Origin of the sequence: Grimontia sp. SpTr1 (genome assembly GCF_947387585.1) — a bacterium.
GTDB lineage: Bacteria > Pseudomonadota > Gammaproteobacteria > Enterobacterales > Vibrionaceae > Enterovibrio > Enterovibrio indicus.
Genome location: NZ_CANDOD010000020.1, coordinates 1 through 99800 on the forward strand (window position 1 = coordinate 1; position 99800 = coordinate 99800).

The 99800-nt window shown below is 50.6% G+C and carries 100 protein-coding genes, 4 tRNA genes and 1 other RNA gene; 57 read left to right on the top strand and 48 right to left on the bottom strand.

What is annotated here, in order from left to right; genetic code table 11:
* Window positions 1-4 precede the first annotated feature (4 nt).
* The 4 genes from QL223_RS21835 to mutY form a co-directional block, all read right to left on the bottom strand.
* Window positions 5-80 (bottom strand) — tRNA-Phe (locus QL223_RS21835).
* A 136-nt stretch (window positions 81-216) separates the two neighbouring features.
* Window positions 217-1326, bottom strand: a complete 1110-nt coding sequence (gene mltC, locus QL223_RS21840) for a membrane-bound lytic murein transglycosylase MltC (protein ID WP_281546015.1) — start codon at window positions 1324-1326, stop codon at window positions 217-219.
* 123 nt (window positions 1327-1449) lie between these two features.
* On the bottom strand, window positions 1450-1722 hold the full coding sequence (locus QL223_RS21845) for an oxidative damage protection protein (RefSeq protein ID WP_046304361.1): 273 nt from the start codon (window positions 1720-1722) through the stop codon (window positions 1450-1452).
* A gap of 19 nt (window positions 1723-1741) precedes the next feature.
* The gene (gene mutY, locus QL223_RS21850) at window positions 1742-2812 is read right to left on the bottom strand and encodes an A/G-specific adenine glycosylase (protein ID WP_281545963.1); all 1071 of its coding nucleotides are present in this window, start codon (window positions 2810-2812) and stop codon (window positions 1742-1744) included.
* A 180-nt stretch (window positions 2813-2992) separates the two neighbouring features.
* On the opposite strand from mutY, the gene trmB reads away from it, so the two are divergent.
* The 3 genes from trmB to QL223_RS21865 all read left to right on the top strand — a co-directional run bounded on the left by trmB (window position 2993) and on the right by QL223_RS21865 (window position 5573).
* On the top strand, window positions 2993-3709 hold the full coding sequence (trmB, locus tag QL223_RS21855) for a tRNA (guanosine(46)-N7)-methyltransferase TrmB (RefSeq protein ID WP_046304359.1): 717 nt from the start codon (window positions 2993-2995) through the stop codon (window positions 3707-3709).
* Between the two features lie 96 nt (window positions 3710-3805).
* Window positions 3806-4726, top strand: a complete 921-nt coding sequence (gene glsB, locus QL223_RS21860; RefSeq protein WP_281545964.1) for a glutaminase B — start codon at window positions 3806-3808, stop codon at window positions 4724-4726.
* An 85-nt stretch (window positions 4727-4811) separates the two neighbouring features.
* Window positions 4812-5573 carry a DUF2884 family protein gene (locus QL223_RS21865; RefSeq protein WP_281545965.1) on the top strand — a complete coding sequence of 254 codons (762 nt, stop codon included), beginning with the start codon at window positions 4812-4814 and terminating at the stop codon, window positions 5571-5573.
* 63 nt (window positions 5574-5636) lie between these two features.
* Here QL223_RS21865 and QL223_RS21870 read toward each other — a convergent pair whose 3' ends face one another.
* From QL223_RS21870 to QL223_RS21905, 8 genes are all read right to left on the bottom strand, one after another.
* Window positions 5637-7589, bottom strand: a complete 1953-nt coding sequence (locus QL223_RS21870) for a DUF3857 domain-containing transglutaminase family protein (protein ID WP_281545966.1) — start codon at window positions 7587-7589, stop codon at window positions 5637-5639.
* 53 nt (window positions 7590-7642) lie between these two features.
* Window positions 7643-8794, bottom strand: coding sequence for a radical SAM family heme chaperone HemW (gene hemW / locus QL223_RS21875; RefSeq protein ID WP_281545967.1), 1152 nt, complete (start codon window positions 8792-8794; stop codon window positions 7643-7645).
* 6 nt (window positions 8795-8800) lie between these two features.
* Window positions 8801-9400 carry an XTP/dITP diphosphatase gene (locus QL223_RS21880; protein WP_281545968.1) on the bottom strand — a complete coding sequence of 200 codons (600 nt, stop codon included), beginning with the start codon at window positions 9398-9400 and terminating at the stop codon, window positions 8801-8803.
* 89 nt (window positions 9401-9489) lie between these two features.
* Window positions 9490-9924, bottom strand: coding sequence for a DUF4426 domain-containing protein (locus QL223_RS21885; RefSeq protein ID WP_046304354.1), 435 nt, complete (start codon window positions 9922-9924; stop codon window positions 9490-9492).
* Window positions 9925-10018: 94 nt separating this feature from the next.
* Window positions 10019-10330 (bottom strand): DUF167 family protein YggU, encoded by a 312-nt coding sequence (gene yggU, locus QL223_RS21890; protein ID WP_039849739.1) that lies wholly within the window; start codon window positions 10328-10330, stop codon window positions 10019-10021.
* 3 nt (window positions 10331-10333) lie between these two features.
* Window positions 10334-10900 (bottom strand): YggT family protein, encoded by a 567-nt coding sequence (locus QL223_RS21895; RefSeq protein WP_046304353.1) that lies wholly within the window; start codon window positions 10898-10900, stop codon window positions 10334-10336.
* A 9-nt stretch (window positions 10901-10909) separates the two neighbouring features.
* Entirely contained in the window at window positions 10910-11728 is an 819-nt protein-coding gene (proC, locus tag QL223_RS21900; RefSeq protein ID WP_281545969.1) for a pyrroline-5-carboxylate reductase, read from the bottom strand.
* A 46-nt stretch (window positions 11729-11774) separates the two neighbouring features.
* The gene (locus tag QL223_RS21905) at window positions 11775-12479 is read right to left on the bottom strand and encodes a YggS family pyridoxal phosphate-dependent enzyme (protein ID WP_281545970.1); all 705 of its coding nucleotides are present in this window, start codon (window positions 12477-12479) and stop codon (window positions 11775-11777) included.
* 26 nt (window positions 12480-12505) lie between these two features.
* Here QL223_RS21905 and QL223_RS21910 point away from each other — a divergent pair, with 26 nt between their 5' ends.
* A complete protein-coding gene (locus QL223_RS21910) occupies window positions 12506-13543 on the top strand; it encodes a type IV pilus twitching motility protein PilT (RefSeq protein ID WP_039849741.1) in 1038 nt (345 codons plus the stop codon).
* A 2-nt stretch (window positions 13544-13545) separates the two neighbouring features.
* Window positions 13546-14655: a PilT/PilU family type 4a pilus ATPase gene (locus QL223_RS21915; RefSeq protein WP_281545971.1), complete on the top strand. Its 1110-nt coding sequence runs from the start codon at window positions 13546-13548 to the stop codon at window positions 14653-14655.
* Between the two features lie 49 nt (window positions 14656-14704).
* On the opposite strand, the gene ruvX is transcribed toward QL223_RS21915, so the two are convergent.
* The 7 genes from ruvX to metK all read right to left on the bottom strand — a co-directional run bounded on the left by ruvX (window position 14705) and on the right by metK (window position 20162).
* Complete coding sequence (ruvX, locus tag QL223_RS21920; RefSeq protein WP_281545972.1) at window positions 14705-15136, bottom strand: Holliday junction resolvase RuvX; 432 nt, start codon at window positions 15134-15136, stop codon at window positions 14705-14707.
* 9 nt (window positions 15137-15145) lie between these two features.
* Window positions 15146-15709 (bottom strand): YqgE/AlgH family protein, encoded by a 564-nt coding sequence (locus tag QL223_RS21925; RefSeq protein ID WP_165013463.1) that lies wholly within the window; start codon window positions 15707-15709, stop codon window positions 15146-15148.
* Window positions 15710-15819: 110 nt separating this feature from the next.
* On the bottom strand, window positions 15820-16767 hold the full coding sequence (gene gshB, locus QL223_RS21930) for a glutathione synthase (protein WP_281545973.1): 948 nt from the start codon (window positions 16765-16767) through the stop codon (window positions 15820-15822).
* Window positions 16768-16796: 29 nt separating this feature from the next.
* Entirely contained in the window at window positions 16797-17528 is a 732-nt protein-coding gene (gene rsmE, locus QL223_RS21935) for a 16S rRNA (uracil(1498)-N(3))-methyltransferase (protein WP_281545974.1), read from the bottom strand.
* A gap of 76 nt (window positions 17529-17604) precedes the next feature.
* Window positions 17605-18312 carry a deoxyribonuclease I gene (gene endA, locus QL223_RS21940; protein WP_281545975.1) on the bottom strand — a complete coding sequence of 236 codons (708 nt, stop codon included), beginning with the start codon at window positions 18310-18312 and terminating at the stop codon, window positions 17605-17607.
* 114 nt (window positions 18313-18426) lie between these two features.
* Entirely contained in the window at window positions 18427-18918 is a 492-nt protein-coding gene (locus QL223_RS21945) for a SprT family zinc-dependent metalloprotease (protein ID WP_281546016.1), read from the bottom strand.
* Window positions 18919-19007: 89 nt separating this feature from the next.
* Entirely contained in the window at window positions 19008-20162 is a 1155-nt protein-coding gene (metK, locus tag QL223_RS21950) for a methionine adenosyltransferase (RefSeq protein WP_046304348.1), read from the bottom strand.
* Window positions 20163-20549: 387 nt separating this feature from the next.
* On the opposite strand from metK, the gene tkt reads away from it, so the two are divergent.
* From tkt to gcvH, 7 genes are all read left to right on the top strand, one after another.
* Complete coding sequence (gene tkt, locus QL223_RS21955; RefSeq protein WP_002537497.1) at window positions 20550-22547, top strand: transketolase; 1998 nt, start codon at window positions 20550-20552, stop codon at window positions 22545-22547.
* A gap of 170 nt (window positions 22548-22717) precedes the next feature.
* Window positions 22718-23746 carry an erythrose-4-phosphate dehydrogenase gene (gene epd, locus QL223_RS21960; RefSeq protein WP_002537498.1) on the top strand — a complete coding sequence of 343 codons (1029 nt, stop codon included), beginning with the start codon at window positions 22718-22720 and terminating at the stop codon, window positions 23744-23746.
* 70 nt (window positions 23747-23816) lie between these two features.
* Window positions 23817-24980, top strand: coding sequence for a phosphoglycerate kinase (locus QL223_RS21965; protein WP_062705795.1), 1164 nt, complete (start codon window positions 23817-23819; stop codon window positions 24978-24980).
* A gap of 219 nt (window positions 24981-25199) precedes the next feature.
* Window positions 25200-26276 (top strand): class II fructose-bisphosphate aldolase, encoded by a 1077-nt coding sequence (gene fbaA / locus QL223_RS21970; RefSeq protein WP_002537501.1) that lies wholly within the window; start codon window positions 25200-25202, stop codon window positions 26274-26276.
* Between the two features lie 356 nt (window positions 26277-26632).
* Window positions 26633-27529, top strand: a complete 897-nt coding sequence (gene mscS / locus QL223_RS21975) for a small-conductance mechanosensitive channel MscS (protein ID WP_002537502.1) — start codon at window positions 26633-26635, stop codon at window positions 27527-27529.
* A gap of 246 nt (window positions 27530-27775) precedes the next feature.
* Window positions 27776-28609: a small-conductance mechanosensitive channel MscS gene (mscS, locus tag QL223_RS21980; protein WP_046304289.1), complete on the top strand. Its 834-nt coding sequence runs from the start codon at window positions 27776-27778 to the stop codon at window positions 28607-28609.
* Between the two features lie 258 nt (window positions 28610-28867).
* A complete protein-coding gene (gene gcvH, locus QL223_RS21985) occupies window positions 28868-29260 on the top strand; it encodes a glycine cleavage system protein GcvH (protein ID WP_002537505.1) in 393 nt (130 codons plus the stop codon).
* A gap of 85 nt (window positions 29261-29345) precedes the next feature.
* On the opposite strand, the gene QL223_RS21990 is transcribed toward gcvH, so the two are convergent.
* From QL223_RS21990 to ygfZ, 4 genes are all read right to left on the bottom strand, one after another.
* Window positions 29346-29549: a DUF1107 family protein gene (locus QL223_RS21990; RefSeq protein ID WP_062666157.1), complete on the bottom strand. Its 204-nt coding sequence runs from the start codon at window positions 29547-29549 to the stop codon at window positions 29346-29348.
* Window positions 29550-29800: 251 nt separating this feature from the next.
* Entirely contained in the window at window positions 29801-30736 is a 936-nt protein-coding gene (locus QL223_RS21995; RefSeq protein ID WP_281545976.1) for a LysR family transcriptional regulator, read from the bottom strand.
* Entirely contained in the window at window positions 30733-31224 is a 492-nt protein-coding gene (locus QL223_RS22000) for a YbaK/EbsC family protein (protein WP_281545977.1), read from the bottom strand. The genes QL223_RS21995 and QL223_RS22000 overlap by 4 nt, the downstream gene beginning before the upstream one ends.
* Complete coding sequence (ygfZ, locus tag QL223_RS22005) at window positions 31224-32204, bottom strand: tRNA-modifying protein YgfZ (protein WP_281545978.1); 981 nt, start codon at window positions 32202-32204, stop codon at window positions 31224-31226. Before ygfZ ends, QL223_RS22000 begins: the two co-directional genes overlap by 1 nt.
* Window positions 32205-32377: 173 nt before the next feature.
* On the opposite strand from ygfZ, the gene QL223_RS22010 reads away from it, so the two are divergent.
* The 3 genes from QL223_RS22010 to QL223_RS22020 all read left to right on the top strand — a co-directional run bounded on the left by QL223_RS22010 (window position 32378) and on the right by QL223_RS22020 (window position 34950).
* On the top strand, window positions 32378-32638 hold the full coding sequence (locus tag QL223_RS22010; protein ID WP_002537511.1) for a succinate dehydrogenase assembly factor 2: 261 nt from the start codon (window positions 32378-32380) through the stop codon (window positions 32636-32638).
* Entirely contained in the window at window positions 32607-33017 is a 411-nt protein-coding gene (locus QL223_RS22015) for a protein YgfX (protein ID WP_239643953.1), read from the top strand. Before QL223_RS22010 ends, QL223_RS22015 begins: the two co-directional genes overlap by 32 nt.
* A 124-nt stretch (window positions 33018-33141) precedes the next feature.
* Window positions 33142-34950 (top strand): methyl-accepting chemotaxis protein, encoded by a 1809-nt coding sequence (locus tag QL223_RS22020; protein WP_002537514.1) that lies wholly within the window; start codon window positions 33142-33144, stop codon window positions 34948-34950.
* 69 nt (window positions 34951-35019) lie between these two features.
* On the opposite strand, the gene nadB is transcribed toward QL223_RS22020, so the two are convergent.
* A complete protein-coding gene (nadB, locus tag QL223_RS22025) occupies window positions 35020-36633 on the bottom strand; it encodes an L-aspartate oxidase (protein ID WP_002537516.1) in 1614 nt (537 codons plus the stop codon).
* A 426-nt stretch (window positions 36634-37059) separates the two neighbouring features.
* Here nadB and rpoE point away from each other — a divergent pair, with 426 nt between their 5' ends.
* The 11 genes from rpoE (at window position 37060) to acpS (ending at window position 46014) form a co-directional block, all read left to right on the top strand.
* Window positions 37060-37638 (top strand): RNA polymerase sigma factor RpoE, encoded by a 579-nt coding sequence (gene rpoE / locus QL223_RS22030; protein WP_002537517.1) that lies wholly within the window; start codon window positions 37060-37062, stop codon window positions 37636-37638.
* 30 nt (window positions 37639-37668) lie between these two features.
* A complete protein-coding gene (locus QL223_RS22035; protein WP_281545979.1) occupies window positions 37669-38286 on the top strand; it encodes an RseA family anti-sigma factor in 618 nt (205 codons plus the stop codon).
* Between the two features lie 4 nt (window positions 38287-38290).
* Window positions 38291-39265 carry a sigma-E factor regulatory protein RseB gene (rseB, locus tag QL223_RS22040; protein ID WP_002537519.1) on the top strand — a complete coding sequence of 325 codons (975 nt, stop codon included), beginning with the start codon at window positions 38291-38293 and terminating at the stop codon, window positions 39263-39265.
* On the top strand, window positions 39262-39756 hold the full coding sequence (locus QL223_RS22045) for a SoxR reducing system RseC family protein (protein WP_281545980.1): 495 nt from the start codon (window positions 39262-39264) through the stop codon (window positions 39754-39756). Before rseB ends, QL223_RS22045 begins: the two co-directional genes overlap by 4 nt.
* A gap of 76 nt (window positions 39757-39832) precedes the next feature.
* Window positions 39833-41629 (top strand): translation elongation factor 4, encoded by a 1797-nt coding sequence (gene lepA / locus QL223_RS22050; protein WP_002537521.1) that lies wholly within the window; start codon window positions 39833-39835, stop codon window positions 41627-41629.
* Window positions 41630-41660: 31 nt separating this feature from the next.
* Window positions 41661-42560: a signal peptidase I gene (lepB, locus tag QL223_RS22055; protein ID WP_046304280.1), complete on the top strand. Its 900-nt coding sequence runs from the start codon at window positions 41661-41663 to the stop codon at window positions 42558-42560.
* Between the two features lie 11 nt (window positions 42561-42571).
* Window positions 42572-43246, top strand: a complete 675-nt coding sequence (gene rnc / locus QL223_RS22060) for a ribonuclease III (RefSeq protein WP_002537523.1) — start codon at window positions 42572-42574, stop codon at window positions 43244-43246.
* Window positions 43243-44157 carry a GTPase Era gene (gene era, locus QL223_RS22065; RefSeq protein WP_002537524.1) on the top strand — a complete coding sequence of 305 codons (915 nt, stop codon included), beginning with the start codon at window positions 43243-43245 and terminating at the stop codon, window positions 44155-44157. Before rnc ends, era begins: the two co-directional genes overlap by 4 nt.
* 32 nt (window positions 44158-44189) lie before the next feature.
* Entirely contained in the window at window positions 44190-44903 is a 714-nt protein-coding gene (gene recO / locus QL223_RS22070; protein WP_002537525.1) for a DNA repair protein RecO, read from the top strand.
* Window positions 44900-45631 (top strand): pyridoxine 5'-phosphate synthase, encoded by a 732-nt coding sequence (pdxJ, locus tag QL223_RS22075; RefSeq protein WP_002537526.1) that lies wholly within the window; start codon window positions 44900-44902, stop codon window positions 45629-45631. The genes recO and pdxJ overlap by 4 nt, the downstream gene beginning before the upstream one ends.
* Complete coding sequence (acpS, locus tag QL223_RS22080) at window positions 45631-46014, top strand: holo-ACP synthase (RefSeq protein WP_281545981.1); 384 nt, start codon at window positions 45631-45633, stop codon at window positions 46012-46014. Before pdxJ ends, acpS begins: the two co-directional genes overlap by 1 nt.
* A 67-nt stretch (window positions 46015-46081) precedes the next feature.
* Here acpS and QL223_RS22085 read toward each other — a convergent pair whose 3' ends face one another.
* The 17 genes from QL223_RS22085 to QL223_RS22165 are packed head-to-tail and all read right to left on the bottom strand — an operon-like array spanning window position 46082 to window position 61149.
* Window positions 46082-47308, bottom strand: coding sequence for a beta-ketoacyl-ACP synthase (locus QL223_RS22085; protein ID WP_002537529.1), 1227 nt, complete (start codon window positions 47306-47308; stop codon window positions 46082-46084).
* Window positions 47305-48030, bottom strand: coding sequence for a 3-ketoacyl-ACP reductase FabG2 (locus QL223_RS22090; protein WP_281545982.1), 726 nt, complete (start codon window positions 48028-48030; stop codon window positions 47305-47307). The genes QL223_RS22085 and QL223_RS22090 overlap by 4 nt, the downstream gene beginning before the upstream one ends.
* Window positions 48027-48491, bottom strand: coding sequence for a hotdog family protein (locus QL223_RS22095; RefSeq protein ID WP_281545983.1), 465 nt, complete (start codon window positions 48489-48491; stop codon window positions 48027-48029). The genes QL223_RS22090 and QL223_RS22095 overlap by 4 nt, the downstream gene beginning before the upstream one ends.
* Window positions 48488-49693: a beta-ketoacyl-[acyl-carrier-protein] synthase family protein gene (locus QL223_RS22100; RefSeq protein WP_281545984.1), complete on the bottom strand. Its 1206-nt coding sequence runs from the start codon at window positions 49691-49693 to the stop codon at window positions 48488-48490. Before QL223_RS22100 ends, QL223_RS22095 begins: the two co-directional genes overlap by 4 nt.
* Before the next feature lie 17 nt (window positions 49694-49710).
* Window positions 49711-50286, bottom strand: coding sequence for a DUF3261 domain-containing protein (locus QL223_RS22105; protein WP_281545985.1), 576 nt, complete (start codon window positions 50284-50286; stop codon window positions 49711-49713).
* Window positions 50283-52589, bottom strand: a complete 2307-nt coding sequence (locus QL223_RS22110) for an MMPL family transporter (protein ID WP_281545986.1) — start codon at window positions 52587-52589, stop codon at window positions 50283-50285. The genes QL223_RS22105 and QL223_RS22110 overlap by 4 nt, the downstream gene beginning before the upstream one ends.
* On the bottom strand, window positions 52573-53187 hold the full coding sequence (locus QL223_RS22115) for an outer membrane lipoprotein carrier protein LolA (RefSeq protein ID WP_281545987.1): 615 nt from the start codon (window positions 53185-53187) through the stop codon (window positions 52573-52575). Before QL223_RS22115 ends, QL223_RS22110 begins: the two co-directional genes overlap by 17 nt.
* A complete protein-coding gene (locus tag QL223_RS22120; RefSeq protein ID WP_281545988.1) occupies window positions 53177-53605 on the bottom strand; it encodes an acyl-CoA thioesterase in 429 nt (142 codons plus the stop codon). Before QL223_RS22120 ends, QL223_RS22115 begins: the two co-directional genes overlap by 11 nt.
* A complete protein-coding gene (locus QL223_RS22125) occupies window positions 53605-55149 on the bottom strand; it encodes an aromatic amino acid ammonia-lyase (RefSeq protein WP_281545989.1) in 1545 nt (514 codons plus the stop codon). The genes QL223_RS22120 and QL223_RS22125 overlap by 1 nt, the downstream gene beginning before the upstream one ends.
* Window positions 55130-56809 carry a glycosyltransferase family 2 protein gene (locus tag QL223_RS22130; RefSeq protein WP_281545990.1) on the bottom strand — a complete coding sequence of 560 codons (1680 nt, stop codon included), beginning with the start codon at window positions 56807-56809 and terminating at the stop codon, window positions 55130-55132. Before QL223_RS22130 ends, QL223_RS22125 begins: the two co-directional genes overlap by 20 nt.
* On the bottom strand, window positions 56806-57156 hold the full coding sequence (locus QL223_RS22135) for a hypothetical protein (protein WP_002537541.1): 351 nt from the start codon (window positions 57154-57156) through the stop codon (window positions 56806-56808). Before QL223_RS22135 ends, QL223_RS22130 begins: the two co-directional genes overlap by 4 nt.
* Before the next feature lie 30 nt (window positions 57157-57186).
* Window positions 57187-58548: an AMP-binding protein gene (locus QL223_RS22140; RefSeq protein ID WP_281545991.1), complete on the bottom strand. Its 1362-nt coding sequence runs from the start codon at window positions 58546-58548 to the stop codon at window positions 57187-57189.
* Entirely contained in the window at window positions 58545-59099 is a 555-nt protein-coding gene (locus QL223_RS22145) for a hypothetical protein (protein ID WP_281545992.1), read from the bottom strand. Before QL223_RS22145 ends, QL223_RS22140 begins: the two co-directional genes overlap by 4 nt.
* 1 nt (window position 59100) lies before the next feature.
* Window positions 59101-59355: an acyl carrier protein gene (locus QL223_RS22150; RefSeq protein WP_281545993.1), complete on the bottom strand. Its 255-nt coding sequence runs from the start codon at window positions 59353-59355 to the stop codon at window positions 59101-59103.
* Between the two features lie 6 nt (window positions 59356-59361).
* Window positions 59362-59619: a phosphopantetheine-binding protein gene (locus QL223_RS22155; RefSeq protein WP_002537546.1), complete on the bottom strand. Its 258-nt coding sequence runs from the start codon at window positions 59617-59619 to the stop codon at window positions 59362-59364.
* On the bottom strand, window positions 59600-60418 hold the full coding sequence (locus QL223_RS22160) for a lysophospholipid acyltransferase family protein (RefSeq protein WP_281545994.1): 819 nt from the start codon (window positions 60416-60418) through the stop codon (window positions 59600-59602). The genes QL223_RS22155 and QL223_RS22160 overlap by 20 nt, the downstream gene beginning before the upstream one ends.
* The gene (locus tag QL223_RS22165; protein WP_281545995.1) at window positions 60406-61149 is read right to left on the bottom strand and encodes a beta-ketoacyl synthase chain length factor; all 744 of its coding nucleotides are present in this window, start codon (window positions 61147-61149) and stop codon (window positions 60406-60408) included. Before QL223_RS22165 ends, QL223_RS22160 begins: the two co-directional genes overlap by 13 nt.
* A gap of 188 nt (window positions 61150-61337) precedes the next feature.
* Here QL223_RS22165 and QL223_RS22170 point away from each other — a divergent pair, with 188 nt between their 5' ends.
* From QL223_RS22170 to QL223_RS22180, 3 genes are read left to right on the top strand one after another with little or no spacing between them, the layout of a single operon-like run.
* Window positions 61338-61700: a hypothetical protein gene (locus QL223_RS22170; protein ID WP_046303768.1), complete on the top strand. Its 363-nt coding sequence runs from the start codon at window positions 61338-61340 to the stop codon at window positions 61698-61700.
* A 25-nt stretch (window positions 61701-61725) separates the two neighbouring features.
* Window positions 61726-62796, top strand: coding sequence for a methyltransferase (locus QL223_RS22175; RefSeq protein WP_002537552.1), 1071 nt, complete (start codon window positions 61726-61728; stop codon window positions 62794-62796).
* 46 nt (window positions 62797-62842) lie between these two features.
* Complete coding sequence (locus QL223_RS22180; protein ID WP_281545996.1) at window positions 62843-64075, top strand: NAD(P)/FAD-dependent oxidoreductase; 1233 nt, start codon at window positions 62843-62845, stop codon at window positions 64073-64075.
* 55 nt (window positions 64076-64130) lie between these two features.
* Here the strand turns inward: QL223_RS22180 and barA are convergent, their stop codons facing one another.
* Window positions 64131-66875: a two-component sensor histidine kinase BarA gene (gene barA / locus QL223_RS22185; protein ID WP_281545997.1), complete on the bottom strand. Its 2745-nt coding sequence runs from the start codon at window positions 66873-66875 to the stop codon at window positions 64131-64133.
* 194 nt (window positions 66876-67069) lie between these two features.
* Here barA and rlmD point away from each other — a divergent pair, with 194 nt between their 5' ends.
* From rlmD to eno, 5 genes are all read left to right on the top strand, one after another.
* Window positions 67070-68386, top strand: coding sequence for a 23S rRNA (uracil(1939)-C(5))-methyltransferase RlmD (gene rlmD / locus QL223_RS22190; protein WP_281545998.1), 1317 nt, complete (start codon window positions 67070-67072; stop codon window positions 68384-68386).
* 61 nt (window positions 68387-68447) lie between these two features.
* A complete protein-coding gene (gene relA, locus QL223_RS22195; protein ID WP_281545999.1) occupies window positions 68448-70658 on the top strand; it encodes a GTP diphosphokinase in 2211 nt (736 codons plus the stop codon).
* A gap of 61 nt (window positions 70659-70719) precedes the next feature.
* On the top strand, window positions 70720-71538 hold the full coding sequence (mazG, locus tag QL223_RS22200) for a nucleoside triphosphate pyrophosphohydrolase (protein ID WP_281546000.1): 819 nt from the start codon (window positions 70720-70722) through the stop codon (window positions 71536-71538).
* Between the two features lie 140 nt (window positions 71539-71678).
* Window positions 71679-73313, top strand: a complete 1635-nt coding sequence (locus QL223_RS22205) for a CTP synthase (RefSeq protein ID WP_281546001.1) — start codon at window positions 71679-71681, stop codon at window positions 73311-73313.
* 79 nt (window positions 73314-73392) lie between these two features.
* Window positions 73393-74694 carry a phosphopyruvate hydratase gene (gene eno, locus QL223_RS22210; protein ID WP_002537562.1) on the top strand — a complete coding sequence of 434 codons (1302 nt, stop codon included), beginning with the start codon at window positions 73393-73395 and terminating at the stop codon, window positions 74692-74694.
* Window positions 74695-74881: 187 nt separating this feature from the next.
* Here eno and QL223_RS22215 read toward each other — a convergent pair whose 3' ends face one another.
* From QL223_RS22215 to QL223_RS22225, 3 genes are read right to left on the bottom strand one after another with little or no spacing between them, the layout of a single operon-like run.
* The gene (locus QL223_RS22215) at window positions 74882-76093 is read right to left on the bottom strand and encodes an FAD-dependent 2-octaprenylphenol hydroxylase (RefSeq protein ID WP_281546002.1); all 1212 of its coding nucleotides are present in this window, start codon (window positions 76091-76093) and stop codon (window positions 74882-74884) included.
* Entirely contained in the window at window positions 76093-77295 is a 1203-nt protein-coding gene (gene ubiH, locus QL223_RS22220) for a 2-octaprenyl-6-methoxyphenyl hydroxylase (RefSeq protein WP_281546003.1), read from the bottom strand. Before ubiH ends, QL223_RS22215 begins: the two co-directional genes overlap by 1 nt.
* A gap of 27 nt (window positions 77296-77322) precedes the next feature.
* Entirely contained in the window at window positions 77323-77892 is a 570-nt protein-coding gene (locus QL223_RS22225; protein WP_002537567.1) for a YecA family protein, read from the bottom strand.
* 272 nt (window positions 77893-78164) lie between these two features.
* Between QL223_RS22225 and zapA the strand changes: the two genes are divergently transcribed.
* The 5 genes from zapA to serA all read left to right on the top strand — a co-directional run bounded on the left by zapA (window position 78165) and on the right by serA (window position 81579).
* Window positions 78165-78476 (top strand): cell division protein ZapA, encoded by a 312-nt coding sequence (zapA, locus tag QL223_RS22230; RefSeq protein ID WP_002537568.1) that lies wholly within the window; start codon window positions 78165-78167, stop codon window positions 78474-78476.
* A 15-nt stretch (window positions 78477-78491) separates the two neighbouring features.
* Window positions 78492-78674, top strand: a non-coding RNA gene (ssrS, locus tag QL223_RS22235) — 6S RNA.
* A 29-nt stretch (window positions 78675-78703) separates the two neighbouring features.
* Entirely contained in the window at window positions 78704-79306 is a 603-nt protein-coding gene (locus QL223_RS22240) for a 5-formyltetrahydrofolate cyclo-ligase (RefSeq protein ID WP_046303739.1), read from the top strand.
* Window positions 79307-79422: 116 nt separating this feature from the next.
* A complete protein-coding gene (gene rpiA, locus QL223_RS22245) occupies window positions 79423-80076 on the top strand; it encodes a ribose-5-phosphate isomerase RpiA (RefSeq protein ID WP_002537571.1) in 654 nt (217 codons plus the stop codon).
* Between the two features lie 273 nt (window positions 80077-80349).
* Complete coding sequence (gene serA, locus QL223_RS22250; RefSeq protein ID WP_002537572.1) at window positions 80350-81579, top strand: phosphoglycerate dehydrogenase; 1230 nt, start codon at window positions 80350-80352, stop codon at window positions 81577-81579.
* A 97-nt stretch (window positions 81580-81676) separates the two neighbouring features.
* Here the strand turns inward: serA and QL223_RS22255 are convergent, their stop codons facing one another.
* On the bottom strand, window positions 81677-82375 hold the full coding sequence (locus QL223_RS22255) for an oxidative stress defense protein (protein WP_046303737.1): 699 nt from the start codon (window positions 82373-82375) through the stop codon (window positions 81677-81679).
* 63 nt (window positions 82376-82438) lie between these two features.
* Entirely contained in the window at window positions 82439-83356 is a 918-nt protein-coding gene (locus QL223_RS22260) for a LysR family transcriptional regulator ArgP (RefSeq protein WP_281546004.1), read from the bottom strand.
* A gap of 110 nt (window positions 83357-83466) precedes the next feature.
* Here QL223_RS22260 and QL223_RS22265 point away from each other — a divergent pair, with 110 nt between their 5' ends.
* The 10 genes from QL223_RS22265 (at window position 83467) to rpoS (ending at window position 90750) form a co-directional block, all read left to right on the top strand.
* Window positions 83467-84102, top strand: coding sequence for a LysE/ArgO family amino acid transporter (locus QL223_RS22265; protein WP_281546005.1), 636 nt, complete (start codon window positions 83467-83469; stop codon window positions 84100-84102).
* Window positions 84102-84593 carry a YbaK/EbsC family protein gene (locus tag QL223_RS22270; protein ID WP_281546006.1) on the top strand — a complete coding sequence of 164 codons (492 nt, stop codon included), beginning with the start codon at window positions 84102-84104 and terminating at the stop codon, window positions 84591-84593. Before QL223_RS22265 ends, QL223_RS22270 begins: the two co-directional genes overlap by 1 nt.
* A gap of 200 nt (window positions 84594-84793) precedes the next feature.
* Window positions 84794-85066 (top strand): cell division protein FtsB, encoded by a 273-nt coding sequence (gene ftsB, locus QL223_RS22275; RefSeq protein WP_002537577.1) that lies wholly within the window; start codon window positions 84794-84796, stop codon window positions 85064-85066.
* A gap of 27 nt (window positions 85067-85093) precedes the next feature.
* Window positions 85094-85828, top strand: coding sequence for a 2-C-methyl-D-erythritol 4-phosphate cytidylyltransferase (gene ispD, locus QL223_RS22280; RefSeq protein WP_281546007.1), 735 nt, complete (start codon window positions 85094-85096; stop codon window positions 85826-85828).
* A 16-nt stretch (window positions 85829-85844) separates the two neighbouring features.
* The gene (gene ispF / locus QL223_RS22285) at window positions 85845-86330 is read left to right on the top strand and encodes a 2-C-methyl-D-erythritol 2,4-cyclodiphosphate synthase (protein WP_002537579.1); all 486 of its coding nucleotides are present in this window, start codon (window positions 85845-85847) and stop codon (window positions 86328-86330) included.
* Window positions 86323-87381 (top strand): tRNA pseudouridine(13) synthase TruD, encoded by a 1059-nt coding sequence (truD, locus tag QL223_RS22290; RefSeq protein ID WP_281546008.1) that lies wholly within the window; start codon window positions 86323-86325, stop codon window positions 87379-87381. Before ispF ends, truD begins: the two co-directional genes overlap by 8 nt.
* On the top strand, window positions 87362-88108 hold the full coding sequence (gene surE / locus QL223_RS22295) for a 5'/3'-nucleotidase SurE (RefSeq protein WP_281546009.1): 747 nt from the start codon (window positions 87362-87364) through the stop codon (window positions 88106-88108). The genes truD and surE overlap by 20 nt, the downstream gene beginning before the upstream one ends.
* A gap of 15 nt (window positions 88109-88123) precedes the next feature.
* The gene (locus QL223_RS22300) at window positions 88124-88744 is read left to right on the top strand and encodes a protein-L-isoaspartate(D-aspartate) O-methyltransferase (RefSeq protein ID WP_165018321.1); all 621 of its coding nucleotides are present in this window, start codon (window positions 88124-88126) and stop codon (window positions 88742-88744) included.
* 10 nt (window positions 88745-88754) lie between these two features.
* Entirely contained in the window at window positions 88755-89717 is a 963-nt protein-coding gene (gene nlpD / locus QL223_RS22305) for a murein hydrolase activator NlpD (protein WP_281546010.1), read from the top strand.
* A 55-nt stretch (window positions 89718-89772) separates the two neighbouring features.
* Window positions 89773-90750 (top strand): RNA polymerase sigma factor RpoS, encoded by a 978-nt coding sequence (gene rpoS / locus QL223_RS22310; RefSeq protein ID WP_002537585.1) that lies wholly within the window; start codon window positions 89773-89775, stop codon window positions 90748-90750.
* A gap of 250 nt (window positions 90751-91000) precedes the next feature.
* Here rpoS and mutS read toward each other — a convergent pair whose 3' ends face one another.
* Window positions 91001-93574 carry a DNA mismatch repair protein MutS gene (gene mutS, locus QL223_RS22315; protein ID WP_281546011.1) on the bottom strand — a complete coding sequence of 858 codons (2574 nt, stop codon included), beginning with the start codon at window positions 93572-93574 and terminating at the stop codon, window positions 91001-91003.
* 116 nt (window positions 93575-93690) lie between these two features.
* Between mutS and pncC the strand changes: the two genes are divergently transcribed.
* The 8 genes from pncC (at window position 93691) to QL223_RS22355 (ending at window position 99800) form a co-directional block, all read left to right on the top strand.
* A complete protein-coding gene (gene pncC / locus QL223_RS22320; RefSeq protein WP_281546012.1) occupies window positions 93691-94188 on the top strand; it encodes a nicotinamide-nucleotide amidase in 498 nt (165 codons plus the stop codon).
* Between the two features lie 113 nt (window positions 94189-94301).
* Entirely contained in the window at window positions 94302-95345 is a 1044-nt protein-coding gene (recA, locus tag QL223_RS22325; RefSeq protein WP_281546013.1) for a recombinase RecA, read from the top strand.
* Window positions 95346-95374: 29 nt separating this feature from the next.
* Window positions 95375-95794, top strand: a complete 420-nt coding sequence (locus QL223_RS22330; RefSeq protein WP_205744019.1) for a regulatory protein RecX — start codon at window positions 95375-95377, stop codon at window positions 95792-95794.
* Between the two features lie 155 nt (window positions 95795-95949).
* On the top strand, window positions 95950-98532 hold the full coding sequence (gene alaS, locus QL223_RS22335; RefSeq protein WP_281546014.1) for an alanine--tRNA ligase: 2583 nt from the start codon (window positions 95950-95952) through the stop codon (window positions 98530-98532).
* 485 nt (window positions 98533-99017) lie between these two features.
* Entirely contained in the window at window positions 99018-99215 is a 198-nt protein-coding gene (csrA, locus tag QL223_RS22340) for a carbon storage regulator CsrA (protein ID WP_002537591.1), read from the top strand.
* Between the two features lie 277 nt (window positions 99216-99492).
* Window positions 99493-99585 (top strand) — tRNA-Ser (locus QL223_RS22345).
* Window positions 99586-99598: 13 nt separating this feature from the next.
* A tRNA-Arg gene (locus QL223_RS22350) sits at window positions 99599-99675 on the top strand.
* Between the two features lie 48 nt (window positions 99676-99723).
* Window positions 99724-99800 (top strand) — tRNA-Arg (locus QL223_RS22355).

Consider the following 99800-nt stretch of genomic DNA (forward strand, 5'->3'; position numbering starts at 1 on the left):
AATATGGTGCCTCGAGGCGGAATCGAACCACCGACACGGGGATTTTCAATCCCCTGCTCTACCGACTGAGCTATCGAGGCAACGAGGTGCATTAAACGGATTTTGAGGCTTACCGTCAACACCTTTTTTTAAAAAAAACGTCAAATAAGACCGTTTGATGGCTTTTTGGCCTGTTTGGTTTAAAAAGCCTCAGCTTTTCCAGTGTTTCCCGCGTTTTTATTGCATAGAACGGAATTCTTTTTGGAACTTAGTGACCTTTTGGAGATAACGTCTCGACTCTGACGACGGGTGTTTATTGGTTAATGCCCAATACACTTGATTAGGATTTAAGCGGTTTAAATCGTTCATTGCCCGTTTTCGGTCGGAACGGTGGAAGGTTTTCAACACATTACCGGTTCCGCCGTTATAGGCAGAGATCATGCTGTAGTGTTTTGACAGCGGATCGCGAACATCTTTCAGATATCGCGTTTTCAAAATGTAGAAGTACGCGGTACCCGCATCAATATTCTTTGCCGGGTCGAAGAGGTATTCCGGCGAAGGCTCACCCGGGCGCTTTTTCACCAACTTGAAAACATCACGCCCTGCGGTTTTGGGGACGACCTGCATCAAACCATAGGCATTGGCCCAGCTGACGGCATAGGGGTTGAAGCTGCTTTCGGTTTTGATGATGGCATATATCAGCTCTTCGGAGATGCCATAGCGGCGTGAAGCGTCACGGATAAGGTCGGCATATTGATAGCGACGCTTACTGGAGTGATCTTTCACCATAGGGATTTCGACGTAGAAAACCTTCTGAAATCGCAGCGATTTGGTTTTGATTTTATTGGCGACCAGATAATCGGCGTAGCGATTAGCACGCCATTCCCATGCGATCTCTTTACCATCCTGATCCAGGATTTGTCCTTGCAGGAAAGGGGCGCCGGACAAGGGAACATCTGCGGCAGAATAAAGATCAACCGATGCAGGATCGTTTGGCGTCAAAAGGGTGGTGACGATTGCCTGTTTGAGGTGCTGTTTTGGCTCAGTGGTGGCGACGGTTTCGATGGTAACAAGGCCGTTGGCGAAATCGACGCGGGCACGGCTCATGTAGTTGTCGGTGTATTTTACGTAATCGCGCTTACCGGAAATGTAAACTTCGTCTTTACCCCAGCGTACCTCGATGTCTCCGCTGAAACTGTTGATCAGTTTATCGAGTGCGGCAAAGTCTTTTTCAAACTGACCCGGCAGGGGAGCGAGGTTTTTAGCAAAACGGTTGGTGGTTTCATAACTCACCCCAAGTGTCGATTCGACCATTTCCCGGCTGCAGCCAGAGACGAGCATTGCCATAAAAAGAAAAGTGAATAAGCGGCGCAAGATCAGTTCCCGTGTAAAAACAAAAAAGCATCCCGATTAGCGTAATCAAGATGCTTTTAAATACAAAACTATAAGACAGATTGTGTGCAGAAAGCCTTACTCTGAAGGAGGAGTGTAGCCTTCGATCACAGTGTCATGACCTTCGAACAGGAACTTCACCATTTCTTCTTCGAGCAGTTTGCGGTGCTCTGGATCCATCATGTTGAGCTTTTTCTCATTGATCAGCATGGTTTGCTTGCTCTGCCACAATGCCCACGCTTCTTTGGAAATGTTGTCGAAGATGCGCTTACCCAGCTCACCCGGATAAAGTTGAAAATCCAGACCGTCTGCGTCTTTTTTCAGGCGCTGACAAAATACAGTGCGGCTCATCATTAAGCTCCTAGTTATTTTAGACTTCTAGCTCTCTGGTCAGGCTTTCCAGCAGCTTTTGTACCGGTGCTGCCAGCCCGACTTTCGCTGGTTGGGTTAAGTTATACCAAAGCCCGCCGTTGCCTTCCATGATCCCGTTTTCCCCAATGTTATCGGGTTTACTGTGTAACTTGACGCGAACAGGCACGATATCAAGGTGAAAGTGGCTAAAGGTATGACGAAACGCTGTGAGATGCTCTGGCTCATCAAAGTTGTTTTTCGCCAGTTTACTGGCAACAAAATTGTTGGCGGTTTGCTCTGAGGTCTCCGGCAGGCACCACAATCCACCCCAAAGTCCTGCTGGTGGTCGCTGCTCCAGCCAGATTTGGTCTTCATACTGGAACAGAACAAAACAGGTTTCTTTCTCTGGAATGGTTTTCTTGGGTTTCTTGCCGGGAAAGTCCGTCTGACGACCTAGTGCATTGGCTTCACAGCTGTAGTTGACCGGGCAGATATCGCATTTGGGCTTACTACGGGTGCAGATCATTGCGCCCATATCCATCATCGCCTGGTTGTAGCGTTGAACTCCCTCGGCAGGCGTGTTTTCTTCGGCGTGTTCCCATAGAAGGTTCTCGACCGGCTTTTTCCCCGGCCAGCCTTCAACGGCGAAGTGGCGGGAAAGGGTTCGTTTTACGTTGCCATCTAAAATCGGATGATGTTGACCGAGTGACAGTGAAAGTACAGCCCCCGCGGTTGAGCGGCCGACACCGGGTAGCGCCATCACATCTTCAATATTTGTTGGGAATTCGCCACCGAATTCAGAGGCGATTTTCTGCGCCGCTTTGTGCAGGTTGCGGGCGCGGGCGTAGTAGCCAAGCCCAGTCCAGAGGTGCAGCACTTCATCGAGCTCGGCATTTGCCAAGTCCACAACCGTCGGAAAGCGCGCCATAAAGCGTTCGAAGTAGGGGATAACCGTTGCAACCTGTGTTTGCTGCAACATGATTTCTGACAGCCACACTTTGTAAGGTGTTTTTTCTTGCTGCCATGGCAGGGTCTTACGGCCGTATTTGTCATACCACGTCAAAATGGCATCGGAAAAAGACTGACTCACTTTGCTTGCTCTTTGTTATCTTTATTAGCGGACAGTCTACTACGGTCGCTGATTAAAAAAGACCACGTTTTCTGGAAAGATTTGTACGACAAGCGTACAAGGCTTGCACCGAGGCGCAATCTTTGGATAATGCGCGATCCGCTTAACTTTTCTTCATTATTGAGTTGCAGGCATAACACCATGGCAGAAGTCATCAAAACCGAATTGAACGAAGACGGCAAAGTTATTCGTAAGATCAGAAGCTTTGTACGTCGCGAAGGGCGTTTGACCAAAGGTCAGGAGCAAGCAATGAACGATTGCTGGCCAACCATGGGTATTGACTTCGAAGAGAAGCAACTCAATTGGACAGAAGTGTTCGGCAACGACAACCCAGTCGTGCTGGAAATCGGTTTCGGCATGGGTGCATCTTTGGTTGAAATGGCAAAGAATGCACCGGAGAAAAACTTCATCGGTATCGAAGTGCACAGCCCAGGTGTTGGTGCATGTTTGATGGCAGCGCGCGATGCAGGAATTACTAACCTGCGCGTAATGTGTCACGACGCGGTTGAAGTGTTCGAGCACATGCTGCCAGTCGCTAGCCTTGAAACCGTTCAGCTTTTCTTCCCAGACCCATGGCACAAAGCACGTCACCACAAGCGTCGTATCGTTCAGCCAGCATTTGTTCAAATGCTGCGTGACAAGCTGAAAATCGGTGGCATTTTCCACATGGCGACGGATTGGGAAAACTATGCTGAACATATGGTTGAAGTGATGGATGTGGCTCCGGGCTACAAAAACACAGCAGTAGATGGTCCCTACATTCCACGCCCTGAAGAGCGTCCATTGACTAAATTCGAAGCGCGTGGCCACCGTCTTGGCCACGGTGTTTGGGATATGAAGTACGCCCGCGTCGATTAATAAAAAACTCATACCATTCTTGCGACACGACTGTGTAAAGTGTCGCAAAGCCTAAAGCCAACCTCGTGTTGGCTTTTTTGACCACTGGAGATAGCAATGAAACCCACCCCAGAGCTTTTGAGCGGTATCCTGGAAGAAGTTCGTCCGCTGATCGGACAGGGCAAAGTCGCCGACTATATTCCGGCTCTGAAAAAAGTGCCTGCCTCTAAATTGGGTATCGCGGTGTGCTACAACGACGGCGAAATCATCAAAGCGGGTGATGCCGAAGAAGCCTTTTCTATTCAGTCTATTTCCAAGGTGCTCAGTCTCACGCTAGCCCTGCAAAATTACCAGCCAGAGGAGATCTGGCATCGCGTGGGTAAAGAGCCTTCCGGTCAGGCATTCAACTCGATGATCCAGTTGGAAATGGAGCAGGGGATCCCCCGAAATCCATTCATCAATGCCGGCGCGCTGGTGGTTTGCGACATGCTCCACAGCCGTCTTTCTGCCCCCCGCCAACGTATGCTGGAATTCGTTCGTCGCTTGTCCGGTAACGAGCATATTTGCTACGACAAAGTGGTGGCATCTTCCGAAATGGATCACAGCGATCGCAATGCCTCAATCGCTTATCTGATGCGGGCTTTCGGCAATTTCGACAACGATGTGATGCCCGTACTGGCTAACTACTTCCATTATTGCGCGCTTCGTATGAGCTGTGTGGATCTGGCAAAGACCTTTAACTATCTGGCAAATAAGGGACTTCCTTTAGGCGCAGAAAAAACAATTGTCAGCCAGACTCAGAGTAAGCAGGTGAATGCGCTTCTCGCCACCTGCGGTTTGTACGATGGCGCAGGGGAGTTTGCTTACCGAGTTGGCATGCCGGGTAAGTCCGGCGTCGGTGGTGGGATCATTGCAATCGTGCCGGGCGAAATGTCTATCGCCGTCTGGTCACCGGAGCTGGATCCATCAGGCAACTCCCTCGCGGGCACAGCAGCACTAGAACTGCTGGCAGAGCGCATCGGCCGTTCAATCTTCTAGGGTCTGCAGTCAGACTCTAGTGCCTGGACAGGTGTGACTTCAAAACCGGGTGACACCGTCTAAGCCTGAGATGCGGAGAAGGTTTATGGGAATTGTGAGTCTGACAAATATGCTGAAAGTATCCTGTGCGTTGTTGGCGATGTTGCCGTTTCTTGCGGCGGCGGACGCTTGTCGCCCTGAGCTCCATGGCGATATCGAAATCAAGTCCAACAGTATCTTTATCGAGCAGAACAATAATACGTTCCGTATCGAACCCAACGGCAACCTCTATGTCGATGTACACCGCGTTAGTCTGAATGATGCGCAGAAAGCTTCTCTCACCGCTTACAGCGAGAGAGTGCGTGCTGATTTGCCGTTTATCAGTAAATCGCTGTCTGATGAGCTGCAAACCTCCTGGCGTGCGCTTGATGGCGTGTTGGCGGCAGAATTGGGTGAACAAAGCAGCCTTCGTGGTGAGTTTGGTCAGTTCCATCAGCATCTGCAACGCAGTGTCAGTGCCTCGTTTTACGCTGAAGATCATTCGCCACAGCTTAACCACAGAGCGCTGACCCACACGGTACGCGAACTTGAATCAAGCCTGCCGCACTTAATCGCCACCGTTTCGAGCCGTGGCTTGATGGACATAGCTGCATTGAGCGCGGGTGAGAACAATCGCATGGAATTTATCTCCAAGAAGATGGCTACGCTTCAGGATAAGCTCGCTAATGAAGTCCGCGCGCAGCGCAATCGTACCGTGGGTGTCAGACAGGAGCTGTGTTCTCGTCTTGGTGTTTGGCAGGATCGGGAATCAGAGATTTCTGAACTTATTCCTGCGCTGAAAGGCTGGAAAACTGTCACTGTTCGCTAGTGAAAACATGATAGAAAAACAGCGCGGATTTCCGCGCTGTTTTTGTTTCTGCTGTCTGTCTTTTTACGGTCTGTAGGTAAACTCGTAATCCACGTTTTGCCAGGCGTCATCCACATGTCGCATGTACTGGCGCAGCTCTTTGGCTTCTACATAGCGGGTTTTCGCCCGGTAATAATAATCTGCCTCTACATAGGTTTTATTGAGCAGCACTTCACCGGGTTCGGCCACGGTTTTCAGCGAGCTTTTAAATTCGAAAAACGGATTGCTCACCGTGTTTTCCGATTGTTCAATGTCCCAGTTTTCAGGAAGGCTCAATTTGATTTTTTGGCGAACTGCCCCATCGGTGCCAAAGCGGAATGGGGTTTTTCGACGGATGAGATCCGGCTTGGTCAGGTAGTCATCGACAATGTCACCGGAAATCACAAACGAGTAGGTGTCATCGGTCTTCGACCAGAGATCTTCAATCACGTACGCTTCATTGAGTGTCAGCTCGTTCAGATCTTTATCGTCGCTGATAGACAACGGGCGCAAGAAATCGAGACCACTGAAGAAGCCTGCATAGTAGTTGGCATATTCCTCGCCCAGTTCACGCAACGGTTTTGACTCCAAATACCGGCGCCAGCGTTCTGCTTCCAGCCCTCGATAGGTGGTTTTCACCGCCAGATAGCTCTGCGCGTTGGCATGATTGACCACATAACGCTGCTCGATGTCCTGAGTCACAGGAACTTCCTGTGTTGCCATCTGGGTGAGCTCCTTGCTGTCAGGTTTGAGGATCAGACCATAGCCGAGTCTTGACTGGGCAAGGGTATCGAGGCGGTTGCCTTGATGGGTGCGGGTGGCATCCACCCAAATCCATTCGCCGTCCTTTTTCAGCGCTACGATCACATGGTTGAAACTGAAAGGGGCAGCAGGCTGGTGTGGCAGCTGTTCACGCCAGAAAGTGTCGACTAACGCCGGATAGGCCTCAATCCCCATGGCTTCCAACATGGAAACCAGCAGTAGGGCTTTGTCTTTGCAATCGCCGTAGCCTTGAGAAAGGATTTGCTCTGGTGGGCGTGGCTTGTGCGAGCCAATGCCGTTTTCAATACCCAGATAGCGGATGTTGTTCTGCACAAAATGAATCGCAGCCACAGCCTGCTTCTCCGGCGCATCCGGATAGGTTTGTTGGATGTCTTTCACCAATGCCTGCACTTCTTCGTCGTCCGGCGTGGCCTGGTAAAGTGGTAAAGCCCAGCTCACCACATCTTTCCAACTGCTATAGCTAGAAACATGAAGATATGGGTAGGGGTTATACCAACGCGGCTGCTCTGGCTCGTCGAAATCATACAGGCCATTCGTTTCACGATAGGTGAAGGTGGTGATGCCATCATCGCGGGTCTGGCGAAAATCGCCCTGTCCTTTTCCGTCTAGATTGGTGACGGAAATGCCACTGTCTGAAGGGGTCAGAATACGCGCATTAACCAGCGCCACTGTGCTTGCCCAGCCAGTTTTGAGGTACCACTCGCGACGCTCGCCAAACACGGGATTGAAGCCGGTTATTGTGTAGCTAACATCAATCACATCGCCCATCTGAACGTCATTGAGGACGATATGCAGGGTTTCATCGCCGTTGTAGAGCAGTGAATCGAGATCAACCTCGCGTTTGAATCGGTCGATCTCCGCGGTTTCTTTTCGATCCAGTACTTTGCCATCGCGCACCAGTTCGAGGCGGTGGATAGCGACTTTTTGATAGGACGGATCGAAATCGATCGAGATCTGGGAGCCGGATTCAACACCTTCAATCGACACCACTTTGCTGGTGTAGCGTTTGTATTCGACGGGGTTTGTCGCGACAAGGTTAAGCTGCCGATCAACAATCAGAAATTGTTGATCGTAATAGTGGGCGCTTTTGTCGATCTCTGGAATTTGGGAGATAGGCTCTACCCAATCGGGCAAAGCTGCATATAAGGCATTCTGCGCCAAAGCAAGTTGCGGGAAACTCGCCAGAGCGCCAAGGGCAATCAGATACTTCTTCATCTACAACGCTGTCCATTGCTATCGAGAACAAAAGGCAGCGTCGCATTGGCTGCCTACTCGTTGATGAACCCTGCGAGTAGATCGTTCAGGAACAATCGCCCTTTCTCTGTCACTTGCCAGTGGGAGTCAGTCTCAGCCAGCAAGCCTTTCTCAATCGCATGTCGAAGCGGCGTTTCGACGGTGTCGAGTGCCAGCCCGGTTCTTGCCGGATAGTCGGCTTTCGGGCAGGACTCCACCAGTCGGAATCGGTTCATGAAGAACTCGAACGGCAGTTCATCTGCTTCCACTATATGCAATTCGCTGAGGTAGTCTTTCTCAGGATCGAGATATCCGCGCGGATGTTTCACTTTTACTGTGCGCTGTACAGTATTGTCATCCAAGGTAATTTTGCCGTGAGCACCGCAACCGATACCCAGATAATCACCAAAACGCCAGTAGTTGAGGTTGTGACGGCACTGGAATCCCGGCTTGCTGTAGCCAGAGGTTTCATACTGAACATAACCGGCATCAGAGAGCAGTTTGTGGCCCTGTTCGAAGATATCCCAAAGGTCATCATCGTCCGGCAGTGTGGGTGGCTTGGAGTAATACTGAGTGTTTGGCTCGATGGTGAGCTGATACCAGGAAAGGTGCGGCGGATTGAGCTCAATTGCCTGTTTCAGATCATCCAGCGCGCCTTCGAGTGTTTGATCAGGAAGACCATGCATCAGATCGAGGTTAAAGCTGTTAAGCCCAGCTTCGTGCGCAAGATTAGCGGCGCGTTTGGCTTCATCCGCGCCGTGAATGCGACCAAGACGGGAGAGCTTTTGGTTATCAAAGCTCTGCACGCCAATCGATATGCGGTTCACGCCAGCTTTGCGGTAAGCGACGAACTTGTCGGCTTCCACGGTGCCGGGGTTGGCTTCCATGGTGATTTCAATGTCATCATCAAACGGGATCTGCGCTTCGATGCCTTGCAGCAAGCGGGTGATCTCTTCCGGTGACATCAGGCTCGGTGTACCGCCACCTATGAAGATGGAATGCAGCTCGCGGCCACTGACCCCTTTGAAACGGTTGAGGTCTTTTCTTAAATCATCCAGCAGGGCGTCAATGTAGTCACGCTCCGGCACCTCGCCTTTCAGCGTGTGGGAATTGAAATCGCAGTACGGGCACTTTTGCACACACCAAGGGATGTGAACATAAAGGCTCAGGGGAATGTGAACCGCCATCGGGGATTACTTCTTCTCTTCGCTCATGGCAGCAAACAGCTTCTTCAGCGCCTGACCGCGGTGTGAGATTTGCTTTTTCACCGCAGGCTCAATGTTTGCCAGTGTGCAGCCATGTTCTTCCACGTAAAACACTGGGTCGTAACCAAAGCCATGTGAGCCCGACGCTTCGCGGGCGATGGTGCCTTCAAATTTGCCATGGCAAACCAGTGGTGTTGGGTCGTTGGCGTGGCGCATATAAACCAGTACACAGTGGAAACGTGCGGTGCGTTTGTCATCCGGTGCGTCCGCCATGTTTTCCAGCAGCTTTTCCAGATTCGCCTGATCGCCTTTTCCTTCGCTGGCATAACGCGCGCTGTAAACACCCGGTGCACCGTTGAGGTAATCCACTTCCAAACCGGAGTCATCTGCGATGGCTGGCAGGCCAGTTTCTTTTGCTGCATGGCGCGCTTTGATGATGGCGTTTTCAATGAAGGTGGTGCCGGTTTCGTCAGCGTCTTTTACCGCGAACTCACTTTGTGCAAACACTTCCAGACCGAAATCCTGTAGCAGATCAGCCATCTCTTTGACTTTGCCAGCGTTACCTGTTGCCAGAACCACTTTGCTCATTGTTCTCTCCTGAATTTGGGGGCGGCCGCGAATCGAAAACCAAAAAAAGGCGCCGCAATGGGGCGCCATGATACCTGAATAAACAGGGGTCAGTCAGCGTAAAACGTCTGGTTAAAGGTCAGTTTTCCGCTGCGGTTTCCTTCAGCGCTGATATCAATAGTGAAGGCGTAATTTTCTTCGTTGGCAAACCGAAGCTCTGCCAGATAGTAAATCGCATCGCCTTCACGCACTTCGCGGAAGGTCAGTGGCTTTTTGGTTCCTAGAAGATTACGCGCTTCGCCAGTCAGTGTGGCTGTGAGTGCCGGTTTTCCTGCCTGTGCTTTATCTAAAATGGCGATGTTCAGGATGGCATTCACACCACTGCGTTTCAGATCATAGGCCTTGGCAACTTTTGGGGTGATAAACGTGGAGTTAAACGCCGAGTAATGCACTTCCAGCGTGCCGATGTCTTTAGACTGACCTGCGTTTGCAAACGGGGAGAGCAGCATCAGTGCGCTGATCAGTGGGAGAAAGAAACGTTTCATGACGTATATCCTTGTCGGGTGAAACCAGTGCGTCCATTTGCTGAGTCGCCTAAGACCATTTACTTAGTAGCCCGGGAAAGAACGCACCTTTTAATTACTGCTTAAGTGCGGGGATCAGATCACTGATGGCATCGGGACAAAGCGAAGGGCTATGAATGCGAACTTGCTTGTGTCTGCCAAGCTCACCTTTTTCGATATCAATCTGGCCTTTGGCCACTTTGAACTGTTTCGACAGGAATTTGGTGAGGTGGGCGTTGGCTTTGCCATCAACAGGTGGAGCGGTGATGGCGAGTTTAATTTCCTCGCCGTGTTGCCCCATCCATTGGTCCCTGCTGGCCTTGGGCTGGATATAGAGCCTTAAAATAAGGTCATCGTTATCCAGCCAGGCAGGGCGTGGTGCGGTCATGACTTACAGCACGAACCACAGATTGCCGAAGTATGGGCTCAGCAGATCGCCGATAAAGAAATTCAGGAACTGCAGTGCAATGAACAGGAACAGGATGCTGAGATCCAGACCGCCCAGAGGTGGGATCACGCGGCGAATTGGCGCGACCAGTGGCTCAGTAAGCTGTACCATCACATATTCAATTGGGCTGCGGCCTTGGCTGACCCAGCTCAGAATTGCGCGAAGGATCAGTACCCAGAACAACAGACCACCTGCGGCTTTCACCAATGCCACCAAACCAATCAGGAAGTAGCTGGAATCAAACACTAGGGTGCCTGAACCGACCAATTGCAAGGTGAAGAATTTCGCCACACACAGCAGGTAAGCAAACAGTACAGTCGCTAAATCCAAGCTTCCGATTGAAGGAATGATGCGGCGCAGCGGTGAAACCACTGGCTGGGTGGCTTTCACCACAAATTGGCTGAATGGGTTATAGAAGTCAGCGCGTGCCCACTGCAACCAGACCCGAAGCAACACCACCATGATGTAAAGATCGAACAGTGTTGAAACGAGAAAATTCATCGAGTTCATAAATTAGCCCTAAAATAGCGATTCCATCTCTTCGGCGCGGCGCACTGCAGCCTGCATGGCTTCAGAGACCGTTTCCGTGAGTTGTTTGTTATTAAATACGTTCAGTGCCTCAGCGGTGGTGCCGCCTTTGGACGTGACTTGTTCTCTTAAGGTTGCCAGTTCAATGTCTGGGTTGGCAACCACCATTTTAGCCGCGCCCAGTGCAGACTGTTGCACTAATAAGCGAGCTGTTTCCTTGTCAAAGCCTTGTCGCTCAGCTTCAGCCTGCATTGCTTCCATAAACAGGAAAAAATACGCAGGCGCACTGCCCGCTGCGGCGATAACAGCGTTAATTCCAGACTCTTCTGAAACCCAGCAAATTTCTCCTACAGCTTTCATCAGTTGTCCTGCGAACAACTTGTCTGCATCACTAACGAAGTCTGGCGCATAAAGACCGCTCATACCCTCACTAACTAGTGAAGGTGTGTTCGGCATCACGCGAACCAGTTTAAGTTGTGAACCTGCCATTTCACTGAGGCGAGCACTGGAAATGCCAGCAGCAATTGAAATCACGAGTTTGCTCGACCAATCTACACCTTCCATATTTTGGAACAGTGTTTCCATATCTTGAGGCTTTACAGCCAGAACAACTACGTCGGCTTGCTTTGCGCTGGCAACAGCATCTTCGTTGGCGATGATGCCGTAAGTTTCTCTGTGTTTCGCACTGACTTCAGGGCTTCTATCGACAGCAATGAGTTTTTGAGCAGGATAACCTGACTCAAGTAGTCCGGCGATGATTGAACGAGCCATGTTGCCGGCACCGATAAAAGCGACTGTACGTTGTTCCATCAATGATATCTCCTTTGAGAAGGTCAACAGACCCTAGATTAATTGGTTATTTGCGGTTGCTATAATCACGCGCACCGAAAATCGCGGTGCCGATACGCACCATGGTGCTGCCGGAAGCAATCGCTGCATCCATGTCGCCGCTCATACCCATCGACAGGGTATCAAATTGCGGTCGACCTGCTTTCATTTCTTCAAACAGCGCGGACAGCGGTGCGAAGGCTTCAAGCTGTTTCTGGTGATCGTCCTCAGGCTGTGGAATGCACATCAGGCCGCGAAGCGTCAGGTTTGGCAATGCATCGATTTCATCTGCCAGCGTTTTCACTTCTTCAAATCCGGTGCCGGATTTAGAGATTTCACCGCTGGTGTTGACCTGAATCAGCACCTGAAGCGGCGCTAATTCATCCGGACGCTGATCGCTCAGGCGTTGCGCAATCTTGCTGCGGTCAATTGAGTGAACCCAATCGAAGTGCTCGGCAATCGGCCGGGTTTTATTGGACTGGATAGGGCCAATAAAGTGCCATTCAAGATTGGGGTGAATCGCGCTGAAATGGGTGATTTTTTCTACACCCTCCTGCACATAGTTTTCACCGAACAGGGTGTGACCTGCTTCCACGGCGTCTGCGATGGCTTCAATGGGTTTGGTTTTGCTGACAGCGAGTAATTGCACGCCAGAGGCGTCTCTCCCGCATTTTTGTGCGGCACTGTCTATTTGGCTGGTGACCTGTTCTAGGTTTTGTTTGATACTACACATGTTAGATTCTGCGAGGAAACGAGTTAATGGATATTACTGAATTACTGGACTTTAGTGTAAAGCATAACGCTTCAGATCTACATCTTTCAGCTGGGGTTCCTCCAATGGTCCGCGTAGATGGTGATGTCCGCAAGCTTAGCCTGCCTCCGCTAGACCACAATGCGGTGCACCGTCTTATTTTCGATATCATGAACGATGCTCAGCAGCGCGAGTTTGAACAGAACCTCGAAGTCGATTTTTCTTTTGAGCTGGCATCTGTCGGCCGCTTCCGTGTCAATGCGTTTCATCAATCCCGTGGTTGTGCCGCGGTGTTCCGTAGCATTCCTTCGAAAATTCCGACACTTGATGCGATTAACGCACCAGCAGTGTTCCAACAATTTACCGAGTATCAGAAAGGTCTGGTACTGGTCACTGGACCGACAGGCTCAGGTAAGTCGACCACGCTGGCGGCGATGATCGACAAAATTAACAGCAGTCAGCATCGTCACGTTTTGACCATCGAAGACCCGATTGAATTTGTCCACGAACAGAAAAACTGTCTGATCAACCAGCGTGAAGTGCACCGTGATACCCATTCGTTCAACAATGCGCTCCGCTCGGCACTGCGTGAAGACCCGGACGTAATTTTGGTTGGTGAGCTTCGTGATAAAGAAACCATTAGCCTTGCGCTGACGGCAGCTGAAACCGGTCACTTGGTATTTGGTACGCTGCATACCTCCAGCGCAGCAAAAACCATCGACCGTATTATCGATGTCTTCCCAGGGGCGGATAAGCCGATGGTGCGCTCCATGCTGTCTGAATCGCTGCGTGCGGTGGTGTCGCAAAAACTGGTGAAGCAGATTTCCGGCGGCCGTATTGCTGCCCACGAAGTGATGATTGCGACACCGGCGATTCGAAACCTTATCCGTGAAGACAAGATTGCTCAGATGTATTCGATGATCCAAACCGGCTCAGGTCTTGGCATGCTGACAATGGAACAGTCGCTTCGTAACCTCACCATGCAAGGGCTGGTGGACACGGCCGAAGCAAACAAAGCATTGGATAACGCAGGGATGGGCTTCTAACCATGCAGAACACGCTTCAAGAACTTCTGGATAAGATGCTGGCGCAGAAAGCGTCGGATTGTTACATCACGGTTGATGCGCCTTGTATGTTGCGTGTCGATGGTAGCCTAAAACCAGTGGCTGGAAAGCTCGACTTAGAAGGTGTCAAAGCACTGGTCGCTGAGGCCATGGATACCGAAACCGAGCAGAAGTTTTATGCCGACCGTGAAGCAAATTTTGCTTTAGTCACTGAAAATGGGCGCTTCCGTGTCAGTGCGTTCTGGCAGCGTGACTTGCCGGGTATGGTACTTCGCCGCATTGAAACCCAAATCCCTGATATTTACTCGCTGGGTTTACCGGATGTGATTCAGGATTTGTCGATAGCCAAACGTGGTCTGGTGCTGATTGTCGGTGCGACAGGTTCGGGTAAATCGACATCTATGGCAGCGATGGTGGGGTTCCGTAACCGACACCGTAGCGGCCACATCCTGACGGTGGAAGACCCGATTGAGTTTATCCACCCGCATGACAAATGCATCGTGACTCAGCGTGAAATCGGCATTGATACCGACAGCTACGAAGTGGCGCTGAAGAACTCGCTACGTCAGGCGCCGGATATGATCATGATTGGCGAAATCCGAACGCAGGAAACCATGGAGTACGCCATGCAGTTCGCTGAGACCGGTCACCTTTGTATTGCGACCCTTCACGCCAATAACGCTAACCAGGCGCTGGAAAGGGTGCTGCATTTGGTGCCGAAAGAGCGCCGGGAGCAGTTCCTGTTTGATTTGTCGCTGAACCTTCGCGGTATTCTGGCGCAGCAACTGGTGCCAGATGTCAGTGGTATAGGTCGTCATGGCGCATACGAGCTTCTGCTCAATACCTCTCATGTGTCGGATTTAATTCGCCGTGGTGAGCTGCATGAGCTGAAAGAAACGATCCGCAAAGGCAAGAACGCGGGAATGTGTACCTTTGACCAATCCCTGTTTGAGCTGTTCCAGGCGGGCAAAGTGTCGAAAGACGAAGCGCTTCATCATGCGGACTCGCGCAACGATCTCAAACTCATGATGAAGATGGCGGAACAGTCATCCAGCAGTTTGTCGTTGGCGAATGTCAGTATTGAGGGGCAGTAGAAAGTTGTCGTTCACAGACAAAAGAAAAGCGCCTCAGGGCGCTTTTCTTTTATTCACCGTATTGGTTTTCAAACCAGCTCTCGACAATGATGACCGCTGACTGGCTATCGATTTCCCCTTTGCCCAGGGCTTTATAGCCACCGTATTCAAACAATGAAGAACGGGCTTCAGTTGTGGTCAGTCGCTCGTCGTGCAGTTCCACGTTCACACCAAAACGGCCTTTCAGGCGGTTGGCAAATTTACGGGCGCGGGGCGTGATGGATTCCAATTCGCCGCCGTGTAGATCCAAGGGTAAACCGACGACGACCAGGTCCGGTGTCCACTCTTTCAAAATGACTTCTATGGCTTCCCAGCTTGGGATGCCATCTTTGGCTTTGAGGGCTTTTAGCGGACGGGCAGTGCCGGTAATGGCCTGACCGATGGCCACGCCGATGCTTTTAGTGCCGTAGTCAAAACCCAGCACAGTCTGAATGTTACTCATGGAAAACTCTTATGCGTGTCCAACGTCAGCGGACAGGTTCAAGGCGTCTATGCCCATTTGTTTGAGGGCTTTTTCCCAGCGCTCGTTGATGGGGGTGTCGAAGATCACTTTCGGATCGGCTTCAATCGTCAGCCAACTGTTTTCTGCCAACTCCTGCTCCAATTGACCGGCATCCCAACCTGCGTAGCCAAGCGCAACAATGAATTGCTCGGGCTCCTCTGTTGTTCCCAAGATACTGAGAATATCTTTGGATGTCGTTACGGTCAGCTCATCAGAGAGCTGGATACTGGAGCCATACAGCTTGAGGTTTTTGTGCAGGACAAAGCCGCGATCTTCCGAAACTGGACCGCCGAACAGCACGGGCTGGTCAAGGCTGACCGGATGGGTAACATCCTGCTCGCGCTCCACTTCGATTTGATCCAGCATTTTGGCAATGGAGATATTGATAGGTTGGTTGATCACCAGCCCCATGGCCCCGTCTTCATTGTGTTCGCACATGTAAACGACACTGTGCTGGAAGCGTTCATCGGCCATGCTGGGCATTGCGACCAAGAAATGATTTTTTAAATTCACTGTGTCTTCCACATTGCGCCCTTCATTGCGTATGAGCCTACTTTCATTATGAGCAGTAAGCTGAAGAATGTCAGATCCGGGCGAGCAGTTTCGCCCGGTTTGCCGTGCGGTTATTTTTGCAGGCGAGCTTCGATGGCATCCATTAATTTGCCACTGATATTGATATCAAATGCGGCTTCAATTTCGCGGATACATGTCGGGCTGGTCACGTTAATTTCGGTCAGCTTGTCACCAATGATGTCCAGACCCACGAAGATCAGGCCTTTCTCTTTCAGCGTTGGTGCCACGGCACGGGCAATTGCCCAGTCAGTGTCGCTGAGTGGGCGCGCTTCACCACGGCCGCCTGCTGCCAGATTGCCACGGGTTTCGCCTTTGGCAGGAATACGAGCCAAACAGTAAGGCATTGGCTCACCATCTACCACCAGAATGCGTTTGTCGCCATTGCTGATGTCTGGCACGAACGTCTGCGCCATACAGTAGTTATTGCCAAGGCCAGTAAGGGTTTCGATGATCACTGACAGGTTCGGGTCGCCTTGCTTCACGCGGAAGATAGACGAGCCACCCATGCCATCCAAAGGTTTCAGGATCACGTCGCCGTGTTTTTCCTGGAACGATTTGATTTGGTCTGCACGACGGGTCACCAGCGTGATTGGCGTGTGTTCTGGGAACCAGGCAGTGAAGAGTTTTTCGTTACAGTCACGAAGGCTTTGCGGCTTGTTGACGATAAGACAGCCTTCTACTTCCGCACGCTCAAGAATGTAAGTCGCGTAGATGTATTCGGTATCAAACGGCGGGTCTTTACGCATCAACACGGCGTCGAGATCTGCCAGCGCAATTTCCTGCTCGCTGACCACCTCGAACCATTTCTCCGGGTTTTCTTCCAGCGTGACAATCTTGGTGCGTGCCAGTGCTTTGCCTTGCTCTAAAGACAGGTCATTCATTTGCATGTAATGAATTTCCCAGCCGCGCTTTTGCGCTTCCAGCATCATGGCAAAGGAGGAGTCTTTTTTGATGTTGATGGACTCGATTGGATCCATCACTACGCCCAGTTTGATCATTAATTTATCCTTATTAACCGAGGTCGCCTTTAACCCAGATCGCCAAAGCGAACCTGCAGGGCAGTGATTGCCGTCAGTGCTGCGGTTTCAGTGCGCAGAACACGTGGCCCCAATAATGTTTCCTCAAACCCGAATTCACGGGTTCGTTCAATTTCTTCTGATGACAGACCGCCTTCAGGACCAATCAGCAAACGCACACGGCTAACTGGCTCTGGTAGAGTATTGATTGAGTATTTTGCGCGTGGGTGAAGGTTCAATTTCAGCCCGTCGAATGTCTCCTGCATCCACTCATCCAGCGACATCACAGGGCGAATCTCTGGCACCACATTGCGCCCGCATTGCTCACAAGCTGCAATCGCGATCTTCTGCCATTGATGCAGTTTCTTGTCGAAGCGATCTGCATTGAGTTTGACACCACAACGTTCAGAGATCAGTGGGGTGATGACGTTGACGCCCAGTTCCACCGATTTTTGAATAGTGAACTCCATTTTGTCGCCGCGGCTGATGACCTGGCCCAAGTGCATATCCAGCGGAGATTCGATGCTGCGTTCAACACGCTCAACAATATCAACAGTGACAGATTTTTTACCTGACTCAGCAATCACGGCAGGGAACTCTGCGCCGTGACCATCAAATAACAACACTTCCTGACCTGCCTGCATACGAAGCACACGACCAACGTGATTGGCAGCGTCATCGCTCAGGGCAACGCGGCCAGTGTCAGGCAGGGGCTCAGGATGGAAAATTCTTGGGATACGCATGGTGTTTTCATGACTGGATAACAATAGGCAGCAGTGTATCACGCTGCTGCCTGTAGTCAGTAGTCCGGTGCTGAGGTTATAGACCGGCTTTTTCGCAGGAAGCTTGCACGAACGGATTATGATTACCTTGCTCGCGGGCGATGCGACGGTCACGCTCACATTCCCACTCGGTCACTGGGTAGGTTTTGTCCCAAGCGTCCATCAACTTTTTCTGGGCGGATGCAAGGCGAAAATCATATTGCTGGTTCATGTACTTGTAGGTTCGCGCAATGGCACCGCGGCTTTGTGCTGGCGGCTCAAATACACGTTGCTTGAAGTTCACCTTCGCCGCGCACTGACCGTAGAAAGCCCCGTCGTTGCCATTCCATTGTGAGAAGCGGAAGTTCGAGCGGTCACCGTTGACTTCGCCAATGGCTGGAACCAGGTTGTGCAGGTCAGCTTCCATCAGTTTGAAAGCCACGTCATTGCGGGTGCAGTTCTTGCGTCCACCGTCTTGCCAGCATTGACGCTGATGGCCAAATTGCCATGCAGGCACCACATGCTCCCATTCAATACGGCTGGCACGCTTTTCCTGTTTGCGGACTTGATAACCACACTCAGAAAAATCAGGTACCCCTTTCTTGCCCTGCCATTCAATGTCACAGCCGCAGTAAAACGAAGTGGGGTAGTCCTGATAGATTTTTTGCGCGATGCGTTTGGCTTTACTGAAGGATTGCGGATGCTCAGCCGCTGCTGTCATTGAGGGGATCAGCAGTGCCGAAAGCAGCATCAGAAATATTCTCATGTGTATTTAGCGCTCGGTGTTGGAATTGTGTGCTTTGATTATTACAGACTATTGCGAGCAAAATCGCACTAAATTAGTGTTAATTGAAGAGTTTATTGATAAGTGAAGCGTTGCTTATGCAATAGAGGGGATGAAAACAAGCGGCTGTTTACAGCGGCGGCAAACATATTGAACTTGTTCGCGCTGAGCTTTGTTGTGACGACGGATGGAAAGCTCAATGTGGTCGCAACCGCACTGATAGGTAAAAGTTTTGCCCTGGACAGAGCTGACATCAAAGCTGTGGGTGGTTTTGGGTGTTATACCAAACACCTGTGACATTACCGCCTGCCACTCTTTGCCGTGGGGCCGCACTTTTCCAAAGCGGGCATAAACGATCAAGTGACTGATTTCATGCGGCACGACCTCGTCAAAAAACGCTTCGACGTTTTCCTCCAGTAGCACAGGGTTAAACCTGAGTTGCCAGCGTTGAAGCAGTGCCATTCCTGCCGTTTTCCCACGAATATCAAACCGGATTGCAGGCACAGCGAAGTCACTCCCAAGCAGTTTGTTAGCCAGAGTGATGCATTCGCTGACGCGTTGAGTAAGACGGTAGTGGAGTTCGTTCATGTTCGGCGGTTTGGATTCCAGAGCCGACAGGGTAGGGAACAGAAACAAAAAAGGGAAGCCTGAGCTTCCCTTTTGCATACAGATTGCGATTACTTGATTTGAGCGAAATCTCGCAGTGCTGCTACTTTGTCGGTCTTTTCCCAAGGGAATTCTTCGCGACCGAAGTGACCGTAAGCTGCTGTCTTCTTGTAGATAGGTTGCAGCAGGTCCAGCATTTCCTGAAGGCCGTATGGACGCAGGTCAAAGTGCTGGCGAACCGCTTCGATGATGATGTCGTGAGACACTTTCTCGGTACCGAAGGTTTCCACCATGATAGACGTTGGATCCGCAACACCGATAGCGTAAGACAGCTGGATTTCACAGCGGTCTGCCATGCCTGCAGCAACGATGTTCTTTGCTACGTAGCGCGCTGCGTATGCCGCTGAGCGGTCAACTTTTGATGGATCTTTACCCGAGAATGCACCACCACCGTGACGAGCCGCGCCGCCATAGGTATCAACGATGATCTTACGGCCAGTCAGACCACAGTCACCCATTGGGCCACCGATAACGAAACGGCCAGTTGGGTTTATGAAGAAGTTGGTGTCTTTGTTCAGCCACTCTGCTGGCAGTACTGGCTTGATGATTTCTTCCATCACTGCTTCACGCAGGTCTGGCGTCGAGATGCTGTCGCAGTGCTGAGTAGACAGAACAACCGCATCGATGCCCACGATCTTACCTTGGTCGTACTGGAAGGTAACCTGAGATTTTGCATCCGGGCGCAGCCAAGGTAGCGTGCCGTTTTTGCGAACTTCTGCCTGACGTTGAACCAGACGGTGAGAGTAAGTGATAGGTGCTGGCATCAATACATCAGTTTCGTTACATGCGTAACCGAACATGATGCCTTGGTCGCCTGCGCCCTGCTCTTTAGGGTCAGTTTTATCAACGCCTTGGTTGATGTCTGGCGACTGTTTACCGATGGTGTTCAGAACCGCACATGAATCTGCGTCGAAACCCATGTCAGAGTGAACGTAGCCGATTTCGCGAACGGTTTCGCGGGTCAGCTCTTCGATATCAACCCATGCTGAGGTTGTGATTTCACCACCTACCATCACCATGCCGGTTTTCACGTAAGTTTCACAAGCTACGCGTGCTTTTGGATCCTGTTCAAGAATCGCGTCAAGAACGGCGTCTGAAATCTGGTCTGCGATTTTGTCTGGATGACCTTCTGATACTGACTCAGAAGTAAACAGGTGTTTAGCCATGTCTTTTCCCTAGCAATAATAAATGTTGGTTGATACCGAATCTTTGTTTGCAAAAGCATCTTTGGTCGTCTGACCGTATAAAAGTATAGATGCTTTTCCATCTGGACGTCTATTCTACGTAGAGAACCGTATAAATCAACCTCACAAATAGTCCGCGTAAATAAGTAAACGTTTGCGCCTGTAATCTTGTAGTTACAAATAGATGCAGAGATTTTACGCTCTGAACAGACAGAACCCCATAAAATCAGCCATGTAAAACGTTTGCAGAGCCGACGGACTCTTGCGACAATATCTGCCCGCCGAATTCAGCAATCTGGCCGCTTTTTTTAACAAGTATTGTGCCGGATTGCCTATAACTCAAAATCTCTAATGATCTCAGGAGCAGACATGTCTTCTCGCAAGGTTTTAGCAAACGCGATCCGTGCCCTCAGCATGGACGGTGTACAACAAGCTAACTCTGGTCACCCAGGCGCCCCAATGGGCATGGCAGATATCGCCGAAGTCCTGTGGCGTGACCACATGAACCACAACCCGCAAAACCCTGAGTGGGCAGACCGCGACCGCTTCGTGCTGTCAAACGGTCACGGCTCTATGCTGATTTACTCTCTGCTGCACCTGACTGGTTACGATCTGTCTATCGACGATCTGAAAAACTTCCGTCAACTGCACTCGAAAACACCGGGCCACCCTGAGTACGGCTACGCGCCAGGTGTAGAAACCACGACCGGTCCTCTGGGTCAAGGCATCACCAACGCTGTGGGTATGGCGATTGCGGAAAGAGCACTGGCTGCTCAGTTCAACCGTGAAGGCCACGACATCGTTGACCACAACACTTACGTGTTCCTGGGCGATGGCTGTCTGATGGAAGGTATCTCTCACGAAGCATGTTCACTGGCAGGCACCCTGGGTCTGGGCAAACTGATTGCGTTCTGGGATGACAACGGCATCTCTATCGACGGTCACGTTGAAGGCTGGTTCACTGACGATACACCTAAGCGTTTCGAATCTTACGGCTGGCACGTAATCCCGGCAGTCGACGGTCACGATGCAAACGCTATCAACGCAGCGATTGAAGCGGCGAAAGCGGAAACCGGTCGTCCTACCCTGATTTGTACCAAAACCATCATCGGTTTCGGTTCACCAAACAAAGCTGGCTCTCACGACTGTCACGGCGCCCCGCTGGGCGCAGACGAAATCAAAGCAGCGCGTGAATTCCTCGGTTGGGAACACCCAGCATTTGAAATCCCAGCTGACGTCTACGGTCAGTGGGACGCGAAAGAAGCAGGCGCTGCAAAAGAAGCGGCTTGGAACGAGAAGCTGGCTGCGTACGAAGCTGCACACCCAGAGCTGGCGGCAGAATTCAAACGCCGTGTAAACGGTGACCTTCCTGCTGAGTGGGAAGAAAAAGCCAACCAAATCATCGCCGACCTGCAAGCGAACCCAGCGAATATTGCGTCACGTAAAGCGTCGCAAAACGCGCTGGAAGCGTTTGGTGCGATGTTGCCTGAATTCATGGGTGGCTCAGCTGACCTGGCACCTTCAAACCTGACCATGTGGTCTGGCTCAAAAGCCCTGACCGGTGAAGATGCATCTGGCAACTACATCCACTACGGTGTACGCGAGTTCGGTATGACCGCGATCATCAATGGTATCGCGCTGCACGGTGGTTTCGTCCCATACGGTGCGACCTTCCTGATGTTCATGGAATACGCACGTAACGCGATGCGTATGGCAGCACTGATGAAAGTGCAGAACATTCAGGTTTACACCCACGATTCTATCGGTCTGGGTGAAGATGGCCCAACGCACCAGCCAGTTGAGCAAATCGCGTCTCTGCGTCTGACGCCAAACATGAGCACATGGCGTCCATGTGACCAGGTGGAATCTGCAGTCGCATGGAAACTCGCGATTGAGCGAAAAGACGGCCCAAGTTCGCTGATCTTCTCGCGTCAGAATCTGGCTCAACAAGAGCGTGACGCCGAGCAAGTGGCAAACATCGCCAAGGGTGGTTACATCCTGAAAGATTGCATTGGCACTCCTGAGCTCATCCTGATTGCTACTGGTTCAGAAGTTGAATTGGCGGTTGAAGCAAGCACTGAACTGTCAGCGCAGGGCTTCAATGTTCGTGTGGTTTCAATCCCATCGACTGACGTGTTCGATAAGCAAGATGCGGCTTACCGTGAAGCGGTACTGCCATCAGACGTGACAGCACGTGTGGCTATCGAAGCGGGCATTGCGGACTTCTGGTACAAGTACGTGGGCTTTGACGGTCGCATCATCGGCATGCACACCTTCGGTGAATCTGCACCGGCGGGTGAGCTGTTCAAGATGTTCGGCTTCACCACTGAAAACGTGGTTGAGACAGCAAAAGAACTGCTGGCGTAAGTACCTAATCAATGCTGAAAACCCGCCAACTGGCGGGTTTTTTCTTTCCCGCTCTTTATCCAATCCTTAAGAATAATTGATGAGAGACCAGTCACATTCTGCGTGCGAAATTCACGTGCTTGAGATAGACTGTCAGCCGCATTTCATTAACGACACAGATCAGCAGGGATATGGCATTACGCGTCGCAATTAATGGATTTGGCCGCATTGGCCGTAGCGTGCTCCGCGCGCTGTATGAAAGTGACAAACGTGACCAGATAGAAGTGGTTGCGGTGAACGAATTGGCTGAGCCCGATGCCATGGCGCATCTGCTTCAGTATGACTCCAGTCATGGCCGTTTTTTCAAGAAAGTGACCAACAGTCAGGAGTCCCTGTTTGTTGGTGACGATAAAATCCGCATCCTGCACCTCAGTGATATCAATTTGCTCCCTTGGCGAGATCTGGACATCGACATCGTGCTCGACTGTACGGGTGTGTTTGGCAACCGTGAACACGGTCAGGCACATTTGGACGCCGGTGCCAAGAAAGTGCTGTTCTCCCATCCAGGCAGTAACGACCTGGATAACACCATCATCTTTGGTGTGAATGAAGAAACCCTCAAACCGACGGATCGCATTGTTTCCAATGGTTCTTGCACCACCAACTGTATCGTGCCTGTGATTAAGGTATTGGATGAGCAGTTTGGGATTGAGTCAGGCACCATCACCACGATTCACTCTTCCATGAACGACCAGCAGGTGATCGATGCCTATCACCCAGATTTGCGACGCACGCGCGCAGCCAGTCAGTCTATTATTCCGGTCGACACCAAATTACATTTAGGAATTGGAAGAATCTTTCCGAAATTTTCTGACAAATTTGAAGCGATTTCGGTTAGAGTGCCAACAATTAACGTCACAGCAATGGATTTGAGTGTTACTGTTCACACAAAAGTGAAAGTTAATGACGTAAATCAATCACTCGAGGAGGCTGCTCGGTGTACATTGAACGGCATCGTCGACTATACCGAGGCACCACTTGTCTCGATAGACTTCAACCATGATCCCCACAGCGCCATTGTGGATGGTTCGCAGACACGAGTTAGTAATCATCATCTGATAAAAATGTTGATTTGGTGCGACAACGAATGGGGATTTGCCAACCGGATGCTGGATACAGCGTTGGCCATGGCAACAGTTACCAGTGGCTCGAAGGCTTGAGCCACGGCTTTCCGAAGTAAAGAAAGCCACAGCAAATTTTTGATTTTTGCAACTTAGAGAGAGGACGAAAATGTCTGTAATCAAAATGACCGATCTGGATCTGGCTGGCAAACGCGTATTTATCCGTGCCGATCTGAACGTACCAGTAAAAGACGGTAAAGTGACTTCTGACGCGCGTATTCTGGCGTCTCTGCCAACCATCAAACACTGCCTGGAAGCTGGCGCGAAAGTGATGGTTACTTCTCACCTGGGTCGTCCGACCGAAGGCGAGTACGCTGAAGAATTCTCTCTGCAGCCTGTTGTTAACTACCTGAACGACGCACTGGATTGTGACGTTAAACTGGCAAAAGACTACCTGGACGGCCTGGAGCTGAACGCAGGTGAGCTGGTTGTTCTGGAAAACGTACGTTTCAACAAAGGCGAGAAGAAAAACGAAGACGAACTGTCTAAGAAATACGCTGCACTGTGTGACGTATTCGTGATGGACGCGTTCGGTACTGCTCACCGTGCACAAGCATCAACCTACGGTGTTGGTGTGTTCGCTCCAATCGCATGTGCAGGTCCCCTGCTGGCAAACGAACTGGAAGCACTGGGCAAAGCAATGGACAACCCTGCGCGCCCAATGGTGGCAATCGTTGGTGGTTCTAAAGTTTCTACCAAACTGACTGTTCTGGAATCTCTGTCTAAAATTGCTGACCAATTGGTTGTTGGTGGTGGTATCGCAAACACCTTCATCGCAGCAGCAGGCCACAACGTAGGTAAGTCTCTGTACGAAGCTGACCTGGTTGATACTGCTAAGAAGCTGATGGACGAGTGTGCGATTCCAGTAGCGACTGACGTTGCATGTGCAAAAGCATTCGACGAGAACGCAGAAGCAGTAATCAAGCACGTTTCTGAAGTTCAGGACGACGACATGATCTTCGACCTGGGTCCAGACTCAACACAAGCGCTGGCTGAAATCCTGAAGAATGCAAAAACCATTCTGTGGAACGGCCCAGTAGGTGTATTCGAATTCAAGAACTTCGAAGCAGGTACTAAAGGTATCTCTGAAGCGATTGCTGCTTCTGAAGGTTTCTCTGTTGCAGGTGGTGGTGACACGCTGGCAGCTATCGACCAGTTCGGTATCAAAGCTGACGTTTCTTACATCTCTACCGGTGGCGGCGCATTCCTTGAGTTCGTTGAAGGTAAAGTACTGCCTGCAGTAGAAATGCTGGAAACTCGCGCTAAAGCGTAATGATGAACGGGGGTTACTGCCCCCGTTTTTATGCATCTTTGATAATTTTGTAATCATTAGAATGCATATCTAAACGCAAAAAATAATGTGTTTAGAATCACGTTTGGGTACAATGCGCAGCACTGTTCGCAAACGTTTGCCGAATTGAAACAAGTCGGTAGGAAACACCGGCTTGGATAGGATTTCACTCAAGACAACAGAGTAAATAGGACTATTGTTATGTCTAAAGTTTTTGATTTCGTAAAACCTGGCGTTATCTCTGGTGACGACGTTCAGAAAGTGTTTGAAATTGCTAAAGAGCACAAGTTTGCTCTTCCAGCGGTAAACGTAGTAAACACTGACTCTATCAACTCAGTACTGGAAGCTGCTGCGAAAGTTAAAGCACCAGTTGTTGTTCAGTTCTCTAACGGCGGCGCTGCGTTCTTCGCAGGTAAAGGCCTGAAGCTGGAAGGTCAGGAATCACAAATCAAAGGCGCAGTAGCGGGTGCTAAATACGTTCACGCTATCGCTGAATCTTACGGTGTGCCAGTTATCCTGCACACTGACCACGCAGCTAAGAAACTGCTGCCATGGATTGACGGTCTGCTGGCTGCAGGTGAAGAGCACTTCGCTGCAACTGGTAAGCCACTGTTCTCTTCTCACATGATTGACCTGTCAGAAGAATCTCTGGAAGAAAACATCGAAATCTGTGCTGAGTACCTGGCTCGCATGGAAAAGATGAACATGACTCTGGAAATCGAACTGGGTTGTACTGGTGGTGAAGAAGACGGCGTAGACAACTCTCACATGGACGCGTCTGAGCTGTACACTTCTCCAGAAGACGTTGCATACGCATACGAGAAACTGAACGCTATCAGCCACCGTTTCACTATCGCTGCGTCTTTCGGTAACGTACACGGCGTTTACAAGCCAGGTAACGTTGTTCTGACTCCAACCATCCTGCGTGATTCTCAAGCATACTGTGCAGAGAAATTCGGTATCGCACCTAACGCGCTGAACTTCGTATTCCACGGTGGTTCTGGTTCTTCTCAAGCAGAAATTGAAGAGTCTATCTCTTACGGCGTTATCAAAATGAACATCGACACTGATACTCAGTGGGCGACTTGGGATGGTATCCGTCAGTACGAAGCGAAAAACCACGATTACCTGCAAGGCCAAATCGGTAACCCAACTGGCGAAGACGCACCTAACAAGAAATACTACGATCCACGCGTATGGCTGCGTGCTGGTCAAGAAGGTATGGTTGCGCGTCTTGAGCAAGCGTTCAAAGATCTTAACGCGATCGACGTACTGTAATTTAAGTTTTATTTAAAAAATTTAATTACAAATCGTGATGAAACCCGCTAAATTTAGCGGGTTTTTTTATGGCTGTTATTCAACCTGATTGATAGCAGCCAGATTCCCTAGCCACCTCAAGAGATAGAAAGCCGAAGATTAGCTTTCAACGTCTTGAGGTGGTTTGGTTTTTTTATACCAATCACAGTAGGTAGGTGATCAGAAATAGCGCAGGAAAAATGCTCGAGAACAAGGCGGAAAATTTCGATAAGTAGTTATTCTACAATCAAATTTTTCAACGCAGTGATCGAGTGTTTTAACAAGCTAGGATGAGCAGATATTTACTACGATTGGTATTACTTTTGTGAGAGATGTAAATGACTGAGCAAAACGCTGTTGAGTCTGTTGAACAAACAGCAACTGAAGCGATGAACTGGTTGGCCTCCAACCAAGAGTTGATGATCCAATACGCAGTGAACGTTGTGACTGCGCTACTTATTCTGTTCATCGGTAACTGGGTAGTGAAGAAAGTGGCAGGCTCTGTCGCTGCAGTATTAAAGAAACGCGATCTGGACCAAACAGTTGTCGATTTTATCGAGAACATGGTTCGCTATGTGATGTTCGCGATTGTGCTGATTGCGGCGTTGGGTCGTGTGGGTGTTGAAACTGCGTCTATCGTTGCGGTTATTGGTGCGGCGGGTCTGGCTATCGGTCTGGCACTGCAAGGTTCACTGTCGAACTTCGCAGCTGGTGTGCTGATTGTGACTTTCCGTCCGTTCAAATCCGGTGATTATGTAGAAGTAGGCGGTGTGGCAGGCTCTGTGGCGTCTATCCAGATCTTCTCTACAGTACTGACGACCCCAGACAACAAAATGGTAGTGGTTCCTAACGGCACTGTCATTTCCAGTCCAATCACCAATTACTCACGTCATGCGACACGTCGTATCGATTTCATTATTGGTGTGTCTTACAAGGCTGATCTGCAGAAGACTAAAGAAGTACTGACCCGCATCGTGAAAGCGGATGAGCGCGTACTGCAAGATCCTGAACCCACTATCGGTGTTCATGCGCTGATGGACTCTTCAGTTAACTTCGTTGTGCGCCCGTGGGTGAAAACAGAAGATTACTGGTCAACCTACTTTGACCTGATGCAAGCGATCAAAGAAGGTCTGGATAAAGAGGGTATTGAAATTCCATTTCCGCAGATGGACGTTCACTACCACGCAGCAATGGCAAAAGCTGCTGCTCCAGAAGAAGAAAAGCAAGTTGCTTAAACGCCTTGCTGCTCAAACTTAATGCTGAAACCCCGTCTGACGACGGGGTTTTTTTATGCATATGGTCTCGTGAATACACCAAAAAAACAGTGTTTTCGTTTTAAATTTGAGACACTTTCTGTTGCTGCTTAAACTGTAAACTCAGCTCTGATTTTATCCGAGCAGTTTCGTCAGGAATTTGTTGTACCGTCCTGTGGAACCCTAGGAAAAAGCTAAACACGGCATAACTATACCAAGGAAATCGCAATGGAAAATGCTACTAACGAAGCCATGAACTGGTTCAACGGCAATCAGGATCTGCTGCTTCAATATGGTGTCAACATCATCTCTGCTCTCCTCATTCTCATCATTGGTAACTGGATCGTGAAAGCGATTGCCAATGGTGTTGCTAAAGTCATGCGCAAGAAAGAACTCGACGATGCCGTTGTCGACTTCGTGCATACTTTTGTCCGTTACCTGCTGTTCGTTATCGTGCTCATTGCGGCTTTGGGTCGTCTGGGTGTGCAAACGGCTTCTGTGGTTGCGGTTATCGGTGCTGCCGGTCTGGCAGTTGGCCTCGCACTGCAAGGCTCACTTTCTAACTTCGCAGCAGGCGTGTTGATTGTTGCATTCCGCCCATTCAAATCAGGCGACTATGTAGAAGTGGCTGGTGTTGCAGGTTCTGTGGATTCTATCCAGATTTTCTCAACCGTACTGAAAACGCCGGACAACAAGATGGTTGTGGTACCGAATGGTGCGATCATCTCAAGCCCAATCACTAACTACTCCAAGCATGACACCCGTCGTATCGATTACGTTGTAGGCGTGTCTTACAGTGCTGACCTGCAAAAAACCAAACAAGTGCTGGCTGATGTACTGGCGAAAGAAACCCGTTTGCTGACTACCCCAGAGCCAACTATTGGTGTGGTTGAATTGGCAGACTCTTCTGTGAACCTGGTGGTTCGTCCATGGGTTCGTACTGCAGATTACTGGGCAGTTTACTTTGACCTGCTGCAAGCGATGAAAGAGGCGCTGGACGCAGAAGGTATCGAAATTCCATTCCCGCAAATGGATGTTCACCTGAACAAAGTCGACGGTTAATTCTCACCTGAGACATGATAAAAACGCCAATGATCGAGACTGATCATTGGCGTTTTTTCTTTGGTAGTGAATGTCAGAAGAATGGGGCTGATTTTCACGAGACAAGAGCAAGGCTTGATCGAGTTAAAACAATTGGTTTTTGTGTGGTGATTTTTCTTGCGAACTGTTCAAGGCTTTCCTAATTTGCGTATCTAACACCGTGTGCTATCCCTTATTTGTCGAGCGCTGCAGCACGTTTTTCTAGAAGGAATCTGATTTATGAGCAATATCCCATCTGAGCTGAAATTCACGACTTCTCACGAGTGGGTGAGACCAGAAGGTGACGATGTGTATACCGTGGGCATTTCTGACCATGCACAGGCTTTGCTGGGCGACATGGTATTTGTGGATTTACCGGACGTGGGCGATACGGTAGATGCGGGTGATGATTGTGCCGTGGCGGAATCGGTAAAAGCAGCATCAGATATCTATACCCCATTGACCGGTGAGATTGTGGCGATCAATGAAGACTTGGAAGGCTCTCCAGAGTTGGTGAATAGCGACCCGTATGGTGATGGATGGTTGTTCCAAATTCGCATCACGGATTCTGCGGAAATTAATGAGCTGTTGGATGCCGAGGCTTATCAGGACTCTATTGAAGAGGAAGAATAATCTCCTCTTTGTGAAGATAAAAAAACACCGCGTTAGCCGCGGTGTTTTTTTCAAGCGAAGTGCCAGATCAAACGATCTATAGCCATCAGTACATTTCTTTCAGCTTGCGGATCTCAGTGTTGATCTCCTTCACCGTCCGAAAGTGTTCAATATCTCCATCTGACTGCGCCTGCACCATTCCTTGATGGAAGTCGAAATCACCGCGCCCGTCAATGTGAAGCCGTCCACTGAATAATCGGTAAACGTGTTTTGCAATGAGGGTCGGGATATAACGATTAAACATCCGCATTCGCAATTCCTTTTTATTTTTATCCCTGAAGCTTTGGAGCCTTGGGTTATATTTCCTGCCAACTTCCTAAACCGATAAGACCTGCTGACAACGAAAAACTGTCACCTACTTACTCGGTTTTGGCGGGCGGCATTATAGCGGGAGGGGTATGACTACTGTGTGACAGAGATGACACTTACCCGAAATTTTGGGGATGTAATCGTGTGACTTTGGGGTTGGTCACAGTATGAAAACCAAGGCAGGAAGCCTATCTATCTGGCACGTAAATCCTGTACCTGATTACGTACTGTTTTATCAATGGTTTGGCGTATCCAAAGGTTTTTAGCGCTGGTGGCATTTTTCTTGTGCCAGATTTGGCGGATAACAAAATTGCTGACATCGATGGGCGTGGCACTGATAGCAAGCTTGTCATTGAACATGTCGAGTTTTGCCATCAACTCCGCCACAGTGCAGATAAGGTTACGTCCAGAGAGAAGATGACGAACGGTGAGGAAGCGTTGTGAGCCCATGACGACCTGGCGATCACAACCCAGGGATTTGAGCGTGTTATCGACAGGGCTGCTTAACTGGCCATCTACTGTTACCAAGACGTGAGGCGTCTTGGTGTAGTCGGTCAATGAGAGAGGCGCACTCAGTCCCGTGGATTTGGGGTCAAACAAACAGACATGTTTTTCGGTGTAGAGTTCTTCCATCAATAACACGGGGTCTTCAGTTTCCACTGCACCCAATACCACATCAACCTGATCGTTTTTCAATGCTTCGCGGTAATTGACCCGATCGACTGGTCTACAACTGAGTTGACACTGCGGCGCTTGCTCTCGGAACACATCAAACAACGCCGGGGCAAAAACCAACTCGGCATAGTCGGTTAAACCGATGCGGACGGGCCCTGAATATTGTGTTGGCTCAAACGACACCGGGGTCAGTACATCGGTGGCAATGGTGTCGAGAAGGGCAGCGACAACTGGCTCTAGCTCGAAAGCTCGTGCCGTCGGTTGCATTTCATTGCCTTGACGATGGAAAAGCGGGTCATCGAGCAGGGTGCGCAGCCGGGAGAGATTGTGGCTCATGGCCGATTGGCCAATTGAGAGCTTCTCGGCAGCACGGGTCACGCTGCGGGTTTCCATTAGCGCAGCGAAGGCAACCAGAAGGTTGAGATCAACGCCGCGCCAATTCACCGGCTTCATGCGCCAGTCTCGTCATCACGCTGGATATCAGCGATGGTAGGCTGACAAAAGTCGACCAAATCCTGAAAGCGAAGTTCTACGCCTGCCATGGGTGAACCACTGCTGATGTTGATGTATTCGAACTCAGCAAGGCTTGGGTCAAAGAATATTGGCAACATGCCAAACACCGAAATAGGTGTCACCATGCCGGGTGAATAGCCCGTAATGCTCTGCACATGCCTGCTATCGACCATGGTCATGCGCCGACACCCAAGAAGGTCGCGGACTTTCTTGGGATCAACAGACGCCGTACCCGGCACGCATGCCAATGCCATCTGTCCACCCATGTCGCGCAGCAGCATGGATTTGACCAATTGCTCCGGCTTAACACCGCGTTGCTCGGCGGCTTCGAGTATGGTCGTTGCCTCACTTTCATGAGGCAGTAAGCAGTGTGCGATGCCCGCATCGCGCAAAATAGAAAGGATAGGGGTATCAATCGACGGCATCATTAGGCGTCGTCTTCCAGACTGTATGGTAGAGCGACTTTCTGCCAAAGTGCCTCGGTGTCGGCCAAACGGAACTGGCTATCATCGTCGAGGTTGTTTGGTAGCACGACCAATGCCACAGCCTGGCCGTCTTCAAAACGGTAGCCAGAGAGTACGGTACCACCGGTGCGCCAGTTTTCGCCCACACTGCGGTCAAAGGTATCTCCGGCTTTCGGTGCTTCTGCCGCTTCACCCTGAAGAAGGTAGGCTGCGCGTTTGTTGATACCACGATATTTTGCGCGTGCGACGGTTTCCTGTCCGGTGTAACAACCTTTCTTAAAGCTGATGGCATCCAGCGCCTGCAAGTTGATGGACTGAGGAATGAATTCGCTGATGTTCGCCTCTTCAATCGCAGGCATTGCTGCGCGAAGCTCCAACAGTGTCCACAGTGAACTGTCACTCAGGGTTGCGCGTTCTCCCAGCTCAGCAATCAGTGTGTCAGCTTCTTCAGCGTTCATCGCCAGCAACCAGCGGTTTTTGTCGATGCGAACAGCTGAACCGGTTTGGGTCGTGCGAACATCGCCTTCTCCGGTAAAGCGTGATTCCACAGCGTTGTCCGCTTTTTCACCGGCAATACCCACCAGAATTTGCTCAGAAAGCGCAAATTCAACCTTAGAGAAAACAGCATATTTCTTAATTTCTGCCAGCTGTTTTTCAGCGACAGATGCTGGCTGAACGTAAGCCACCCCTTCGTTGTGATGGAACAGGCGAATGGCAGACCACACCTTTCCTTTGGCGTCACAGTGAGCAGCGAGCGTTGACCGGGTTTTCTCCAGTGACACCAAATCACAGGTCAACTGGCCTTGCAGGTATGGCACTGTATCCTGACCGACGGCGGTGATCAGAGAAAGGTTATCCAGAGCGATCACTGACAGGGCTGGCAACGCGCTGTCTGAAGAAAGAGGAAGACGGTTGAAAGCGTGTGATTGATACCAGTTCGTCATGGAGTTTCTCGCTTAAAAATCAGGATTTATATGTTAATGCGACTGCGGTCTATATACCACTGATATGGGGTCAGATCACAGGGTTACAAGATTCAATCCGGGAGCCGTAGCAAGGCGATCAGCTCGCTGATACTATTTGGGCCAGTTATTTTGGCCTAATTTTCGAGGTACTCATGCTGGGCGCAGAAGATAAAGCGCGTATCAAGTGGGCATGCCGTCGTGGCATGTTGGAACTTGATGTCATTATCATGCCGTTTTTTGAGCAATGTTTTGATTCACTGACGGAAGACGAAAAACTTCATTTCGTCGCGTTGTTGGAATGTGATGATCCGGATCTGTTTACTTGGTTGATGGGGCATGGCCGCAGCGAGAAGCCTGAGCTGGCGGCGATGACAGACAAAATTGTCGAGCACAACCGCAGCAAACTCCGTTAATACCGATATTCAGCCTTCCCGCCTGTTGAAGGTTGGGGTAGGTATGATCTACGCGCTGGCAGCCTTCACTTTGTTTGTTGCCAGTGCCATCCCTCTCGAAGCCAAAGTGCTTCTCCTTTGTCTCCTGATTCGTGAAGCACACACGCAGTTGTCCTTTCTTACGCTTCGTGGTGGTGAGCTCTTCCTCAATATTGACGGAGCGTGTCGCTGGAATGGAGATAACTTTCATGTTTCTAGGGTGTGCTTTTTCAGTCGTCACCTGATTGTTCTGGAATTGACTTCACCCTTTGAGTGCCGCCGTTTAGCGTTGGCGTGTGATGCGTTTGATAGTGAGACCTTTCGTCACCTCAGTCGAGTTTGTCTGGTGTTGAAAGTGTGATCTTCTTTCACTTTTTGTTTTTTAGCGTACGTCATGTCTAAACGAATCATTGATAGCGCCGATAAAGATTCAAGCTGGCATCAGTGCTACCGCCGACTCAAGAAGTAGAGAGGGAAGAGGTGACATGAAAATAAGAACAAAATTATACGGTCTGACGGCGTTTTCCGCCCTGTCGTTACTTTTATTCGCGTTCATCGGGTGGCAAGCCTCTGATCGAATGGTGGACCTGAAAACCAAACAATCCCTGGTTGCAGAGCTTGAAGTACGTTTGCTTAACCTGCGTCGTAATGAAAAAGATTTTTTGGCGAGATTGGATGCTAAATACGTAGAGCGCTTCTCCGGTAACGTTGCCAAGTTTGAAAACGATTTGAATACCTTGGCAGAAGACGCTGATCGTCTGGATATCACCTTGCCACAAATCAGTGCGGTTTCTCAGGCGATGAAGAATTACCACAGCGGTTTTCTGACGTTGTCGAAGGGCTACGAAAGACTTGGCTTGAACCGTACTTCGGGTATTCATGGCGAGCTAACCGCAAATAACGAGCAGCTTCTGCAAGACAACCCATCAATCGATGACATTGCTTATCTGGTGACGCTGAGCCGGCTTTTGATGGTGGATGCAAATGAAGCGCGCTTTGAAGAATTCAGCCGAGTCTGGCAAAACGTGAAGCGTGAAACCGGCCTGACTTCTCTGGACGCCCAGAAAACTTTGGTAGAGCGCTACATGCAAGTCAGCCGTGAGGTTGGGCTTGATCACAAGTCAGGCCTTTTAGGTAACATCCGAGGCCAAACTCATCAGGTGGAAGCTGACTTTGACGACATGCGTGCACAACTGGCCAACGAGTTGGAAAGTGCAGAACGCACTCTGACCATCAGCGCCTTGATAGTGCTGGTGGTGATTTCATCGCTGCTTATCGCAGCCAGTATCTTGCTCAACCGTTTTATCCAGCGCCGTCTGAGCACGTTAACCCGCACTATGGAGCAAGTGGCGGCAGACCGCGATTTAACCCTGCGTGCAGAAGCCGAAGGCAAGGATGAGATTGCGCTGGTAGCAAAAGACTTTAACTCCGTGTTGGAACACTGTCAGACCCTGATTGCAGGTGTAAAAGTCTCAATCACAACATTGAATGCTACCGCTTCAGATGTGCAATCTCGTAGCAATAACGCTGAAGCGGCATTGGGCCGTCAACATTCAGAAGCCGATATGGCAGCGACAGCCGTCAATGAAATGGAAGCGACGATTCGTGAGATTGCCAGCAACACTGAAACGGCTGCTGCGAATGCAGGCCAAAGCCTTGCCCGCGCTCAGAAAGGTCATCAAACCGTGCAGACAACCCGTGAAGCCATCCTGACATTGTCTAACGGCTTGGGGACTGCAAACAATGACATTCATAGTTTGGTGTCGCTCTCTCAACAGATTGGTACTGTGGTAGATGTGATCAAAGACATTTCGGAGCAAACCAATCTGTTGGCTCTGAACGCAGCGATTGAAGCAGCTCGTGCCGGTGAGCAAGGTCGTGGTTTTGCGGTGGTTGCCGATGAAGTGCGTTCCCTAGCTACCCGCACGAACAAATCGACGGATGAGATCGCGACCATGATTGCTTCACTTCAGGAGCAAACCAACAGTGTCGTTGACCGCATTAACCATTGTCAGCGTGACAGCGAACAGTCGGTCAGCTATGTCGAAGAAGCCGCATCAGAGCTGGATAACATTATCATTGATATGCAGCAGATCATGGATATGAGTACCCAGATTGCCGCCGCAGTTGAAGAGCAGAGCATGGTGGCAAAAGAAGTGAACCAGAACGTTCATTCGATTCAGGAAATCACATCAGAGAACACTGTCTCGACCACTGAAAATGCTCAAGCAGCAGCGCGGGTCGCAGCGCAAAGCCGTGAGCTGGAATCAGCGGTATCGAGCTTCCGCTCTTGAGTAGATAGATAGCTTTATAGCGCCAGGTATGAAAAAGCCCTCTTGTGAGGGCTTTTTGCTATCTGTGATTCAGCAAGGGAAGTCTGGCACCAGAATGGTTGGGCCGGAATCTTCTGCCTTGTCTGGGTAATCGATGGTGTAATGCAGGCCTCGGCTTTCTTTCCGTGCCATGGCACAGCGCACCATCAGTTCAGCTACCTGAAGCAGGTTACGCAGTTCCAGAAGGTTGTTGGAAACGCGGAAGTTACTGTAGTACTCGTTGGTTTCTTGCTTGAGCAGTTCGATACGGCGAAGCGCGCGTTCCAAACGTTTGGTAGAGCGCACAATGCCGACGTAGTCCCACATAAAGAGGCGTAACTCGTGCCAGTTGTGTTGGATAACGACCTCTTCGTCTGAGCAACATACCTGACTGTCATCCCAGTATGGTAGCGTTGGAGGAACTTCTGCGGTGCCTGCATTCTCCCCAATGTGCATGGCGGCAGCCCAAGCGTAAACCACACATTCGAGCAGCGAGTTTGACGCCATGCGGTTAGCACCGTGAAGGCCGGTGTAGCTGACCTCACCAATCGCGTATAAGCCTTGCAAATCGGTCTGACCGTTCTGATCTACCATTACCCCGCCACAAGTGTAGTGAGCAGCAGGAACGATAGGAATGGCTTCTTTCGTCAAATCAAAACCAAAGGTTTTCAGCTTTTCATCAATGGTTGGGAAATGCTTGGTGATGAAATCGGGATCTTTGTGGCTGATGTCGAGATACATACAGTCCGCACCCAGACGCTTCATTTCATAGTCAATTGCCCGGGCGACCACATCACGCGGCGCAAGCTCGGCGCGTTCATCAAAGTCCGGCATAAAGCGGGAGCCATCAGGGCGGCGCAAAAATGCGCCTTCGCCACGTAGCGCTTCCGTCAGCAGGAAGTTACGAGCCTCTGGGTGGAACAGGCAGGTCGGATGAAACTGGTTAAATTCAAGATTGGCAACCCGACAGCCTGCGCGCCATGCCATAGCAATACCGTCACCAGAGGAAACATCTGGGTTGGAGGTATATTGGTAAACCTTGGATGCACCGCCTGTGGCAAGAACCACAAACTTAGCACGCACGGTTTCGACGGCTTCACGGTCACGGTTCCAGATGTAGGCACCCAGCACGCGGTTAGCACCGGAAATCCCGATTTTCTTGCGGGTGATAAGATCCAGCGCGTTGTGGCGCTCCATCACTTTGATGTTGGGATGCTGCATTACGTTTTCTTGCAGCGAGGTTTGCACGGCAGCGCCCGTTGCATCAGCAGCATGCAGAATGCGTCGGTGGCTGTGGCCACCTTCACGGGTTAGGTGGAATTTGGGCTCATCATCGTCGCTGTCTTCTTCGCGATCAAAAGGGACACCGCCATCAATCAGCCATTGAACGCATTCCTTGGCATTTTCGGCGATAAAGCTCACCACGTTTTCTTCGCAAATGCCGTCACCGGCAATCAGCGTATCTTCAACGTGGGATTCAACAGAATCACTTTCATCAAAGACTGCAGCAATACCGCCTTGTGCGTAGTAGGTCGCCCCTTCGCTGCGCGGTCCTTTGCTCAGCACCATCACTTTTTGGGTCGGCGCCAAATGGAGCGCCAGAGACAGACCAGCAGCGCCGCTGCCGATCACCAGCACATCACACACGTGTTCTTGGTTGCTCATTGATTACGTATTCCTTTCTCCCAAGCAGCCATGTCAGCCGGCTACCTGAAACAACGAGTTCGAGTCATTTCAGTGAGTTTACACTAATGTGGCAACACGTAGAACGTTGCCAGTTGCTTCATTATGCGACAGAGTGGGAACGGCAGAATGAGAGTTGGTTAGGGTGTGACCAAACATTCTGATAGACTTTGCGATCCGGATCTAATCGTATAACGACGGAAATCCGTTTAGGGAACTTTCTTTTAATGTTTCACTCATACACTGTGCTCACTCAATAAAAACCGCGCGGCAGAAAAAGAAGCCGGGCACCACAGTGGCAAAGAGCGAGAAGAAATACCGGTAGCTAACAGTGTTCTGACCTTAGCGGTGAACACTGCCACAGTGAAAGCAGACTACTGGTATCAATAATAAGGAGAAGGCGCTCGAATGAGCGAGCAGTTAACCGATCAAGCCTTAATTGAGCGCGTACAGAATGGTGATAAGCAGGCATTTAACCTGCTGGTCGTAAAATATCAAAACAAGGTATGCAATCTGATCTCTCGCTATGTCAGCAACAGCGGCGACGTGCCTGATGTTGCGCAGGAAGCTTTTATAAAAGCGTATCGCGCCTTGCCGGGATTTCGCGGAGAAAGTGCGTTCTACACCTGGCTTTACCGTATTGCGGTGAACACAGCGAAGAATTATCTGGTTGCACAGGGCAGACGCCCACCATCAAGCGATATTGACGCAGAAGAAGCGGAAAATTATGAAAATGGTGGCGCACTGAAAGAAATTTCGAACCCTGAGAACCTTATGTTGTCAGAACAGTTGAAACAGGTCGTTTTCAGTACGATTGAATCTTTACCTGACGATCTGAAAACGGCGATCACCCTGCGTGAAATCGATGGCTTAAGCTATGAAGAGATCGCTGAAGTGATGGACTGCCCGGTAGGTACGGTACGTTCGCGTATTTTCCGTGCCAGGGAAGCGGTAGACAAACGTGTTCGTCCTCTGATGAACCACTAACAGTGTTACCTGTTGATAACGGTGAAATAAATGGCTGAAAAAGAAAACCTTTCCGCATTATTTGATGGTGACGAGATTGATCAGGCGATGATTGATGCGCTGGAAAACGATCAATCGGCTCAGCAAACATGGAAAAGCTTTGCTGTCACCCGTGATGTAATGCGTGGAGAAACGCCTAACCCAAGTTGGGACATCGCATCAAATGTTGCGATGGCACTGGAAGCTGAGCCTGCGCACGGTGCGCACTCTGCACTCAATGTTGTTCCAATTCAGGAAGCACAACCTACACCGGCAGCTGCCAAAAAAGGCATGCCATCTTGGTTGCAGCAACTCACCCAGGTGGGTATGGCTGCCGCAGTGTCACTGGCCGTGATTGTTGGTGTTCAGCAATACAACGGCGGCGAGCAGTTGGATCCGGTTCTTGCAGCTTCACAGCCCCCAGTTTTACAGACCATTCCTTTGGCTGGCTCTGCTGAGCCTGTAAGCCTTAGCCGTGAAACCTTGCAGGGTAATCCAACTGAAGCGCAATTGATGGAGCAGCGTCGCCGTGTCAACGCCATGTTCCAGGACTATGAGTTGCAGCTTCGTCTCAATGCTGATGAAATGATTGAACAAGACGAGAAGCTAACACCAGAAGTGAGCAACTAGATTGATGAAACAACTCCTGATCGGTGCTTTTGCACTGGTCAGTCTGGTCGCGAATGCCTCGACGGAAGAAAATCCCGCCGAGGCATTGTTGCATCAGATGGGCCAGGCAACCGAACAATTGGACTACGAACTTTCCTATATTCTGGTCCGCAAAAACAGTATTGAGCCCCTCCGTTTTCGCCATGCGTTAGTTGACGGCGAGTCATTCGGTCATATCGCTTATCTTGCCGGCCCTCCACGCGAAGTGATTCGCCGTGGTGATGAAGTGAGTTACTTCGAGCCCGGTATTGACCCGTTTACCATTGCGAGCAATCAAATGGTGGCACCATTGCCAGCCATCATGCATTCCGATATTGACCACCTCTCGACCATGTACGATTTCGTGCCGCTGGGACGAGCACGTGAAGCCGGGTTGCCTTGTGATGTAGTGCGCGTTTCACCAAAAGACGGTGCGCGATATTCCTATGTGCTTTGGATTGACCAGAAGACCAAGCTACTGACCCGCGCCGACCTTCTCGATCGCGATGGTGATCCCATTGAGCAATACCGCGCACTGTCGTTGGTTATATCTCCGCAGATTGGTGATGTGATGAAGCAGATGTCTGCTATCGAATTGCCGCCTGTGGTCCAGGTACCAAAACAGCGGGACGCAGGTCTGAGTTGGCAAGTCACTTCTTTGCCGGAAGGCTTCTCGCCGATTTACAGCAATCGTCACCGCTTGATGATCACTGAGCGGCCAGTTGAAAGCCAGATGTTCAGCGATGGTCTGTTTAGTTTCTCGGTTTATTTGTCAGAAGCTGATGATCTGTCAGTGCGTGAACAATTGGTGAGAAAAGGCCGTCGCACCCTGCACAGCCATGTCTCAGGCAATGCAGAAATTACCGTCGTAGGAGACATTCCACCAGCGACCGCGAAAAAAGTGGCTGAATCAGTTCGTATGACAGCGCCACAAGCCGCGGAAGGAACGCCAACGCCATGATCACGGCATTGGCAGAGGTTACTGGCAGTGGCGAGGGTTACCTGACTGTCCGCTGCCAGCAGAAAACCAGCTGTGGCAGTTGCGCTTCCAAGAGCAATTGCGGTACGGGCATTGTCAGTAATGCGCTGCCGGGCAAAGTACTGGATATCCGTGTACCGTCAGAAAAACCAGTCGATGAAGGAACCTTGGTTGAAATCGGCTTGGAAGAGCAGACGGTACTGCGTTCAGCGCTGGTGGTCTACATTCTGCCGCTGCTGTTTGCGATTGCAGGGGCTGTTTTCGGGCAGTTTCTCGCAGATTTGATGGCCGCGGGAGAAGGCGTGATCATTTTGTTTTCTCTGCTTGCTGGCGGGTTGGGATTCCTTGTAGCACGCCATTTTTCGCGAAAGCTGGAGCAGGAAACAGGCGCAACGCCTAAACTGTTACGCATCCTTGGCAATCCCGTAGACCCGGCGGCGGTGATAAATGCCGCAACAGAGGATAGCGACTAGCCATTAATTTCGGTAGAATCCCGCCACTTGATCGTAAGATCCTCTTATTTTAACTAACGAGTTAGTCACACCATTTATGAAGCACATTCGTAACTTTTCGATTATTGCCCACATTGACCACGGTAAGTCGACTCTGTCAGACCGTCTTATTCAGGTCTGTGGCGGCCTAACTGACCGTGAAATGGCGGCGCAGGTTCTGGATTCCATGGATCTTGAACGCGAACGTGGTATCACCATCAAAGCACAAAGTGTGACGCTGAATTATGCAGCGCAGGATGGGGAAACCTATCAGCTGAACTTCATCGACACCCCGGGACACGTTGACTTCTCTTACGAAGTTTCTCGTTCTCTGGCGGCGTGTGAGGGTGCTTTGCTGGTGGTGGACGCGGGTCAGGGCGTAGAAGCTCAGACGTTGGCGAACTGCTACACCGCGATTGAAATGGATCTGGAAGTGGTTCCAATCCTGAACAAAATTGACCTGCCAGCGGCCGATCCTGACCGCGTAGCGGAAGAGATTGAAGACATCGTAGGTATCGATGCAACCGAAGCGACCCGCTGTTCAGCGAAAACGGGTCTGGGCGTAGATCTGGTTCTGGAAGATATCGTTAAGAATGTTCCGGCACCTGAAGGTGATCCAGAAGCGCCGCTGCAAGCGCTGATCATCGACTCATGGTTCGATAACTATCTGGGCGTTGTGTCGCTGGTTCGTATTAAGAATGGCGAGCTGAAGAAAGGCGACAAGATCAAAGTCATGAGCACCGGCCAGGTGTGGGGCGTTGATCGCATCGGTATCTTTACACCAAAACAAACTGACACCCAAGGTCTGCGTACCGGCGAAGTGGGCTGGGTTGTTTGTGGTATTAAAGACATTCTGGGCGCGCCAGTGGGTGATACCCTGACCCACGCAAAACACGGTGCAGAAACACCGCTACCAGGCTTTAAGAAAGTGAAGCCTCAGGTTTATGCGGGTCTGTTCCCTGTTTCGTCTGACGACTACGAAAACTTCCGTGATGCACTGGGCAAACTGAGCCTGAACGATGCGTCACTGTTCTACGAGCCAGAAAACTCAGCAGCACTGGGCTTTGGTTTCCGTTGTGGTTTCCTTGGGATGCTGCACATGGAAATCATCCAGGAGCGTCTGGAGCGTGAATACAACCTGGATCTGATCACCACGGCACCAACCGTAGTGTACGAAGTGAAGAAGACCAACGGTGACACCCTATACGTTGATAGCCCTGCGAAATTGCCAGCGGTTAACGATATCGAAGTGATGGGTGAGCCAATTGCGCGCTGTAATATCCTGGTACCTTCAGAGTACCTGGGTAACGTTATCACCTTGTGTGTCGAGAAGCGTGGCGTTCAAGTTGACATGGTTTACCACGGTAACCAAGTCGCCCTGACTTACGATATTCCAATGGCAGAAGTGGTTCTGGACTTCTTCGACCGTCTGAAATCGACGTCTCGTGGTTATGCTTCTCTGGATTACAACTTCCAGCGTTATGAAGCATCGAACATGGTGCGTGTTGACGTATTGCTGAACGGCGACAACGTGGATGCATTGGCTATCATCACTCACAAAGATCAGGCGCAATCCCGTGGCCGTGATCTGGTTGAGAAGATGAAAGAATTCATCCCTCGTCAGCAGTTCGACATCGCGATTCAGGCAGCAATCGGTAACCACATTATTGCGCGCTCGACCGTGAAACAGCTTCGTAAAAACGTCACCGCGAAGTGTTACGGTGGTGACGTAAGCCGTAAGAAGAAACTACTGCAGAAGCAAAAAGAAGGTAAGAAACGTATGAAGCAGATCGGTAACGTCGAACTGCCTCAAGAAGCGTTCCTGGCGATTCTGCACGTAGGCAAAGATAAGTAATAAAAAGGGATTAAAGGTTTAGGGGAACACGATGGCTAATACTTTCTCACTGATTCTGGTGCTTGTCACCCTGTTTACTGGGATTATCTGGGCACTAGATAAGTTCAAATGGGCGCCGCGACGCCAGCAAAAAGCGGCTGAAGCGCTCAATGTGGACGGTGGTGAGTTAAGTGAAGAGCAGGTTGCACAAGTTGCACCTCAGCCAAGCTGGGTAGAAACCTCAGCTTCCGTGTTCCCTGTTATTGGCCTTGTTCTGGTGCTGCGTTCGTTTATTTACGAGCCGTTCCAGATCCCATCTGGTTCTATGATGCCGACACTGTTGGTGGGCGACTTTATCTTGGTGGAGAAGTTCGCTTACGGCCTGAAAGACCCGGTATTCCGTCATCAATTGGTCGAAACCGGGAAGCCAGAGCGCGGTGACGTGGTGGTGTTCAAGTACCCACCACAGCCAAACATCGACTTTATCAAGCGCGTGATTGGTGTCCCGGGTGATACGGTTCGCTACAGCGAAGACAAACGCCTGTGCATCCAGAAGAAAGGTGAATCGACCTGTGAATTGGTGCCAGTGGATGATGTTCACAAGAGTGAGTTCGTTCAGCGCGGCGCGAACCTGATTCAGGCGCAGGAAGAGTTGGGCGTTGAGCCTCACCAGATTCTGGTGAACCCATATATGCCGAATCAAGCAGGTCAGTATTACCCAACACCGGGTCTGGGTGAGTGGGTGGTGCCGGAAGGCGAGTACTTCGTAATGGGTGACAACCGCGACAACAGTAAAGACAGCCGCTTCTGGGGCTTTGTACCTGAAGCTAATCTGGTAGGTAAAGCAGTCGGTATCTGGATCAGTTTTGAATTTGATGAACAAGGCGACAGTTTCCTGCCGTCTTGGGTACCTGTCGGGGTGCGTTTCAATCGCATCGGCGGCATTGATTAACTTGGAACGACATGACAACACCTATAAATAAATTACAGCGTCGCATCGGCTATGAATTTAGTGATGCGGCGCTTCTCAGTCTCGCCCTGACACACCGAAGCGCCAGTGGAAATCACAATGAGCGCTTGGAGTTTCTGGGCGATTCTATTTTGAGTTTCGTTGTTGCTGACGACCTCTACCATCGTTTCCCGAACGTTGATGAAGGTGATATGAGCCGCATGCGTGCAACCTTGGTTCGTGGTAACACGCTGGCTGAACTGGGCCGCGAGTTCGAACTGGGCGATGTACTGCAACTGGGGCCGGGTGAGCTGAAAAGTGGCGGTTTCCGCCGCGACTCTATCCTGGCAGATGCCGTTGAGGCGATCATCGGCGCTATCTACCTCGACAGCGATCTGGAAACGGTACGTGGAATTGTATTGAGCTGGTATAAACAACGTCTGGAAACTATCCAGCCAGGCGCGAACCAGAAAGATCCGAAAACACGTTTGCAGGAATTCCTGCAAGGGCGTCGTAAGCCGCTGCCTGCCTATAATGTGACTAAGGTACAAGGCGAAGCGCATAACCAGCAATTTACGGTGGAATGTGAAGTAGCAGGTCTGGATCGACCTGTCGTAGGTAAAGGCAGCAGTCGTCGCAAGGCTGAGCAAGCGGCTGCAGAACTGGCATTGCAAAAGCTGGACTCATGACAGACACGCACGAAACGCACCACTGTGGCTTTATTGCCATCGTAGGCCGCCCAAATGTGGGCAAATCGACACTTCTCAACCGTCTGGTTGGGCAGAAGCTGTCTATTACCTCGCGTAAACCGCAAACCACCCGCCACCGTATCATGGGGGTTGATACCCGTGATGGTTATCAGGCGGTATATGTGGATACACCGGGACTGCACATTGAAGAAAAGCGCACGATCAACCGTTTGATGAACCGTGCGGCTTCAAGCTCCCTGACTGACGTTGAGCTGGTACTGTTTCTGGTCGACGGCACACAGTGGACGCAAGATGATGAGATGGTACTGAACAAGCTCAAGAAAGCTGAGCTGCCAACCGTACTGCTGATCAACAAAGTCGATAACGTGAAGGAAAAGGGCGAGTTGTTCCCGCACCTTCAGGAAGTCAGCGAGAAAATGGACTTCATCGACGTGGTTCCTGTTTCAGCGAAACACGGCACCAACATTGATGTGGTCGAGAAACTGGTTCGTAATCACCTGCCGGAAGGCGAGTGGTACTTCCCGGAAGAGTACGTCACAGACCGTTCTCAGCGCTTTATGGCGTCTGAAATCATCCGTGAAAAGCTGATGCGTTTCACTGGCGATGAACTGCCATACTCAGTCACCGTGGAAATCGAGCGCTTTGATTACAACCCAGACACGGATGGCTTTGAAATCAATGGCCTGATCTTGGTTGAGCGTAACGGCCAGAAGCGTATGGTGATCGGCAAGGGTGGCGACAAAATCAAAACCATCGGCCGTGAAGCCCGTCTCGACATGGAAGATCTTTTCGAGCGCAAGGTCTACCTTGAGCTTTGGGTAAAAGTGAAATCCGGTTGGGCTGATGACGAGCGCGCACTACGCAGCCTCGGCTACATCGACGACCTTTAACAGCATTATTGGCTGAGACATTCAGGAGCAATATGGAAGGCTTGCAGCGCTGCTTTGTTCTGCACTCACGACCCTACAGTGAGACCAGCCTGATTCTGGATGTTTTCAGCGAAAATCACGGGCGCGTCAGTTTGATGGCGAAAGGCGCCCGTGGTAAACGCTCTCCCTTAAAAGGGGCGCTCCAGCCTTTTACTCCTCTCTTGATGAAATGGTCCGGCCGCGGCGAAATGCATACCTTGCGTCATGCTGAAGCCATGGGGCTTGCGATCCCGCTTTCAGGCAATGCCCTGTTTTCGGGGTTTTATCTCAATGAGATCTTAAGCCGGGTTGTGGAGCCTGAAACCGCGTACCATCAACTTTTCTTTGATTACGTCAATGCGCTGACTGACCTAGCTCAGCACAGCAATCCTGAACCGGCGCTACGACGCTTCGAACTCGCCTTGTTGGACTCGCTTGGATACGGGGTCGATTTCCTGCATTGCGCGGGTAGCGGTGAGCCAGTCGATGCATCGATGACGTATATCTTCCGGGAGCAGCAAGGTTTTGTCGCCTCGCTGATGAAAAGCAATAACCTCACTTTTACGGGCAGCGACTTAGAAGCGCTGGCAACAAGACAATTCTCAACGGCAGAACAGCTAAAAGCGGCGAAGCGCTTTACACGCTTGGCCCTCAAGCCTTATCTTGGCTCCAAACCGCTCAAAAGCCGTGAGCTTTTTATGTTAAGAACAAGGAAATTAACGCAATGAGTACCATTTATCTGGGCGTCAATATTGACCACGTCGCGACCGTTCGTAATGCACGTGGCACCCAATACCCTGATCCTGTCCACGCTGCAGATATTGCAGAGCGTGCGGGCGCGGATGGTATTACCGTTCACTTGCGTGAAGACCGTCGCCACATTAAAGACCGCGACGTTCATATTCTGAAAGACACCATCCAGACCCGCATGAACCTGGAAATGGCAGTGACTGATGAGATGGTCAACATCGCGTTGGAAGTGAAGCCGGCTTACGTGTGTCTGGTCCCTGAAAAGCGTGAAGAGCTGACCACCGAAGGCGGTTTAGACGTCGCTGGCCAGCTTGATAAAGTGAAAGCTGCAACGGAAACGCTGACTGCAGCGGGTATTAAAGTGTCGCTATTCATCGATGCAGACCGCGCGCAAATCGACGCAGCAAAAGCCTGTGGTGCTCCTTTTATTGAGCTGCACACAGGCCATTATGCAGAAGCGACGACTGAAGAAGACATGCAGGCAGAGCTGAAGAAAATCGCAGCGGGAGCAAGCTACGCAGACGATCTGGGTATCAAGGTAAACGCTGGTCACGGCCTGACGTACCACAACGTGAAGCCTATTGCGGCGATTCCAGAGATTTACGAGCTGAACATCGGTCACGCGATTGTGGGCCGCGCAGTATTTGAAGGCCTGCCAAAAGCAGTTGCAGACATGAAAGCGCTGATGCTGGAAGCGCGCCGCTAATGGCTGTGGTTGGCCTTGGCACTGACATCGTAGAAATTGAGCGCCTTGAGAAAATCATCGCGCGCACCGGAGATGCGTTTGCTAAACGTGTGCTGACAGAAAACGAGTTGGAAACCTATTCCAGCTCTAACTTCCCGGCCCGCTTTCTTGCCAAGCGCTTCGCAGTGAAAGAAGCGGCTTCAAAAGCGCTGGGTACGGGGATCGCTTGTGGTGTGACGTTCCATGACTTTGAAGTGACGAACGATGAGCTTGGAAAGCCTGTGGTGGATTTCTCCGGTGTAGCGCGAAAGCTTGCCGACGAGCGTGGCGTGGAGAATATTTTCCTCACCATCGCTGATGAGAAACGCTATGCCGTAGCGACCGTGTTGTTAGAAACCGACTAGCTTCTTTCTTCAATGCCGACCACAAAAACAAAAACGCCCGCAGATGCGGGCGTTTTGCTATCAATCATCAGACACGCTTGAAGATAATCGACGTATTGATACCACCAAAGGCAAAGTTATTGCTCATGATGTATTCACAGTCGATGTGGCGCCCTTCGCCGCGGATATAGTCCAGTTCGCCACAAGCTGGGTCGATGTTGTCGAGGTTGAGAGTAGGGCTGAACCAGCCACTGTTCATCATCTCAAGGCTCAGCCAGGCTTCAATGGCACCACAAGCACCAAGAGTGTGGCCAAAATAGCTTTTCAGTGAGCTGATAGGCGTCTGGTTGCCAAAGATATTCGCGGTGGCGTTGCTCTCTGCGATATCCCCTTTTTCAGTGGCTGTACCGTGCGCGGAAACATAGCCGATTTTTTCCGGTGCCAGATTGGCATCACGCAGCGCCATCTCCATGCAAATCTGCATGGTTTCCTTGGTAGGCTGGGTGACGTGTGCGGCATCGCAATTGCTGGCAAAGCCAACGATTTCGGCAATGATGTTGGCGCCACGGTTAACTGCATGCTCATATTCTTCCAGCACCAGTGTGCCTGCGCCTTCACCAATCACCAGGCCATCGCGCTCTGTGTCATACGGGCGCGGTGTTTTTTCCGGTTCGTCGTTTTTCAGGCTGGTGGCAAACAGGGTGTCGAAAACGGCTGATTCAGTTGGGCAAAGCTCTTCCGCACCGCCAGCCACCATCACGGTCTGGTAGCCGTGCTTAATGGCTTCATAGGCGTAGCCAATCGCCTGACTGCCTGATGTGCAGGCGCTGCTGGTCGGGATCACTCGGCCTTTGAGGCCAAAGAACAGACCCACATTCACTGCGGTCGTGTGAGGCATCATTTGCACGTAGGTTGTCGCGGTAATGGCGCGGGTGCTCTTGTCATTCAACATCACACCGAACGCACCAATCGCTGGTGTACTGCCTGTGGAGGAGCCGTAGGCAATACCTGTCTGTCCGTTGGTCAGCACCTCATTGCCAATCAGGCCACTTTGTTCGAGGGCATTTTCTGTTGCCACTGTGGAGAGTTGGGAAACTCGCCCCATGCCACGTACTTTCTTGCGTGGATAGTGTTTTGGCACACTGAATCCTTCCACTGGCGCGGCCAGTTTGGTGTTCAGGCCATCATATTGCTCGTAGTCAGGCATGTAGCGAACGGCATTTTGCATCGCCGCAAGCTTTGGCTGGACACTTTGCCAGTCGTTACCGAATGCAGTAACACCGGACATACCAGTGATAACAACTCTGCGATTCATATCAGTCCTCCATTGACTGAGATTACCTGTCGGGTGACGTAGCTGGCGGAATCTGACATCAGATAGCTGACCAGGCCTGCCACTTCTTCAGGTTTGCCCATTCGGCGCAGTGGCACCTGAGGAAGGGCATGTTCTTTCACGTGTTCGTCGACCATACCGGTGTCGATAAGGCCTGGTGCTACACAGTTTACGGTGATCTTGCGCTTTGCAAGTTCCAGAGCCAGTGCCTTGGTAGCACCAATAATACCGGCTTTGGCAGCACTGTAATTAGTTTGTCCGCGGTTACCCATCAGACCAGAAACCGATGCCATGGTCACGATGCGTCCGCCGCGGCGGCACTGAATCATTGGCATCACACAAGGGTGCAGCACGTTATAGAAACCATCAAGGTTGGTATGAACCACGCCATCCCACTCACCTTCTGTCATGGCCGGGAAGGCGGTGTCTGCTGTCACACCTGCATTGTTCACAACGCCATAGTATCCACCATGGGTTGCCATATCCGCCTCAAGTTCAAGACGGCATTGTTCGCGGTTGGCAATGTCAAAAGAGATTAAACGACCAGAACCACCCAGCTCGGTGATGTTTGCCAGCGTCGCTTCAGCGCCCGCTTTGTCGCGACCATAGTGGATCACGATATTGAAACCGTCTTTGGCAAGTTGAATGGCGATAGCTCGGCCAATGCCTTTGCTTGCGCCAGTAACCAATACATCACGACTCATTGGGACGTTCCTTTTAACATTTGCTGTAACTTTTCTTCTGAAGGCACATACGCATTGAGCTGGGCCGATGCGAGTTCCTCACCTTCATGTTCAATGGTGCAGGCAAACACGGCCATACCATTGCTTTCCATCACGTGGTTAGCACGCACATCTAAAAGCGCACCGGCAGGAAAGCTGGGGGTGTCGCATTTGTAACGGCGGCTGCCCAGCAAAAATCCGATAGGTGGTGCTTTATTGTCTTTGCTCGCCTGATAACCCGACCACGCGGCAACAGACTGAGCCATGAACTCAATGCCCACCCAGCCCGGAATACCATTCATGTTTTTGTCGAAAAACAAACTGCTCTCACTGGATGTTACCTGACAGTGCACATGCAAATCACCGACATCAATCAGCGTATCGAGAAGGATCATGGGTGCCTCGTGAGGCAGCAGCTGGTGAAGTTGTGGTTGCGAACTCATAGTTTTCCAAAAATTAGCGATACGTTGTTCCCGCCAAAGGCAAACGAGTTGCTCAAAATAGCGTGTTTTCCCAGTCTGTCATTTGCTGTTACCAGACGAATTGGCGCGATCTCTGGGTCGCGACCTGCTTGTGCATCAGGGATGGGGAGCGTGAGATCGTGGCGAAGAATGTGCCAGCAAATGGCAGCCTCTATCGCACTGGCAGCCCCAAGTGTATGACCTGTCAGCGGCTTGGTTGAGCTAACCGGGACATTATTACCCAATACACGGTTGATGGCTTTGGACTCCATCGCATCGTTGAGAGGTGTGGCGGTGCCGTGTGCATTGACGTAACCAATCTTGTCTGGCGACAGTCCGGCATCTGCCAATGCTTTCATCATGGCCTCTTCTGCGCCGCGACCTTCCGGCTCTGGAGCTGAGATATGGTGGGCATCAGAGCTGTCACCTGCGCCAAGCAATGCTATAGGTTCAGCTTCTTCCGGGCGCTCGAGAGAAAGCAGCATAAACGCGGCGGCTTCACCAATATTGATACCGTCGCGCCCTTCGCCAAACGGGCGGCACAGGCCGGAAGAGACAGATTCCAAGCCATGAAAACCGTTCAGTGTTAAACGACAAAGGGTGTCAGCACCACCGACTATCACGGCGTCAGCCATACCTGATTGCAGCAGTCTTTTAGCAGAAAGGAACACTTTTCCACTCGATGAGCAAGCGGTGGAAACCACATAGCTTGGACCCGAGAGGCCAAAATAGTCACTGATAAAATCAGAAAGATTGCTCAGCTCTTGCTGGTAGTAGTGATAATTCTCTGGCAGCTTGCCGGTTAGCAATTGCTCGCTAAGGGCGATTTCACCGTTAGAAATACCTGAGGTGCTGGAACCGACAATAACGGCAATGCGACCCTCACCGTATTTATCAATGGCGTTTTTAACGGCGTCCTGAATTTGCAGAAGGGCAGACAGAGCCAGGCGGTTGTTTCGTGTCTGTTGATGTTGGAATTGCGCAGGGATTTCTGGAAGGTCTTCCAGGACGCGCCCCACGATTACTTCCTTGCCATCATTAAGAGTGAAACGTTCGGCTTCGATGCCGTCACTCTTGTCGCTTTGCAGATTTCGGTGGATATCTTCAGAGCGCACACCCAGTGCGGAGTGCGACCCGCAAGCATGGATATAAACCGGAGTTGTCTGTGTGTCTGCGTCGGTCATTGCGATCTGTTCTTCCGTTATTCGAGGGTTTGAATCTGGATTTGGTAGTGCTGGCGCACTTGCTCAAACTGGATATCGGCAGGAACTCCTCCTGCAACCTTGGGCTCATCATACTGTATTTTCGCCACGGTTTCGCCGTTCTCATCGAGCAGGGTTCGGCTTGTAGCATCATCAACCAGTTGCCATCCAATCGGTGAAAGATGTTGTTGCCACGAAGTGGTAGGCCATAAGGTCAGCATCAGGTTCAAGAGCACCTGTTTTCCATCAGGCAACACGGCCCCCAGACCCGTGAGGTTGTCGGTTTCCAGAGTCTGTCCATCGTAATTGAGTGTCAGTAGTCGGGTTCCCCAACTGGAGAATCCCACTAAAACGACGTCTGATTCGGTGATTTCAAGATGCACAGGCAGCACCTGCGTACTGTCACTCCACTTTGCGGTAATCAGCTGGTTCACACTGACGGTGCTTTCAAACTCTGAAGGGGCGGGTAAGGCGACAAACTTATCGGGTGCGATTTCAACATGGTTGCTATTGGGCACTGCCGCGCAAGCAGAAAGCAGCAGAGAAAAAGCCAAACAGAGTACAAAACGAATCATTGATGAAGCTCCTTTTCTGGCTGTTGGATGGCCAATGGTGCGAGTAGCCAGGCGACAACAATACCCACCAGTACAGTAATACCGAAACTGTGAATCGCTTCGGTTTGGCTGAGAGACAGCAAGCCAAAAGAGAGTATGGTCGTGAGGGCGGCAAGGGTATTGGCGACCAAGGCGCGATAACTGTCGTTGTGCTCGGCGAAAAACAGGGTGTAGTCGATACCAATTCCCAGCACGAGAAACAGTGCCAGCAGGTTGAACAAATTCATAGGAACTGGACTGATAGCGCCTGCGGTCAAGGCTACACCGGCCGCGAGCAACGGCGGGGTAAGAATGCGAACCGCACGGCGAGGGCCGAACCGCACGCAGAGCACGCCCAAAATCGCCAGACAGGCGATGCCCATCAACATGGAAATACGCAGTCTGTACTGACCAAACAGGCTGGAAACTTCTTCAGCTTTGTTAAGCACACTCACCTCTGGGAAAGGTGCTATCGCTTGTTTGATGGCGGTCATGTCAGTTGCGTTTTGCAGCATCACAATGGCGGCATATTGCCCTTCAGCAGGCTGCAGCCACAGCGATGAGAACAGCTCACTGCTTGGAGCGTTAAGCATTTTCGCGGGTGTCAGAATATCAATGTCGCCCGGGAGTTGTGGCGGCGTCGCCAAGCCAATTTGTGCAGCGAGCTTTTCACCTTCTGACTGATAAAGAGATTGAACAAGACCAAAGTTCTCTCGCTGTACCGATGCCGGTGCTACCAAGTCCGCGGGGTTTTGATAGCCGGAGAGGACGTTTTCACGTCGAAGCTTTTCAAGTGCCGGCGCGAGCGCATGAGCATGCTCTAGCACTTTTTGCCCGCTGCTTCCTTTGACCAGCAGCATCGGCTGGGAGCTGCTGAGGCCAGTTACTGACTTGATGACCGATTCCTGCTCCTGCAAGGACGGTGGCAGGGATTGCAGTTGGCGGATATTGTCGTCGTAGTCTGCGTTAAAAAAGCCAATCAGAGTGACCAGCAAGGCAGTAACAGGCATGACCATTCGCACTAATGGGCGCTGCCATAGCATCAGGTAGCCCTTACTTGAATTTGCGAGAGGCAGTGTCTGGTATCTGGCTGGACGTTTCGCCAAAAGCGGATACCAAAAAATCACACTCAGGTAAGCGCCAATCAGGCCTGCTGCAGAAAACAATGCAAGTTGCTGCAACCCCGGGAAAGGGGCAACTAACATGCTGAGATAAGCAATCAGCGTGGAAATCAGGCCAAAGGTGATGGGAATGAAAACGCGTTTTAGTCCCTCTTCTGAGCGCCAAGATGCGCCGGACGCGAGGCGGTCGGTCAGGTAGTGGAAGGCATAGTCTATCGAGACACCAATCAGGCTGGCGCCAATGACAAGACTGAACAGGTGAATTTGTCCAAACACCAGAAGACAGACGGAAAAAGCCGTCACGACGCCAGTACCAATCGACAGTAAGGTCAGGCTGACAGGTAAAAGACTGCGGTAGACACAAAGCACCAAAAGCAGGATGCCGAGCAGAGAGCCAACGCCGATGGTGCTGATTTCAGATTTAGCGCTGTCAGTCCCAAAAGCCGCATAAAACACCACGCCGGTATGGAAGATTTGAGCATCAAACTGCGCGGCATTGGCATCCTCTAATTGGGCGAGCTCTGCCAGCTGTTGTTGGGTTTGCATGGCATAGGCTGAGCCGGAAAGCGTGCCGCGGAGCAGAATATAAAATGTGCCGTCTTGCTCTGTGGTCAGATAACCTTCTGTGATGGAAAAGCGCTGGTTTTGCTTGTTCATTGTTTGCAGGTAATCGCGGAACAGCAAAAAGGGGTCGCCTGAAAGTTCAGCGCCAGTCACCCCGGAAAAAGGGTTGTATACCTGTTGGATGACCTTGGCGGTCTGGATGGCAGGCGAGTGCTTGAGGATCTCGCGTTGTTCCTGAGTCAGCAATTGGTATCGGTAAGGCGCATAGGTGCTGACCCAGGCTGATTGCTCTTCATCAGACAATTTGCCATTTATTTTGCTGAAAAGTGGCAGTGTTTGAAGTTCTGCTTCAAAAGCGCGGGCGGCTTTTAGGGCCTGTTCTTGAGTGTCGGCGGAGACAAGGAACAGTACCTGATCTTCCATGCTGCCAGCCACCTCATCAAAGGCTTTCTGAGCCAGGGGATCTTGCTGGTTTTCAGGAAGCAGGTTAAGGATGTTGGTGTCGAGCATCGCTGCGCCGCTTGGGTGGCGCAGTATCGCGGTGGTTGCGAGAAGAAACAGGGCAATCAGCCATAGTATGGCTTTAGTCGTTGAACGCACGGCGCTCCTCGTCAGTCAGCGCTGATGCGTGTTGGATATTGCTGAAAGTCACTGTGGTTTTGTCACCGCGGAGCTCTTCCATCGTCAGGACATCAATGTTGTGACCGCCTGATAAAGTGATTTGACTGAAGACTTTTGTCAGTGGCGCCTCGGTTGGGGTCAGAACAAGTGTCCACGCTTCAGGGCTGCCATCCAGCTCATAGCTAAATTGTTGGTTCAGGACATCTGCATCCGCATGGAACAGACCAAGGAAAAGGTCGCTGAAGTAAAACGCCATCGGGTTATCTTTGGCATGGATGACCTGCTGCGGTTGCCCTGGCATTTTCTGGCGAAGTGTTTGATCAGACAAAATCAGGGTGACGGGAAACGGTGTGGCCTGAAGCCAAAGCAGCCCCTCTTTTTCACTCAAGACGAAGTTGCCGTTTGATACCAAAGGCTTGCTAAGCATCGCGATATCTTTGGTTTGCTCGAAGTCACCGCTGATCACGGCTGACTTTTCCAGCGTGTTTTGCAGATCAGAAAGTCCAAATGCCCAAGTCAGGGGGCTCGATATCATCAGGCTGAAGGTCAACAGCGCAGTGACAAGCTTACGCAGCATTGAAGTATGCCTCCAGTCGGTCTGTCAGAGCTTTAGGCGAGACAAAACACATCTCCTGTTCAGCGATAGACACTGCCACCTGAGTGGTATGCCCTTTGGTCAGGCGTTTGCCACTTTCCGCATCGTAAATGACGTAGTCAGTGCGGAGACGGTTTTCGTACTCGGTCAATGTCGCAGTGACACGAATTTCCTGATTGAACTGGATAGGTTTTACGTAGCGCACGGCAGTGTCGATGATCGGCCACATGTAGCCCGAGGCACTCATGGCCAGGTAGCCATAATCAATCTTTTCCATCATCACGCGGCGGGCTTCCTCAAAGTAGCGGAAGTAATTGCCGTGATAGATAACGCCCATCGGGTCGGCATCCTGAAAGGATGTCATGATAACCACTTCGGCGTTAAGTGTGCGCTCAGTCATTAATAAAGCTCCCAAGCCTGCCGCTGAATGTTATCAACGAAACGGCGAAGATCTTGCTCAAGTGGGCGGTCTTCAATCACCATCTCAAACTCATCCAACACGTGTTTTGTCATGGTGCGAAGTGCTGGGCTGAAATGATTCAAATCCAGTTCGCCATGCTTACGGCGAATTTCCAGTGCTTGCGTGGCAGCCAACAGGCTGGCTGCGGTAACTTGTTCGGTCAGCTGCAACACGCGCAGACAATCACGGGATGCGATGGTGCCCATGCTGACCTTGTCCTGGTTATGACATTCGGTCGAGCGCGAAAAGACACTCGCAGGCATGGTGTGTTTCAACGCTTCTGCCGTCCAGGCAGAGATACCGATTTGTACCGCTTTGAAACCGTGGTTAATGGGCTTGCGATCGCCTTCAGCACCAGTGAGGTTAAACGGCAGGCCGTTGTTGAACTTATAGTCCATCAGCTGTGCCATCTGGCGATCAAGCAGGTCAGCAATGTTGGCAATAGCGGTTTTCAGCGAGTCCATCACCATAGCAATATGGCCGCCGTAAAAGTGACCGCCATGCAACACGCGCTCGTTGTCACCATCGATAATTGGGTTGTCGTTGGCACTGTTGAGTTCGTTTTCGATCATCTGACGCGCCCAAGGCAGGGTGTCCTGCAGCACACCAATCACGTGAGGCGCACAGCGCAGCGAGTAGCGATCTTGCAGTCGGTCGCTGTTGCGAGGCGGTTTATCTGCCTGCAAATCGTCACGCAGCCATTTAGCAATTTGCTGCTGACCAGGGTGAGGTTTAACGGCAAACAAGGCTTCGTCAAAATGGAAGTCGTTGCCATGCATTGCCAGCGACACCATGGCGGTGATACGGGTAGAAAGTTGAGCCAGATATTCTGCACGTTTGTAAGCAAGACAGGCCAGAGCGGTCATTACGGACGTGCCGTTCATCAGCGCCAAACCTTCTTTGGGTTTCAGCGTGATAGGTTCGATACCTAACTCGGCAAAGACTTCTGCCGTCGGTCGAAGTTCGCCTTTGTAAATAACCTCACGTTCGCCAATCAGGGCGGCAGCAACATAGGACAGTGGGGTCAAATCACCGCTGGCGCCGACGGAGCCTTCCTGCGGAATGCGCGGGGAAATGTCGTGATTAATCAAGGTGACCAACTGACTCAGCAGCTCCATCGTCACGCCCGACACGCCTTGAGTCAGCGAGTTGAGACGGGTTGCCAGTACTGCACGGCTTTGTACGTGATCGAGGTTTTCGCCCAAACCACATCCATGGAAACGGGTCAGGTGCAGCGGCAGTTCGTTAACGAGCGCTGGCGGGATTGCCACGGTGCAAGAGTCGCCATAGCCTGTGGTCACGCCATAAATCACGCCTTCTTCTTTCAACAGGCGTTCAAGGAATCGTGAGCCTCGGTCAATTCGCGCCGTAAATTCCTCGGAAGGATTCAACGCGGCGCGGCTGCCATTGGCAATCGCGACAACAGACTCAATAGTGAGGGGCGCTTCGCCGAAAACGATGGTGTTATCCGTGTGACTTGTCATTGTTGCTGCTCGTTAACTGCCAGAATTTAAAAAAGTTATACCACTGCAAAGGGGCTTTAAGGGTGTAATGCTCAAGGCGCTTTGCGTATTGCTCGACCACTTCCTGAAGCGCTTCTTCACGCTTTCCGCGGGGCAGTCGAATTGGGTCGTAAAAAGGTTCAAAGTGCACATTGAAGTGCGGTGTTTGGCTGTGCTCATCACGAAGGCCAAACAACAAAAGAACAGGGGCTTTCAGCACCGACGCAAGCACGAAAGGCCCTTGCGGGAAAGGCGCAGGCTCGCCAAGAAAATCTGCCATGACCACGCGCCCTTCGCGGGTCACCGACGTTCTGTCGCCGACAATGACCACCCATTCGCCATCATCAATTTTTTGCTGGAGCATGATGGCAGTTTCAGGGCCAAGGTTCGATACCGACATCAGGTTAACCGAAGCGTCAGTGTTCACTTCGTCCATCACTGAATTGAACTGCTCAGCATGCTCAGTAAACACCAGCGCGTTGATTTTGACGCCTGAGTGACGACGACTGAGGGCGCGACAAAGCTCGATATTGCCAAGGTGGGAACCGATCAGCACTGCGCCGCGCTTGTCTTCCACCAGGTGATGAAAGTGTTCACCGCCGGTAATGGTGAGATTGGAAACGTCAAAGTCCCCTTTCCAGGCCGCGAGTTTATCCAGCATGGTTTCGCCAAAAGAGAGCAGGTGGTGGTAACTGCTTAGTGGCTTTTCACCGGTATAGGTGGCAACTCTTTGCAGGTAATCTTCAGAGGCTTCCCGCGCGACTTTGCCTGTTAACCAGTAGTAATACATCACAGGTTTCAGCATCAGGCTGAAAGCTTTTCTGCCCAACAGGCTGTATGTGGCCAGAAGTAATTTGATGCCCAGAATGGTGCCGCGTTCTTTTCTGGCGGACCAGTGCTGGCTGTTCCTCCGTTTCATTGCCAGCAATCGGGGGATTTTTGGCAACATGGAAAAGAACAGCAGGCTGTGCATTTTGCTGATGCGAACGTTGTCTTTAAACGCATCAAAGTGCGACAAGCCGTCTTCGGGATAAATCACTTTGGTGTCGATATACCGAATATCGCAGCCATCCCAGTAGAGGCGCACCATGATTTCGATGTCAAAGTCCATTCGTTTGCCAGGTGAAGACGCTTCAATCACTTTGAGTGTCTGGGCAAGCGGGTAGGCTCTGAATCCACACATGGAATCTTTGATGGTGGTCGATAGGGTTTCCAGCGTCACCCAGAAGTGGGTGATATAACGTCCGTACAATCGGGATTTGGGTACGGATTCATCGTAGATAGGTTTGCCAGAAATCAGGGAGTCTGGATGCGTTTGAGATTCTTCAATTAGCGCGGGTACCGCGGTGAGATCATGTTGTCCGTCAGCGTCGATTTGAAGTGCATGGGTGAAGCCCAGTATTTGCGCCTGCTTCAAGCCTGCCATCACTGCGCCGCCTTTGCCTTGGTTTTCTTCCAGGCGGTGAAGCGTCACGTCATCCTGCTGTGAGAGCGTATCCAGCACCGTTTTGGTGGGCTCTTCACTGCCGTCATCCACAATAACAATCGGCAGTTCAAACGCTTTTAGCGCATCGACCACAGCACCAATGGCGGCACCGTGGTTGTAGCAGGGAATGAGAAAGCAAGGTGAGTAATGGCTCATTTCGCCTCGCTGATTAAAACGCGACCTGAAGAATGGGCTCTATCGTTGGATTGGTAGCTGAAGTAGAGCTTTCGTTTCTCCGGATCCCACGTCAGCGTCAGGGTTACGACGGCTTCCGGCAGGATAGGGTCTTGAAACTTAATCACCTCCATGCCACCAAACTGACCATCAAGTGACAGATACTCTTCGGCGTAGCGTATGGCTAAATCGATTTGGGTGACGCCGGGCAGAATCGGAAACGTTGGGAAGTGGCCTTTGAAATCTTCCAGACCACTATCAACCTTCAGTGTGAGGATCACGCTGTTGGCTTCGGTTTCTGCGTTGAGTAATGTGGGTTTGCGTTGCATGTTTTTCCTGTAAGCGTTGTAGCTGTGCTGTTACTGCGTCCGGTTCAACAAGGCTTCAATGGCTTGCTGTTGACGTTTGCCCTGGCTGTTTTGAGGAATGGCGTCGACAAAGCGCCACTGTCGCGGGATGGCAATCGGCTCAAGCCACTCTCTGAGGCTTTGTCTCAACATCAGTTTAAATTTCCCAGCCCCTGTTTCAGCCAGCATCTTTTCACCTTCTGCAGACAATACTACTGCTGCGACAATGATTTGTCTTTCATCCTGCTGGTGGAGAATGCTGGCAGCATCCGTTATCCAATTGCTTTGGCAGAGTCGTTGTTCGATTTCCGGCAAAGAGACCCGCTTTTCTTCAATCTTTACCACGCGGTCAGCACGACCTTTCAGCAGGAGGGTATGGTTGTCATAAAGCTCGCACAAATCTGCAGTCTGATACCAATGTTCAGGGTCGATGTAAGGGGAAAGCAGTTGCAGGCAGCCCACATCATCCAATTGAGCGCAGATGCCACTGAACAGATGCCAGGGTGTGGTCTCAGTGGATTGCTGTCGAAAACCAACCCCGCCGGTTTCGGTGCTGCCATACACTTCGATGGGTAAGGCGCCGAGGCAAGACTGGCTGCTATGCGCCGCCGATATAGGAAGAGGCCCGCCGGAAGAAAATATCGCACGATATTGGCCGGATGAGGGTTCAATTATGCGTTTCAAGAGTGCAGGACTGCTGATCAAGACCGTCTGTTTATCTGCTTTGGCGACGACTTGTTCAGGGTAAACCAGATCGTGGTACTGGAAAGGACGCCCAGCTGAAAGTGGCCACAGCAGGCGGAACAGCAAACCATAAATATGCTGGTGCGATACGGTGCTTTGAATATGAGTGCCTTCGAGCTCTGCTCCCCATTGCGCTTCAAGCTGGTTGAGCTCTTCCTGAATCTGGAACAGTGATTTTTCTATCGCTTTCGGCTCGCCACTAGAACCTGATGTGTACAGTGTCAGCGCCAGACTATCAAAGGCTTCAAGTTTTAAACTAGACGTACTGTGCGTGTCTGACAGAGGCAGTGACACCGATGCGATGTCGGCAGGCGCTGCTACACGGCTGTCATGCAAGATGGCGTTGAAATGGATTGAAAGCTCGGTTAAAGCGCCTGTCTGTAAATTCCCCGGTAGAACCAGAGATTTTCCTGCATGAGCACAGGCAAAAAAGGCGGTGGCAAAGAGGTAGCTATCTTCAAAAGCCAGCGCCCACGTTTGCGCTGGAGATGCTTTCAATACTGAGGTGAGCTGTGCCACATCATCAGTAAATGCACCCCAGTTTTTTCTACCAACGTCACCCAGAGCGACGGTCAAATCCGAGTCGCGTTCTGACAGACAGAGGGATGATAAGGGCGTAAAACGATTCACGAAGCTCGCACCTTTTTCCTGACAATAAATTCGATACCAAAGAGTGCGCCGGCAGCGAGATAACTAAGTAAGCCGTTATATAACGTCCAGATCTCCAGCGACATCAGGCAGGTTAGCCAGGCGATTGCGCCGTTCACCAGAAAAAACAGACACCAGACTTTGGTGACGTTGCGGGTGTATTTCACGCCAGAAGCAGGCAAATCAGGCTCCTGAAGGCGGGCAACCTGTTCGATGATGCTCATTGGCTGGAAGAGGCTGGCGGCGAAGACGACAAACATGGTGGCGTTGACTGCGACAGGATAATAAAGAAACCAGTCATGTTGCTTGAAGACATAGCTGAGAGTAACCAGCAGAAGGCCAATGATTCCTGTCGTCGTCGCGACATGTCTCAGTGGGCTATTTCCCAGCACCTTGCTGGAAGTCATCCGAAGCAAGAACAGCACGCCAAGCAACAACGCAACAGGGCCAACTCCTCCGTGCGAAATCCCGGCGTAAACCGCCAAGGGATAAGCGAGCAGGAGAAGGCCTGCCAGTGCGCTGAACTTTCTCATTTTAAGCTGCTAGCAAGTCTGCAACGGCATCTACAACGTCTTGTACAGAGCGTACAGACTTAAACTCTTCCGGTCTAATTTTCTTGCCGGTGGTATTTTGCAGATGAACAACCAGATCCACAGCATCAATACTGTCTAGATCAAGCTCTTCGTAAAGTTTGGCTTCAGGAATAATGTCGGCAGGATCCAGCTCAAATAATTCCACCAGAGCGTCACGAACTTGTTCGAATATTTCTGCTTTATTTACTTCTGTCATTTTCTATTACGCTTTGTTGGCCGAAATGAACTTCGCTAGATTTGCCACTGAGGAAAAATGCTCGCGAGTATTGCTGTCATCGGCATCAATGACGACGTTGTAAGCTTTTTTAATTGCCAGTCCAAGCTCAAGTGCGTCAATGGAATCTAAACCTAGCCCTTCCCCAAAAAGTGGCGCATCGGTATCAATATCTTCAACCGTCAGATCTTCGAGATTGAGTGCCTCAATGATCAGCTGCTTTATTTCATTGTGTAATGTGTCCACTGTAGCCTTCTATGTTTGTTTGCTGTTCAATTTTATTATTGTGTGGGAATAATTCCCTTTTGAGTCGTCTATTGAGGCGACGGGCTGCCGTCGCTTCTGCAATATCTGAATCGGTAAATTCACTCGCCGCTATCTTACCCTTCACCTCAACATGAAAAAAGGGGCGTACGTCCGGAACTTGGTACCACTTTTTCTCTTTCGTGAGAAAGCTAGGTGTAACAGTAATATGCACCAAGCGGATGTCGGTCTGGGTGCGGACAGCAATTTGAGATGCGCCGCGTTGCAGTGAAGATTCAACACCTGGTGTGGTTCGGGTGCCTTCCGGGAAAATAAGCAGGACATTGCCGTCGCTGAGTCGTTCAGCGCAGCGCCCGAGCAAGTCATCCGGGCTGTTGTTGGGGATGTATCCTGCCGCTTTGACAATGCCTTTCATAAAAGGGTTGTGCCAGATAGCGGATTTGACCAGACAGTCACACTGTGGGAGCTGGGAAGTGATCAACACGTAGTCAATCAAACTAGGGTGGTTGGCGAGGATGATGCAGTTACTGTCTTCGCGAAGAATATCGCCACCGGTGATTTTGTAGTTAATCGCACCGGTGTATTTCATGGTTAGACAAAAAATGGTGAAGGTCTTTTGAATGATGCGTTGGACGCGGAGCTCTCTTTCTTTAGCGCTTTTCGCGCTGAACGTCATCAAAGGACAAACGATAAAGGTCAGGAATAGGCCACCTAGGCCGAACAGGCTGAAACAAAAGCCTGTTGCCAACACCCGCCACCATTTGCTGATTAATCGGAACATTCAAAATCTCCTACCTGCCAAGACCAGTGCTGACGGGCACTTCGCATCTCAAAGTCAGCGTTTCTACCCAGCCACTGACGATAGAACTCCAGCGCTTGTGGCAAGGATGTAATGTCTGTATCTGAGCCCGATGATGAGCGCTGAACCTGAATTTGATTACCGGCTTGGAGTATTATTCCAATCGCATAAGGTGCCGTTGTATAGGGTTCGAACTGGGCGTAAATATCGGGTAGTGGCGCGTCGAAATCGACCACCAACACTTTCTTATCTGGGTGTTGATTGAGGTAAATGAAGGCTTCGATCAAGGCATAGTGAAATCCGTCAGCACCGCCCGCGAGAGATGTGGCTGGGATAGGCTTTTTCGTCGCGATAGTGAATAAGCCTGCAGCGGTATTATGTACGGATTGCGAGAAAGCCGTGGGCGAAGCTGGCTCACCAGCCAGAATTTCCTGAAGCAACTGGACGGTTCTTTGAAGTTCACCATGACGGCTAGAAAAGACCGAATAGGCGATGTCCTCGTTAGCTGACAGTGTTGCCGCTACCTGCACCACAATTTTGCTCAGCGGGCTCATGCGACGTCGCATCATTGCAGGGATGGCACTGGCTACAGGTGCTGTGGCATCTTCAGGCCACTGACATTGAGCTTTCTGCCAAGCTGTCCAACTTTCAGGATTTTCTAATCCTGGTGACAAAGCATAAAGTCTCTGGATATTAAATTGAATACTGCTCATCGGTGGTGCTATAACATCCTTGATTATGTGGCTGATCAAGGTATTGAGTCCTTGAGCAGTGTTTAATACTTCACTTGGCAGGAAGTCAGAAGACGATCATATCGCAATGGCTACATCACGCAACCAAGGAATTAAAAACGAATAGGGAGTCAGTCGTGAACTTTAAAAAATATCTAGTTTTGTTGGCAATGGGTTTTGCTTTGGTGGGCTGTAATCGTGTTCAACCGATTAAAGAAGTGGTGAATGCTCCGGTTGCTTTCAATATCCCCGCTGCGTCAGTGAAACAGGCAATCATTGAATCAGGTATTGATCGTGGATGGATCATGACTGAAACCACCCCAGGCGTCATTCGTGGCGAATTATTCGTGCGTTCGCACCGCGCGGTTATCGATATTCCTTACAACGATAAAAGTTATTCCATCAATTATGTGGAATCAGAAAACCTGATGGAAAGCGGCGGTAAAATCCACCGTAATTACAACCGCTGGGTTAATAATTTAGATGTCGATATCCGCAAAAAACTGGCGGTATTGGCGGCAGCTTCCCAGTAAAAACGTTTAAGTAGTAGGTTAAAGAGTGAATTCATTTCAAGCGGATCCTTATAACGCTTTGAATGCAAAAACTGAGGCGCAAAAGTTAGCTTTTGCGCCTATTGTTTTTCATGCGGCGCGAACCTTGCGGGATCTCGGTGTTTTAGCGGCATTGGACGATGCAGGTTCTCAGGGTTTGAATGCGGCAGCGATTGCTGGAAAAACAGGTGTGTCTGAGTATGGCGTGAAGGTGTTGCTTGATATGGCCGTCAGTGCGCATATCGTGACGTGGCGATCGCCAAATTATGTGTTGGCGAATGTGGGGCATTTTCTGCTTTACGACGGAATGACCCGTGCCAATATGGATTTTACGGCGGACGTTTGTTATGCCGCGATGGCACATCTGACAGAGTCGATTGAGACGGGGAGCCCTGCAGGGCTTAAAGAGTTGGGCCAGTGGAGCTCGATCTATGAAGGCCTCTCAACCCTGCCGGACAAAGCCAAGGAAAGCTGGTTCCAGTTTGATCACTTCTATTCCGATCGCTCATTCCCTTTGCTGCTTGAAAAAGTGTTTACTTCCAAACCGAAGAAGCTATTCGATATCGGAGGCAACACCGGTAAATGGGCAACACAGTGCTGCAATTACGATGCAGACGTGGAAGTCACCATTATCGATCTGCCCCAGCAAATTGAAATGGCGCTGGAACAGGCCAAAGTAAATGGTCTGGAAGGGCGAATTAAAGGTCATCCATTCAATGCGCTGGATAACTCTCTTTCTCTGCCAGAAGGCGCAGACGTTTGGTGGATGAGTCAGTTCCTTGATTGTTTCTCGCCAATGGAAATCTTGAGTATTTTGCGCCGCGTCCGTCAGGCAATGTCTCCTGATGCAACGGTTTATATTCTGGAGCTTTTCTGGGATGCGCAGAAATACGAAGCAGCTTCATACAGTTTGAATGCCACCTCGCTGTACTTTACGTGTTTGGCGAACGGAAATAGCCGTTTCTACCGCTGTGAAGAGTTTTTGCAGATTGTCGAAGAAGCTGGTTTTGAGGTTGCAGAGCAAACTGACAATATCGGCTTGGGGCATACCCTGTTAACATTGAAAGCCCGTCTTTAACGGCGAATGTCGTTACCGTTTTGAAAAGTTGAAAGGAGTCCATTTCTTGAAGTTGGAAACCACTCAAGTAGCAATTATTGGCGCAGGCCCATCCGGGGCAATTGCTGCTGCGCTGCTGAACCAGAAAGGCATTGATGTACTGGTGCTTGAGAAAACGACATTCCCCCGATTCTCTATTGGTGAAAGTCTGCTGCCTGCCTGCATGGAGTCTATCCGCGCGGCGGGCATGTTGGATGCCGTCAACGAAGCGGGTTTTCAGTTTAAAAACGGTGCGGCGTTCAATCGCGAAGGACGCTACATCAGCTTTGATTTTACTGACAAGTTCTCACCGGGCGCAGGCACAACCTATCAGGTTCAACGTGCGGTGTTCGACAAAGTGCTGGCTGATGACGCAGAAAGGCAAGGCGTGACCATTCGCTATCAACACGAGATTGAAGCGGTGGATGTGAATGCTGACAAGCCGGTTCTTTATGTAAAAGACGCGCAGGGTGAACCCTATCAGCTTCAGGCGGATTTTATACTTGATGCGAGCGGTTTTGGTCGTGTGTTGCCAAGGCTGCTTGAACTTGAGAGTCCGTCATGCCTTCCGCCACGACAGGCGATTTTTACCCATATTGTCGACAACATTGATGCTGCTGAATATGACAGAGACAAGATTCTGATCTCTGTGCATCCTGATAATCATGATGTCTGGTATTGGCTGATCCCATTCAGCAACGGCACTTGCTCTTTCGGCATTGTTGGTGAACCGGACTTCTTTGCGAATTATCCCGATGACCACATAGCGGCTGTCAAACAACTGGCGAGTGAAGAACCTTGGCTCGCGCAATTACTCGCGAATGCAGAATATCCCAACCAGCCGGGTATGATTGGTGGCTATTCTGCGAATGTGAGCACGCTGGCTACAGACAAGTTTGCGCTGCTCGGTAATGCGGGTGAGTTTCTTGACCCGGTATTTTCTTCCGGCGTGACCATTGCGATGAAATCTGCTGAACTTGCCGTCAATTCTCTGAGTCGTCAGCTATCTGGTGAAAAAGTGGATTGGCTGAACGAGTACGAGAAACCACTTTTGCGCGGTGTCGATACTTTCCGCTGCTACGTGGAAGGTTGGTATAAGGGCACATTGCAGGATGTGATTTTCTACCCAAGCCCGGATCCGAAAATCAAACGCATGGTATGTTCAATTCTGGCGGGCTATGCATGGGACACCGACAACCCGTATGTGGATGAGCCAGTGAGAAGGCTCGATACCCTAGCGAAAATCTGCGCCGAGGCATAAGACGCAGGATCAACAGGTAAAGAAAAGGCGGGAAACCCCGCCTTTTTCGTTTCTGTCAGACAGTCTCATCCAGATAATGGGGCGATTGCTCCCGAATGTTCTGAATCTCATCTAACAATTCAAAAAGCTCTGGCTCGATGTCTTCGGTCGTTGCGCCTTTTTTAAGCTGGGTTTCCAGTTCATGACAAAGGTTTTTGAGCCTTGGTACACCGCTGTAGGCGCAGCTGCCATGGAGTTTGTGGATCACAGCGCTCAAGTCGGCTTTGCTGTCTTTCAGCGCCAGATTGACTTTCTCTTCGACCTCATCAAAAGAACGCACCAGCATCTGCAGCATTTCTCTGGCGAGATCCTCTTTGCCTGCTGCCTGCTTCATTGCCAAAGACCAGTCAATGCTGAGGGTGTCGCCCAGCTTATTTGGCGTGATCAGTGGCGAATTGGGCTGAACTTCACCGCTATGCGGATGCGTCCAGTGGTGCAGCACCTGCTCGAGAATATGCTCTTCAATCGGCTTGGTCAGGTAGTCGTCCATCCCTTCGTTTAGCAAGCGTTCGCGCTCGCCTGTCATGGCATGGGCAGTCACAGCTACCACAGGCGTGTGTTGATTGAGCGGTGTTTTGCGTATTTCCTGACAAGCCGTCACACCGTCCATTTCCGGCATTTGGATATCCATCAGGATGAGGTCGAAATGTTGCTTCTGTGCGCAGTCGAGAGCGGCTTTACCATCGGATGCGGTAAACACAGTGGTTACGCGCTCTTTCAACAAAGCGGTGATGAGTTTGAGGTTGGCTGGGTTGTCATCCACTGCCATGACCGTCAGTGGCGCTTTGTCGGTGTGCACTTCAACCGCTGGCGGCAGTAAGGCAAGGGATTGCTGTTCACCCTGCAATTGCTCGATTAGTTTTCGCACAGACAGCGGCTTGGCGAGGCAAGCCGCTACACCGGAAGCGAGCAGGGCTTCTGACAGCGCAAGCTCTGTCGTCGGCAAACAGAAAATGACGCGCTCACTGAAGGCTTCTGCGCGTTTTGCCTGTGCAATCAGCGCATCGCTTTCCGGCACATCGACGGCATCAACACAAATCAGTACAGAGGACACACGCTCAGACGTTTCAGGCAATTCAGCGAAATCGCTCAATGCGATGTCGAAATGCGCCAGACGTTCACGCATCATCAAACGGCTTTCATGGTCAGGTTCAATCAGCATCAGTGATTGCCCTTGCAGGGCGTCGGTGTCGATAGGGTGCACCAGCGGCAGATCAGTTTGGATAAGGGACATGGTGAACCAGAAGGTTGATCCCTGATGCAAACGGCTGGAAAACCCAATATCGCCGCCCATTTGCTGCACCAGTTTCTGGGTGATCACCAGACCCAGGCCGGTACCACCATATCGACGGCTGATGCTGGCATCTGCCTGTCGGAAAGCCTGAAACAGCTGCGATTGCTGACGCTCAGAAATGCCTATACCTGTATCACGGATAACAAACTGAAGTTCAAGGCGTTCGTCGCGCTGCTGCTTGAGCTCTACACTGACGCTGATATGACCGCGCTCAGTAAACTTAGTGGCGTTACCAATCAGGTTAGTGAGCACTTGCTGGATGCGAAGCGGGTCGCCAATTACACCAGCGGGAATGCGAGGGTCGATTCGAAGATTGAGCTCCAGGCCTTTTTCGTGCGCCATAGGGGCAAGCAGGCGCATCACTTCTTCCAGTGAATCTTCAAAATCAAACGGGATGTTTTCCAGCAGTAGTTTACCGGCTTCCAGTTTCGAGAAATCCAGAATGTCATTGATGATGGTCAGCAGATTGTTGGCCGATTTTTCAATGGTCTGCAGATAATCCTGTTGGCTGCTGGAAAGCTGGGTTTTCAGCATCTGACGGGTAAAGCCAATGACACCATTCAGTGGTGTTCTGAGCTCATGCGACATGTTGGCAAGGAACTCTGATTTCACCCGCGCCGCTTCCTGCGCGTTTTTCTTGGCGATATCGAGTTCAACGTTCTGGATTTCTAACTGCTCCAAAGTTTCGCGTAAATCCGAAGTCGCCTGATCGATGCTTTGCTGCATCTCCAGGTGATATTCCGACAGCGAAATCGCCATCGCGTTGATCCCGTTTTTCAGGGTATCTAACTCACCGAGTAATTTGCCTTCAATCCGAACATCGAGATGCCCGCGACGGATTCTGTCGATCATGCTTATCATCTGTTTGATCGGCATTTCGACATCAAGCAGCAGGCGATAGGCGAAGAAACAAGAAAGGATCAGGCCGAGAATCAACACCACGCCAGCGGAGATGATCTCTTGATATTGCTTGAGCTTCACCGTGGAAAGGTCCATCTCCATGGTGATGTAGCCAATTGGCTGCTCCTGTACCAGTGGGTTGTTAAAACTTGCTATTGCTCGGATGGGCGCGCGGAGTAACAGAGCATCTTTCAGGTGGATGACTTCCAGTCGCTCAGGTAAGGGTTGCCCACGGGGCACCGCCAGCAAGTCGAGGTTGCGGTGATAGTTGGAGGTGACAAAAAGATCGTTCTGGCTGGAGAACACTGCAATGCTTCGGATGTATTCACTGTGCTGACGGTGCGTGTGACCAATCAGTCGCCGCACATTTTCCCGGCTTTCATTGGCAAGGCCGATTTCACTGGCGATTGCCAAGGGTTCGATAATCGCTTGCCCGGCTACTGCGAGTTGCTGCTCCAGTTCCTGATAGCGGTTTTTGATAAAATAGGCGCTCAGCAATATGCCGATGATAAGCGTCGGGGCAAGGGTTAGGGTGATTACTCTGGCGCGAAGTCCGTATTTGGTCATGCTGTCTATTCTGTGGGAGAATTGCCGTCATTTTTCAGACATACCGTGAGTTAAATAGTTTAACCTCACGCAGTAAGTCTACACCAAAGCTGATGGCGAGAATTCAGCAGGTTATCACAACTGTCTGACCGCCAATATTCGAATCTATGCACAGACTGTTAGTGCGGTTGGTTGCAAAAGCTGGAACATATGTCATGGCGCGTTTTTTTAAGCCACAGAAGAAAAAGACTCTTGATACCAAGCACAAGGCGATGACTATCGCCCGTCTCGACCATCAGGGGGATGGTGTGGCGTTTGACGGCAAAAAGCCGGTGTTTGTTGCTGGCGCTTTACCGGGTGAAGAGGTATTGCTGCAGCTTACGGAAGATAAACGTCAGTTTGCACGTGCTCGTCTTATCAAAGTCACCAAACCGAGTGCTGAACGCATCAAACCATTTTGCCAGCATTACGGTACTTGCGGTGGCTGTAATCTCCAGCACCTGGGCCATAATGCTCAGATTGAAGCTAAGCAGGAAACGCTGTCCCAGTTGATGAAGAAATTTGCGTCAGCGGAGCTTGAGCAAGACGCGCCGGTGGTTTCTAAGGAAAAATGCTACCGTCGTCGTGCACGCCTGAGTGTCAAAGTGAGCAAAAGTGGCGAGCTTGAAATGGGTTTCCGTCAACGCAGCGCCAATGACATTGTGACCGTCACAGACTGTCCGGTGCTTGATGCGGAGTTGAATGCGCTATTGCCGGATGTTTATACCTTGCTGGATGGTCTTCGTGGCCGTCGTATCATTGGTCATATTGAACTGGTGGCCTCCAATCAAGGTCGAGTGCTTCTGGTTCGAGCCATTAAGCCGTTGCATGACGATGATCAGGCAACGCTGAAAGGCTTTGCAGAACAACACGGCTTGATTTACTACCTGCAACAAGCCGATGAGGCAGTACAGCGTGTCCTCGGTGAGCAGCCCAATTACACACTTGGCGAGCTGACGCTGGCCTTTGAGCCGCAGGACTTTATTCAGGTCAATGCGGATATCAATGAAAAGATGATTGCGCAGGCGCTGGATTGGCTGTCATTAACAGAAGACGATGCGGTGCTCGATCTTTTCTGTGGCCTGGGCAACTTCAGTTTACCGCTGGCTGCGAAGGTAAAAACCGTCGTCGGTATCGAAGGTGTGGAAGAGATGGTGCAGCGCGCATCAGACAATGCGATGCGTAATCAGCAAGGCAATGCGAGTTTCTATCATGCGAATCTGGAACTGGATGCAGCTGAAACTGTCTGGGGACGTGAAAGCTACAACAAAATTTTGCTTGATCCAGCACGTGCTGGTGCTTTAGGGGTTATGCCTTATGTGGCACAATCTGGAGCTGAGCGGGTAGTGTATGTTTCCTGCAACCCGGCGACCTTGGCACGTGACAGTCAGGTGCTTTTGGAAAGCGGGTATCAATTGGTTAGGTTGGGCATGTTGGACATGTTCCCACATACAGGGCACTTGGAGTCGATGGCGCTGTTTGTCAAAGATTGAGTCGCCCACCGGGCAAGCATGATGGTTGCCCGTTTAAGGATAAGAAAAACAGGATAGTGAAATGGTCGCAATTCGTGGCGCGCACCTAAACGACAATAAAGAATTTGTGCTTGAACGCTGGGTGGAAGGTCTTGCCCAGGAGGCTGCCGTATCTCAGGCTTTAACCAAAGCCTATCACCATTGCCAGACGCTGGGCGATGAGCAAAAGCTCGCGCAGCCTCTCTGGTGTGGTCGGGAGATGATTGAAATCCTTGTCACCCTCAGTATGGACAAGGAAACCTTGTTGGCCGCGTTGCTCTTTCCTATGGTGGAATATGACGTGCTCAGCAATGAGTTGCTCAAAGAGCACTACGGAAACAATATCGCCAAGCTGGTGGAAGGGGTTCAGGAAATGGCGGCGATTCGCCATCTGAACGCCAACAATGAAGAAGCGACGGCTGCGCAGGTGGATAATGTGCGCCGTATGTTGCTCTCCATGGTGGATGATTTCCGTTGTGTGGTCATCAAACTGGCTGAACGCATTACTTACCTGCGTGAAGTGAAAAACGAGTCTGACGAAGTGCGTCAGGCTGTTGCGAAAGAGTGTGCAAATATCTATGCACCGCTTGCTAACCGCTTAGGTATCGGTCAGCTCAAGTGGGAAATCGAAGATTACGCGTTCCGTTACCAGCATTCGCTGACCTACAAACAAATTGCCAAACAACTGGCAGAACGCCGTATTGACCGTGAGCAGTACATCGACACCTTTGTGTCCGATCTGCAAAGCGCGATGGAAAACTCCAACATCAACGCGCAGGTCTATGGCCGTCCGAAACACATCTATAGCATCTGGCGTAAGATGCAGAAAAAAGGTTTGGAGTTTGATGAGCTGTTTGATGTGCGTGCTGTGCGCATCATAGCTGATCAGCTTCAGGACTGTTATGCCGCGCTGGGTGCCGTTCACACCAAATATCGCCATCTGCCGAAAGAGTTCGATGACTACGTGGCGAACCCGAAACCAAATGGTTACCAATCGATTCACACTGTCGTATTGGGACCTGAAGGCAAAACGGTAGAAATCCAAATCCGTACCAAGCAGATGCACGATGATGCAGAGCTTGGCGTCGCGGCGCACTGGAAATACAAAGAAGGTTCTTCCGCTGGCCGGAGCGGTTACGATGAGAAGATTACCTGGCTGCGTAAACTGCTGGCTTGGCAAGAAGAGATGTCTGATTCCGGCGAAATGCTGGATGAACTTCGTAGCCAGGTATTTGATGACCGCGTCTATGCCTTTACACCAAAAGGTGATGTGGTTGACCTGCCAATCGGCGCGACACCTTTGGATTTCGCTTACCACATCCACTCTGAAGTGGGTCACCGTTGTATCGGGGCCAAAGTGGAAGGGCGTATCGTACCGTTCACCTATCACCTCAACATGGGCGATCAGGTCGAAATCATCACCCAGAAAGAGCCAAACCCTTCCCGTGATTGGCTGAACCCAAGCCTTGGCTTTGTGACGTCAGGCCGTGCACGCGCCAAGATTAATGCTTGGTTCCGTAAGCAAGCACGAGAGAAGAACGTCGAGGCAGGTAAAGAAATTCTCGATGCTGAACTCGCGAAGATTGGTGCCGCGAGCAAAGATGCCACTCTCGCCATGAAGCGCTTCAATGTTAACAGCCTTGATGAAGTTTACGCGGGCGTTGGTAGCGGTGATTTGCGCATCAACCAGGTAGTGAATTACATCAACTCTGTGGTCAACAAACTGACCAAAGAACAGGAAGATGAGCAGCTTCGCGCCAAGCTGGAGCAGGCTGAAACGCAGACCACAACCAAACGACCACGCCGAGATGCCGTTGTCGTTGAAGGTGTGGACAACCTGATGACCCACCTTGCGCGATGCTGTCAGCCAATTCCTGGTGACGAAATCGAAGGCTACGTAACGCAAGGTCGCGGTATTTCAGTGCACCGCGCAGACTGTGAGCAATTGGCTGAACTTCGCCATCATGCACCGGAGCGCCTTATCGAGACGGTGTGGGGCGGCGGTTATATCGGCAACTATCAAATCACAGTGCGTGTTTCTGCATCCGAGCGAAGTGGTTTGATTAAAGATCTCACCAATGTCTTGCTGAATGAAAAAGCGAAAGTTTCAGGCATGCAAAGCCGGGTCGATTATAAGCAGCAAATGTCTATCATGGACTTTGATTTAGAGCTGAGTGACCTTGAAGTGCTGAGCCGGGTGATCTCCCGCTTGGAGCAAGTCAAAGACGTGCATGAAGCCAAACGGCTTCGCTAACAATATTCAATTTGTATAAAGGGAAAGCGCTGCTTTCCCTTTTCTTTTGGGCGGGTAACAGATGAAAAAAATGTCGCGAATGCAAGAATTGCTGGAAATTATGGCTACCCTCAGGGACCCGCAAAACGGCTGCGATTGGGACAAGAAGCAAACCTTCGATTCCATAATTCCTTACACCATCGAAGAAACTTTTGAAGCAGTGGATGCGATTGAACGTCAGGAATGGGCAGATGTTCGCGATGAGCTGGGCGATCTGCTGTTTCAGATTGTGTTCTATAGTCAACTCGGAAAAGAGCAGGGCCTGTTTGAATTTGAAGACATTGCCGGTGCCATCTGCGACAAGCTGGTGCGTCGTCATCCTCATGTTTTTGGTGAAAAGGATGCCGATGGTAACCCGCTGGAGCAAGCGGACTGGGAAGGCATAAAAGCGCAGGAACGTGCCGCCAAAGCCAAACCAGATGCAGAGCTCAGTATTTTGGATGATGTACCAACCTCACTTCCAGCATTGGGCCGTGCAGCAAAATTGCAGAAGCGTTGCGCGCGTTTCGGCTTTGATTGGGACTCGGTAGGCCCTGTTGCCGAAAAAGTGCAGGAAGAGCTTGATGAGGTGATGGAAGAAGCCTTGATGGTGGATGTCGACCAAGAACGCGTCGATGAAGAAGTCGGCGATTTACTTTTTGCCGCGGTCAATCTTGCCCGCCACCTTGGCACTAATCCGGAAATGGCACTTCGAAAAGCGAATATGAAATTCGAAAGTCGCTTTCGTAAAATTGAAATGAAATTACGTAATAATGGTAAAAATTTGCAGGAAACTGAGCCAGATGAGCTTGAAAATCTGTGGCAAGAAGTAAAGCGTGACGAGGGCAACAAATCGACGTAAATCACTCAATTGATTTACGACAAAAAAAAACGGCGTTCTGTGTGATAGTTTTCACGTTGTGGGAAGTTTCTGGCTCTGGTAATATGTCGTCCCGTCCAGATTTCCAATAATTTCCCCTAAATCCAACTCTCAGGTTTAGCATGACAACGAATTACATTTTTGTTACGGGCGGGGTGGTTTCCTCCCTAGGTAAGGGTATTGCAGCAGCGTCATTGGCGGCAATTCTAGAAGCACGTGGTCTTAAAGTGACCATGATGAAGCTTGACCCTTACATCAACGTGGACCCGGGCACCATGAGCCCAACCCAGCACGGTGAAGTATTCGTTACGGAAGACGGTGCCGAGACTGACCTGGATTTGGGTCACTATGAGCGTTTCATCCGTACCAAGATGACCAAACGCAACAACTTTACGTCAGGCCGTGTATACGCTGACGTACTGCGCAAAGAGCGCCGCGGCGACTACCTGGGTGCGACCATTCAGGTTATTCCACACATCACCAACTCTATTAAAGAACGCGTGCTTGCCGGTGGCGAAGGTCACGACGTTGCTATCGTTGAAGTCGGTGGCACCGTAGGTGATATCGAATCACTGCCGTTCCTTGAAGCTATCCGTCAATTGGCGGTAGAACTGGGTCGCGAGCGTGCGATGTTCATGCACCTGACGCTGGTTCCTTACCTGGCAGCAGCCGGTGAAGTGAAAACCAAACCAACCCAACACTCAGTGAAAGAACTGCTGTCGATCGGTATTCAGCCAGACATTCTGGTTTGCCGTAGTGATCGTGTGATTCCTGCGAACGAGCGCTCTAAGATTGCGCTGTTCTGTAACGTGCAGGAAAAAGCAGTGATTTCGATGAAGGACGTAGATTCCATCTACAAGATCCCTTCACTGATCCGTTCTCAAGGTCTTGATGACCTGATTTGTACCCGTTTCGGCATCACAGCGCCAGAAGCTGACCTGTCTGAATGGGAACAAGTTATTTTTGAAGAAGCGAACCCAACCGGTGAAGTCACTATCGGTATGGTTGGCAAATACATCGAACTGCCAGACGCATACAAGTCTGTAAACGAAGCACTGAAACACGGTGGCCTGAAAAACCGTCTGACTGTGAACATCAAGTATGTTGACTCTCAAGACGTAGAAACGAAAGGCGACGAAGCACTGCAAGGTCTGGACGCGATTCTTGTTCCAGGTGGCTTTGGTGACCGTGGTGTGGAAGGCAAGATTCTGGCAGCGAAATACGCTCGCGAAAACAAAGTGCCATACCTTGGCATCTGTCTGGGCATGCAGGTTGCGCTGATCGAATACGCGCGTAACGTTGCAGGCATGGAAGGCGCGAACTCTACTGAATTCGACAAGGGCAGCAAGTTCCCTGTTGTTGGCCTGATCACCGAGTGGGTGGATGGCGAAGGTAAAGTTGAAGAGCGTACTGAAAAATCAGATTTGGGCGGCACCATGCGTCTTGGCGCGCAGCTGTGTCACCTGAAAGAAGGTACTAAAGCACGTGATCTGTACGGTAACGCGACGATTCATGAGCGTCACCGTCACCGTTATGAAGTGAACAACGTGCTGCGTCCGCAGATTGAAGAAGCGGGCCTGGTTGTATCTGGCCTGTCTGCGGATAAAAAGCTGGTTGAAATCATCGAAAACCCTGCGCACCCATGGTTTGTGGCGTGCCAGTTCCACCCTGAATTTACTTCTACTCCACGCGATGGCCACCCTCTGTTTGAAGGCTTCGTGGCAGCGGCAGGTAAAAATCAGCGTGGTGAGCTGTAACTGAAAAAAGGAAGCGGTCGCGAAGGTTGTGCGGCCGCTTTTCGCATTCTTAAGCTATTGACATACGAGAGGAAACACAATGTCTAAGATCGTTAAAGTTCTGGGCCGTGAAATCATTGACTCACGCGGTAACCCAACTGTAGAAGCAGAAGTTCACCTGGAAGGTGGTTTCGTAGGTATGGCAGCTGCTCCATCTGGTGCATCTACCGGTTCTCGCGAAGCACTGGAACTGCGTGACGGCGACAAAGCACGTTTCCTGGGTAAAGGCGTTCTGAAAGCAGTTGATGCAGTAAACGGCGCAATTGCTAACGCTCTGGAAGGTAAAGACGCGAAAAACCAAGCAGAAATCGACCAGATCATGATCGACCTGGACGGTACTGAGAACAAATCTAAGTTCGGTGCAAACGCAATCCTGGCTGTTTCTCTGGCGAACGCAAAAGCAGCAGCTGCTGCGAAAGGCATGCCACTGTACGAGCACATTGCTGAGCTGAACGGCACTGCTGGCGTATTCTCTATGCCTCTGCCAATGATGAACATCATCAACGGTGGTGAGCACGCAGACAACAACGTTGACATCCAAGAGTTCATGATTCAGCCAGTTGGCGCTGCAACTCTGAAAGAAGCAGTTCGCATGGGTGCGGAAGTATTCCACAACCTGGCGAAAGTACTTAAGTCTAAAGGCTACAACACTGCAGTTGGTGACGAAGGTGGTTTCGCGCCTAACCTGAAATCTAACGCAGAAGCACTGGAAGTTATCGCAGAAGCAGTTGCAGCAGCTGGCTACGAGCTGGGCAAAGACATCACTCTGGCGATGGACTGTGCAGCATCTGAGTTCTTCGACAAAGAAGCTGGCATCTACAACATGAAAGGCGAAGGCAAAACCTTCACTTCAGAAGAGTTCAACCACTACCTGGCTGGCCTGGTAGATCAGTTCCCAATCGTTTCTATCGAAGACGGTCTGGACGAGTCTGATTGGGATGGCTTCAAGCACCAAACAGAACTGCTGGGCGGCAAAATCCAGCTGGTTGGTGACGACCTGTTCGTAACTAACACTAAGATCCTGGCTCAAGGTATCGAGAAAGGCGTAGCTAACTCTATCCTGATCAAGTTCAACCAGATCGGTTCTCTGACTGAAACTCTGGCTGCAATCAAGATGGCTAAAGACGCAGGCTACACTGCTGTTATCTCTCACCGTTCAGGTGAAACTGAAGACGCAACTATCGCTGACCTGGCGGTAGGTACTGCGGCTGGCCAAATCAAGACTGGTTCTATGAGCCGTTCTGACCGTGTTGCTAAGTACAACCAACTGATTCGTATCGAAGAAGCACTGGCTGGCAAAGCACCTTACAACGGTCTGAAAGAAGTTAAAGGCCAAGCGTAATCGCTTATCCTTAACGGATTTAGATTGAAGACGGCGCCGAAAGGCGCCGTTTTTTTATGTGGTTAGGAAGGAAGGTCCTAGGAGAAGAGCAGATCCTAGTGCCTAGGAAGAGCAGGATCGGGAAAATGAAAATGCGTTTTGTCGTTTCACAATGGTATGAATGCTATTTCTAGGTCCTTAAATAAATCTACTTCTTCGCTAGTTTTGGCAAATCACCTGTCAGCCCAAGTGCCTGCTTAATAAACTGGGTTTTGATACCTGGGAGTGTGGCGGCTGCCATTAGACCAATACCACGAATGAGTTTCTTCGCCGGGTTTTCGCCCGCAAACAAATCCCGGAACCCTTGCATTGCCGCAATCATTTGCGCGGCTTCAGCTTTACGCCAGCGTTCGAAAGCGCGGAGGTTGGTTTTCTCACCAATGTCTTTGCCTTCATCACTTAAGCGGATCAGCTCTTGTGCCAGCGTCGCGGCATCTAAAAGTCCCAGGTTTACGCCTTGACCTGCCAGCGGATGAATGGTGTGTGCGGCATCGCCAATCAGGGCGACGCGCTCGATCACGAAATCCCTCGCGTAACGCATCTTCAAAGGGAAAGCTGCACGTTCACCCTCAACCGAGCAAAGGCCGAGGCGAAGGTCGAAAGCAGCGCTCAGGGCTTTGTTGAATTCGTCTTCAGGCATGGAGCAACGTGCATCGGCATTTTCCGGTGATTGCGACCAAACGATCGAACTTAGGTTAGGATCAGACAGCGGCAGGAAAGCGAGCGGGCCATCCGGAGTGAAAATCTGACGTGCGACACCATCATGTGGCTCTTCGGTCCGAATATTGGCGACCAGTGCACTATGTCCATAATCCCAATGGGTTAATGGAATCGATAGCTGGTTGCGTACCCAGGAGTTTGCACCATCAGCACCGACCACGAGTTTTGCGGTAATGGCACTGCCCGACTCAAGGGTTAGCCAGGCTTCTGTTTCACCAAACATCATGTTGGCGCAGCGGTCTGGGCAGAATAGGGTGACATTCTGTTGTTGCTTTACGCGCTCAAACAGTGCCAGCTGAATAACGCGGTTTTCAACGATGTAACCGAGGTTGGGTTGACCCAAGTCCATTGCATCGAAATCAATCGCGGCGAAGCTGTCTTGTTCCCATACCGACATTTTTTGATATGGACTTGAGCGTCGGGATTGAATGCCTTCCCACGCGCCGACGTTTTTCAGAATACGCTCACTGGCGCGGCTCAACGCAGAAACGCGAAGGTCGGGCAAGGGAGAGAGTTCTGGCTCCGGCATTTTGCCTTCGATGATCGCGATGCGAAGATCGCTATCTGCCAGTGCAGCAGCGAGTGTCAGGCCAACCATGCCACCGCCGATAATGGCGATGTCTACATTTGTCATTTTCATTATCGTTCTACCAAGCCCATTGCACGTTGCAGCAATGGAGCTTTCAATTCGCTAAAGACCGACATCGCTGCCAGCCCCAGATTTCGTCCCAGAATCAGTGGTGCAGTGGTGTTGGAGAAGCCGTGAACCAAACCTGATGTCATGGCGACTGTGGTATCGCGGTCTGGTTCGCGTCGTGCGAGGTATGATTGGAGCACAGGCATTTGACCGCAATCTTTGCCATCAGCGTGTGATTTGGCGATTTCTTCAGCCAGCGATACTACATCGCGAAGGCCAAGGTTAAAGCCTTGTCCGGCAATCGGATGAAGCGTTTGTGCCGCATTCCCGACTACAGCAAAGCGGTGACTGGTAAGACGGGTTGCCTGACGCAGAATCAACGGATAGCTGCCACGCTGACCAACATGCAGCAGTCTTCCCAAACGCCACCCGAAAGCCTGTTGTAGTGCTTGTGCAAACTCATCGTCAGACATGGAAAGCATCGTAGGTGCTTCGTGAGGTTTGACGCACCATACCAATGAGCTTCTGCCTTCAGACATCGGCAACAAGGCGACAGGGCCGGTTTCGGTAAAACGTTCGAAGGCACGGCCTTGATGAGCGAGTTCTGTGGTGACATTCGCAATCAGCGCAACCTGTTCAAAGTCATGCTCATGGCGTTCAATCCCCACCATATCGCAGCAGGAAGATAGCGCGCCGTCTGCGGCAACAACCAGTTTGGCTGTCAGCGCTTTTCCATCATTGAGCGTCAAAGTGACGCTGTCGATTTCGCGCTTGATATCAGTGACAAAGGCCGGACAAAACAGCGAGATATTTTGGGCTTTCCCCAAAGCCTGATGAAAAACGCGTCCGGCGTCGGCAAGCTCAATCACATTGCCGAGGTAATCCAGACCTTCATCGCGGGCATTCATCTCTGTTAGGCCGAAGTGGCCACGGTCGGAAACATGGATTTTGCTGATCGGAGTGGCAAAGGGTGACAAGGTTTTCCACACGCCGATGTTATCGAGCAACTGGCAGCTACCATAGGAAAGGGCAATGCTTCGGGCATCATAGCCAGGGTGGCTGTTGTCCGGAATGGCGGCTTCCACCACCGCCACGGACAAGCCTGCCTGTGTCAGCTGCTCAATGGCCAATGCCAAAGTGGCACCTGCCATTGCGCCACCGGCAATGACGACATCAAAATTTTGTGTTGATGGCTCAGCATCCATTCTGCGTCAGTCTCCGACAGTGTTCTGTTAGTGCAGGGTTGGTTTTTCTTCGGTCTGCGGCTTGATGCCAAGCTCGGCATGCAGCGTCATGGCACAGACACGGACGTGCTCGATGACTTGTTCGAAAAGCAATGCCTGCTCTTCCATATCATCGTCTTCATCAATGCCAAGCTGTGCAATTTCTGTCAGGTCTGCCAGCACTTCTTTCGAGTCGTCAGACAGTTTGCCTGCAGTGATACCGACTAAACCAATACCTGCGATAAAAGCACTTACCCACTCAGACAGCGCATCACCGCGATCAAGCAAGGATTCACTTTCATCCGGCAACAGCACTTCGAAATCCATCTGACCACCGGTGAGCTGTTGGCTCGCCAGGCCAACGCTGGTTGCCGCCAGTGTTTTTGATTCATGTGGCCAGCCTGCACCATCATTGGTGTAGTCATAAAGCATCGGCATCCAGTTACCCAGCTCAGGGTCTAGTCCACCGCACAACATTCCCGCCAGAAGGCCATGCATTTCTGCTGGCGTTACGGCCAGAGAGTCAGCACGAAGCGTGGAAACCATGTTGCTGTATTCAGGTAAAGTTACTTGGGTCACGGGGTCACCTTGGGTACCGAAATTGTCTTGTCCGTATACTACCAGTTAGTCCTAAGTCACTGAACCTCTCTTCACGATAGAAGAAAGCAAAAGCGAGAATCAGGTTCACGATAGCTCTGATTTTCATCACATTGACGACTTTTCGTCTGCTTAGTCCGTCGAGAGACAATACGCGATAGGATAGACTTGAAGTTTAATCTGCCATTTTCTATAGTTTGCGCCCGTGACGTCAGGGTGCGACACCGCGCTTTGAAGGGAGCTCAGAAAAGAATATGACTACGCAAGCTGTTGAAATTCAGATCCTTGGCAAAATAATGCGTGTTAACTGTCCGGCAGGTCAGGAACAAGCGCTGAAAGAAGCGGCAGACGACTTTGATCAACGGTTGCACGAATTGTCTGAGCGCACTAAAGTAACGAATACAGAGCAACTGCTCACTATCGCGGCCCTGAATATCTGCTACGAATTGCGTGCAGAAAGACAGCAAAACACCGACGATAAGAATGATATGGAACAGCGAATTGTGCTGTTGCAGCAAACGATTGAAGAGGCGTTGTTAAAACACAGCGCGTCGAAGGAAGCATAAGCCTTCCGAACCAGTTTGACCCTGGAGTGTGCGTCAGCGGATCCGCGTCCCTGAGCCGATAAGCACATCTAAGGGTGGGATGTTACATGCTTTTGAGCAAGCTCGGCTTGTACCGAGAAGCCTACGGTATGTTCTTCTCATCCGCCTTGAACCGCAGGGTTCAAGGGCAAAAGATCCCAACGGCACTCCGGGGCCAATCCCCATTAGCTTTGCGGCAAGGACAGCCGATGCAAGCGAACACTTCTTCTCTTCGCAATGAACTGCGAAAAGCGACCCGAGCCAAAAGGCAATCCCTGACCGATGACGAGCAGCGTCATGCGGCGACAAACCTTTCTTCCCATTTTCAGCAAGCTGACAGCATCCTCAACGCTCAGCGAATTGCGCTTTATTTGTCAGTAGATGGTGAGCTGGATACCCAGCCTCTGATTGAGCATTGCTGGCGAGAGGGGAAAGATGTTTATTTGCCGGTGATTCATCCTTTCAGCAAAGGGCATTTGCTGTTCCTGCACTATCATCCTAAGTCCACCTTGGTACCAAACCGCTACGGTATTCTAGAGCCGAAGCTTAGCGTGCTTGATGTATTGCCTGCACAGCAACTTGATGCGATTTGTACACCACTTGTGGCGTTCGATAAAAGCGGGCAGCGCCTGGGTATGGGCGGCGGGTATTACGATCGCACACTGGCACCTTGGTATGAATCAGGACGGGGAGCAAAACCCGTTGGTATCGCTCATGATTGCCAGCAGGTTGATGACCTTCCTGTTGAAGCGTGGGACGTGCCTTTACCAGAGATTTTGACGCCATCTAGGCATTGGAAGTGGGCGATCTAACCTGATCTGTATCGATCCCGAATAACGGGATCTGCGTTTATAAAAATCTGCCCGCTCCAAAATCAGATCTGTATAATCGGCGTCGCGAATTACCCCTATTTACCCAGGAGATCCTCATGACTCAGGATGAAATGAAAAAAGCGGCTGGTTGGGCTGCGTTGGAATACGTGACCAAAGGCAGCATCGTTGGTGTTGGCACTGGATCCACCGTTAATCACTTCATCGATGCCCTCGAAACCATGAAAGAGCAAATCAAAGGTGCAGTGTCGAGTTCAGTTGCATCGACCGAGCGTCTGGAGAAGATTGGCATTCCGGTCTTTGATGCAAACGAAGTGGCGAGTCTGGACATTTATGTTGATGGTGCGGATGAGATAAATCCAAACAACGAAATGATCAAAGGCGGTGGTGCTGCACTGACGCGAGAAAAAATCGTTGCGGCGATCTCCGAGAAATTTATCTGTATCATCGACGACAGCAAGAAAGTGGATGTGATGGGTCAATTCCCTCTGCCAGTGGAAGTGATCCCGATGGCACGTTCTTACGTGGCACGTGAACTGGTTAAGCTGGGCGGCGATCCTTGCTACCGCGAAGGTTGCATCACCGATAACGGCAACGTGATTCTGGACGTGCATAACCTGCAGATCACCAATGCCAAAGAACTGGAAGACAAGATCAACGCGATTGCGGGCGTAGTGACTGTCGGCCTGTTTGCAAACCGTGGCGCAGATGTAGTGCTGGAAGGTACTGCAAACGGTGTAGTAAAAAGCTAAAAACAGTTAAGCGTTAATGGGTTAACACTTCAGTTTTTTTGAAGCAAAAGCCAAACGTTTGCGTATAAGTAACTCAATAAGTTAGCGGTGCCTTCATGGCGCCGTTTTTTTTCGCGCTTATTACGTAATATTCTTACCCATGCAAATAAATTTTTGTTACCTTAGTCACTAATTGTACAAGGCCGACATAATCCTATCAAAAAGCGGCCTTTGACGTCTGGAAGACGGAAACCGAATTTAACGACAGGTTTTTTTTTAAGGATGAGAACTGCAATGGCTAAAGTGTCGCTTGAAAAAGACAAAATAAAGATCCTTCTCCTTGAAGGTGTTCACCCAACTGCACTGGAAGTTCTTCAGGGTGCAGGGTACAGCAATATTGAATATCACAAAGGCTCTCTAGCCGGTGAAGAGCTTGAAGCGGCAATTGCTGACGCGCATTTCGTGGGCATTCGTTCCCGCACCCAACTGACTGAGAAAGTGTTTGCGAAAGCGCAAAAACTGGTAGCAGTGGGTTGTTTCTGTATTGGCACCAACCAGGTTGACCTGACTGCGGCAGCGAAGCGCGGTATCCCAGTATTTAACGCACCTTTCTCAAACACCCGTAGTGTTGCCGAACTGGTTCTTGGCGAGATTCTTCTTCTGCTTCGTGGCATTCCAGCGAAGAACGCTATGGCTCACCGCGGTGAGTGGATGAAGTCAGCGGACCGTTCGTTCGAAGCACGTGGCAAAAACCTGGGTATCATTGGTTACGGTCACATCGGTACCCAACTGGGTATTCTGGCGGAAAACCTGGGTATGCGTGTTTTCTTCTACGACATTGAAAACAAGCTTTCACTGGGTAATGCGACGCAAGTGGCGTCAATGTCAGAGCTTCTGAACAAGAGTGACGTGATCACCCTTCACGTGCCGGAAACCGACTCAACCCAAGACATGATGGGTAGCGAAGAGTTTGCGCGCATGAAGCCGGGCGCGATCTTCATCAACGCCGCGCGCGGTACAGTGGTTGATATCGATGCGCTGTGTGGCGCATTGGAAAGCGGTCACATTGGCGGTGCGGCAGTAGACGTATTCCCAACAGAGCCGAAAACCAACAGCGACCCATTTACTTCTCCGCTGCAAGCGTTTGATAACGTGATCCTGACACCACACATCGGTGGTTCAACTCAGGAAGCACAGGAAAATATCGGCATCGAAGTGGCTGGTAAGATGGTGAAGTACTCAGACAATGGTTCAACCCTGTCTTCTGTGAACTTCCCAGAAGTATCGTTGCCTGAGCACACTGGCACGTCGCGCCTGCTGCACATTCACCAGAACAAGCCAGGTATCCTGACCAAAATCAATACCATCTTCGCAGAAGAAAGTATCAACATTGCTGGTCAGTACCTGCAAACCAATTCCGAGTACGGTTACGTTGTGATCGACGTCGAAACCGAGCACTCTGAAAAAGCATTGGAGAAACTCAAAGCGATCGAAGGTACCCTTCGCGCTCGTATACTCCATTGATTGACGATTTGTTCCCCCTAACAAATGTCTATCCCAGAAAGGAAAATGGCCGCAATAGCGGCCATTTTTCTATTTATGGTTTGCTAACGACAGGCATTTATTCCCCTAACGCATAAACCACTTCCACCTGATCACGGATAGTGATTTCTGCGTCATCGTAGCTTGATGCAACACTGGACGCCTCTGCCATTCGCATCATGGTTGGGCGAACCGGCGTCGATGTCATGTAGCGGATTTCCCAAACGCCTGCGAGTGTTTCACCAAAGCCTTTTGCCAATGACTCTGCTTTAGCTTTTGCATCGGCAATGGCTGCCATGCGCGCTTTTTCTTTGAGCTCAGCTTCTTTACTCGAAGAAAAGCTGATGCCATTCACGCGATTGAGGCCATCGGCCAATGCGCCATCCAGCACACGGTTAAGCCGGGACAGATCACTCACGGTCACCGTCACGTTTCGTGTGGCGCGGTAGCCGTTCAATTTTGGCTCGCTGTTTTTCGGATAACTGTACTGAGGCTGAAGGTTAAGATTGGCGCTTTCGATATCTTTACGCGCAATCCCCATTTTCTCCAATCGTTCCAAAAGCGTAGCCACCGCGTCATCAGATGCCTTTTTGGCAGCTTGGGCAGACGTGCGGGTAAGTGAGACGGCAACGTCCACGGTGGCGGTGTCCGGCTGGGCGACAACTTCACCAACTCCCATGGTTTCCAGATGCGGGAAATCCGGTGTAGCGGCAGAAACAAACGGTGAAGACAGTGCGATGGCTGCACCAACTAACGAAGCAATAAGGTGTTTTTTCATGGTCTGGGTTCCATGTTGTTTTTTGAAGTTATATGGCTATGACTACGGCAAGGCGGAAAAAATTCACACTGTGTGGGATATTTTTCCTTCACCAAAAGTCTTTCGGGCATAATTTAAGCAGGCTGATGACATCTCCGCCAATACGCCACTTTCCGTCGCGAAATGGTGCCAGTATAGGTGGCGGATCACACCATCGCCTGGACAAAGATCGATAAGCTCACCGGATGTCAGTTCTGGCTCAATTTGCAGACGGGGTATCAGGCAATAAGCCACGCCAAGTTTGGCCATTTTGACGAAAGCCTCGGACGAGCGAACCATATGACTTCGCCAGCCGGGAGTGGGCAGTTGAAAACGTTCAGACACAAACTGAGTGTGCATGTCATCGAAACGGTCAAACACCACAGCCGGAGCGCGACTCACCGCTTCTGCGTTCAAACCATCTGGAAAGTAGGTGGCTTTGAAGGCTGGAGTGCAAACACAAAGGTACTCCATCACCCCTAAAGATTCCGCTACGCAGCCTTTCAATGGCGTGACTTCATTGCTAATGGCAACAACAGCTTCGCCTGATCGAAGGCGATTCAGCGTGCGGCTTTCATCGTCGACGATCAGGTTGATTTCGAGTGTCTGCGCTTTCATTAACGGGGAAAGAGCTGGCAGCAGCCAGGTCGCCAGGCTGTCTGCATTGGTGGCGATAGGTACAGTAATAGGACCTGCCAGCCCTTCGGGTGTCAGCTCTGGCAGCATTTCCTTTTCAAGCAGTTGAACACGTCGGTGAAGGCCAAGCAGCTTTTTACCAATGGCGGTGGGTTGCGGAGGCGTTTCGCGAATCAATACGGGCTGTGCAACCAAAGTTTCCAGCTGTTTGATTCGCTGGGAAACGGCCGATTGGGTGATGAAAAGCGCTTCTGCGGCTTTATCAAAGCCGCCGTTGGCGATGACTGCATCCAGTGCATCCAGCCAGCGGTAATCTAATCCCTTCATCTACGTCTCATCAGTTTTGCTTATCTGTGATTAAAATTATTAGTTTTACTTACGTTTGTCACCCCTCTAATTTGTGCCTCAGCAATATTGAGGGATGTGGAGACAAAGTGATGAGTAGCAGTGTTTTATTACAAGGGTTTGGTTTAGGGCTCAGTATGATCATTCCGATCGGCGCGCAGAATGCGTTTGTCCTCAATCAAGGGATCCGCCGTCATCATCATGTTGCGACGGCGACACTTTGCTTTCTCTGCGACTTTGCTTTGATTACCCTCGGCGTTTTTGGCGGTGGTGCAATGCTTTCTAGTAATGAAACCTTGCTGAGTGTCGTGACGCTGGGAGGTACAGCTTTTCTGCTGACCTACGCTTATCAATCGCTTAAACGTGCTTGGATTGGCGAAGAGGAAAGTGCCGAGTCGGAGGGAGAAAAAACGGGCAAAGGACTTATGGCGGTATTGATTGGTGCCGCGGCAGTGACTTTGCTGAACCCCCATGTGTATTTAGATACCGTTGTAGTATTAGGTTCAATTGGCGGTCAGTTTGAACCCGCGCAGCGAACTGCCTTCGCAGTCGGCACTATGCTGGCATCAATGATCTGGTTTTATGGTATTGCATTGGGCGCTGCGAAAATGTCACCTATGCTTTCCAAGCCTAATGTGCGGAAAACCATTGATATTCTGGTTGCTGGCATGATGATTTATGTGGCATTTCTTTTGATGCAAAAATGGATGGTGGGCCTGGAGGGATAATGGCGCAGACGTTGGATGAAATCCTGAAAAAGAATATCAGTTTGATGACGCAATGTGGCGTGAGTTATCAAGAGTGGCAGCATGAACCTATTCTTGATTTTGCCACTGATGAAATCGTCGGCACACGCCTGGGTTGGACAGCAACACCCACTAAAAGCTTATTCCTCAACTTTAAGAAGGGCGGTCATGCGCTTTTGCTGACGCATCGTGATGCGAGATTGGATGGTAAGAAAATCAAAACACTGGTGGGTCAAAGACCTTCCATTGCCTCAGACGAAGAGATGATAGAAAGTCTTGGCTGTGTACCCGGGGCGGTTTGCCCGTTTGGTATGCCAGACCATATCCCCTTGATAGTCGATAGCGCGTTGTTTGAATTTGAATCTTTGATGTACACACCGGGTCCACCGGAATATACCTTTGCGTTTGCAGCGAGAGACCTCCCTGCCTTGCTGGGGGCGCTTCCCAATCCGGTTTATCACCTCAACGCCTGACCATTCTCCTGTCACTTATTTACGAAAAGCCCGCAATTCGCCGTTCTGTCGCTGGCATTGCTGGTGTGACAGGGGCGAATGTGGGATTATTACGGCTATTCTTTATGTAAGTGCCCACTGAGCCTAGACTTTGTGGGTTATGTTCTGTGTTTGGCGATGAATGCCAGACGGGTTTTATTGAGTGTGGGGAGGAAAATTCAATGCGAATGCTGACAGTCTTGCTGTTCGTATTGTTTGGATGGCTCCAGTATCACCTTTGGTGGGGCAAGAACGGGGTAGACGATTACCTTGCAGTGACCGCCGTTGCTGATTCTGTTGCTCAAGCCAACGATAAACTCCACCAACGTAACCAGCAAATGTACGCAGAAATAGCAGATCTCAAACGTGGGCAAGAAGCGATTGAAGAACGCGCCCGCAACGAACTGGGCATGATCAAGCCGGGAGAAACTTTCTTCCGGGTTGTCAGCGATTAGCCCTCTCGCCTTTTTAAGTAGAGAAACATGAATACCCCGGCCAGTGAAGAAACCTTAAGCTTGCCGCAATCTGTCGCGCCTGAGGTGGTCGCGATTGTCCCTGCGGCAGGAGTAGGAAAGCGTATGCGCGCGGACCTGCCGAAACAATACCTCACCATCGAAGACAAAACGCTGCTTGAACACACGGTGCATTACCTGCTGGAACATCCAAGCATCAATAAAGTCGTGATTGCGATTGGTGAAGAGGATGGATATTTCCATTCAACATCCCTTGGCAGTGATAAGCGTGTTGTGGTGACAACTGGTGGCAAAGAGCGCGCAGACTCCGTCTTGGCTGGCCTTCGCACAACTGATGCGGAATGGGTGATGGTGCATGATGCTGCCCGGCCTTGTGTCAGACATCAGGACATCGATGCACTGATTGCTGAGGCGACTAGTCACACCCATGGCGCTATTCTAGCCTGTCCGGTGCGAGACACCATGAAGCGCGGTACGGGCGACAACAAGATTGAAACCACAGTGTGCCGTGAGCAACTCTGGCATGCCTTAACGCCCCAAATGTTTAAGCGTGAGCAGTTACTTAATGCATTAGAAACCGCATTGGATAAATCGCTTGCAGTGACTGATGAAGCCTCCGCGATTGAGCTTACTGGTGGCGCACCTAAGCTGGTTTCTGGACATGCAGACAACATCAAGGTGACGCAGCCCGAAGATCTCGCGCTCGCCACCTTTTTCCTGGCCCAACGCAATAGCGGCCAGTGATAAGTGAGGAAGAAACATGATTCGTATTGGACACGGTTTTGACGTACACAAGTTTGGCGGTGAAGGCCCAGTGATCATTGGCGGTGTGAAAGTACCTTATGAGCAAGGACTGGTCGCGCACTCTGATGGTGATGTGGCGCTGCACGCAGTGTGTGATGCTCTGCTTGGCGCAATTGCGGCTGGCGATATTGGCCGTCATTTCCCTGATACCGACGCCGAGTGGGAAGGGGCTGACAGCCGTTTTCTGCTGCGCGATGTTTACGCCAAAGTGAAAGCAAAAGGCTATGTGATTGGTAACCTGGATGTCACCATCATGGCGCAAGCGCCAAAAATGGCACCGCATATTGATGCTATGTGTGCGGCGATTGCCCAGGATCTGGAAACGGATGTCAGCAACGTGAATGTGAAAGCGACAACCACCGAACGACTGGGGTTCACCGGCCGCAAAGAAGGCATCGCCTGTGAGGCTGTGGTGATCATCCGTAAGGATTCCAATGACTGATGTAATGAACGCACTGGCTTACCTGCATGGTCAGCCAGCAGCAACTGGCCGTCTAAAGGCCAAAGCAGAAGATTTTTTCGTTAGCGAAACACTGGATTTCACGCCTGCCGGACACGGTGAGCATTTTCTGGTACGTATCCGCAAGATTGGCGAGAACACTAAATACGTTGCTAATGAGCTGGCTAAAGCGTGTGGTGTTAAATCCCGCGATGTGAGCTGGGCTGGTCTGAAAGATCGGCACGCAGTGACGGAACAATGGTTTAGTGTGCACTTGCCAGGGCAGCCAGATCCGGATTTAAGCGAGTTTGTCGCGACACATGAAGGTGTTGATGCCATTTTGGACACTGCCCGTCACGACAAAAAACTGCGACCGGGTGATCTGATTGGTAACCGCTTCAAGTTAGTGATCACAGAATTTGACGGTGATGACGCAATAGAAGCACGCCTTGCCGACATTCGCGACCAAGGTGTACCAAACTACTTTGGCAGCCAGCGATTTGGTCGTAATGGCAACAACGTGACGTCAGCGCGTGATTGGGGTCAGGATAAATTCCGCGTACGTGATAAGAGCAAACGCAGCTTCTACCTGTCTGCGGCTCGATCATTCCTGTTCAACCAAGTGTTGTCTGCGCGGATCGAAAAGCAACTTTGTCATACGCCAATGTTGGGCGACTTACTGATCGACGACAAAGAGCAGGTCCAACTGGTGGAAGACGTCGCCTCTGCGGAAGCACAGTTGCAAAAACACGAATGGCAAATCTCCGGCCCAATGACCGGTGACAATGCACTGCCTACTCAAGGTGAGGCGCAGCAGTTTGAACAGGATATCGTAGATACTGAGCCACACCTTCTGGCAGTGATTCGTGGTAACCGCATGCGTCACGAGCGTCGCCCGTTGCTGCTCTATCCTCAGGAGATGAGCTGGCAGCATGAAGGTGACACATTAACGATTGAGTTCTCTCTGCCTGCCGGATGCTTTGCGACAGCGGTGATGCGAGAAATCATGGAAGACAAATCAGAGGGAGAATCAGATGCACATTTTGATCAGTAATGATGATGGCGTGTTTGCTGACGGCATCAATGTACTGGCAGAAGTGCTGTCTGAGATCGCGACAGTGACCGTTGTCGCCCCGGATAGAAACCGCTCTGGCGCTTCTAACTCCCTGACGCTGGAAAACCCGCTTCGACTGCGCGAAGTGGGTGAACGCCGTTATGCTGTTCAGGGCACACCGACTGACAGTGTGCATGTCGCGTTGAACGCGATAGTCACAGATAAAGTGGATTTTGTCATTACGGGGATCAATCACGGAGCCAACCTCGGTGATGATGTACTGTATTCAGGCACGGTCGCCGCTGCGACAGAAGGCTTTTTCATGGGAGTGCCTGCGATAGCCGTCTCTCTTTGCGGTAACACGCATTTCCATACAGCTGCGCAGGTGGTAAAAAAAGTGGTACTCAATGATAAAGAGATGCCATTGCCGCGCAATCGCCTGTTAAACATCAATATCCCTGACGTTCCTTTTGATGAAATTCAGGGGTGGCAGGTGACAAGACTGGGTGCGCGTCACCGTGCGGAAGACATGATCAAAGATAAAGATCCGCGTGGACAGGCGATTTATTGGATTGGCCCTCCGGGTGCAAAGCAAGATGCTGGGCCAGGCACTGATTTCTATGCCATTGAAAATAATTGTGTCTCTTTGACACCACTTCAGGTCGATCTGACAGCGCATGATACGATCGACACTCTGAATCTTTGGGTTACAAACGCAACGAAATAACAAAGGGTGACATTAGTGAATTACTCGCATTCACTTATTCAACTACTTCGCCAACAGGGAATATCAGATCAACGTGTGCTGGAAGCAATAGGACGCTTGCCGCGACATCTGTTTGTCTCTGAAGCCATGGCGCATCAAGCCTACGACAACAATGCACTGCCGATAGGCTTTGGGCAGACTATCTCGCAGCCCTATATCGTTGCGAAAATGACGGAGCTTCTGGGGCTGCGACACGACAGTCGTGTTCTAGAAGTTGGTACAGGATCGGGCTTTCAGACATGTGTGCTGGCGCAACTGGTTGAGCATGTTTATTCCGTGGAGCGAATTAAGCAGTTGCAAATGGTCGCGAAGCGCCGTTTTAAGCAGTTTGAGCTGTATAACATCTCGACAAAACATGGGGATGGTTGGCAAGGTTGGGCAAGCAAAGGTCCTTTTGACGCCATTATTGTAACAGCAGCTGCAGCAAGCATGCCTCAGGCGTTGATTGAGCAACTGGCAGACGGTGGATCCCTGATTGTACCTGTCGGGGAGAACGATCAAACCTTGTATCGTGTTACACGCAGTGGTGACGAATTTGAAACAAAAGCCATAGAAGCGGTTCGATTTGTACCACTTGTAGCTGGTGATTTGGCGTAGGTAGCTTTTGGTGACGGTGGTTTCAATTCAGTTGAAAATTTTAGTATTTCTCTCTGTGTTGGGATTATTGTCTGCATGCTCTGTGACAAGCCCTGCACCTGTCTCTAGTGTTGGCCCTGATTATGGGCAGATTGAACGTGGCAGCTACCGCGGCAGCTACTATGAGGTTCAAAAGGGCGACACTCTGTACTATATCGCTTACGTCACAGATCGTGACGTCAACGACATTATCTCTGCCAACAACCTTAGCGCACCCTATACCATTTTCCCCGGCCAGAAGCTGAACTTATGGCGGGAGAAATATGTTCCTCCAGCCTATGGTAAGAAGGACGCTAACGCAGGTGCCGCTGTGGTGGTTGCAGCGACAGCTGGTGCAGCAACGGCACCTGCAGTTGTGGCAACAACACCTCCTGCTGTTTCAGGATCTTCTGCTAAATCGGAGCAAGATAATCAAAAAATCGCTTCGCAAAAAAAGTCGGGATCGTCATCTCAAAATAAGAAAAATGTTGAACAGCAAAAAGTGAAGGAGTACAGTCAACCTGTAACAAAAAACAAACCATCTACTGATAAAACCGTTAACAAACCATCTGGTGCCCCCGAAAAACTTAGTTGGCAATGGCCTTCTAAGGGACGAGTCATCTCAGGATTCTCTAGCTCAGAGCTTGGAAATAAAGGGATCGATATCGCTGGTAACCGTGGTCAAAGCATTAACGCTTCAGCAGACGGAAAAGTGGTTTATGCAGGTAATGCGCTGCGAGGTTACGGAAACTTAATCATTATTAAACACAATGATGATTACTTAAGTGCCTATGCGCATAACGACCGCATCTTTGTTTCGGAACGTCAGAGCGTCAAAAAGGGGCAGAAAATAGCTTCTATGGGCAGCTCTGGTACAAACAGTGTCCGGTTGCACTTCGAGATTCGCTATAAAGGAAAATCGGTGAACCCGTTAAGGTATTTGCCGAAACGGTAATCCGAGACAGATCTTGCTGTACTGTCTAGCTGCTACGCCAAAATTGGGAGGCGCTATGAGTCAGAATAATACTGCAAAGAAAGTCGACGACTTGGTTGTTGAAGATGTTGACATGGAACAACTAGAAATCGAGTCTGAAGACGAAGTAGCTGAAGAGGTAGAAGAGTCCGTATCGTTTGCGGCATCCTCGAAAGCTCTCGATGCAACGCAACTCTATCTAAGCGAAATAGGTTACTCTCCTCTGCTGACAGCGGAAGAAGAAGTACTCTACGCACGTCGCGCCCTTCGCGGCGATGAAGCTGCCCGCAAACGTATGATCGAAAGTAACCTCCGTCTGGTGGTTAAAATCTCCCGTCGTTACTCTAATCGTGGTCTCGCACTTCTTGATCTGGTTGAAGAAGGCAACCTCGGTCTGATCCGTGCGGTTGAGAAATTCGATCCTGAGCGTGGTTTCCGCTTCTCTACCTACGCAACGTGGTGGATTCGTCAAACCATCGAGCGTGCCATCATGAACCAGACGCGTACTATCCGTCTGCCTATCCATGTGGTTAAAGAGCTTAACGTTTATCTGCGTACCGCCCGTGAACTGGCACAAAAGCTGGATCATGAGCCAACAGCAGAGGACATTGCCCTGCAACTCGACAAGCCAGTTGAAGATGTCAACCGCATGCTTCGCCTGAATGAGCGCATCAGTTCGGTAGATAACCCTATTGGTGGTGATTCAGAGAAAGCATTGCTGGACATCATTCCTGACGAGAAAGAAGGCGGTCCAGAGAACACCACGCAAGATGATGACATGAAAAAGTCTATCGTTCACTGGCTTCAGGAATTGAACCCTAAGCAGCGTGAAGTGCTGGCACGTCGTTTCGGCTTGCTGGGTCATGAAGCGTCAACCTTGGAAGATGTGGGTCGTGAAATTGGCCTCACACGCGAACGTGTTCGCCAAATCCAAGTTGAAGGCTTGCGTCGCTTACGTGACATGCTGACGCATCAGGGACTGAACATTGAGTCTCTGTTCAACACTGAGCACTGATAGCACCTTTTTATCAACACTTTGTGTGCTCAATAAAAAAGCCCCTTTTGGGGCTTTTCTGTTTTTATCGTCTGACGTGCCGATAAGTTATACCAATCACAGTAGGTAGCTGATCAGAAATAGCGCAGGAAAAATGCTCGAGAACAAGGCGGAAAATTTCGATAAGTAGTGATTCTACAATCAAATTTTTCAACGCAGTCATCGAGCATTTTAACAAGCTAGGATGAGCAGATATTGACTACGATTGGTATTAAAGCAGCGCTTTCAGTCGGTACAAGGCATCGAGTGCTTGTCTTGGCGTCAGGTTATCCGGCTCGACTTCAGCCAGCGCTTTTTCCACTTCACTAAGCTCTGGCAGCAGTGAAAGCTGGGCCGCGGCACTGCTGGTTGGTGTCGCTTGCTCACCTGTCACCACTTCGTGTCCGCTGGCTTCCAACTGGCGAAGCTTGGTTTTTGCTCGTTGAATCACGGTTTTGGGTACACCTGCGAGCCCTGCAACGGCAAGACCGTATGACTTACTAGCCGCGCCTTCTTGAACCGCGTGCATAAAGGCGATTTCATCGCCATGCTCTACGGCATCCAAATGCACGTTCACTAGCCCCGGCACCTGCCCGGACAATTCCGTCAGCTCAAAGTAATGGGTTGCAAACAGCGTCATCGCCTTGAGCTTTTCTGCCAGCCACTCTGCACTTGCCCATGCCAGTGAAAGACCATCATAGGTACTGGTACCGCGGCCAATCTCATCCATCAATACCAGGCTGTTTTCTGTGGCGTTATGAAGAATGTTTGCTGTCTCTGTCATTTCGACCATAAAGGTTGAGCGGCCAGAGGCCAGATCATCGGATGCACCGATACGCGTAAAGATACGGTCGACAGGACCCAGGGTGACGGATTCTGCCGGCACATAAGAGCCAATATGTGCCATCAGAGTGATCAGCGCAGTTTGACGCATGTAGGTCGATTTACCACCCATATTAGGACCCGTGATGATCAACATACGGCGGTCTGGATTGAGTGAGGTTGGGTTTGCGATAAAAGGTGCGTCCATCACTTGCTCAACCACAGGGTGGCGACCGCCAGCGATATCAATGCCACGTTGTTCAGTCAGCGTCGGGCGGCAGTAATTCAGTGACTCAGCACGTTCAGCCAGGTTAGCCAGTACATCGAGGGTGGAAAGCGCTTCAGCGGCGCGTTGCAGCTTCTCAAGATGTGGTAGCAGTTGGTCGAACAGCTCTTCCCAGAGCTTCTTCTCAAGTGCTAGTGCTTTTGACTTGGAATTGAGTACCTTGTCTTCGTGCTCTTTGAGCTCTGGGATAATGTAACGTTCAGCGTTTTTCAATGTTTGACGGCGCACGTAGTAAGGCGGCACCAGGTGACTTTGACCACGGCTGACCTGAATGTAGAAACCATGGACCTGATTGAATCCGACTTTCAACGTATCAATGTCGTGACGGTCGCGCTCACGTGCTTCCAGCTCCTCAAGATAGCGTGTGGCGCCATCAGCCAGATCGCGCCATTCATCAAGCTCCGCGTTATAGCCAGGGGCAATGACACCACCATCACGGATAACTACCGGTGGCGCTTCTACAATGGCACGCTCTAGTAGCTCAGCAAGTTCCGGCATTGGGGCGCTGGCCTGTTTCAGCGGTGCAATCGCTTCATCCTGCACCTCATCAAGCAAGCTTTCGATTTCCGGCAATTGCTGCAATGCGCCGCGGAGTCTTGCCATATCACGAGGGCGTGCAGAGCGAATCGCCAGTCGCCCCAGAATACGTTCCATATCGCCAACTGGGCGAAGTGAATTTGCCAGATCGACGTAGAGCCCTGTGTCTTTCAGAGCCGTGATGGCATCCAGACGACGGTTCACAATCTTAAAATCACGCATCGGCTGATGAAGCCAGCGCTTCAGAAGGCGACTGCCCATCGGCGTAGTGGTTCTGTCGAGGACCGAGGCAACAGTGTTCTCGAACCCACCCGACAGATTTTGGGTCAGTTCCAGGTTGCGGCGTGTGGCGGCATCCAGAATCACGGATTGGTCTTTGTTTTCTTTCACCAAAGCGCGAATGTGGGGAAGGGCGGTGCGTTGCGTGTCTTTGACGTACTGCATCAAGCAACCTGCAGCAGCAAGACCAAGCGAGCATTCTTCAACACCAAAACCGACCAAATCCCGGGTGCCGAATTGCTGGTTTAGCTGTTGTTTTGCTGTCTCTAAATCAAACTCCCAGATAGGGCGTCGGCGGCTGCCTTTGCACATGTCGGTCAGCGATGGAAATGCAAAATCTTCCGGATACAAAAGTTCGGCCGGGCGAGTGCGCTGCAATTCTGCCTGCATTTCTTCTTCTGTTGCGGGTTCACTCAGTAGGAAACGGCCAGAAGTGATATCCAGCGTGGCGTAACCAAAACGTTCTCCGTGAGCGAAAATCGCCGCAATCAGGTTATCGACGCGCTCGCTTAACAGCGCCTCATCGGAAACGGTACCTGGTGTCACAATACGGACAACTTGACGCTCAACAGGCCCCTTGCTGGTGGCTGGATCGCCGATTTGTTCACAAATCGCAACCGATTCTCCGAGCTGAACCAGACGGGCGAGGTATCCTTCTACAGAATGGTACGGAACGCCTGCCATCGGAATCGGTTCACCGGCTGAGGCACCGCGTTTGGTCAGAGAGATATCAAGCAACTGGGATGCGCGTTTAGCATCGTCATAAAACAGCTCGTAGAAATCACCCATTCGGTAGAAAAGAAGTTCTTCGGGATGCTGCGCTTTGATTTTCAGAAATTGCTGCATCATCGGCGTGTGATTTGCTGTCGCTTGTACTGTCACTATCTGGCCTGCAAAATTACAAAGATAAGAGAAGGCAACAAGGATACGTGAATCGCGATGAATGGGTAAAGTATCGATCTCGCGATGATGTAAAAACAAGGCCGTAAGAGGACATCATGGAGCAACTCGTTAAGCTGGCAACACAAATAGGTGAAAGACTGAAAGCGTCGAACCAAACGGTGACAACGGCAGAATCCTGCACAGGCGGCGGTATCTCCTATGTACTGACCGAGGTGGCAGGGAGCTCTGCGTGGTTTGAACGTGCCTTTGTGACCTATAGCAATGACGCTAAGCGTGAATTGGTCGGTGTGGCAACAGACACGCTGGTGGATCATGGCGCCGTCAGTGAAGAGGTGGTTGCGGAAATGGCGGCAGGGGCACTGAAAGCTGCCAATGCTGGTTTTGCGTTGGCCGTCAGCGGTATTGCAGGCCCCACCGGTGGCAGTGAAGAAAAGCCAGTCGGTATGGTGTGCTTTGGTTGGGCAACCAGCAAAGGTACTGTCACAGAAACCTGTTTGTTCGATGGTGATAGGCATGAAATTCGCCGCAATACCATTGCACATAGTCTGTGCCGCTTACTCTCTTATTTAGAAAGCGAAAAACCGGAGCAGTAACACGAAAAGCGAAGAAAAATTTTATACAGGGCTAGACACTGTATAAATGGACAGTATACTTAGCATCAATTAAACAGTTATCTGAGCGATTATTGCTTCCGTTGGAGAATCAAATGGACGACAACAAACAGAAGGCGTTAGCCGCAGCCCTGGGACAGATTGAAAAACAATTCGGTAAAGGTTCGATCATGCGTCTGGGTGATGACCGCACGATGGACATTGAAACCGTTTCTACTGGCTCTCTGTCTCTGGATATTGCGCTGGGCGCAGGCGGTCTGCCATACGGCCGTATTGTTGAAATCTATGGTCCTGAGTCTTCAGGTAAAACCACTCTGACACTGCAAGTTATTGCAGAAGCACAAAAGCAAGGCAAAACCTGTGCGTTTATCGATGCGGAGCACGCACTGGACCCTGTATATGCACGCAAACTGCACGTCGACATCGACAACCTGCTGGTGTCCCAGCCAGACACTGGTGAGCAGGCGCTGGAAATTGCTGACGCACTGACGCGTTCGGGTGCAGTTGACGTTATCATCATTGACTCCGTGGCGGCACTGACGCCGAAAGCGGAAATTGAAGGTGAGATGGGTGACTCTCACATGGGTCTGCAGGCACGTATGCTTTCTCAGGCGATGCGTAAACTGACGGCGAACATCAAAAACAGCAACACCCTGATGATTTTCATCAACCAAATCCGTATGAAGATTGGTGTGATGTTCGGTAACCCAGAAACCACTACTGGTGGTAATGCACTGAAATTCTATGCTTCTGTTCGTCTTGATATCCGTCGTATCGGCTCTATCAAAGAAGGCGACGAAGTAGTGGGTAACGATACCCGCGTGAAAGTTGTGAAAAACAAGATTGCAGCACCGTTTAAACAAGCTGAATTCCAAATCATGTACGGTGAAGGTATCAACCTTTACGGTGAGCTGATTGACCTGGGTGTGAAACACAAGCTGGTTGAGAAAGCTGGTGCATGGTACAGCTACAACGGCGATAAGATTGGCCAGGGTAAAGCAAACGCATGTCGATTCTTGAAAGAGAATCCAGAAATCGCGAAAGAATTGGATAAGACTCTGCGCGATATGCTGCTGCAAACCGGCCAGCCACAAGCAGAGAGCAATGACGCTGAATTGCCTGAAGAGGAAGCGTTCTGAGTTTAACTGCAAAAGAATTGGCGGTGGGCATGCTGTCCCGCCGCGACCATTCTGAACTGGAGCTGCGTCAGAAACTGGCGCAGCGTCAGTGCCCTCCTGAAGAAATCGATGCCGCAATAGAACACTGTCTTTTCCACAATTGGCTGGATGATAAACGTTTTGCCGAAATGCTGCTTCGCCATGGGGCCTCGAAAGGTCATGGCTGGCAACGCATATGCTTTGACGCTAAACGAAAGGGCATCAGCACGTCATTGTTGGAAATTGCGCAAGAAAACCAACAGCATGATTGGTTCGAGTTGGCAAAAGATCTGGCCAAACGCCGTTTCGGTAATTACGACGGCACCTTACCGACGGTAGATTTCAAGCAACGCGCCAAATGGACCCGTTACCTGCAAAGTCGCGGTTTCAGCTTCGACCAAATCAGCTACGCCCTCTCGAAAGACGACTAAAACCCAGCGATTGCAGGCATAGTCTGCGATCTATCTTGTTTATGCCTCTTTTCGCAATTGGTCAGGTTGTTTACAATGACCGCCAATTGACTCTGATCACGTCGCCTGTTACGCGACGCAGTGATTACTACAACTCCAATTTTCAGGATTAGCCAATGTACATGAGCACCGACGAGATCCGCCGCGCGTTTCTCGAATTCTTTGAAAGCAAAGGGCACACTATCGTGCCTAGCTCATCGCTCGTGCCTGCCAACGACCCAACGCTGTTGTTCACAAACGCAGGTATGAACCAGTTTAAAGATTGCTTCCTAGGCCTAGAAAAACGTGCCTATACCCGAGCGACAACAGCGCAGCGCTGTGTACGTGCCGGTGGTAAGCATAACGACCTGGAAAACGTAGGCTTCACTGCCCGTCACCACACTTTCTTTGAAATGCTGGGTAACTTCAGCTTCGGTGATTACTTCAAAGAAGATGCCATCGCCTTTGCGTGGGAATTCTTGACTGAAGTACTGCAACTGCCAAAAGACCGCCTGATGGTGACGGTTTACGAAACAGACGACGAAGCGTTCGCGTTGTGGAACGAGAAAATCGGCATCCCAGCTGACCGTATCGTTCGCATTGGTGACAAGAAAGGCGGTAAGCCATACGAGTCAGATAACTTCTGGCAGATGGGTGACACTGGTCCTTGTGGTCCATGTACTGAAATCTTCTACGATCACGGTGACCACATTTGGGGTGGTCCTCCAGGCTCTCCAGAAGAAGATGGCGACCGCTTCATTGAAATTTGGAATAACGTATTCATGCAGTACAACCGTCATGCCGATGGCACGATGGAACCACTGCCTAAGCCTTCTGTTGATACAGGTATGGGTATCGAGCGTATTGCTGCGATCATGCAGGGCGTTCACTCAAACTATGAAATCGACATCTTCCAAACCCTGATCAAATCAGCAGCGGAAGTGATTGGCTACGAAGACCTGTCTAACCAGTCTCTGCGTGTTGTGGCTGACCACATCCGTTCATGTGCATTCCTGATTGTTGATGGCGTCATGCCTTCAAACGAAGGTCGTGGCTACGTTCTGCGTCGTATTATTCGTCGTGCAGTTCGCCACGGTAACAAGCTGGGCGCAACAGGCTCTTACTTCTACAAGCTCGTAGGCCCTCTGGCTGAGATCATGGGTACCGCAGGTGAAGAGCTGAAGAGCCAGCAAGCAATGGTCGAGAAAGTGCTGAAGATTGAAGAAGAAAACTTCGGTCGCACACTGGATCGCGGCATGGCAATTCTGAACGATGCATTGGAAGCGCTGGATGGCAAAGTGCTGGACGGTGAAACTGTCTTCAAACTTTACGATACCTACGGCTTCCCAGCTGACCTGACTAACGACGTGGCACGTGAGCGTGGCTTCACTATTGATGAAGAAGGCTTTGAGTCAGCGATGGAAGAGCAGCGCCAACGCGCGCGTGAAGCAGGCCAATTTGGTACTGACTACAACTCAGTGATCAAAGTTGAAGGTAACTCTGAGTTCACCGGTTACGGTGCGACGGAAGGCAAAGGCTTGATCACGGACATCTTTGTTGATGGTATGGCGTCAGAGACGCTGGCAACAGCAGACGAAGCTGTGATCATCATGGACCAAACGCCGTTTTACGCAGAATCAGGCGGCCAGTGCGGTGATGCGGGCTTCCTGATGACAGATTCGGGCAAGTTCGAAGTTATCGATACCCAAAAATACGGCGCGGCTATTGGTCTTCGCGGTAAGTTGGTTGATGGCATGCTGAGCGTTGGCGACAACGTGGAGGCAAAAGTGAATGCAGAGCGTCGTCAGGCGATTGCGCTGAACCACTCAGCCACCCACTTGCTGCACGAAGCGCTGCGCATCGTATTGGGCGAGCACGTTCAACAGAAAGGTTCTTTGGTTCGTGCTGAAGGCCTGCGTTTTGACTTCTCTCACCTTGAAGCGGTGAAACCAGAAGAGCTGCGTGCCGTTGAGAAATTGGTGAACGAACAAATTCGCCGTAACCACGACGTGTCTACTGAAATCATGGACATCGAATCGGCAAAAGCGAAAGGTGCAATGGCACTGTTCGGCGAGAAGTACGACGACAATGTTCGCGTACTGACCATGGGCGATTTCTCTATCGAACTGTGTGGTGGTACTCATGCCAATCGTACTGGTGATATTGGTATGCTCAAGATCGTTTCTGAAGGCGGTATCGCAGCAGGTGTACGTCGTATTGAAGCAGTAACGGGTCAAGGTGCAGAAGATGCGTTCTATAGCCAGCAGCAAGAGTTTGCGAAGAAGGTGTCTGAATCTCAGAGCCGTGCGAAATCTCTGGAAAAAGAAATCCAGCAGCTGAAAGAAAAACTGGCGGCTCAGGAAAGCGCAAGCCTGATCAACAAAGTACAGGATATCAACGGTATCAAAGTACTGATCAGCAAGCTAGACGGCGCGGATAACAAAGCATTGCGTACTATGGTTGATGATTTGAAAAACCAAATGGGTAGCGGTGTGGTGTTCCTGGGTAATGTGTCTGACGACAAAGTGGGCCTGATTGCCGGTGTCACCAAAGATCTGACCGACAAAGTGAAAGCGGGTGAGCTGGTCAACATGGTGGCACAGCAAGTCGGCGGTAAAGGCGGTGGTCGTCCTGATATGGCACAGGCAGGTGGTTCTGATACTGCGGCACTGCCAGCGGCTATGGAAACGGTTGCTCCTTGGCTGACAGAGCGCCTTTAAGCGCTATTCAACGCCGTTAAGTTGATGTAAAGAAAGGCTTCCGATGGAAGCCTTTTTTCTTTCCATGACTAAGATAAGTTTATTCTTTGCACTTTTTTTTTAACTCTGTATAGTGCATCGCCTTAATGTGTGTGTGGCTATGTTTTATTCGCTGCATGCACCTGATTTTTGCCCGGTAGGATGAACTTTTCCCGCCTCGCAGTATCTGACAACGTGATCTTCTGGGCACAGGGGTCACAATGTCTGGATTCGGTATGCGAAATCTCATTGGTTAACTGGAGTTAGCTAAAGAAATAAGCCATATTGAAAGGCCAGACGGGCGCTTGGAGAACATAGCAGGCGCTCGCAAAGGATGCTCGCAAGGAAGGAAAGTAGTTGAAAGTCCATCTCGGAGCTTACGCTGCCGTGTGAGTTTACCTCGTGCAGTTAGAAGACCAAACAGACTCAACGAATAAGAAAGTTGTAAATACTCAAGGAGTAGAAGAATGCTGATTTTGACTCGTCGCGTGGGTGAAACGCTGATGATTGGTGATGAAGTGACTGTTACCGTGCTGGGCGTAAAAGGTAACCAGGTACGCATTGGTGTGAACGCACCTAAAGAAGTGTCTGTTCACCGCGAAGAAATTTACATGCGTATACAGGCAGAGAAGGGCAACCCTGCGCCAACTGGCGGTAACTTCTAAGCACCGCGTATTTAAGTTTTCAGAAAGGCCGAACATAGACTCGGCCTTTTCTTTATCTAAACGCATTTAAACTGACGATCCAATGCCCCAGAAAGACTGCCAGACTATGGTTTTTTAAGGTGGTCAGGTTGTTCATTTAAAACACAATTGGTGGCAGTTTTGCCTCGCCAAAGCGGCAAATGGCGGAGAAGTGTGCAAACGCAACGAGATTGCAGATTTTTCCCGATAAAGTGTTTGACTTATTCTTGGCTCAAAGTAATATGTGCCTCCGCAAGACGGTGAGGTGGCCGAGAGGCTGAAGGCGCTCCCCTGCTAAGGGAGTATGCGGTTTATAGCCGCATCGAGGGTTCGAATCCCTCCTTCACCGCCATTTCTTGCACTGCGCGACCGTAGCTCAGCTGGATAGAGTACCTGGCTACGAACCAGGCGGTCGGAGGTTCGAATCCTCCCGGTCGCGCCATTATTTTCGTTTTTTGGTCGATGCCAAAAAACAAGCCCGAATTGTTGTGCGCTCGTAGCTCAGCTGGATAGAGTACCTGGCTACGAACCAGGCGGTCGGAGGTTCGAATCCTCCCGAGCGCGCCA

What these genes read in the sequence shown, in the direction of transcription:
- mltC (WP_281546015.1), bottom strand. Translation starts at nt 1,326, where the DNA reads ATGGCAATGCTCGTCTCTGGCTGCAGCCGGGAAATGGTCGAATCGACA.
- QL223_RS21845 (WP_046304361.1), bottom strand. Translation starts at nt 1,722, where the DNA reads ATGAGCCGCACTGTATTTTGTCAGCGCCTGAAAAAAGACGCAGACGGT.
- trmB (WP_046304359.1), top strand. Translation starts at nt 2,993, where the DNA reads ATGGCAGAAGTCATCAAAACCGAATTGAACGAAGACGGCAAAGTTATT.
- glsB (WP_281545964.1), top strand. Translation starts at nt 3,806, where the DNA reads ATGAAACCCACCCCAGAGCTTTTGAGCGGTATCCTGGAAGAAGTTCGT.
- QL223_RS21865 (WP_281545965.1), top strand. Translation starts at nt 4,812, where the DNA reads ATGGGAATTGTGAGTCTGACAAATATGCTGAAAGTATCCTGTGCGTTG.
- QL223_RS21870 (WP_281545966.1), bottom strand. Translation starts at nt 7,589, where the DNA reads ATGAAGAAGTATCTGATTGCCCTTGGCGCTCTGGCGAGTTTCCCGCAA.
- hemW (WP_281545967.1), bottom strand. Translation starts at nt 8,794, where the DNA reads ATGGCGGTTCACATTCCCCTGAGCCTTTATGTTCACATCCCTTGGTGT.
- QL223_RS21880 (WP_281545968.1), bottom strand. Translation starts at nt 9,400, where the DNA reads ATGAGCAAAGTGGTTCTGGCAACAGGTAACGCTGGCAAAGTCAAAGAG.
- QL223_RS21885 (WP_046304354.1), bottom strand. Translation starts at nt 9,924, where the DNA reads ATGAAACGTTTCTTTCTCCCACTGATCAGCGCACTGATGCTGCTCTCC.
- yggU (WP_039849739.1), bottom strand. Translation starts at nt 10,330, where the DNA reads ATGACCGCACCACGCCCTGCCTGGCTGGATAACGATGACCTTATTTTA.
- QL223_RS21895 (WP_046304353.1), bottom strand. Translation starts at nt 10,900, where the DNA reads ATGAACTCGATGAATTTTCTCGTTTCAACACTGTTCGATCTTTACATC.
- proC (WP_281545969.1), bottom strand. Translation starts at nt 11,728, where the DNA reads ATGGAACAACGTACAGTCGCTTTTATCGGTGCCGGCAACATGGCTCGT.
- QL223_RS21905 (WP_281545970.1), bottom strand. Translation starts at nt 12,479, where the DNA reads ATGTGTAGTATCAAACAAAACCTAGAACAGGTCACCAGCCAAATAGAC.
- QL223_RS21910 (WP_039849741.1), top strand. Translation starts at nt 12,506, where the DNA reads ATGGATATTACTGAATTACTGGACTTTAGTGTAAAGCATAACGCTTCA.
- QL223_RS21915 (WP_281545971.1), top strand. Translation starts at nt 13,546, where the DNA reads ATGCAGAACACGCTTCAAGAACTTCTGGATAAGATGCTGGCGCAGAAA.
- ruvX (WP_281545972.1), bottom strand. Translation starts at nt 15,136, where the DNA reads ATGAGTAACATTCAGACTGTGCTGGGTTTTGACTACGGCACTAAAAGC.
- gshB (WP_281545973.1), bottom strand. Translation starts at nt 16,767, where the DNA reads ATGATCAAACTGGGCGTAGTGATGGATCCAATCGAGTCCATCAACATC.
- rsmE (WP_281545974.1), bottom strand. Translation starts at nt 17,528, where the DNA reads ATGCGTATCCCAAGAATTTTCCATCCTGAGCCCCTGCCTGACACTGGC.
- endA (WP_281545975.1), bottom strand. Translation starts at nt 18,312, where the DNA reads ATGAGAATATTTCTGATGCTGCTTTCGGCACTGCTGATCCCCTCAATG.
- QL223_RS21945 (WP_281546016.1), bottom strand. Translation starts at nt 18,918, where the DNA reads ATGAACGAACTCCACTACCGTCTTACTCAACGCGTCAGCGAATGCATC.
- metK (WP_046304348.1), bottom strand. Translation starts at nt 20,162, where the DNA reads ATGGCTAAACACCTGTTTACTTCTGAGTCAGTATCAGAAGGTCATCCA.
- tkt (WP_002537497.1), top strand. Translation starts at nt 20,550, where the DNA reads ATGTCTTCTCGCAAGGTTTTAGCAAACGCGATCCGTGCCCTCAGCATG.
- epd (WP_002537498.1), top strand. Translation starts at nt 22,718, where the DNA reads ATGGCATTACGCGTCGCAATTAATGGATTTGGCCGCATTGGCCGTAGC.
- QL223_RS21965 (WP_062705795.1), top strand. Translation starts at nt 23,817, where the DNA reads ATGTCTGTAATCAAAATGACCGATCTGGATCTGGCTGGCAAACGCGTA.
- fbaA (WP_002537501.1), top strand. Translation starts at nt 25,200, where the DNA reads ATGTCTAAAGTTTTTGATTTCGTAAAACCTGGCGTTATCTCTGGTGAC.
- mscS (WP_002537502.1), top strand. Translation starts at nt 26,633, where the DNA reads ATGACTGAGCAAAACGCTGTTGAGTCTGTTGAACAAACAGCAACTGAA.
- mscS (WP_046304289.1), top strand. Translation starts at nt 27,776, where the DNA reads ATGGAAAATGCTACTAACGAAGCCATGAACTGGTTCAACGGCAATCAG.
- gcvH (WP_002537505.1), top strand. Translation starts at nt 28,868, where the DNA reads ATGAGCAATATCCCATCTGAGCTGAAATTCACGACTTCTCACGAGTGG.
- QL223_RS21990 (WP_062666157.1), bottom strand. Translation starts at nt 29,549, where the DNA reads ATGCGGATGTTTAATCGTTATATCCCGACCCTCATTGCAAAACACGTT.
- QL223_RS21995 (WP_281545976.1), bottom strand. Translation starts at nt 30,736, where the DNA reads ATGAAGCCGGTGAATTGGCGCGGCGTTGATCTCAACCTTCTGGTTGCC.
- QL223_RS22000 (WP_281545977.1), bottom strand. Translation starts at nt 31,224, where the DNA reads ATGATGCCGTCGATTGATACCCCTATCCTTTCTATTTTGCGCGATGCG.
- ygfZ (WP_281545978.1), bottom strand. Translation starts at nt 32,204, where the DNA reads ATGACGAACTGGTATCAATCACACGCTTTCAACCGTCTTCCTCTTTCT.
- QL223_RS22010 (WP_002537511.1), top strand. Translation starts at nt 32,378, where the DNA reads ATGCTGGGCGCAGAAGATAAAGCGCGTATCAAGTGGGCATGCCGTCGT.
- QL223_RS22020 (WP_002537514.1), top strand. Translation starts at nt 33,142, where the DNA reads ATGAAAATAAGAACAAAATTATACGGTCTGACGGCGTTTTCCGCCCTG.
- nadB (WP_002537516.1), bottom strand. Translation starts at nt 36,633, where the DNA reads ATGAGCAACCAAGAACACGTGTGTGATGTGCTGGTGATCGGCAGCGGC.
- rpoE (WP_002537517.1), top strand. Translation starts at nt 37,060, where the DNA reads ATGAGCGAGCAGTTAACCGATCAAGCCTTAATTGAGCGCGTACAGAAT.
- QL223_RS22035 (WP_281545979.1), top strand. Translation starts at nt 37,669, where the DNA reads ATGGCTGAAAAAGAAAACCTTTCCGCATTATTTGATGGTGACGAGATT.
- rseB (WP_002537519.1), top strand. Translation starts at nt 38,291, where the DNA reads ATGAAACAACTCCTGATCGGTGCTTTTGCACTGGTCAGTCTGGTCGCG.
- QL223_RS22045 (WP_281545980.1), top strand. Translation starts at nt 39,262, where the DNA reads ATGATCACGGCATTGGCAGAGGTTACTGGCAGTGGCGAGGGTTACCTG.
- lepA (WP_002537521.1), top strand. Translation starts at nt 39,833, where the DNA reads ATGAAGCACATTCGTAACTTTTCGATTATTGCCCACATTGACCACGGT.
- lepB (WP_046304280.1), top strand. Translation starts at nt 41,661, where the DNA reads ATGGCTAATACTTTCTCACTGATTCTGGTGCTTGTCACCCTGTTTACT.
- rnc (WP_002537523.1), top strand. Translation starts at nt 42,572, where the DNA reads ATGACAACACCTATAAATAAATTACAGCGTCGCATCGGCTATGAATTT.
- era (WP_002537524.1), top strand. Translation starts at nt 43,243, where the DNA reads ATGACAGACACGCACGAAACGCACCACTGTGGCTTTATTGCCATCGTA.
- recO (WP_002537525.1), top strand. Translation starts at nt 44,190, where the DNA reads ATGGAAGGCTTGCAGCGCTGCTTTGTTCTGCACTCACGACCCTACAGT.
- pdxJ (WP_002537526.1), top strand. Translation starts at nt 44,900, where the DNA reads ATGAGTACCATTTATCTGGGCGTCAATATTGACCACGTCGCGACCGTT.
- acpS (WP_281545981.1), top strand. Translation starts at nt 45,631, where the DNA reads ATGGCTGTGGTTGGCCTTGGCACTGACATCGTAGAAATTGAGCGCCTT.
- QL223_RS22085 (WP_002537529.1), bottom strand. Translation starts at nt 47,308, where the DNA reads ATGAATCGCAGAGTTGTTATCACTGGTATGTCCGGTGTTACTGCATTC.
- QL223_RS22090 (WP_281545982.1), bottom strand. Translation starts at nt 48,030, where the DNA reads ATGAGTCGTGATGTATTGGTTACTGGCGCAAGCAAAGGCATTGGCCGA.
- QL223_RS22095 (WP_281545983.1), bottom strand. Translation starts at nt 48,491, where the DNA reads ATGAGTTCGCAACCACAACTTCACCAGCTGCTGCCTCACGAGGCACCC.
- QL223_RS22100 (WP_281545984.1), bottom strand. Translation starts at nt 49,693, where the DNA reads ATGACCGACGCAGACACACAGACAACTCCGGTTTATATCCATGCTTGC.
- QL223_RS22105 (WP_281545985.1), bottom strand. Translation starts at nt 50,286, where the DNA reads ATGATTCGTTTTGTACTCTGTTTGGCTTTTTCTCTGCTGCTTTCTGCT.
- QL223_RS22115 (WP_281545987.1), bottom strand. Translation starts at nt 53,187, where the DNA reads ATGCTGCGTAAGCTTGTCACTGCGCTGTTGACCTTCAGCCTGATGATA.
- QL223_RS22120 (WP_281545988.1), bottom strand. Translation starts at nt 53,605, where the DNA reads ATGACTGAGCGCACACTTAACGCCGAAGTGGTTATCATGACATCCTTT.
- QL223_RS22125 (WP_281545989.1), bottom strand. Translation starts at nt 55,149, where the DNA reads ATGACAAGTCACACGGATAACACCATCGTTTTCGGCGAAGCGCCCCTC.
- QL223_RS22130 (WP_281545990.1), bottom strand. Translation starts at nt 56,809, where the DNA reads ATGAGCCATTACTCACCTTGCTTTCTCATTCCCTGCTACAACCACGGT.
- QL223_RS22135 (WP_002537541.1), bottom strand. Translation starts at nt 57,156, where the DNA reads ATGCAACGCAAACCCACATTACTCAACGCAGAAACCGAAGCCAACAGC.
- QL223_RS22145 (WP_281545992.1), bottom strand. Translation starts at nt 59,099, where the DNA reads ATGAGAAAGTTCAGCGCACTGGCAGGCCTTCTCCTGCTCGCTTATCCC.
- QL223_RS22150 (WP_281545993.1), bottom strand. Translation starts at nt 59,355, where the DNA reads ATGACAGAAGTAAATAAAGCAGAAATATTCGAACAAGTTCGTGACGCT.
- QL223_RS22160 (WP_281545994.1), bottom strand. Translation starts at nt 60,418, where the DNA reads ATGTTCCGATTAATCAGCAAATGGTGGCGGGTGTTGGCAACAGGCTTT.
- QL223_RS22165 (WP_281545995.1), bottom strand. Translation starts at nt 61,149, where the DNA reads ATGAGCAGTATTCAATTTAATATCCAGAGACTTTATGCTTTGTCACCA.
- QL223_RS22170 (WP_046303768.1), top strand. Translation starts at nt 61,338, where the DNA reads ATGGGTTTTGCTTTGGTGGGCTGTAATCGTGTTCAACCGATTAAAGAA.
- barA (WP_281545997.1), bottom strand. Translation starts at nt 66,875, where the DNA reads ATGACCAAATACGGACTTCGCGCCAGAGTAATCACCCTAACCCTTGCC.
- rlmD (WP_281545998.1), top strand. Translation starts at nt 67,070, where the DNA reads ATGGCGCGTTTTTTTAAGCCACAGAAGAAAAAGACTCTTGATACCAAG.
- relA (WP_281545999.1), top strand. Translation starts at nt 68,448, where the DNA reads ATGGTCGCAATTCGTGGCGCGCACCTAAACGACAATAAAGAATTTGTG.
- mazG (WP_281546000.1), top strand. Translation starts at nt 70,720, where the DNA reads ATGAAAAAAATGTCGCGAATGCAAGAATTGCTGGAAATTATGGCTACC.
- QL223_RS22205 (WP_281546001.1), top strand. Translation starts at nt 71,679, where the DNA reads ATGACAACGAATTACATTTTTGTTACGGGCGGGGTGGTTTCCTCCCTA.
- eno (WP_002537562.1), top strand. Translation starts at nt 73,393, where the DNA reads ATGTCTAAGATCGTTAAAGTTCTGGGCCGTGAAATCATTGACTCACGC.
- QL223_RS22215 (WP_281546002.1), bottom strand. Translation starts at nt 76,093, where the DNA reads ATGAAAATGACAAATGTAGACATCGCCATTATCGGCGGTGGCATGGTT.
- ubiH (WP_281546003.1), bottom strand. Translation starts at nt 77,295, where the DNA reads ATGGATGCTGAGCCATCAACACAAAATTTTGATGTCGTCATTGCCGGT.
- zapA (WP_002537568.1), top strand. Translation starts at nt 78,165, where the DNA reads ATGACTACGCAAGCTGTTGAAATTCAGATCCTTGGCAAAATAATGCGT.
- QL223_RS22240 (WP_046303739.1), top strand. Translation starts at nt 78,704, where the DNA reads ATGCAAGCGAACACTTCTTCTCTTCGCAATGAACTGCGAAAAGCGACC.
- rpiA (WP_002537571.1), top strand. Translation starts at nt 79,423, where the DNA reads ATGACTCAGGATGAAATGAAAAAAGCGGCTGGTTGGGCTGCGTTGGAA.
- serA (WP_002537572.1), top strand. Translation starts at nt 80,350, where the DNA reads ATGGCTAAAGTGTCGCTTGAAAAAGACAAAATAAAGATCCTTCTCCTT.
- QL223_RS22255 (WP_046303737.1), bottom strand. Translation starts at nt 82,375, where the DNA reads ATGAAAAAACACCTTATTGCTTCGTTAGTTGGTGCAGCCATCGCACTG.
- QL223_RS22260 (WP_281546004.1), bottom strand. Translation starts at nt 83,356, where the DNA reads ATGAAGGGATTAGATTACCGCTGGCTGGATGCACTGGATGCAGTCATC.
- QL223_RS22265 (WP_281546005.1), top strand. Translation starts at nt 83,467, where the DNA reads ATGAGTAGCAGTGTTTTATTACAAGGGTTTGGTTTAGGGCTCAGTATG.
- QL223_RS22270 (WP_281546006.1), top strand. Translation starts at nt 84,102, where the DNA reads ATGGCGCAGACGTTGGATGAAATCCTGAAAAAGAATATCAGTTTGATG.
- ftsB (WP_002537577.1), top strand. Translation starts at nt 84,794, where the DNA reads ATGCGAATGCTGACAGTCTTGCTGTTCGTATTGTTTGGATGGCTCCAG.
- ispD (WP_281546007.1), top strand. Translation starts at nt 85,094, where the DNA reads ATGAATACCCCGGCCAGTGAAGAAACCTTAAGCTTGCCGCAATCTGTC.
- ispF (WP_002537579.1), top strand. Translation starts at nt 85,845, where the DNA reads ATGATTCGTATTGGACACGGTTTTGACGTACACAAGTTTGGCGGTGAA.
- truD (WP_281546008.1), top strand. Translation starts at nt 86,323, where the DNA reads ATGACTGATGTAATGAACGCACTGGCTTACCTGCATGGTCAGCCAGCA.
- surE (WP_281546009.1), top strand. Translation starts at nt 87,362, where the DNA reads ATGCACATTTTGATCAGTAATGATGATGGCGTGTTTGCTGACGGCATC.
- rpoS (WP_002537585.1), top strand. Translation starts at nt 89,773, where the DNA reads ATGAGTCAGAATAATACTGCAAAGAAAGTCGACGACTTGGTTGTTGAA.
- pncC (WP_281546012.1), top strand. Translation starts at nt 93,691, where the DNA reads ATGGAGCAACTCGTTAAGCTGGCAACACAAATAGGTGAAAGACTGAAA.
- recA (WP_281546013.1), top strand. Translation starts at nt 94,302, where the DNA reads ATGGACGACAACAAACAGAAGGCGTTAGCCGCAGCCCTGGGACAGATT.
- QL223_RS22330 (WP_205744019.1), top strand. Translation starts at nt 95,375, where the DNA reads ATGCTGTCCCGCCGCGACCATTCTGAACTGGAGCTGCGTCAGAAACTG.
- alaS (WP_281546014.1), top strand. Translation starts at nt 95,950, where the DNA reads ATGTACATGAGCACCGACGAGATCCGCCGCGCGTTTCTCGAATTCTTT.
- csrA (WP_002537591.1), top strand. Translation starts at nt 99,018, where the DNA reads ATGCTGATTTTGACTCGTCGCGTGGGTGAAACGCTGATGATTGGTGAT.